Genomic DNA, 92,141 nt, shown 5'->3' with positions numbered 1-92,141 from the left:
GTTTTCCTCCGGGCTTCCCTTCGGTCTTGCGTTTCCGACTCTATCAGACTCTTTCGTGTCCGATTCCCGGCCGGCGGGGTCCGCTTTCCAGTTCCATGCTTTCGCGTTTCCCTTTCCGGCGATTCCGACTCTATCAGAACCTTTCGGCGCTGACTCCCAGTCAGATCGGGCTGTCCTCCCGGCCCGGGGGCCGTTCCGACGAGTGAGACTTTAGCGGAATCCTTGGCCCCGAGCTAATCGGGGTCACGTCCCTTCGAACGCGGATTCCTCATTTCGCAAATGCGCATAGGAATGACACGACATGCCGTCGCTCGTTCGAATGGTTGTTGCGGAATGACTGTCCGGGGACCGACCTGGGTCAGAGCTCACGTCGGACAGCTCGGAGGACATTACTCATCCGCATGGCTCGTGTCAACCCTCCCCCTCAGGGCCCCGGCCCGAGTACGGTGGGAGGCGTGACTACTAGGCATGCGTGTATCTCTGAGTGGCGGGCCGCCTGACGGCGGCCTGCATGCACGTATGCGCTCAACGGCCGCCGCTTCGGCGGCCGTTCGCGTTTCCTCTCCGGGAGCGAGCCGTCGGTGGCGGCGGCTCCGATCAGGGAGACGGAGAGATGACGACCATCTTCAGTGGGGTCAAGCCGACCGGGCATCTGACGCTCGGGAACTACCTGGGCGCCGTCCGGCGGTGGGCCGAAGAAGACCAGCACCGGACCGATGCGCTGTTCTGTGTGGTGGATCTGCACGCGCTGACCATGCAACACGACCCGGCACGGGTACGCAGACTCAGTAGGCAGGCGGCGACGCTGCTGCTCGCCGCCGGACTGGATCCCGAGCGGTGCACCGTATTCGTGCAGAGCCATGTCGACGAACACGCCCGGCTGTCCTATCTGCTGGAGTGCACAGCCACCGACGGCGAGATGCGGCGCATGATCCAGTACAAGGAGAAGAGCGCACAGGCCAAGGGGGCCGGGGACAGCGTGCGGCTGTCCCTGCTGACGTATCCGGCGCTGATGGCGGCGGACATCCTGGCCTATGGGACCGACGAGGTACCGGTGGGCGAGGACCAGACCCAGCACGTGGAGCTGGCCCGGGACCTGGCAGTGCGGTTCAACCAGCGGTACGGGCACACCTTCGTGGTGCCGAAGGCCACCGCCCCGACGGTGGCCGCGCGGGTGATGGACCTTCAGGACCCCACCTCGAAGATGGGGAAGTCGCACGCGGAGGGGGCCGGCATCATCTACCTGCTCGACGAGCCCGACGCGGTACGGAAGAAGGTCATGCGCGCGGTGACCGACAGCGGCCGCGACGTGGTGTACGACAGGGCAGCGAGCCCGGGCGTGGCCAATCTGCTCGAGGTGCTCGGTTCGTGCACGGGGCAGCCGCCCGGAAAGCTCGCCGAGGAGTACGACTCGTACGGGGCGCTGAAGAAGGACACCGCCGAGGCGGTGGTGGAGCTGCTGCGTCCGTTGCGGGAACGGCATGCGGCACTGGTCGCCGACCCCGGATACCTGACGACGGTGCTCAGGGGCGGTGCCGCGCGGGCCCGGGAGATGGCCCGGCCGACGGTCGATGCCGCGTACCGGGCCATCGGGCTGCTGGAGCCGTAATCGTTCAGTTGTTGCCGGAGGCCAGCTCGCGGCTGCGGTCGCGGGCTGCCTCCAGGGCCGCGATGAGCGCGGCTCGTACGCCGTGGTTCTCCAGCTCGCGGATCGCGTTGATGGTGGTGCCGGCCGGACTGGTGACCGCTTCCCGGAGTTTCACCGGGTGTTCGCCGCTGTCCCTGAGCATCACGGCGGCGCCGATGGCGGCCTGGACGATCAGGTCGTGGGCCTGGGCCCGGGGAATGCCGAGCAGGATGCCGGCGTCGGTCATCGCCTCGACCAGGTAGTAGAAATACGCCGGGCCCGAGCCGGAGAGGGCGGTGGCGGCGTCCTGCTGGCTCTCGGGGACCCGGAGGGTCTTGCCCACGCCGCCGAAGATCTCGTCGGCGTGCGCGAGGTGTGCCTCGGTGGCGTGGCTGCCGGGCGAGATGACGGACATCGCCTCGTCCACCAGGGCCGGTGTGTTCGTCATGACCCGGACGACCGGGGTACCGACCGCGAGTCGCTCCTCGAAGTACGCGGTGGGGATGCCTGCGGCGCCGCTGATGATCAGGCGGTCGGCGGGTACGTGCGGGGAGAGCTCGTCGAGGAGTTTGCCCATGTCCTGCGGCTTGACCGTGAGGATGAGGATGTCGGCGCGCTTGGCGGCTTCGGCGTTGGTGACGGCTTCCACGCCGTACCGGGCGCGGAGCTCTTCCGCTCGCGCGGGGCGGCGGGCTGTGACGAGGAGGCGGGCGGGGGGCCAGCCTGCGCGGAGCATTCCACTGAGGAGGGCTTCGCCGATTTTGCCTGTGCCTAGGACTGCGACTGTCTGGGCCATGGCTCTCGTTCACCTCGCCGGTGGGGGTTGGTCGGTGCGGAATCATCCTTGCACTGGTGGGGCGGGGGCGCGGATGGTGTCCGAGGGGTGGGCCGCTGCGCGGGGGCCTTTCCCCTCCCCGCCCCTCCCCGAACCGGGGCTCTGCCCCGGCCCCGCTCCTCAAACGCCGGAGGGGCTGGATATGGCCGGTGCAGGGATGGATAGTGCCGGCGCAGGCCTGGGGCGTTGCGGGTGTAGGGACGGATCGTGCGCGCCGGCATGGGGATGGTGCCGGCGCGAGCCCGGATAGTGCGGCGTACGCACGGATGGTGGCCGGGACGCGCCGTGGTGGGCGCTGGGTCACGGTGTGCGGCGGCGGAGGGTGGCTGCTCCCAGGGTGAGGACGAGCAGGGCCACGCCGCCGACGATCAGAGCGTCGCGGAGGAACGTGGTGGTCGCATCCGCGTGGCGTAGCACCTCGTTCATCGCGTCGACCGCGTAGGACATCGGCAGGACGTCCGAGATGCCCTCCAGGACGGGCTGCATGTGGCTGCGGGGGGTGAGGAGGCCACAGAGCAGCAGCTGGGGGAAGATCGCGGCGGGCATGAACTGGACCGCCTGGAACTCCGATGCGGCGAAAGCGGAGACGAACAGGCCGAGGGCGGTGCCCAGCAGGGCGTCGAGGAGGGCGACCAGGAGGAGGAGCCAGGGGGAGCCGGCGACGTTCAGGTCGAGGAGCCGGACCGATAGGGCGGTGGCCACGGCGGACTGGACGATGGCCAGCAGGCCGAAGGCCAGGGCGTAGCCCGCGATGATGTCGGCCTTGCCGATGGGGAGGGCGAGCAGGCGTTCCAGCGTGCCCGATGTGCGTTCCCGCAGGGTGGCGATCGAGGTCACCAGGAACATGGTGATCAGCGGGAAGATGCCGAGCAGGGACGCGCCGATCGAGTCGAAGGTCCGGGGCGAGGCGTCGAAGACGTAACGCAGCAGGATGATCATGACGGTGGGGATCAGTAGGAGCAGCGCGATCGTGCGCGGGTCGTGGCGGAGTTGGCGCAGGACCCGGGCGGTGGTGGCGAGGGTGCGTGTGAGGGTCATCGGACGGTCTCCTGGACGGACCGGTCCGCGTCGACCAGGTGGAGGAAGGCGTCCTCGACCGTCGGGGTGCCGGTGCGGGTTCGCAGTTCGCCGGGGGTGCCTTCGGCCAGGATGTCGCCCTCGCGCATCAGGAGCAGGCGGTGGCAGCGTTCCGCCTCGTCCATGACGTGGGAGGAGACCAGGATCGTGGTGCCCGCTTCGGCGAGGGAGTGGAACAGCGCCCAGAGGTCCCGGCGGAGCGCCGGGTCCAGGCCTACGGTCGGCTCGTCGAGTACGAGGAGCTCCGGGGTGCCGAGCAGGGCGACGGCCAGTGAGACCCGGCTGCGCTGGCCGCCGGAGAGGTTGCCCGCCAGGGCGTCGGCGTGGGCGGTGAGGTCGACGTCCCGGATCACGCGGTCGATGTTGTCGCGGGCACCGAGGATCGCCGCGAAGTAGTCCAGGTTCTGCCGGACGGTGAGGTCGTCGTAGACGGACGGGGCCTGGGTGACGTACCCGACGCGGCGGCGCAGCGGGGCGTCGCCGGCCGGGTGGCCGAGGACGGTCAGCCTGCCGGTGACCTTCGCCTGGGTGCCGACGACCGCGCGCATCAGCGTGGACTTCCCACAGCCTGACGGTCCGAGCAGGCCGGTGATCCGGCCCCGGGGGACGGTGAAGCGGAGACCGCGCAGGACGGTGCGTGGCCCCCGTACGACGGTGAGGTCCTGGGCGTCGATGGCGACCCCTCCGGGCTCCATATTCATCATGTGGTGAATATTGGTCCCGGAGTACCGGACCGTCAAGAGGCCCGTCACGAGGGCTTGAGGGCGATGCTCAAGTCGACCGTGTAGTCCTCGTCGACCGACCCGGTGGGGAAGAGTTCGGTCAGGACGGCGCGCTCCGCCGCCATGAACTCGGCGGTGGTCCGCTCACCGGCCACCAGGAACACCGAGTGGCTCGCAAGATTGGCGAGGTGGTGGTCGATCGGGATGCGGCGGCTCCAGCGCACGCTGCGGCGGATCAGGTCCAGGCCGCCCGACATCTCGCGAGCCCGGTCGGAGCTGCCGTGGGCGGCGGGCCTGCCGGTCGTGGCGCGGGAGGCGGCGAAGAAACGGTGGATACGGGTGTCCTGCTCGGCGATCCACGCCACCTCGGGGTCCGCGACGTTCCACCAGAGGGCGAGCGCGCCACCGGGGCGCAACACGCGCATCGCTTCGGGGGCCGAGCGGGCAGGGTCGGTCCAGTGCCAGGCCTGGGCGTACGTGACGAGGACGGCCGAAGTGTCGGCAAGGGGGAGGTGGTTGCCGTCGCCGCGCACCACCGGCACGTCGGGGAGGCGGCGCCGGAACTGTTCGGCCATCCCGTCACCCGGCTCGACGGCGACCACCCGGGCGCCGCGCTCGTGCAGCAGTGCCGTCGCTATGCCGGTGCCCGCGCCGACGTCGGCGACCCGCGCACCGGCGAGCGGGCGGCCGGCGACGTCCTCGATCTCGTCGAGCAAGGTCTGCGGGTAGGAGGGGCGGTTGGCCGCGTAGGCGGCCGCTGCCGCGTTGAAGGAGTGGGCGGGTGCGGAGGGGGTCGGCATACCGGCCATCCTTGCCGGTGTCCGGGTATTCAGGGGCGCGTCAGGGTCATCCCCGATGGTGTGCGGGCCGGGGCGGGCGGACCGTGGATCCATGACGCAGAACAGTGAGATGTCCAAGTCCGAGCAGCGCAGCCTCGCTCTGGCCTCTGCGACGCTCGGTCCGTGGCGGGCGGCGACGGCCGTCGGCGCCCTGGGCGGCGCGGTGTCGCTCGGTGTGTCGACCATCGCCGAGGGCCTGGGGATGCAGGCGGTGACCACCGCGCTCTCGGTCACGCTGACGTTGTTCTTCCTCGTCGGCGGCGCGGGGGGCGCTCTGGCGGGGAGGCGCGGGGTGCGGGGCGATCGCCGGATCCGGCGGTGGGCGGCGGCGCATCCGTGGCGGGTCGCCGTGGTGCCCGGGGTGTTGATGGCCGTGTCGGACATCGTGGTCCGGCAGTTGCTGAGCTCCGAGGGCTTCTTCTCCAGCGTCGCCGACGGTCTGTGGCGCGGGGTCGTGGTGGGCGGTGTGGTCGGGCTGGTGGGCCGGTACGGCGGCGCCCGGGGGCGGGGTTAGACCCTTCTCGGCTCTAGCGTGCGGGTTTGCGGACCGCGGTGAGGTTGATGACGTACTGCTCCCGCACCACTCCGTCGGGGAAGATCCGCAGGAGTACCGCGCGCTCCTCCGCCAGGACCGGGGCCGCCTTCTCCCGGTCGGAGACGGCGAGTTGGGAGCGGGTGGTCAGGTGGGCGAGATGGGCGTCGATGGTGACCTCGCGTGACCACTGCAGCCGGCGGAAGGCCGGGGTGAGGCCGTCGTACAGGGTTTTGATGATCACCGGCGCCTTGGGGGCCGCGCCGTACTGGTAGTAGTCGGGGAGACGCTCCCGCAGGCGGGTCTCCTGTTCGGCCGCCCAGGCCGCCGCGGGGTCGAGGGCGTTCCACCAGAGAGCGAGCACGCCCCGGGGCTTGAGGACGCGCAGCGCCTCGGGGATCGAGCGGGTCGGTTCCGTCCAGTGCCAGGCCTGGGCGTACGTGACGAAGTCGGCGCAGCCGGAGGCGACGGGCAGGGCGTCTCCGTCGCCCTGGACGAGGCGGATGTCCGGGTGGGCGGTGCGCAGTTGTGCGGCCATGCCGGGGCCCGGTTCGACGGCCAGCACGTGGGCGCCGCGGTCCCGCATCAGGCCGGTGGCGATTCCGGTGCCCGCGCCGACATCGATGACGTGAGCCCCCTCGAACGCGCGGTCGGCCATCACCTCCACGGCGTCGAAGAGCAGGGGCGGATATCCGGGGCGGGCGGCCGCGTACTGGGCGGCGGCCGAGTCGGAGGACCGTGCGAGTTCCGTCATGTCAGACATCCTCCCGGCGGAGAGCCGCAGGGACCAGGGTCCCCCGACTGATTCTTTGCCTCCGCCTTACTTCCGCTGTCTCCGCTGCTTCCGCTACTTCCGCTTCGACTTCGGCCTTCTGCGGGCCGCCGGGTTCCCGGCCCGGGCTCCGCGGCGCTTCTCGTACTGGGTGACGGCCGTCTCGTACTCGGTGCGGAGCAGTTGCTCCCCGGGGGCCTCGGTGAGGGAACGGAAGAAGTACGCGAGGAGCGAGCCGATGAAACCGATCGCCTTGAGGCTGCGCAGTGATTCCTCGCGCGCCGGGTCTGCGGGGCGGCGGCGGAACCCGTCCCAGGTGCGGACGAAGGCCACGGCGCTGCAGATGCCGAAGACGGCGACGAAGAGCACCGAGACGAAACTGCCGACGTCGGCGATCTCGATGCCCTGGTAGGCGAAACGCATCACCAGGCACGCGGCGACGGTCACGACGAGCGCCCCGCAGGCGACGCCGACCCGCCGCAGCCCGTACCCGTTGTCATGGCCGACCCAGGTCGTGCCGAAGAAACGGAGGGTCTCGGGCTGCGGCCCGCCGGGAGTGGGGCTCTCGCTGTTCTCGCTCACAGCGTCGATTATCCCCTGCCCGGCGGCCAGGCTTCCGGCCGAGCGCTCAGCCGAGCTTGGAGACGTCCCGGACGGCGCCGCGGTCGGCGCTGGTCGCCATCGCCGCGTACGCCTTCAGTGCCTGGGAGACCTTGCGCTCGCGGTTGGCCGGGGCGTACACGCCGCCCAGCGCGGCACGCCGGGTGGCCAGGTCCTCGTCGGAGACCAGCAGGTCGATGGTGCGGTTGGGGATGTCGATGCGGATACGGTCGCCGTCCTCGACCAGCGCGATGGTGCCGCCGGACGCCGCCTCGGGCGAGGCGTGGCCGATGGAGAGGCCCGACGTGCCGCCGGAGAAGCGGCCGTCGGTGACCAGGGCGCAGGCCTTGCCGAGGCCACGGCCCTTGAGGAAGGACGTCGGGTAGAGCATCTCCTGCATGCCGGGGCCCCCCTTGGGGCCCTCGTAGCGGATGACGACGACGTCGCCTTCCTTGATCTCCTTGCGGAGGATCTTGTCGACGGCATCCTCCTGCGACTCGCAGACCACGGCCGGGCCCTCGAAGGTCCAGATCGACTCGTCGACGCCTGCGGTCTTCACCACGCAGCCGTCCACCGCGAGATTGCCCTTGAGGACGGCCAGGCCGCCGTCCTTGGAGTACGCGTGCTCGGCGTCGCGGATGCAGCCGCCGGTCGCGTCCAGGTCGAGGGTGTCCCAGCGCTCGGACTGCGAGAAGGCCTCGGCGGAGCGGACGCAGCCGGGGGCGGCGTGCCACAGCTCGACGGCCTCGGGCGACGGGGAGCCCCCGCGCACGTCCCAGGTCTTCAGCCAGTCGGCGAGGGTCGGGGCGTGCACGGAGTGCACGTCCTCATTGAGCATCCCGCCGCGGTACAGCTCGCCGAGGATGGCGGGGATACCACCGGCCCGGTGCACGTCCTCCATGTAGTACGTGCCGCCCGGGGCGACGTTCGGGGCGACCTTGGACAGGCACGGGACGCGGCGCGAGACCGCGTTGATGTCGTCCAGGTCGTAGTCCAGCTCGGCTTCCTGCGCGGCGGCGAGCAGGTGCAGGATCGTGTTGGTCGAGCCGCCCATCGCGATGTCGAGCGCCATGGCGTTGTCGAACGCGGCGCGCGTGCCGATGGCTCGGGGCAGTACGGTCTCGTCGCCCTGCTCGTAGTAGCGCTTGGTGATGTCGACGACCGTGCGCCCGGCGTTCTCGTACAGCGCCCTGCGGGCGGTGTGGGTGGCGAGGGTCGAGCCGTTGCCCGGCAGGGAGAGGCCGAGGACCTCGGTCAGGCAGTTCATCGAGTTGGCGGTGAACATGCCGGAACAGCTGCCACAGGTGGGGCAGGCGTTCTCCTCGATGCGGAGGATGTCCTCGTCGGAGACGCTCTCGTTGACCGCGTCGCTGATCGCGTTGATCAGGTCGAGCTTGCGGACCGTGCCGTCGACGAGGGTGGCCTTGCCGGCCTCCATCGGGCCGCCGGAGACGAAGACGGTGGGGATGTTGAGGCGCATCGCGGCCATCAGCATGCCCGGGGTGATCTTGTCGCAGTTGGAGATGCAGATCAGCGCGTCCGCGCAGTGCGCCTCGACCATGTACTCGACGCTGTCCGCGATGAGGTCGCGGGAGGGGAGGCTGTAGAGCATCCCGCCGTGGCCCATCGCGATGCCGTCGTCCACGGCGATGGTGTTGAACTCGCGGGGCACGGCGCCCGCGGCCTTGATCGCCTCCGAGACGATCCGGCCGACCGGCTGCAGGTGGGTGTGCCCGGGCACGAACTCGGTGAACGAGTTGGCCACCGCGATGATGGGCTTGCCGATGTCCGCGCTTGCTACGCCCGACGCCCGCATAAGGGCGCGGGCGCCCGCCATGTTGCGGCCGTGGGTGACTGTGCGGGACCTCAGCTCGGGCATCGTCGCTCGCTCCTTAGGCAGAATGGACTGTCATCGAGGGTACGCCTGTGCTCCACGATCCGGACGAGGGTGTCCGGATGGCGGGATCGGTGGCCACGCAGCGGCCACCGTTCGTGTGCGGGGCTCCGGCCGTCTGCGGGGGGGGTCCGCCCCCGGACCCCGTTTGTCCTCAAACGCCGGACGGGCTTGATTTTGCTCCCGTCAGCGGCCCTCACCAACCCCTCTTGGGGGCACCTCCTTGGGGGTCCCCCCGGACGGGGTCCGGGGCGGAGCCCCTCGTGGCGGAGCCGCACAATGTCACAGCGGGAAGGGGCGGGGAGGGGCACACCTCACGCCGGTTCCGTCAGGTAGCGCTGCAACGTGGGCGCCACCATCGTCACGATCTCCTCGACCTCCGCCGTGGCCAACGGCTCCATCTCGAGCACATACCTCACCATCGCGATCCCGATCATGTGCGAAGCCGCCAGCTCCGCACGGAGCCGCGGGTTCGGGACATCCAGGTCGGCGGCGACGCGCTCCAGCACCCGCTGCAGCACGAAACCACGCAGCACCTTGGCTGCCGCATCGTGCGTCAGCGCCGAGCGGACGATCGCCAGCAGCCGGGAGCGGGACTCCGGGTTCTCCCAGACGCCGAGGAAGTAGCGGGCCAGGCGTTCGCCGATGCCGTCGGGGCCGGGGCCGAGCAGGGCGGGGACCAGCTGGGCGGGCTCCATGGTGACGTCGATGGCGGCCTCGAACACCTCGTCCTTGGTACCGAAGTAGTGATGCACGAGAGCCGCGTCCACGCCGGCGGCCTTGGCGATACCGCGGACGGAGGTCTTGTCGTAGCCGCGTTCCGAAAACTCCGTACGGGCCGACTCCAGGATGCGTTCACGTGCTCCGGGGCCCTCGGCGGCCGGGTCGCGGGGCGGGCGGCCTCTGCGGCGGCGGGGCGGCGCCGGGGTGGGGTCGGTCATGGACGGTGGACCCGGCTGGCGAGGTGGAGGCGCGCGAAGGCGAGCGCCTCGGCCAGGTCGGCTTCGCGTTCGGCGGCGGACATGGCGCGGCGGGTGTTGACCTCGATGACGACATGGCCGTCGAAGCCGCCGGCCGCGAGCCGTTCGAGCAGTTCGGCGCAGGGCTGGGTGCCACGGCCGGGCACCAGGTGTTCGTCCTTGCCGGAGCCGCGGCCGTCGGCCAGGTGGACATGGGCCAGCCGGGCGCCCATCCGGTCGATCATCGCCATCGCGTCGGTGCGGGCGGTCGCGGTGTGCGAGAGGTCGACCGTGAAGTGGCGGTAGTCGTCGTCGGTGACGTCCCAGCTGGGGGCGTACGCCAGCATCTCGCGGTCGCGGTAGCGCCAGGGGTACATGTTCTCGACCGCGAAACGCACGTCGGTCTCTTCGGCCATCCGCCAGATCCCGTGCACGAAGTCACTGGCGTAGTTCCGTTGCCAGCGGAAGGGCGGGTGCACGACCACCGTGGAGGCGCCGAGTTTCTCAGCGGCGGCGCGGGCCCGCTGGAGTTTGACCCACGGGTCGGTCGACCACACCCGCTGGGTGATCAGCAGACAGGGGGCGTGCACCGCGAGGATCGGCACCTGGTGGTAATCGGAGAGCCCGCGCAGGGCTTCGATGTCCTGGCTGACGGGATCCGTCCACACCATCACCTCGACCCCGTCATAGCCGAGGCGCGCGGCGATCTCGAAGGCCGTCGCCGTCGACTCCGGGTACACGGATGCCGTGGACAGTGCGACCTTCGCATCCGGGATGCGCACCACTGGTTCTGCCACGGGAGACAGCGTACGGGGCACGGCTACCGGGCAGGGAGATGGTCGAGGCGGCGCAGGATGACGCCCTCGCGCAGTGCCCAGGGGCAGACTTCCAGCTCCTCGACGCCGAACAGATCCATCGCACCCTCCGCGACCAGCGCTCCTGCCAGCAGTTGCGGTGCGCGTTCCTCGGAGACGCCGGGCAGTCCGGCCCGTTCGGCCGCGGTCATCGCACCGAGCTTGGGGACCCACTCCTCAAGTGACCTACGACTCAGTCCGCGGGGCACGTACGGGCCTTCGCCGGAACGTGCCGCGCCCGCGATCCTGCACAGCTGCTTGAAGGTCTTCGAGGTGGCCACCACATGGTCGGGTTTGCCGAACCGGGTGAACTCCCCGACGGTACGGGCGATCTCCGCGCGGACATGGCGGCGCAGCGCCCTGATGTCCTGCGGGGCGGGCGGGTCGCCGGGCAGCCAGGCGTTGGTGAGCCGGCCTGCGCCGAGCGGCAGCGACACCGCGGCGTCCGGCTGCTCGTCGATGCCGTACGCGATCTCCAGTGAGCCGCCGCCGATGTCGAGCAGCAGGACCCTCCCCGCCGACCAGCCGAACCAGCGGCGGGCCGCCAGGAAGGTCAGCCGTGCCTCGTCCTCACCGGAGAGCACCTGGAGGTCGACGCCGGTCTCGTCGCGGACCCGGGTCAGCACCTGGTCGGCGTTGCTGGCCTCGCGCACCGCGGAGGTCGCGAAGGACAGGACGTTCTCGGCGCCCTTGTCCTCGGCGGCCTGCAGCGCTTCGTTGATGGTGGTGACCAGCCGGTCGATGCCCTCGGTACCGATCGCGCCCTGGTCGTCGAGCAGTTCGGCGAGGCGCAGTGCCGCCTTGTGCGAGTGGGCGGGCAGCGGGCGGGCGCCGGGGTGGGCGTCGACCACCAGCAGGTGCACCGTGTTCGAACCCACGTCGAGGACTCCGAGTCTCATACGCGGAACGCTACTGCGGATGGGCGAGTGGGTGGTCGTCCGGCCGATCCGGAGGTCCGCGCCCGTACGCTGGAGCTGTGCCAAAGACGAAAAAGGCGAAGCCGGGCAAACCCGCGAAGCAGCCGAAGCCGCCGAATGACGAGCAGGCTCTGGACTTCGCCCGTGCCTGGGTCGAGTTCCCGGACCCCGCCGACGACGAACAGATCTTCCGCTGCGACCTGACCTGGCTCACCTCCCGGTGGAGCTGCATCTTCGGCAGCGGCTGCCAGGGGATCCAGGCGGGGCGCGCCGACGACGGCTGCTGCACGCTGGGGGCGCACTTCTCCGACGAGGACGACGAGCAGCGGGTGGCCGGTCAGGTGGCGCGTCTCACGCCGGACCTCTGGCAGTTCCACGAGGTCGGCACGGATTCGGGCTGGGTGCAGGTCGACGAGGACGACGAGCGGCAGACCCGGCGCTGGGACGGGTCGTGCATCTTCCAGAACCGGCCCGGATTCGCCGGTGGCGTCGGGTGCGCGCTGCACATCCTGGCGCTCAAGGAGGGCAAGGAACCGCTGGAGACCAAGCCCGATGTCTGCTGGCAGCTGCCGGTGCGCCGGACGTACGACTGGATCGACCGGCCGGACGACTCGCGGGTGCTGCAGATCTCGATCGGCGAGTACGACCGGCGTGGCTGGGGCCCCGGCGGACACGACCTGCACTGGTGGTGCACCTCGGCGACGTCCGCGCACGGGGCCGGGGAGCCGGTCTATGTGTCGTACCGGCCGGAGTTGACCGAGCTGATGGGCAAGGCGGCGTACGACCGTCTGGTCGAGCTGTGCGAGGCGCGGCTCGCCTCGCTGCTGCCGATGGCTCCGCATCCGGCGGACCCGGCCTGATCGGTCGGACCGTACGACCTGGTGCGCGTCGGTACCCGGGGGCCGTCACCCGGTGGGTGAGGAATTCGTCTCCGAGGAGGGCGGCGATGTCGGCGGGTCCGACGGCGGGGTCGGGGTGGGCGTGGGGTCCGACGGGGGAGGTGTCGGGTCGCCCGGCGACGGATCGCCCGGTGTCGGGTCACCGGGGGGTGCTGCCGGGCCGGTGGTCGGCGGCTGATCCGTCGGCGTCGGACGGCGATGGTGGCCGTGGCCCCCGTGCCCGCCGCTTCTGTCGTGGTGGCCGTATCCCTGCAGCGAGACCACGGCGCCCGCGGGGTTGATGCCGATCCGGGCCGACCAGGCGCCGTTCGGTTCGTTGCGGTGGTCGACATAGACGTGGAGGGTCACCGACCGGCCCGGCTGCAGGGTTCCGCTCGTACTGCTGAGGTGGACCCAGGGTGCGGTCCGCCAGGCGGACCAGGCGACCGGCCGGTCTCCCCCCGATGTCAGGGTGATCGTGGTACGCCCGCCGGACGAACGGGCCTCGACGGTGAGCGAACCCGCGGCGAGCGGTTCGCCCGCGGGTGACTTCTTCGCGCCGGTACTCGGGCTGATGACCTCGACGGACACGTCGGGTGACGAACTGCCGCCGCCGGTGAAGGGCGTGTGGTCGGTGCGGGCGTTGCCCGCGTTCTCATAGTGGTCGTACGCGCCGGTGCGCGCGCCGCCCGGTCCTTCGGCCTCGTTGGTGGTGACCGAGCCGCCGTGTCCCTCGCCGGTGGCGGGGGCATGACGGTACGCGGCCCAGAGGGCGAGCACCGGGGCCGCGACGACCGTGGCCACCACCGTCGTCGTCACCGCCCGGGCCCGCAGCCGGTCGCGACGGGCAGCGCGGTCCTTCGGGTCCAGCGGAAAGCCGTCGCGGCCGAAGCGGGGGGCGCTGCCGCGCTGGGCGTGCAGCATCGCGGTGTACGTGGCGGATCGTTCCGCCGCGACCAGCGGCAGTGCCGCCGGGGTGGCGGGGGTGACGCTGGATCCCGGCCAGGGAGCTGCCGCGCCGGCGCGTTCGGCGACCTTGCGGCAGCGCGGGCAGTCGTCGACATGCCGGACCAGTTCACGGCGCAGTGCGCTGGAGAGCAGCATCCGGCGGTCGCCGGTGAGGCGGGCGGCGCCGGGGCAGTTCCCGGTCTCCACGACGGCGAGTGCCGCCCTGGTCCGCTCCACCTCGCAGGCCGCCGCGGCCAGCAGTGTGCGGGCCGCCGCGAGCTCCAGGCCGAGCACCGCGGCGACTTCACGCGGGCTGAGCTGGTGGCGTACCGCCAGCTCCAGTGCTTCGCGCTGCTCGGGGGTGGTTCCTGCGGCCTCCGGCCAGGCCAGGGCGGCGAGGTCCCGGCGCTGCCGCTCGGTGGCCGCGCCGGATGGGGGCTGGGCGGGAGAGCCGGCCTGGGCCGGGGAGCCGGGCTGGGCCGGGGAGGGCTCAGCGGGAGAGGGCTTGGCGGGAGCGCGGCCGGTGTGCGCGCCCGGACGCAGCCGCTTCTGCTCGGCGAGCTTGCGCAGGCAGGCCCAGCGGGCGAGTGCGTACAGCCAGGCTCGGCGTCCCGGTTCGTCGGAGGGGCAACGGCTGAACTGCCGCTCGGAGACGGACAGCACATTGCCGAGGACCGCGGTCGCCGCCTCGTGGTCGCAGAGGACCGAAAGACAGTAGGTGAAAAGTCCGTCCAGATATGCCTCGTACCGGGCCGGCGGCCGCTGCCCCGCCGGACGGGACAGGTGCCGCTGCGCCCGGTGTGTGCCGGTGGTGTGCGTGGGATTCTCCAGCCTGCTGCTCGTCACCTGGCGACGGTAGGCCGGGAGCAGCCGCCTCCTAGCACGTCTCCAGGGCATTTAATCCTTACGGGTGAACGTATCCCTCGAAAGGGGACAGGAATCCGAAATTCCGCGGATGCCGCAGCAGTCGGCCGGGCTGTCGGACCCGGCCGTTACGGTGGCGTCATGGCCACCCGTGCGAAAACCGTCAAAGATCGGCCGTCCTACCGCTGCACCGAATGCGGCTGGACGACCGCCAAGTGGTTGGGCCGCTGCCCCGAGTGCCAGACCTGGGGCACCGTCGAGGAGTTCGGTGGCGCCCCCGCGGTGCGGACCACCGCGGCAGGCCGGGTCAGCGCGGCGGCTCTGCCCATCGGTCAGGTCGACAGCCGGACGGCGACCGCCCGCGCGACCGGCGTCGACGAGCTGGACCGGGTGCTCGGCGGTGGCCTGGTGCCCGGCGCCGTGGTGCTGCTGGCCGGAGAACCCGGCGTCGGCAAGTCGACCCTGCTGCTCGATGTCGCGGCCAAGGCCGCGAGCGACAGCCACCGCACCCTCTACGTGACGGCCGAGGAGTCCGCCAGCCAGGTCCGACTCCGCGCCGACCGGATCCACGCGATCAACGACCATCTGTTCCTGGCCGCCGAGACCGACCTCTCCGCGGTGCTCGGCCACCTCGACGCCGTCAAGCCCTCCCTGCTGGTCCTGGACTCCGTACAGACCGTCGCGTCGCCCGAGCTCGACGGTGCGCCGGGTGGCATGGCGCAGGTGCGCGAGGTGGCCGGTGCGCTGATCCGTGCTTCCAAGGAGCGCGGTATGTCCACCCTGCTGGTCGGCCATGTGACCAAGGACGGAGCCATCGCGGGCCCCCGGCTGCTGGAACACCTGGTGGATGTCGTGCTGTCCTTCGAGGGTGACCGGCACGCCCGGCTGAGACTCGTCCGCGGCGTCAAGAACCGGTACGGCGCGACCGACGAGGTCGGCTGCTTCGAACTGCACGACGAGGGCATCACCGGCCTCGCCGACCCGAGCGGGCTGTTCCTGACCCGCCGTGACGAACCGGTTCCCGGCACCTGCCTGACAGTCACCCTGGAGGGCAAACGCCCGTTGGTCGCCGAGGTCCAGGCGCTCACCGTCGACTCACAGATCCCCTCCCCCAGGCGCACCACTTCGGGCCTGGAGACCTCGCGGGTCTCGATGATGCTCGCCGTGCTGGAACAGCGCGGCCGGATCAGCGCGCTCGGCAAGCGCGACATCTACACCGCGACCGTCGGCGGGGTGAAGCTCACCGAACCGGCCGCCGACCTGGCCGTCGCGCTGGCGCTGGCGTCCGCGGCGAGCGATGTGCCACTGCCGAAGAATCTGGTCGCGATCGGCGAAGTGGGGCTGGCCGGCGAGGTCCGGCGGGTCACCGGAGTGCAGCGCAGACTGGCCGAGGCGCACCGGCTGGGCTTCACCCACGCCCTCGTCCCGACCGATCCGGGGAAGGTCCCGGCCGGTATGAACGTCATCGAGGTCGGCGACATGGGAGACGCGCTACGGGTCCTTCCGCGCCGGTCGAGGACCCAGGCACCTCGGGAGGAGTAACGGCGCCGGTAGACTTTTGCCCTGGTCTCGCCTGTCCGTACAAGCCCGAGGAGTGCAGTGGCAGCCAATGACCGAGCGGCACCCGGGAAGTCCGGCGGGAGCTCCTCCGGAAACGAAGCGCTGATGCGCGCCACGCTGAGCGCCGTCGCGCCCGGTACGGCGCTGCGCGACGGCCTCGAGCGGGTCCTGCGGGGCAACACCGGCGGGCTGATCGTGCTCGGCATGGACAAGACCGTCGAGTCGATGTGCACCGGCGGTTTCGTGATGGACGTGGAGTTCGCCGCCACCCGCCTGCGCGAGCTGTGCAAACTCGACGGCGCACTCATCCTGGACAAGGACATCGGCAAGATCCTGCGGGCCGGAGTCCAGCTGGTCCCCGATGCCTCCATCCCCACGGAGGAGACGGGCACCCGCCACCGCACCGCGGACCGGGTCTCCAAGCAGTGCGGTTTCCCGGTGGTCTCCGTCTCGCAGTCGATGCATCTGATCGCGCTCTATGTCCACGGGGAGCGCCGGGTCCTGGAGGAGTCGGCGGCGATCCTGTCCCGTGCGAACCAGGCCCTCGCCACCCTGGAGCGGTACAAGCTCCGCCTCGACGAGGTGGCCGGCACGCTCTCCGCGCTCGAGATCGAGGATCTGGTGACGGTCCGCGATGTCACCGCGGTGGCGCAGCGCCTGGAAATGGTGCGGAGGATCGCCACGGAGATCGCCGAATACGTGGTGGAGCTGGGCACCGACGGCCGTCTTCTCTCCCTCCAGCTCGACGAGTTGATCGCCGGGGTCGAGCCCGAGCGGGAGCTGGTGGTCCGCGACTACGTACCGGAACCGACGGCGAAGCGGTCCCGCACGGTTGCCGAGGCGCTGGTCGACCTCAACACGCTCAGTCACACCGAACTTCTCGAACTTCCGGTCGTGGCCCGGGCCTTGGGTTACAGCGGCTCCCCGGAGACCCTTGATTCGGCGGTGTCGCCGCGAGGGTACCGGTTGCTGGCGAAGGTGCCGCGGCTGCCCGGGGCGATCATCGAGCGGCTCGTCGAGCACTTCGGGGGGTTGCAGAAGTTGCTCGCCGCGAGCGTGGATGACCTGCAGACGGTGGATGGGGTGGGGGAGGCTCGGGCCCGGAGTGTGCGGGAGGGGCTCTCGCGGTTGGCGGAGTCCTCCATTCTGGAGCGGTACGTCTAGGGGGCCGGGGGTTTCCCTGCCTGCGGGGGCTCTCCGCCCGGGACCCCGCTCCTCGAGCGCCGGAGGGGCTTGAATTTGGCCTGCGTCAGCTGCACAGCTCAGCGCTATTCAGACAGCTCAGCTAACTCCAGCCAGTCCTGGGGGCGCCTCCGGGGGGTCCCCCCGGACGGAGTCCGGAAGAGGTAGCTGGGGGAGTTTGAGGACCGGGGGGCCCGGGGGGCAGCGCCCCCCGGTTCGGGAAGGGGCGGGGAGGGGAAAAGGCCCCGCCGCCGGCGTCAGTCCTTGGCCAGGACGATGGACGTCTGCTTCACGGGCATACCCGGCACCTTGACCTCCACCAGATACGTCCCGGCCCCCGCCGCCTTCGTGGCCGCCCCGCACGTGGGCGAAGACGTCCTCCGGTCCCACACCAGCGGATGCATGACGGACGTGTTCGCCGGGACCTGGAAGAGCTGGGCCGCACCGTCCTTGGGGCAGTCCTTCGAGGACCAGACCGCCTTGTCGCTGTCGGCGGAGGTGATGGTCACCACGGTCCCCTTCGGGCCGAAGTCCACCTTGCAGCCGCTCGCAGCGGTGTTCTTGACGATCAGGTCGAACTTGGGCTTTTCGCCCGGCGCGTAGCTGTTCTTGGCGTTGCGCAGGGTCAACTGGAGAGATCCGGCAGTGCAGTCGGGAAGAGCGGATCCGGCGCTGACCCGCTGTCCGGCATCGGTGCCCGTGCCCTCGGTGCCCGAACCGGCGGTGCCACCGGCCGCGGTGCCCGCGGTGGAGGTGCCACCGGCGTCCGTACCGGTGCCGCTGCCCGAACCGTCCCCGGTCCCGTCCGACCCGCCGGCACCGTCCGAACCGCCCGTGTCAGCGGATCCGCCCGAGCCGCCGGACGTGCTCGATGTGTCGCGTCCGCCGGGGGCCTGGCTGATCGCGGGGCCCGAGCCGGAGGGGCCGGGAGTGATCGCTGATGTGGGGCCGGAGCCCTTGGATCCGGAACTGGAACTGCCGTGTTTTCCGCCGCCACCCGAGGTGACGATCCACACCACCAGCAGGGCGAGCAGCGCAACCAGGCTCGCCGCTACTGCCCTCCGACGCCAGTAGATGGAGGAGGGAAGCGGCCCGACCGGATTGCGCATAGATCCCACGGCGCAAACTGTACGAGAGATCAGAGCCAACTCAGGCTCCACCCGCCGCCGTCCATACAACTTTTACGGATCATCATTCCGGAACGGGGCTCGCCGTCGCGTGATGAGCGTCATCGGTGACCGCCCGTGGCGCCTGTTGCGGGATGATCCATACTGACCGTCACCATGGACAGTTCTTCCGCGCTCTACCGAAACATCGTCGAATTCGCCCACTCCACCCCCGCCTGGCTGCAACAGCTGATGGAGCTCTGGACGGAAGTGGGGCTGCTGCTCTTCGGCGTCCTGTTCGTCGTGGTGTGGTGGCGGGCACGTACGGCCTCGGCCCAGGCGATGGCCCTGGCGCTGATCGCCCCGCTGGGGACAGCCGTCGCATACGTCATCAGTGAAGTGCTGAAGTCGGTGATCCACGAGGAACGTCCTTGCCGGGCGGTCTCCGGCGCGATGCCGCCGCTCATCGACTGTCCGGCGCACGGCGACTGGTCGTTCCCCAGTAACCACTCGATCATCGCGGCGGCTGCCGCCGTCGGTCTGGCGATGGCGGTGATGCGGCTGGTCTGGCTCACCGTGCCGGTGGCACTGCTGATGGCGTTCTCCCGGGTGTTCGTCGGGGTGCACTATCCGCATGACGTGCTCGTGGGCCTGATCCTCGGCGCGCTGATCGCGCTGCTGGTCATCGAGGCGCTGACCCGGCCGATGCGGGGGCTGGTGGAGAAGGTCCGGTCCTGTGACGTCCGCGTGGCGGCCTGGTTCGCCGGGCCTGGGACCGCGAGCTGAGAGTATCGGTGGTGCCATGACTTCAACGACTGAGAACGCATCCATCGACTCCGCCACCGCGACCGCGCTGCACTCCCCCGTCATCAGCTGGTTCGCCGACCACGCCCGCGATCTGCCCTGGCGCCGGCCGGAGGCGGGTGCCTGGGGGGTGATGGTCAGCGAGTTCATGCTGCAGCAGACCCCGGTCAGCCGGGTGCTCCCGGTGTACGAACAGTGGCTGGCCCGCTGGCCCCGCCCCGCCGACCTGGCCGCCGAGGCCCCCGGAGAGGCCGTCCGCGCCTGGGGCCGGCTCGGCTATCCGCGCCGTGCGCTGCGACTGCACGGTGCGGCGCAGGCCATAACGGAGCGGCACGGGGGTGATGTGCCGACCGACCACGCGCAGCTGATCTCGCTGCCCGGGATCGGTGAGTACACGGCGGCCGCCGTGGCCTCCTTCGCGCACGGGCAGCGGTACGCCGTTCTGGACACCAATGTCCGGCGGGTCTTCGCCCGTGCGGTCAGCGGCGTCGAGTACCCGCCGAACGCCACCACCGCCGCCGAGCGCCGGCTTGCCCGTGCGCTGCTGCCCGACGACGCCGCCACGGCGGCCCGCTGGGCCGCCGCCTCGATGGAACTGGGCGCGCTGGTCTGCACGGCGAAGAGCCCGGACTGCGCGCGCTGTCCCGTCGCCGGGCAGTGTGCCTGGCGGCTCGCCGGCAAACCTGCTCATGCGGGGCCGGTGCGCCGCGGCCAGACCTACGCCGGCACGGACCGTCAGGTACGCGGCAAGCTGCTCGCCGTGCTGCGGGAGAGGGTGGGGCCCGTGTCCCAGTCCGTTCTCGACGCGGTGTGGCACGAGCCGGTGCAGCGGGCCAGGGCGCTGGACGGTCTGGTGGCCGACGGCCTCGTCGAGCCGTTGGCGGACGGGATGTACCGGCTTCCGCTCGGCTGACCCGGACCACCGCACGAGCGACCGCCCTGTCCGATCCGCCCTGTCCGATCCGCCCTGTCCGACCGCCTGATCCGATCCGCTCCGTCCGCTATGCGCCGTTCGTACGCCTCCGTCGCCGTCGTTACACAACCGATGGACAGCCGTGCATCGGCCGACGGCTGGCGCGCACAGCTCCGTGACAACGCCTCCGTAGCTTCATGGACAGACCACGGAACAGCGTGAACAACGGGGATGACGGAGGCGGTTGGGTATGGCGCACGGTGAGGTGCTGGAATTCGAGGAGTACGTACGCACCAGGCAGGACGCTCTGCTGCGCAGTGCGCGCCGGCTGGTGCCGGACCCCGTCGACGCACAGGACCTGCTGCAGACCGCCCTGGCCCGCACCTACCGCCGCTGGGAGGGCATCGCCGACAAGAGCCTGGCCGACGCCTATCTTCGTCGGGTCATGATCAACACGCGTACCGAGTGGTGGCGCGCCCGCAAGCTGGAGGAAGTGCCCACCGAGCAGCTCCCCGACGCGTCCGTCGATGACGGTACCGAGCAGCACGCCGACCGGGCGCTGCTGATGGACATCCTGAAGGTTCTCGCGCCCAAGCAGCGCAGTGTGGTCGTGCTGCGACACTGGGAGCAGATGAGCACCGAGGAGACCGCCGCGGCGCTCGGGATGTCGGCCGGTACGGTGAAGAGCACGCTGCACCGGGCGCTGGCACGGCTCCGGCAGGAGCTGGAGAGCCGCGAGATCGACGCCGGGGCGTTGATCCGTGGGGAACGTGAAGAGATGGGGCGGGAGCGGTGCGCGGCCTGAAGAACAGCACGGGCAGGGAAACGAACGGCGGTCGGCGTCTCTTCGGCGGCGGGACACTGGCGGCGGGTACCACGGCGATGGCCGGGCTCGCCGCCATCGGGCTGTTCGTCGCCGGCTGCGACACGGGCGGGACGGGACCGCGGGACGAGGGCGCGGCCCGCTCGCTGCCCGCAGTCGGCACGGGCACTCCCAGCCCGGACTCCGGCACCTCCCCGGCCACCAAGCCCGGCGGTCGGGTGGACGCTCCGCAACTGCTCAGGCAGGACCCGAAGGTCAGCGCGGCGGTCAAGCGCGATCTGAAGCCGTGTTCCGGACACGATTACCCGGTCGACGTCTCGTACGGCCATCTCACCGGCAGCGACACCCCCGACGTCCTGGTGAACGTGATGACCTGCCAGGACGCGGTGGGCGTGGCGACGTATGTCTACAGCGAGCAGAACAACACGTACAAGAACGTCTTCGCCGCCGAGGCGGCCCCGGTCTATTCCGAGATCGACCGGGGGGATCTCGTCGTCACCAAGCAGCAGTACGAGAAGGGCGACTCGGTGTCCTACGCCTCCAGTGAGGACGTGATCACGTACCACTGGTCGAACAACAAGTTCACCGAGAGCGACTCCGTACACACCGACTTCAGCAAGGCGGTCGGGGACGGCGACGGTGCCTCGGATGTCGCCCCGACGGCCGCACCCTCGAGCAACTGAGCCCGAGCAACCGAGAGAGCAGGCGGATGGCCGAGACACATGTCCTCTTCGTCGAGGACGACGACGTGATCCGCGAGGCGACTCAGCTCGCACTGGAGCGGGACGGTTTCCGCGTCACCGCGGTGCCCGACGGACTTTCCGGTCTGGAGGCGTTCCGTACGAACCAGCCGGACATCGCACTGCTCGACGTGATGCTGCCGGGCCTGGACGGGGTTTCCCTGTGCCGCCGGATCCGGGACGAGTCGACCGTCCCGGTGATCATGCTTTCGGCGCGCGCCGATTCGATCGACGTTGTGCTGGGCCTGGAGGCCGGCGCCGACGACTACGTGACCAAGCCCTTCGACGGTGCGGTGCTGGTGGCCCGGATCCGTGCGGTGCTGCGCCGCTTCGGACACGCGGGCGGCGGCTCCGCCGGCGGCGGGGAGCCGACGGAGCGCGGGATACTCGCCTTCGGCGACATCGAGGTCGACACGGAGGGCATGGAGGTGCACCGCGGCGGCGAGCACGTGGCGCTGACCCCGACGGAGATGCGGCTGCTGCTGGAATTCTCGACGGCACCCGGCACGGTGCTCTCCCGCGACAAGCTCCTCGAACGGGTCTGGGACTACGGCTGGGGCGGTGACACCCGGGTGGTGGACGTCCATGTGCAGCGGCTGCGCACCAAGATCGGCCAGGACAGGATCGAAACGGTCCGCGGCTTCGGTTACAAGCTCAAGGCATGAAACGACTCGCCCTGCGCACCGGGGTCCGCTGGAAGATCAGCATCGCGATCGCCGCGGTCGGCGCGCTGATCGCGATCGCGCTGAGTCTGGTCGTGCACAACTCGGCGCGGGTCTCGATGCTGGACAACGCCCGGGACACCCAGGTCGCGCGACTGGGCTACGCTCTCCGGTTCTTCGACGCGAAGAAGCAGCAGCCACAGTTCGGCTCCAAGATCAACGACCCGTCGCTGCCCAGGGAACTGCGCCACCGGGCCGCGCAGAACCGGATCTCCACCCTGGTCGTCGAGCACGGCAGCGAGGTGCCCGACGTCTGGGCGGCTGCTCCGCTGCCCAACGGCGACGTGTTGTCCCTGCACAGCCGCTACACCAGCAGCGCCTCCGTGATGCAGGACCTCGACCGGGCGCTGATCATCGGCTCGGTCTCGGTGGTGCTCGGCGGCAGCGCGCTGGGGGTGCTGATCGGCGGCCAGCTCTCCCGGCGGCTGCGCAAGGCGGCGGCCGCCGCCACCAAGGTCGCCCAGGGGGAGACCGATGTCCGGGTCAGGAAGGCCATCGGCGGGGTGGTGCGCGACGAGACCGACGAGCTGGCCCGTGCGGTCGACGCGATGACGGACACCCTGCAGGAACGCGTCGAGGCCGAGCGGCGGGTCACCGCGGACATCGCGCACGAGCTGCGCACGCCGGTGACCGGCCTGCTCACGGCGGCCGAACTGCTGCCTCCCGGCCGTCCCACCGAGCTGGTACGCAACCGGGCTCAGGCGCTGCGGACCCTGGTCGAGGACGTACTGGAGGTGGCCCGGCTGGACAGTGCGTCGGAACGGGCCGAGCTGCAGGAGATCGCGCTGGGCGAGTTCGTCGCCCGGCGCGTGACGATCATGTCCCCGGACGCGAAGGTACGGGTGGTGCACGAGTCATGGGTCAACACCGACCCGCGACGCCTGGAACGGATCATCGGGAATCTGCTGGGCAATGCCGCGAAGCACGGTGGCACCCCGGTGGAGGTCACCGTCGAGGGCCGGGTGGTACGGGTGCGCGACCACGGTCCGGGCTTCCCCGACGCACTGCTCCGTGAGGGCCCGAGCCGTTTCCGTACCGGCAGCAGCGACCGGGCGGGCGTCGGCCACGGCCTGGGCCTGACCATCGCCACCGGCCAGGCACGGGTCCTCGGCGCCCGGCTGACCTTCCGCAACGCGGCTCCCGAGGGGGCCAGGGAAACCGGTGGGGCCATCGCGGTCCTCTGGCTCCCGGAGCACGCCCCCACCAACACCGGCAGCTATCCGGCGCTGACCCGGCCGTCGTAGGCGGCGGGCCGCCCCCACGGGATGAAGCCGAGCCCCCCGGCAACCTGATGCCGGGGGGCTCACACGCGTCCTGGGCCTCTGTGCGGCCGAAAGGACCAGACGGATCAGACGGTCTCGACCGTCTTCGTCTCGTCCTGCGCCGAGGCAGTCGGTGCGCTGCCGCCCCGCAGCGCCACCTCCTTGACGAAGACCGCGGCCACGATGACGGCCAGACCGGCCACCGCTCCCAGCAGGAATCCGCCGTGCGTGCCGGCGGCCACCGCGTACTGGTAGGCGTCCTTGACCTTCTCCGGCAGCTTGGCCAGGCTCGCCGCGTCCAGCTGCGCCGAGGGCAGCGATACGCCCTTGCCCATCCGCTGGGCCATCTCGTCCTGCACCTTGCTGGTGAAGAGCGCCCCCATGATCGAAACACCGAAGGAGGAGCCAAGGGTACGGAAGAGGGTCGTCGACGAGGAGGCGACGCCCATGTCCTTCATCTCGACGCTGTTCTGGGCGACCAGCATGGTGATCTGCATCAGGAAGCCCATACCGGCGCCGACCACGGCCATGTACACGCCGGTCATCAACCGCGTGGTGTGCACGTCCATCGTCGACAGCAGGTAGAGGCCGACGACCATCAGCGCGCCACCCATGATCGGGAAGGCCTTGTACTTGCCGGTGGTGGTGGTGACCCGGCCGGCAACCAGTGAGACGGCCATCATCGCCAGCAGCATCGGCATGAGCAGCAGACCGGAGTTGGTCGCGGACGCGCCCTGCACCGACTGCTGGAACAGCGGCAGGAAGAGCATCGCGCCGAACATCACGAAGCCGGTCAGGAAGCCGATGATCGACATCAGCGTGAAGTTCCGGCTGCGGAAGATGTGCAGCGGCACGATGGGCTCGGCCGCCTTGGTCTCCCAGAAGACGAAGCCGATCAGCGAGGCGACGCCGACGAAGATCAGCTCCAGGACGATCGCCGACGTCCAGTCGTACTGCGTGCCGCCCCAGGTGGTGACCAGGACGATCGAGATGATGCCCACGGTGAGCAGAGCGGTGCCCAGATAGTCGATCCGGCCACGCGCCCGCTTCTTCGGCAGGTGCAGCACGGTGGTGACCATCGCGAGGGCGACCGCGCCCAGCGGCAGGTTGATGTAGAAGGTCCAGCGCCAGCCGAGGTGGTCGGTGATGGCGCCGCCGACCAGCGGCCCGCCGATCATCGCGACCGCCATGACGCCGGCCATCATGCCCTGGTACTTGCCGCGCTCACGCGGCGGGATCAGGTCGCCGATGATCGCCATGACACCGACCATCAGACCACCCGCACCCAGACCCTGGATGGCGCGGAAGCCGATCAGCTGGCCCATGTCCTGCGCCATACCGCTCAGCGCGGAGCCGATCAGGAAGATCACGATGGAGGTGAGGAAGGCGCCCTTGCGCCCGTACATGTCACCGACCTTGCCCCAGATCGGGGTCGAGGCGGCGGTCGCCAGCGTGTACGCGGTCACCACCCAGGACAGATGTTCCAGTCCGCCGAGTTCGCCGACGATGGTCGGCATCGCGGTGTTGACGATCATGTTGTCGAGCATCGCGAGCAACATCGCGATCATCAGCGCGAACAGCACCACTCGAACGCTGCGTGGCTGTGGCTCGGCCTTCGCCCCCGCCGCGGCCTGCGCCACTTCTCCGGTCTCCGACACGTTCCCCACACTCCCCTTGCACTTACCCGACGCCCACCCTGTACTTACTTGACGCCCGGCTAGTTGACTACACTGAAGAAAGGTAGGCTGTAACTAGCCGGGCGTCAAGCAAGTTTCTCTCGGGAGAGCACCATGGGCACCAGAGGCAACACCCGCCAGCGCATCCAGGACGTGGCGCTGGAGCTCTTCGTCGAGCAGGGATACGAGAAGACGTCGCTGCGGGAGATCGCGGAACGGCTCGAGGTCACGAAGGCGGCGCTGTACTACCACTTCAAGACCAAGGAAGACATCCTGATCAGCCTCTTCAAGGACCTCTCGGCGCCGATCGACGAGGTGATCGCCTGGGGTCAGACGCAGCCGCGCACCCTGGAGACGAAGAAGGAGGTCCTGCGCCGCTACAGCGATGCGCTCAGCGGCTCCGAGCCGCTCTTCCGCTTCATGCAGGAGAACCAGGGGACGGTACGTGAGCTGAGCGTCGGGGAGAATTTCAAGGACCGGATGCTGCTCCTGCTCGACCTGGTCAGAGCCCCCGACGCGTCCATGGCCGACCAGGTCCGCTGCTTCTCCGCGCTGTTCACCATGCATGCGGGGAACTTCGCCCTGAGAGACGTCGAAGGCGACCCCGGAGAAAAGCGCAAGGCTGTTCTCGAGGTCGCCACCGAGCTGATGACTCAGGCCCATCTGGACGCGGTCAGGGATTCCGTCACAGGGTGACGTGGTGCGCCTTCAGGAAGGGCATCGGGTTGTAGCCGGAACCATAGTTCGGCGTGGTGCGGATCTCGAAGTGCAGGTGCGGCCCGGTCACGTTGCCGGTGGCGCCCGACTTGGCGATGACCTGGCCGGTCTTCACCGTCTGGCCGACGTGCACGTCGATCTCCGAGAGGTGCGCGTACTGCGAGTACGTGTGGCCGTTGTGCTCGATCACGATCGCGTTGCCGTACGCGGGACCGTCACCGCCGCCGTTGGGGCCGGCCTTCACGACGGTGCCCTTGTGCACCGCCTTCACCGAGGTGCCGGTGCCGCAGATGAAGTCCTGGCCCGAGTGCTTGTGGGACCACATGTGGCCGGCCTCGCCGAACGGCTCGCCGATCACTATGTGGTCGAGCGGCGCGACCCAGGCGTTGGCGGCCTTCGCGGCCTTCGCCTTGGCCGTCGCGGCGGCCTTCGCCGCGTGGTCGGCGGCCTTGCCCTGGGCGCTGGCCTGCTTGCTCACTGCGCTTGCGACGGACGAGGTCCCCGCTACAACGGAGGCCTGGTGTGCGTCGGCAGCAACCGCAACCCCGGCGCCCATCGCGACCGAGACTCCGAACCCGGCGGTCAGGACCGCAGCGCGAGTACGAAGCGGGAAGCGGCGGGACAGGCGGGACGTGGTGTGCTTCTGCATACGTGCAACAACTCCGGACATAAGAGGACCCAGCCGTACAGGCCGGGCTGACCACACATTGGTAACCCGGTCGGCACCTAACCCCCAAAACGCCCATCTACGACATTGCGTCGTAGCGATGCCTGGGGAAATACGCCTCTTGGCAGAGTTCGAAACCATCCGAACCGATCTGCCCGGTGATGTTTAGCCGCAGTTGAAGGCCAGGAAGCAGCGCCAAACGGGGGGATTACCCCCATAGGGTCCAAAGTCCCGGCCATCCCTGTGCGGAAGGCCCTGCGCAGTGCAGAGCCGGTTTCCTATGCCCGGTAGTAGTCCCCAAAACCCCTGTGGGCCTTGTCACCGGCGGGGGTCCTTCGCCTGTCCGTTTCGGGACGTACGGCCGCCGGGCGCGGCAAGGCCGGGTCGGGCGCGCGCAGCACCTCTTCCTCGGAGGCGCCGGCCTCTTTCCCTCCGAGGCAACCGACTCGTCGGCAGGACCGCAGCGGCCTGAAGCCGTACGCACCGGACGCTTCTCGCTCGCGGGAAGGACCCGTCCCCCTGCCGTACGTCGAGACATCCACCGGCGGCGCCCCGCTCCCCTGCGTCGACTACGGGACCACGGGGCCGGGGCCGATCGGACCGTTGTCTTCATCAACAGCTCGTACTCCGGCACCGGATGTGGGGGTACCGGATGCTCCCGCCGGCCGCCGACGCCTACCGCTGCATCGGCCCGGCCGGCCGCGGGCACGGCAGGTCCGACGATGTCCGGGGCGGGTTCGGTCCCGGCACACCGGCCGACGACGTGGCAGCTCTGCCCGATCACCTTGAACCTGCGCGAGGTCCCCCTGGACGGTACTCACCGGACACTGCGGAGATCGTGCGGATGCTCGGCCGGCGCGGCAGCGGGCGGGTGGCACCCATCGCACTGGTCGCCGGGATCCGGCTCGGCTCCTTCGCCGACTGGGCCGCGGCGTTCTTCGCGCTTCAGCGGCCGGGCAACGAGCTCTCCGCGGCCTATCTGCGGCACATGGCCGACCGCTGCGCCGGTGCCACCGCCCGCCACCGCCACCGCCATGGGAGACCTGGTGGTCACCCTGGACCTCGCCCCGAGCCGACGAAGATCGACCTCCCCGCCCTGGTCGTGTACCGCACACACGACGATTCGGCCCGCTGGACCTCACCGGGCGCCGTACGGCCGCGCTGCTACCGGGAAGCGCCTTCCGCGTGTACGCGGACGCCGGACACGGGGTTTTCGCCACCCACGCCGAGCAGCTCGACGGCGATATGCGCGAGTGCACGAGCCGGCCGGCAGAACCGGTAACGGGTCCCCGCGGACGTGCGGCTACGCAGAAGGGCGGCCCCGGACCGGTGTGAACCGGTTCCGGGGCCGCCCTTCTGCGCAGTGATGCTCGGTGACGCTCAGCCTTCGGCTGTCAGGCTTCCTTCGACAGGTTCGGCCCTGCGCCGCCTGCGGCCTGCTCGATCGGCGGAAGGTCGGGCAGTGCCGACTTCTCCTCGCCGCGGAAGGTGAAGGCCTTGGCCTCACCCTCGCCCTCGGTGCCGACAACCACGATGTGACCGGGACGCAGCTCACCGAAGAGGATCTTCTCGGAGAGGATGTCCTCGATCTCGCGCTGGATCGTCCGGCGCAGCGGCCGGGCGCCCATGACCGGGTCGTAGCCCTTCTTGGCGAGCAGCGACTTGGCCTCCGCGCTGAGCTCGATGCCCATGTCACGGTCCTTGAGCCGCTCGTCCACCTTGTTGAGCATGAGGTCGACGATCTGGATGATGTCTTCCTCGGTCAGCTGGTGGAAGACCACCGTGTCATCGACACGGTTGAGGAACTCCGGGCGGAAGTGCTGCTTCAGCTCGTCGTTGACCTTGGCCTTCATCCGGTCGTAGCCGGTCTTGACGTCGCCCTGGGCGGCGAAGCCCAGGTTGAAGCCCTTGGAGATGTCCCGGGTCCCGAGGTTGGTCGTCATGATGATGACCGTGTTCTTGAAGTCCACCACCCGGCCCTGGGAGTCGGTCAGCCGCCCGTCTTCCAGAATCTGGAGCAGGGAATTGAAGATATCGGGGTGGGCCTTCTCCACCTCGTCGAAGAGAACAACGGAGAACGGCTTCCGGCGCACCTTCTCGGTGAGCTGGCCGCCCTCTTCGTAACCCACGTAACCGGGGGGAGAACCGAAGAGACGGGAAACCGTGTGCTTCTCGCTGAACTCCGACATGTCGAGAGCGATCAGCGCGTCCTCGTCGCCGAAGAGGAATTCGGCGAGCGTCTTGGAGAGCTCGGTCTTACCGACACCGGACGGGCCGGCGAAGATGAACGAGCCACCGGGGCGCTTCGGGTCCTTGAGGCCTGCCCGCGTACGGCGGATGGCCTGCGAGAGGGCCTTGATGGCGTCCTTCTGGCCGATGACGCGCTTGTGCAGCTCGTCCTCCATGCGGAGCAGTCGCGAGGACTCCTCCTCGGTGAGCTTGAAGACCGGGATGCCCGTGGCCGTGGCCAGCACCTCGGCGATCAGCTCGCCGTCGACCTCGGCGACGACATCCATGTCGCCGGCCTTCCACTCCTTCTCCCGCTTGGCCTTCGCCGCCAGCAGCTGCTTCTCCTTGTCACGGAGCGAAGCTGCCTTCTCGAAGTCCTGGGAGTCGATGGCCGACTCCTTGTCGCGGCGGACGTTCGCGATCTTCTCGTCGAACTCGCGGAGGTCCGGCGGCGCGGTCATCCGGCGGATGCGCATCCGGGATCCGGCCTCGTCGATCAGGTCGATCGCCTTGTCCGGCAGGAAGCGGTCCGAGATGTACCGGTCCGCCAGGGTGGCGGCCTGCACCAGGGCCTCGTCCGTGATGGAGACGCGGTGGTGGGCCTCGTAGCGATCCCGCAGGCCCTTGAGGATCTCGATGGTGTGCGGGAGCGAAGGCTCCGCCACCTGGATCGGCTGGAAGCGGCGCTCGAGGGCCGCGTCCTTCTCGAGGTGCTTGCGGTACTCGTCGAGCGTGGTGGCGCCGATGGTCTGGAGCTCACCCCGGGCGAGCATCGGCTTCAGGATCGAAGCCGCATCGATCGCGCCCTCGGCGGCGCCCGCACCCACCAGGGTGTGGAGCTCGTCGATGAACAGGATGATGTCGCCGCGGGTGCGGATCTCCTTGAGCACCTTCTTCAGCCGCTCCTCGAAGTCACCGCGGTAGCGGGAACCTGCGACGAGCGCGCCGAGGTCGAGGGTGTAGAGGTGCTTGTCCTTGAGGGTCTCGGGCACCTCGCCCTTGACGATGGCCTGCGCCAGTCCTTCGACGACCGCCGTCTTTCCGACGCCGGGCTCGCCGATGAGAACCGGGTTGTTCTTGGTACGGCGCGACAGCACCTGCATGACCCGCTCGATCTCCTTCTCGCGCCCGATGACCGGGTCGAGTTTGGATTCGCGGGCCGCCTGGGTGAGGTTGCGGCCGAACTGGTCCAGGACGAGCGAGGTCGAGGGCGTGCCCTCGGCCGGGCCGCCGGCAGCGGCGGTCTCCTTGCCCTGGTAACCGGAGAGCAGCTGGATGACCTGCTGCCGCACCCGGTTCAGATCGGCGCCCAGCTTCACCAGGACCTGGGCTGCGACGCCCTCGCCCTCGCGGATCAGGCCGAGCAGAATGTGCTCCGTACCGATGTAGTTGTGGCCGAGCTGAAGAGCCTCACGGAGCGACAGCTCCAGGACCTTCTTGGCACGAGGGGTGAAGGGGATGTGGCCGGACGGGGCCTGCTGCCCCTGGCCGATGATCTCCTCCACCTGCTGGCGGACCGCCTCGAGCGAAATCCCGAGGCTCTCCAGGGCCTTAGCGGCGACACCCTCACCCTCGTGGATAAGGCCCAGGAGGATGTGCTCGGTGCCGATGTAGTTGTGGTTGAGCATCCGGGCTTCTTCCTGAGCCAGGACGACAACCCGCCGCGCGCGGTCGGTGAACCTCTCGAACATCGTTAATCGCTCCTCAGAGCGGTCGGGCAGTAAAGGGTCGGTCCCCTCACTATCCTTCCGCATGCTAGTCCCGCAGGACGGGACAGCTCATTCCAACTGCCGACATCCGTCCGGATCACCCCCGCGTCGACGGGGAGGCCTTCGGCCCGAACAGCCGACAACTGCTCCAACCCGATGGTGCGAGACGATGTTCCCGCAGGCCAAGCAGATACCCCTCTCTCCAGTACGCCGATGGCGAACGTGAGAACGCTCGGGCCGCGTGTCGCCCCTCCCCACTAGGTATGTCTTACCCGCAAGCACCGCCAATCCATGCGGCGCGAGCGGTTTCCCTCAGCTACGGGCGAACACCATCGCGCCTCTGAACGCTTCCGTGCGCCCCTTGTACATCAACACAGTGCAATCAGCCGGAGACGTTGCGTAACCAACCACGGGGCGGGGAGTTGCTCAGGTCATGGCCTTCACCGTTCCGTCCCCACGGCTGCCGCTCGACGGCACCGTCCAGTGGTACGAGACCGGGCTCGGCTGGGCCACGGCGATGGGGCCGCCGCTCCAGTTGCTGACCGGGTCCCGTTTCGATGTCCTCGAGCTGCCCGCCGACGCCGGTCTCGCGCTGCTGCGGCGGGTACCCCGTACCGGCCCCGTCGCCCTCGCCGGGCGCCGGATGCAGCTGCTGGTGGCCGCGGGCGGCGCGGATGAGCTGCCCGGGCTGCTCGACTGGCTGGAGTGGGGCGGCCTCGCACTCGATCTGACCGCTATCGGAGCGCACGGCAGGATCGACGCCCCGGCGCCTCCCGGTCCGGGCGGCTCGCAGGGGGCCACCTGCTGGCTGCGGCCCCCTGAACCGGGACGAGAGGTGGAGCCCGACCTGCCCGTGTTCAGCGGGGTCGGGCAGCACGGCGGTGCTCCCGATCTGGTGCGGCTGGTGGACGCGGCGGCGACGGAATGCCACCGGGCCCGGATGGTGCGGATGGCAGCGGCTTTCCGGGGGGCGCCCCCCGGAAGACAACGAAATCAGCCGTTGGCCTTCTCGTAAGCCTCGCGAATGTCCGCCGGCACCCGGCCTCGGTCATTCACGTTGTAGCCGTTCTCCTTGGCCCACTTGCGGATCTCGGCAGTGTCCTTGTTGCCGCCGACTGCGATACGGGCCTTGCCGCGGCCGCCGGCCGCCCGGCCACCGGTACGCCGGCCGTTCTTGGCATACGGCTCCAGCAGACCACGGAGCTTGTCCGCGTTCGCGGTGGTGAGGTCGATCTCGTAAGTCTTGCCGTCCAGAGCGAACGTCACGGTCTCGTCCGCCTCGCCGCCGTCGAGGTCATCGACAAGAAGGACCTGAACCTTCTGTGCCACCGGATTTCCTTTCATCGAAAATGCAGTACGCCGAAAGGAAACCGCTTTTCTCCGGAAAACACAAACCCCCGGCAGAGGTTCAGCGACGCAAGAACACGGGAAACATGCGCGATTCGGACATAGGGTTCCGGTCGCTTGCCACGGTCACAGGTGCAGAAGCATCCGACTGTTCCCCAAGGTGTTCGGCTTCACTCGTTCGAGACCGAGGAACTCGGCGACTCCCTCGTCATAGGAACGCAGCAGCTCGCTGTACACATCTCCGTCGACCGGGGTCTCACCGATCTCGGTGAAGCCGTGCTTCGCGAAGAAGTCGACTTCGAAGGTCAAGCAGAATACCCGGCGCACACCGATCCAACGCGCGGTCTGCAGCAACTTGTCAAGAACTTGGTGCCCGACGCCGGCTCCCTTGAACGCCGCGTCCACCGCGAGCGTGCGCACTTCGGCAAGGTCTTCCCACATCACATGGAGCGCGCCGCATCCCACGACCCTGGCGTCCTCGTCGCGTTCGGCGACCCAGAACTCCTGGATGTCCTCGTAAAGCGTGACCGTGGCTTTGTCGAGCAGGATCCGCTCGCGCGCGTAGGCGTCGAGGAGACGGCGTACGGAGGGCACATCGCTGGTCCTGGCCCGGCGGACCGTGAGGGCTTTTGCTGACATACCGGGGACGCTATCGCCCCGCCTCCGGGTCCCGGTCATCGCGGTCCGCATCGCCCTGAACGATGCGCAAAGCGTCACGGAGCGCATCGCGCTGCTCGGGTGACATCATGCCGAAGAAGGCGACAAGTGCCGCGGCCGAGTTGTCACTTGTCGACCAGGCTTCGTTCATCAGTGCGGCCGAGTAGGCGGCGCGGGTGGAGACCGCCCTATATCGATAGGCGCGCCCTTCGACTTCCCTGCGCACCCAGCCCTTCTGATGGAGATTGTCCAATACCGTCATGACGGTGGTGTAGGCGATGGAACGGTCCTGCTTGAGGTCTTCCAGGACTTCCCGGACGGTGACCGGGCGGTTCCACTCCCAGACGCGTGTCATGACGGAGTCTTCCAGCTCTCCCAATTGACGGGGCACACCAGCACCATAGTGCGAGATGTCCCGAAAGGAAGGCTATTAACACAGAATAAGGGCGTACGGCTTGAAATAAGCCGTACGCCCTTCCCTTGCTGCTACCGCTCCTGCCGTTGCCGCGGGCCCTGGCGCCGCTGCCGCCGGAAGGCCTGCCGTCAGGCGCCGCTGCCGTGCGGCGTCTGGTTCGCGGCCTCGGCGCGGGCCAGCACCTCGTCCACCGCCGCGTCTTCCTTGGCCTTGTTGGGACCACCCTGGGACTTCACGATCGTCCGGACGAGGATGGTGAAGAAGACAGCCATCACCACGGGGGGCACAAGCGCGGAAACATAGTCCATACGGACAGAATAGCTACCCGGCCACCGCACGCCGCTCCGGGGGCGGCGCCGGCTTGCGGCGCGGCGGAAACACTTCGGACGGCTTGGGCGCCGGCTGTGGCGGCGCCGGATTTCCGCCCGGCGACGGCTTCCGCGGGCCCGCGGGGTCGTTCGCCCTGCGGCTGCCGGGCAGCGCGAGCAGGCGGGGCCGCCGGCGGGGCCCGATGACCTGTCCGGCCAGCCGGGTGCGCAGCGCCTGCTCGGCCAGCGCCCGGCAGCGGCGCAGCAGCGCGTCGCCGGTCGCCGTGGTGCGCAGGGTGCGCAGCGCGGCCAGATCTTCGGCGCGGGGCTCGTAGCCGGCCGCCAGGGCGTCCTGGAGCAGTTCGGTGTAGCCGCCGGCGGCACCGGGCAGGGCGTCGCGGTAGCGGGCGAGGTCGGCGAGGAGGAAGGCGCGCAGCCGGTCCGCCTCCCTGATGGCCTCGTCCACTGATTCAGCCAGACGCAGACAGTCCTGGACGTCCTCTTCGGCGACGGGGGTCGGGTTGAGGGCGATGGCGAGGGCGCGTCGGAGCACACGCAGCTCATCCGCGCTGAACGCCATGCCGCCTCGGGATCCATAGGGCGTGGGCATGCGATGACGATACGTACTAAAGGGGCAATATCGTCTTAATGCACCGGCTGCGGCGCGGCGAGAACGCGTTGGGCGGCCCCGCAGCCGGCTGTCTCACATCCGGGCGATGTTCCGCTCGTACACCAGGCGCAGCCCTATCAGCGTCAGCCAGGGCTCGTGCTCATCGATGACCGAGGCCTCGTTGAGCACCATCGGGGCGAGGCCGCCGGTGGCGATGACCGTGACGTCCTCGGGGTCCTCGGCGAGTTCGCGGGCCATCCGGGTCACCACCCCGTCGACCTGTCCGGCGAATCCGTAGATGATGCCGGACTGCATGGCCTCCACGGTGTTCTTGCCGATCACGCTGCGCGGGCGGGCCAGCTCGATCTTGCGGAGCTGGGCGCCCTTCACGCCGAGGGCCTCGACCGAGATCTCGATGCCCGGGGCGATGACGCCGCCGGTGTACTCGCCGCGTGCGGAGACGGCGTCGAAGGTGGTGGCGGTGCCGAAGTCGACGACGACCGCGGGGCCGCCGTACAGCTCGACGGCGGCGACCGCGTTGATGATGCGGTCCGCGCCGACCTCCTTCGGGTTGTCCATCAGGATCGGCACACCCGTCTTGATGCCCGGTTCGACGAGCACGGCGGGGACATCGCCGTAGTACCGGCGGGTCACCTCACGCAGCTCGTGCAGCACCGAGGGGACGGTGGAGCAGATCGCGATGCCCTCGATACCGTCACCGAGTTCGTCACCGAGCAACGGGTGGGTCCCCATCAGGCCCTGCAGCAGCACGGCCAGTTCGTCGGCGGTGCGGCGGGCGTCCGTGGAGATCCGCCAGTGCTCCACGATGTCCTCGCCGTCGAACAGGCCGAGGACGGTGTGGGTGTTGCCGACGTCGATGGTGAGCAGCATGGGTTACTTCGCCTCGCGCAGGTCGAGTCCGATGTCGAGGACCGGCGCGGAGTGCGTGAGCGCACCGACCGCGAGGTAATCGACGCCCGTGTCGGCGTAGGCGCGCGCGGTGTCCAGGGTGAGCCGGCCGGAGGACTCCAGCATGGCCCGGCCGCCGACCAGCGCCACCGCTTCGGCGGTCTGCGCCGGGGTGAAGTTGTCCAGCAGGATCAGGTCGGCGCCCGCTTCGAGGACCTCGGTGACCTGGGCGAGCGTGTCCACCTCGACCTCGATCGCCAGATCGGGCGTGCCCATCTCCCGGAGCGTGGTGCGGACCAGCCTGAACGCTTCGGCCACCCCGCCAGCGGCGACCACGTGGTTGTCCTTGACCAGAGCGGCGTCCGAGAGGGACATCCGATGGTTGACCCCGCCGCCGCAGCGGACCGCGTACTTCTCCAGGGCGCGCAGCCCCGGCGTGGTCTTGCGGGTGTCACGCACCTTGGCCCCGGTGCCCTCGAGTGCGTCGGACCAGGCGCGGGTGGCCGTCGCAATGCCGGAGAGACGGCACAGCAGGTTGAGCGCGCTGCGCTCCGCGGTGAGCAGATCGCGCGTCCGGGTGGTGACCGAAAGCAGCTTCTCACCGGCGGTGACCCGGGCGCCGTCCTCGACGTGGCGCTCGACCTCGAAGGTCTCGGTGGCGACGATCGAGAGGACCGCTTCGGCGATGCGCAGGCCGGCGACGGTGCCGGCCTCCCGTGCGGTGAAGTCGGCGGTGGCCACCGCCTCCGCGGGGACGGTCGCCACGCTCGTCACGTCCACGCCGTGGTCGAGGTCCTCGGCGAGCGCGAGGTGCGCGATGTCCTCGACCAGTACGGGATCGAGGCCGGACGCGGCGAGCAGCTGCGCGAGGCCGGGGTCGAGACCACACTCCATCGCGTCGTCGGCGGACGACGACCCGGCGCCGCAGCCGCAGCCGTCGCCGCAGCCGCCCGGGCTTTCGTCGCCGGCCGGTTCGGGACCCGTGTGAAGGAGAGGGAGGTCGGGGGTGGTCACGGTCACTGCTCCTGGTGAGGCTGAGGGAGGATCGGGGGAAAGTTCGCGCTGTGCGTGGTGTGCAGGTCCGGCGAGCGGTCGGGGCGCAGCCGCACGATGAGGTGACGCCGCCAGTCGGTGTCGTCGCGGTCGGCGTGGTCCTCACGCCAGTGGCAGCCGCGGGTCTCCTCGCGGCGCAGCGCGGCGGCCACCAGGACGCGGGCGACGCAGAGCAGGTTGGTGGTCTCCCAGGCCTCGACCCCGGGCTCGGCGGGCTTGACTTCGGGCTCCGCCGTCCCGGCCCGGGTGTCGGCGTGCCGTCGGATGGCCTCCAGCTGCGCCGCTGCCTCGGTGAGGCTGTCGGCCGACCGCAGCACTCCGGCGCCCGCCGTCATGATCCGCTGGATACGGCGCCGGGTCTCCGGCGCGAGCAGCGGCAACACGACCTGCTGCGCCTGCTCGGCGGTCGCGGTCGCTGGGGCGGTCACCGGACCCGCCGCGGGGGCGGGGTCCGCCTCGGAGGCGCGCGCGATGTCGTCGGCGATGCGTTCCGCGAAGACCAGTCCCTCCAGGAGGGAGTTGGACGCCAGCCGGTTGGCGCCGTGCACGCCGGTACAGGCGACCTCACCGCACGCGTACAGCCCGGGGACCGAGGTGCGGCCGTGCAGATCGGTGCGGACGCCGCCCGACGCGTAGTGCGCGGCCGGCCCCACCGGGATGGGCTGGGTCACCGGGTCGATGCCGTGGCTCCGGCAGGCGGCGAGGATCGTCGGGAAGCGGGTCTCCCACATCTGCGCGCCGAAGTGCCTGGCGTCGAGATACATGTGCTCGGTGTCGTGCTCCTGCATCCGGCGGGTGATGGCCTTGGCGACGATGTCGCGCGGGGCCAGCTCGGCCAGCTCGTGCTGCCCGAGCATGAAGCGCACGCCGTCCGCGTCGACGAGGTGGGCACCCTCGCCCCGCACGGCTTCGGAGACCAGCGGCTGCTGGCCCTCGGCGCCCGCGCCGAGGAAGAGCACCGTGGGGTGGAACTGGACGAATTCGAGGTCCGAGATCTCCGCGCCCGCCCGCAGGGCGAGAGCCACTCCGTCACCGGTGGAGACCGCCGGGTTGGTGGTCGCCGAGAAGACCTGGCCCATACCGCCGGTGGCCAGCACGACAGCCGGTGCGCGGACCGCGCCGACCCCGTCGTGCTGCCCCTCCCCCATGACGTGCAGGGTGACGCCGGCCGTGCGGCCGTCGGCGTCGGTGAGGAGGTCGAGCACCAGGGCGTTCTCCACGGTGTGCAGGGCCGCCGCGCGCACCGCGTCGACCAGCGCGCGGGAGATCTCCGCGCCGGTGGCGTCGCCGCCCGCGTGGGCGATACGACGCCGGTGGTGGCCGCCCTCGCGGGTGAGCGCAATGGAGCCGGAGTCATCCGTGTCGAAGTGCGCGCCGGTCGCGATGAGCCGGCGTACCGCGTCGGGGCCCTCGGTGACCAGGGCGCGTACCGCGCGCTCGTCGCAGAGCCCGGCCCCCGCGACCAGCGTGTCGTCGAGATGCTGCTCGGGGGTGTCGCCCTCGCCGAGCGCGGCGGCGATCCCGCCCTGCGCCCAGCGGGTCGATCCGTCGTCGAGCCGGGCCTTGGTGACGACCACGGTGCGTAGCCCGGCAGTGGTGCAGCGCAGCGCGGCGGTGAGGCCGGCGACGCCGGAGCCGACGATCACCACGTCGGCGTCGACGGCCCAGCCGGGGGCGGGGGCCTGCAGGCGTATTCCGGTTCCGGTCACTGGGGTTCCCCGAGGGTCAGCGGGATGTTGTCGATCAGCCGCACCGCGCCGACCTTGGCGGCCACCGCGAGGATCGCTCCGCCGGTGAAGTCGTCGGCGGCGTCGGTGAAGTCGGACGGGTCGATCAGTGCGAGGTAGTCGGGCGAGAGCGGTGAGCAGTCGAGCACGGCCAGCGCCGCGGCGCGCACGGCCGCGGGGGTGGCGGGCCGGGCGTCGCGCCCCGCGGTGAGGGCGCGCGAGAGGGTCAGTGCGGCGGCCCGGTCCTCGGTGGACAGAAACCGGTTACGGCTGGACAGCGCCAGACCGTCCGGCTCGCGGACCGTCGGTACGCCGACGATCTCGACCGGGAAGTTCAGGTCGCGCACCATCCGCCGGACCAGGGCGAGCTGCTGGGCGTCCTTCTGCCCGTACAGCGCGAGATCCGGGGAGGTCAGGTGCAGCAGTTTCGCGACGACGGTGAGCATGCCGTCGAAGTGCCCGGGGCGCGCCGAGCCTTCGTAGCGCTCCCCCATGGGTCCCGCGGTGATCCGCACCTGCGGCTCGCCACCCGGGTAGACCTCGTCGGCCGCCGGGGCGAAGACCGCGTCGGCTCCGGCCAGTTCGGCGACCGCGAGGTCGGACTCCAGGGTGCGCGGATACCGGTCGAGATCTTCGCCCGCGCCGAACTGGAGCGGGTTGACGAAGACCGTGACGACGACCTGGCCGCCCTCGCCCGCCCGTTCCCTCGCCGTACGGATCAGGGTCGCGTGGCCCTCGTGCAGGGCGCCCATCGTCATGACGACGGCGCGCCTGCCGGTGCGGGGCAGGGCGTTCAGCTCGGCTGCGGTGTGCAGCAGGGTGGTCATCGGGGGTCTCCGTCCGCGAGGACGCCCAACAGATCCTCGGCCAGCTCTGCCTTGAGCAGGCCGTGCGCCAGGGCGCGGTCCGCGGTCGTACGGGCCATCGCCAGGTATCCGGGGACGGCGTGCGGGGCGTGCTTGCGCAGCTCCTCGACGTGCACGGCGACGGTGCCCGCGTCACCGCGGGCGACCGGCCCGGTCAGCGCCGCGTCACCGGATCTGAGGGCGTTGTCGAGGGCCGCGCCGAGCAGCGGGCCGAGCATCCGGTCGGGGGCCGCGACGCCCGCCGTGCGCAGCAGCTCCATCGACTGGGCCACCAGGGTGACCAGGTGGTTCGCGCCCAGGGCGAGCGCCGCGTGGTAGAGCGGACGGGACTCCTCGGCGATCCACTCGGGCTCACCGCCCATCTCGATGACCAGTGCCTCGGCGGCGAGCCGCAGCTCCTCGGGTGCGGTCACCCCGAAGGAGCAGCCGGCCAGCCGCTGGACGTCCACCGATGTGCCGGTGAAGGTCATCGCGGGGTGCAGTGCGAGCGGCAGGGCGCCGGCCCGCAGGGCGGGGTCGAGCACCTTGGTGCCGAAGCGGCCCGAGGTGTGCACCAGCAACTGCCCGGGACGCACCGCGCCGGTCTCGGCGAGGCCTTCGACCAGTGCGGGCAGGGCGTCGTCGGGGACGGTCAGCAGGACGAGGTCGGCGCGCGCCAGCACCTCGGCGGGGGTGACCAGCGGCACATCGGGCAGCAGCACGGCGGCCCGGCGTACCGAGGCGTCGGACACCCCGGAAGCGGCGACCGGGTGGTGCCCTGCGAGCTGCAGCGAAGCGGCGAGCGCGGGGCCCACCCGGCCCGCGCCGACAACGCCGACGGTGAGCCGCGCGGGGCGGTTTTCTACGGGTGCGTTCACGTGGGACGGCCTTCCGTTCCAGTCCGCGAGGGGTACCGGACGTTTTCACCGTCATGCTACGCCCAGCGATCGGGGGACCGGTCGGACCGTCCACAGGCTGTGCGTGATGATCGGACGACGGCATATGAGGCGATGAAGAACCCTGACGGCGGCGGGACCGGGGATCTCGGTCACGGAGGTCACGGTGGCGGCGCCGAGGTTGTTCTGGACGACGGAGGACGTGGTGGAAGCGGTGGCCGAATTCGTACGGCGGGTGGGATGACCCGCCGGTCGGAAGGCCCGCTCTTCAGTCGCCGCGCAGCACCAGCTCCAGCAACCCGGGAAAGCGCGCATCGAACTCCCCGCGCCGCAATCGGTTGAACCGCCGCGCCCCGTCGTCACGCTGCTCCACCAGTCCCGCCCCGCGCAGCACCGTGAAGTGGTGGCTCAGTGCGGCCTTGCGCACGTGCACGTCGAAGGAGCCGCAGGCCCGGGACCAGTCCTCGGCGCCGGCCAGCTCCCGGACGAGTCGCATCCGTACCGGATCGGCCAGCGCGGCGAGCGCGGTGAGCAGTGGCACGTCGTCGGGGTGGGTGTGTTCCGGCGCTGCGCGGTGGCTCATGACCTCATGCTCCTCGGTTGCGAAGTGTTCGACGTTCGTCGTACGGTCAGGGTGTTCGCTTTTCGTTGAACACCCTACCCGGAGTCGAGGGGACTGCTCATGCGTGCGATCCAGGTGGCCGAGCACGGCGAGCCCGAGGTACTGCGACCGGTCGAAGCAGCGGCACCGGAGCCGGGTCCCGGCGAGGTCGCGATCGACGTGGCGTACGCCGGGGTGAACTTCGCCGACATCAAAGCCCGCCGCAGCGGTTACCGGGTGACGAGCCTGCCCTTCCGCCCCGGGCTGGAGGTATCGGGACGGGTGAGGTCCGTGGGCGCCGGCGTCACGGGGCTCCGGACCGGCCAGGAGGTCGCCGCGCTCACCTCGGGCGGTGGTTACGCGGAGCTCGCTCTCGCACCTGCCGCCACGGTCTTCCCCGTCCCGGCCGGCCTGCCACTGCGCACCGCGGCCACCCTTCCGACCGTCCTGCCGACCGCGCACGCCCTGCTGCACGAGGCGGGACGGCTGCGCCCCGGAGACACCGTGCTGGTCCAGGGCGCGGCGGGCGGTGTCGGTACGGTCGTCGGCCAGCTGGCACGGCTGGCCGGCGCGGGCGCCGTGTACGGGGTGGTGTCCCGGCCGGAGAAAGCCGAACACGCGTTGAAGTACGGCTACGACCACGTGTTCGTCGGTGGCGACTGGGCGGAGCGACTCGCCCGTGCCACCGCGGGCCGCGGCGCCGACCTCATCCTCGACTCGGACGGCGGTGAGGCGCTGCGCCGCAGTCTGGAAGCGCTCGCCCCCTTCGGCCGGATCGTCAACTTCGGCAACAGCAGCGACGAGGGACCCTGGCGGTTCGGCCGCGCCGAACTCGATCCGGGCGCGCGAGCGGTGACGTCCTTCTCGATCCTCACGCTCGCCCGCACCGCACCCGAAGCACTGCGGGCGCTGTCCGAGCGGGCCTTCGCCCTGGTCGCCGACGGCAGCGCGGAACTGCCCGTCACCGCCGAATTCCCCCTGGAGCGGGCCGCGGAGGCGCACCGTCTGATCGAGTCCCGCACCACCACCGGCAAGCTGCTGCTGCGTGTCGCGGGCTGAGAGCCTGTCGGGCGACCTCCGGACCGGCGCCGGGCAGGCTCGGCGGAGCCGCGGTCCGGTTACCGCAGCACCCCCTCCAGGAAGTCGCTGCCGAGCCGGGCCACCACGGTGATGTCCAGCTGGTGCAGTACGTACCGCCCGCGGCGCCTGGTGGTGAGCAGGCCGGCCCGCTTCAGCACGGCCAGATGCCGGGAGACCTCCGGGGCGGATATGCCGTAGGTGTCGGCCAGTTCGCCGGTGGTCTGCGCGGAGCGGGCCAGGCTCCGGCACAGCCGCAGCCGCATCGGGTGGGCCAGTGCTTCCAGCCGCAGCTTCAGCAGCTCGACGGAGGCCGGTGACGGCAGGTCGGGGGCGGCGACCGGATACTGGATCACCGGGCGCCAGTCCGGGCGGTGCAGCACCAGCAGGTGGGGCCAGCCGAAGCTGGACGGGACGAAGGTGAGCCCGTCCCCGGCAGGGGACCCCGTCGCCGTCGTGCTGCCGTCAGCCAGCTTGTCGACCCGGATACGGGTGCCCGACCCGTCCAGCGAGAGCGCGGCGGAGACCGCCGCCATCGCATCGCCGAGGCCCTTGTGCCGCAGGATCTCGCTCTTGTGCCGGGCGTCGGCGGCCAGCTGGACCCGCACCCGCCGCCAGGTGTCTCCGAAGAACGCCTGCTCACAGTCCTCGAAGAGGCGCCGGATCCAGGCCCGCACGGCGACCGGGTCGTTCAGCAGCCGCTCGGTGAAGTCCACCTGCCTGGGCCCGCGCGCTGCCGCGAGATCCATCGCCCGGGCCCGCGTCGCGGTGTCGACGAGCGGGGAGGGACCACCTTTGTCGTAGGTGACGGAGCAGGTGAACTCGAGCGCCAGCGCGACGAATTCGGCGTCCGGCAGCATATCGAGCAGATCCAGGTCCTCGGCGAGCGTCACTCCGGGGCCGGTGCCGCCACCACGGCGCACACCCGCGAACGGCAGGAAGATGTCGGAGAAGGTGCTGAGCCAGAGGAAGTCCGCCTCATGGAGCCGATCGGCCAGGTCCGGCTTGAGCGAGGCGGCCGTCGCCGTCGCCCAGCCGTGCAGTCCCGGGTGGTGCCCCGGCTCGCCCAGCACGTGCAGCGCGTTGCCCAGCTCGGCCAGCGGCGACAGCGCGAAGCCGATCCGCTCCGGCGGCAGGCCGGTGATGTCGATGTGCACGCTCATGGCCCCATGGTGCCCGCCGCCACCGACAACGCCGCCGCCGATTGACGGCCCTCGTCAAACGACGCGCCAGGAGACGGGCGCGGTGCGCAGAGTGAGTCCATGACCGCGAACCAGCAGCACATGATCGATGTCTACCGCTCGGCTCAGCGCGGGGAGATCGCCCCGCCCATGCCCGGGCTCCACGACTGGGACGCGGTGCGGGAGATACGGGACCACCGCCGCGCCACCCGCCAGGGGCGGCCGGGGCCGCTGCGCAGGGCGGCGGCGCGGATCCTAGCCGCGGCCCGGGGCGGCGGTTCCGCCGCCCGCCCCTGCGCCTGACGCCGGCCGCTCCGTAGCCGCTCAGTGCGCTCCGGAGCCGCCGGCCCGCACCAGCCCCGTCTCGTAGGCCATGACCACCACCTGGACCCGGTCCCGCAGCCCGAGTTTGGTGAGGATGCGGCCGACATGGGTCTTCACGGTGGCCTCGGACAGCACCAGATGGGCCGCGATCTCGCCGTTCGACATGCCGTGCGCGACCAACAGCATGACCTCACGCTCGCGGTCGGTGAGCCGCTCGATCTCCTTGTGCTGCGGGTCGACGACCGTGCTCGGCAGCATCGGCGAGAAACGGTCGAGCAGTCGCCGGGTCGTGGACGGGGCGACCACCGCGTCGCCGCTGTGCACCGAGCGGATCGCGCCGAGCAGTTCGCCCGGCGGCACGTCCTTGAGCATGAAGCCGCTGGCGCCGGCCTTCAGCCCGGAGAAGGCGTACTCGTCCAGGTCGAAGGTGGTCAGGATCAGCACCTTGGGGGCAGCCGGCCGCGCGCATATCTGCCGGGTCGCCTCGACGCCGTCGAGTCGTGGCATGCGTACGTCCATCAGCACCACATCGACCGCCGTCGCCCGGAGGATGTCGATGGCCTCCGCACCGTCGCCCGCCTCGGCGACGACCTCCATGTCCGGCTGGGCGGCGAGCACCATCCGGAAACCGGTGCGCAGCAGCACCTGGTCGTCGACGAGCATCACGCGGATCGCCATCGTGTACCTGTTCCTTTCTGATGATCGGACCGGGGTGTCGGGCGCCTGTCGGGGCGCAGGCCGGGGTGGGGGCCGGGGGAGCAGGCACAGGCTAGTGGGCCGGCTTGAGCGGGAGCAGTGCGCTGATCCGGAACCCGCCACCGGGTCTCGGCCCGGCGTCGAGCGTCCCGCCGACCATCCCGATGCGCTCCCGCATCCCGATCAGGCCGTGTCCCTGGCCGTCTGCCCCGCCGTCCTCGTACAGCTCGTGGGCGGCGCCTCGGCCGTCGTCCTCGACGAGCAGCCCGAGGCCGTCGTCGAAGTAGACCAGCCGCACGCTGGCACCCACCTCCGGACCGCCGTGCTTGCGGGTGTTGGTCAGGGCTTCCTGCACGATGCGGTACGCGGTGAGCTCGACGCCACTGGGCAGCGGGCGCGGCGTCCCCTCGACCTGGAAGTCCACCGCGAGGCCCGCGGTCCTGACGTGCTCGACCAGCTCCTGGATCTGCTCCACATCGGGCTGCGGCACGTACTCGCCGCTCTCCCGCGCGTCACCGGTCCGCAGCACACCCAGCAGTCTGCGCATTTCGGCCAGCGCCTGCCGGCCGGTGGACGAAATGGTCTCCAGCGCCTGTTTGGCCTGGTCGGGCGCCGCGTCCAGCACGTAGGCGGCGCCGTCCGCCTGCACCACCATCACCGAGACGTTGTGGGCGACGACATCGTGCAGTTCCCTGGCGATACGGGCCCGCTCCCCCGCGACCGCCACCTTGGCCTGGGCCTCGCGCTCCTTCTCCAGCCGGGCCGCCCGCTCCTCCAGCTGCGCGAGATAGGCGCGGCGGGTACTCATCGAGTCGCCGAGCACCCAGGCAAGAATGAACGGCACGGTCAGCACGACCGCGAGGAACACCTCCTGCGGTCGGCTGTGCGGCCCGTCGGACGGCCAGCGCACCTGCGCCAGCGTGCCCGCGCACACCGCGCCGGCCAGGGCGAGCCGGGAGGCCCAGCGCTTCCCGTCGGCGGCGCAGGTGTAGATCAGCACCAGCATGGCGAAGTCGGCAGGCGACGGTTTCACGTCGAGTACCAGCTGCGCGACGCCCATCAGCGCGACGAGCACCAGCATCCGCTCCGGCGCACGGCGGCGCAGCGCGACCGCGGTGCACAGGCCGATGAGGAGGGGGATGCCGGCGATGTGCCCGGATCCGTCGAGAGGCCCGGCCACGTACTGCACGCCGGAGACCCCGAGGAGGAAGACGGCCCAGAAGCTGTCGACCCAGGTCGGGTGTCTGCGGATGAAGGCGTAGAGGCGCTGCACGTAACCCAGCGTAGGGAAGGAGAACAGGTGCCTGGGTCAACCGAAGGGCCGATCCGGTCACCCGGTGCCTACTCCCCAAGGTGGAGACTTGCCCCCGTGACTGATGAGTGGCGCGGGTGGCGTGAGGCGACGGAAGCCGCGCTGTACGGGGCGGGCGGTTTCTATCTGCGCCCGGAGGGCCCGGCCGGACACTTCCGTACCTCGGTGCACGCCTCCCCGCTCTTCGCCTCCGCGGTCGCCCGGCTGCTGACCGGTCTCTCGCTCCCGGAACCCGCCCTGGTCGACCTCGGGGCGGGCCGCGGCGAGCTGCTGACCGGCGTGCTGGCCGCACTCCCCGCGTCCTTCCCGGTACGGGCGTACGCCGTCGAGCGGGCGGCCCGTCCGGCCGGCCTGGACGAGCGCATCGCCTGGTGCGCGGAGCCGCCGGCCGGGGTGCGGGGGCTGCTCTTCGCCAACGAGTGGCTGGACAACGTGCCGGTGGACGTCGCGGAAGTGGATGAGGCGGGAACCGCGCGCTACGTCCAGGTGCGGACCTCGGACGGTGCGGAGCACCTGGCCGAGCCGGTGACCGGAGCGGACGCGGCCTGGCTCGACCGCTGGTGGCCGCTGCGCGGGCCCGGTCTCCGCGCGGAGATCGGCCGCCCGCGCGACGAGGCGTGGGCGGCGGCCGTCGGCACACTCGACGTCGGTCTGGCGGTCGCCGTCGACTACAGCCACACGCGTGACTCGCGCCCGCCCTTCGGCACGCTCACCGGGTTCCGGGGCGGCCGGGAGGTACGGCCGGTGCCGGACGGCGGCTGCGACATCACCGCGCATGTGGCGCTGGACGCCTGCGCACTGCCGGGTGCCGAGCTGCTGACGCAGCGGGACGCCCTGCGCCGCCTCGGCGTCAGCGGCGCCCGCCCACCGCTCACCCTGGCGTCATCGGACCCGGCGGCCTACGTCCGCGCCCTGTCGGCGGCGGGTGAGGCGGCGGAGCTGCTGGGCCGGGGCGGGCTGGGAGACTTCGGATGGCTGCTCCAGCGGGTGGGGGCCTGAGGCTTCCCGGCCCGGTCAGGGATACTGGCCGTATGACGGAGACCACGGTCGGCATCGGCGGTGCCGCGGAGACCACCGACATGGTGCTCAACATCGGCCCGCAACACCCCTCGACACATGGCGTGCTCCGCCTCCGCCTGGTCCTGGACGGCGAACGCGTTCAGCAGGCCGAACCGGTCATCGGCTACATGCACCGCGGCGCCGAGAAACTCTTCGAGGCCCGCGACTACCGCCAGATCATCATGCTGGCCAACCGCCACGACTGGCTCTCCGCCTTCTCCAATGAGCTGGGCGTCGTGATGGCTGTCGAGCGCATGCTCGGCATGGAGGTTCCCGAGCGGGCCGTCTGGACGCGTACGCTGCTCGCCGAGCTGAACCGGGTGCTCAACCACCTGATGTTCCTCGGCTCGTACCCGCTCGAACTCGGCGGCATCACCCCGGTGTTCCACGCCTTCCGCGAGCGGGAGGAGATCCAGACGGTGATGGAGGAGGTCTCCGGCGGCCGGATGCACTACATGTTCAACCGGGTCGGCGGCCTCAAGGAGGACCTCCCGGCGGGCTGGCTCGGCCGGGCGAGGGACGCCGTGGCCGATGTCCGTTCGCGGATGGACGTGTACGACGACCTGGTCCTCGGCAACGAGATCTTCCGCGGCCGAACCCGCGGGGTGGGCGTCCTCTCCCGGGAGGCGGTGCACGCGTACGGCGTCAGCGGGCCCGTCGCCCGCGGCTCGGGCGTCGACTTCGACCTGCGCCGCGACGAGCCCTACCTCGCGTACGGCGAGCTGCAGGACACCCTCGAGGTGGTCACCCGCACGGAGGGCGACTGCCTGGCCCGCTTCGAGGTGCTGCTCGGACAGACGCACAATGCGCTCGACCTCGCCGACGCCTGCCTCGACCGGCTGGCCGGGCTGCCTCCCGGGCCGATCAACCAGCGGCTGCCGAAGGTGCTCAAGGCCCCGGAGGGCCACACGTACGCCTGGACCGAGAACCCGCTCGGGATCAACGGTTACTACCTGGTGTCCAAGGGCGAGAAGACCCCGTACCGGTTGAAGCTCCGCTCGGCGTCGTTCAACAACATCCAGGCGCTGACCGAGCTCCTGCCCGGCACGCTGGTCGCCGACATGGTGGCGATCCTGGGTTCGCTCTTCTTCGTCGTGGGGGACATCGACAAGTAGCGTGCGCAGCCCGCTGATCAAGAGATCGCGCTGCGCAGACCCGCCACGTCGATCTGTTCCGTCTCGTCGTGCGCGGTGAGGTCGATGACCTCACCGGCCTCACGGGCCGCAGCGTCCGACCGGGCCGTCCCGGCCTCCGCCTCGAGCGCGGCCGCGGCCTTGTGCGCCTCGATCGCCTCGGCACCCACCACGTCCGCGAGGTCCTCGTGCTGCACCGACTCCAGCTGTGCGGGCTCCAGCCGGGCAGATACGGGCCCGGTGGCCGCCTTCTGCATGCCGAAGAAGTCGAACCGGCCTTCCGGTCGGCGCGCCCTGGCCTGCTGTGCGGTGTACGGGACGACGGCCGTCGCCGGGACGTTGCGCGGGACGGGGAGGGCGGACGACGGACGGGTGTGCTCGCCGACGGCCGCCTCGGGCTTCCCCGGGTCTCCCTCCGGCTCCGCCGCCTCCTGGGGTGCCTGCGGCTGATTCCGGTGGTCCTGGTTCCGGTCGGCCTGCTCCCGAGCGTTCTTCCGGTCGGCCTGACGCGCCTGCTTCAGCTGCTCCAGCTTCTCCTGCTGCCGCTGCCGCTCCCGCTGTTCGCGCTGGAAGGCCGCATTGCGGGGCAGTGCGTCGAGCGCCTGCGCCGCCCTCGCGTACACGGACGGCGTCAACCTGGTGCCGGCCGCCGGCAACGCGGCCCGCGCCGGGGCGGCCGTCTCCATGGCGAGCAGCCTGCGGCCCTCGAGGGCGCTGGCCCGCTCGGTCTCGGCGGTCGCGTACCGCCGCAGCAGCCCGGCGTGCTCACCGCGCAGCGCGGCCAGTTCGATCCGCTTGGACCGGAGCTTCGACTCCAGCTTGGCGCGCAGCGCGCGCGACTCCTCGAGGTCGCCCTCCAGCTCGGCCAGTTGTTCCTCGGCCTTCCACTCGTCGCTCGTCCGCGCCCGGGTCAGGTCGGCGACCCGCCGCCCGGCGACCCGGTCCCAGCTCCGCATCAGCACCGCACCGACGACGGCGGCCGCCGCGGCCGCCGCGACCAGGCAGCGGAGCACCACGGGATCCGCGAACAGCCAGGCGCCGACGGCAAGAAGAAGCGATACACCGGCTACGACCGAAGGCTGCAGAACCCGGTGCAGGGGTGGGGAATGGCGGTGGCGTCCACGTGGCATGGCGTGAAATTTACCGTGCGTACGACCTGAATGGATGACCGCACCGGGATTTGTTCCCCAGCGGTTACCTGTATTCCCGGGCACCTCTCGGTTGGTGGGGATCTCTCGGTTGGTGGGGATCTCTCGGTTGATGCGGATCTCTCCGTTGATGCGGTCTGTCGGTCGGCAAAGGGTGCGGCCGACGGATCGTCAGCGGCCGGTGAGCCGGCTGCTCAGCCAGATCAGGCTCGCCGGTATCTCCCGGCGCCAGGTGTTGAAGTTGTGCCCACCGCTCTTCAGCGTGATCGACGAGGCCCTGGTGGGTGCCCGTACCGCGTCCAGGAACTGCTGGGTGGAGCGGTAGTTCTGCTCGCCGTGCCGACTGGTGGTGACCAGCAGCGACGTCCGCGGCGCGGGCCCGTGCGTCAGGCTCCACAACAGATCGGCGTGGTGCCTCCGCCCTACGCTGCCGTGGAACAGATCACCGGTCGTCGGGTCCTCGGCCGCCCGGTAGTAGGCGGAGAGGCCGACCGCTGCGCCGTACACCTTCGGATGGTGGATGGCCAGCTTCAGCGCGCAGTACCCGCCCGTCGAATCCCCGATGAAACCCAGGCTGCGGGGGCCCGCGCCGAGCCGGTAGGAGGACCGCAGGGCGGCCGGCACGTCATCGGCGAAGAACGTCTCCGTCTGCGGCCCGCCCGGCACGTCCACACACTCGGTGTCCCGGGGCGGGGCAACCGTCGGACGCAGCATCACCAGCACCATGGGGCGCATCCGGCCGGTCCTCACCTGGTCGTAGGCGGTTTTGGGGTAACGCAATCCCTTGACCAGGTTCTCCGCGGTGCCGGGATATCCGGTGAGCACGACGGCTGCCGGAAAAGTTCGCTTCGCGTACACCGACCGGAAGTACTCCGGCGGTAGATAGACGTAGGCCGAACTGGCTATTTTGGATTTTCGGCCCCGGATCACGATCTGCTGGATCCGGCCGCCGGCCTCGCGCCGTGAACCGCCGGGCACATCCATCCGCCGCTCCCCCACCACCCGCACGTCCTTGCCGCCCGCCGCGTGGTCGACGACCACGCCCGGCGCCTGTTCCCGGCCGAAGAGATCGGCCCAGGACGCGTAGAAGAGAAAAGAGTTGTTGGCCATCAGCCCCACGGTGACGAACAGCGCCACCTGGGTGGCGAGCAGCAGGCCGATCCGGCCGGTTATCGCGGGCCCGCTGCGCCGGGCGAGGCGCGGCCAGAGCCAGATGGTCGCGACGAAGGAGGCGACGGTCAGCGCGGCTGCCAGCGCCAGGACCTTGTGACTGGTGAGACCCATGGTTTGCCGAGCTTCCTACCGTGAGATTTTCCCTGGGGCGGATGAACCCGCCTCCCCGAAGCGTCGTCCTAGTGGGCACAAAATGTCCGGATGCTACGCCGAATGCGGCGTCGGGCGGACGAAGCCGTGTCGACGAAGACGTGTGGACGCGAGACCTGTTGACGCACAACGTGTTGTGGAGCCGTGGGAAGCGATGTCTGTGCCGGTAGATGGGGATAAGTCACGAATGGTTCCTGATCGCGTCCGGCGGATCTTCCGCGGGCCCCGCCCCGAGTCGGTCCCCACACTGATCGGTACGGCCTGCACGGTGGTCGGCCTGCTCGATGCCGCGGGCGGCGTCTTCCCCCGCTTCCGGCACAGCCGGATGCACGCCATCGCCGAGGTACTGCCCGGCACCCTCGGCCCGTTCACCGCGGCTCTCGCGCTCTGCACGGGCCTGATGCTCCTGCTGCTGGCGCACGGCCTCAAACGGCGTAAACGCAGGGCCTGGAGGGCCGCCGTCGTGCTGCTTCCGGCGGCCGCCGTGACGCAGTTCGTCTACCGCCATTCGGTCGTCGGGATGCTCATCTCCGTGGTGCTGCTGGTGCTGCTGGTGCGTCACCGAGGCGAGTTCGCCGCGCTGCCCGATCCACGCAGCCGGTGGCGGGCACTGGCGAACTTCGTTCTGCTCAGCGCGGGTTCGCTGGGGCTCGGTCTGATCATCGTCAGCGTCCATCCGGGGCGGGTCGTCGGCAGCCCGAGCATCGTCGACCGGCTTCAGCATGTGCTGTTCGGACTCGTCGGCTTCGAGGGGCCGGTGGAGTACGCGGGCGACACCTCCTGGACCGTCGGCTATTCGCTCGGCTCACTGGGACTGCTCACCGCGGTCAGCACCATCTATCTGGCCTTCCGCCCCGAACACCCGGCGGCGCAGCTCACCGACGAGGACGAGAAGCAGCTGCGCGCCCTGCTGGCGAAACACGGCGGCCGCGACTCGCTCGGCCACTTCGCGCTGCGACGCGACAAGGGCGTCGTCTTCTCCCCCAGCGCCAAAGCCGCCGTCTGCTACCGGGTGGTCTCCGGGGTGATGCTCGCCAGTGGTGATCCCATCGGCGATGTGGAGGCCTGGCCCGGCGCCATCGAGCGCTTCATGGACGAGGCCAAGGCGCACTCCTGGACGCCCGCCGTCATGGGCTGCAGCGAGACCGGCGGCGAGGTCTGGACCCGGGAGACCGGCCTCGACGCCATCGAGCTCGGCGACGAGGCGGTGGTGGACGTGGCGGATTTCTCTCTGGCCGGGCGGGCCATGCGCAACGTGCGTCAGATGGTGAAGCGCATCGAGCGAAGTGGTTACGAAACCCGGGTCCGGCGCGTCCGTGATGTCGGAGAGACCGAACTGGAGCGGATCAGAGCCGCCGCGGCGTCCTGGCGCGGCACCGACACCGAGCGCGGCTTCTCGATGGCGCTCGGCCGGATCGGGGATCCCGGTGACGGCGACTGCGTCATCGCCACCGCGCACAAGTCCGACGCTCCCGACTCACCCTTCGGCGACCTGAAGGCGATCATCCACTTCGTCCCGTGGGGCCCGGACGGCATGTCGCTGGAACTCATGCGCCGCGACCGCGCCGCCGACCCGGGCATGAACGAACTCCTCATCGTCGCATCCCTGGAGATGGCGCCCCAGCTCGGCATCGAACGGGTGTCGCTCAACTTCGCGATGTTCCGCTCGGCTCTGGCCCGTGGCGAGAAGCTCGGCGCGGGCCCGGTGCTGCGGGGGTGGCGGGCGCTGCTGGTCTTCCTCTCCCGCTGGTTCCAGATCGAGTCCCTGTACAAGTTCAACGCGAAGTTCCGGCCCCGGTGGGAGCCGCGGTTCGTGGTCTTCCGCAACACCGGCGACCTGCCGCGGATCGGTCTCGCCGCGATGCAGGCGGAGGGGTTCGTGAATCTGGGGCTGCCGTGGCCGCTGCCGCTGCGGCGGCGGGCGGCCGCGCGGCCCTGTACGCACCTGACCGGACGGGAGAGAGACGCACGGGCGGTGTGAGGAGCGGGCTTCGCGGCGCGGGTGCCCGCCGGTGGCGTTTCGGGCCCGGCCCACGGGCCTAGGCTGGAGCCATGAGTACGTTGGACGGCCGAGGCCACGTCGCAGGGCTCCCCGGGTGGGACCGCTGCGCGGTCATGGGCGTCGTGAATGTGACGCCCGACTCCTTCTCCGACGGTGGTCGCTGGTTCGACACCACCGCCGCCATCAAGCACGGCCTCGACCTTGTCGCAGCGGGCGCGGACCTGGTGGACGTGGGCGGTGAGTCCACCCGCCCCGGCGCCAGCCGGGTCGACGCCGACGAAGAGCTCCGCCGCGTGCAGCCCGTCGTACGGGGACTCGTCTCCGAGGGCGTCACCGTCTCCGTCGACACCATGCGGGCCACCGTCGCCGAGCAGGCGGTGGCGGCCGGCGCGAAGCTGGTCAACGACGTCAGCGGCGGCCTCGCCGACCCCGCCATGCTGCCGGCGGTCGCTGCCGCCGGGGCGCCCTTCGTGGTGATGCACTGGCGCGGCTTCAGCGAGTCGATGGCCGCCCGCGCGGTGTACCGGGACGTGGTCGCCGAGGTCGTCGCCGAACTGCGCGACCGGGTGGCGGCCGCCGTGGCGGGCGGCATCGCGCCGGACCGGATCGTGGTCGACCCCGGTCTCGGTTTCGCCAAGGAGGCCGAACACGACCTGGCCCTCGTGGCGCATCTGCGCGACCTCCGTGCGCTGGGCCATCCGCTGCTGGTCGCCGCCTCCCGTAAACGCTTCCTGGGCCGGGTGCTCGCCAGGGAGGGCGGGGGACCACCGCCGGCCCGCGAACGGGACGCCGCCACCGCGGCGATCTCCGCGCTCGCCGCCTACGAGGGTGCCTGGGCGGTCCGGGTCCACGAGGTGCGCGCGACGGCCGACGCCGTCCGGGTGGCCCGGGCCGTCGAGGGGGCCGCATGACGGCGAGCACCGAGATCGAAGAGATCGAGCTCGCCAACACGGCCTTCTACGAAACGATGGAACGGGGCGACTTCGACGAGCTGTCCGCGCTGTGGCTGGAGGACGAGATCTCCTGCGTCCACCCCGGCTGGCCGGTGCTCTCGGGGCGCGGTGAAGTGCTCAGGTCGTACGCGCTGATCATGGCGAACACCGAGTACATCCAGTTCTTCCTGACCGATGTGAAGGTCAACGTGCTGGCCGACACCGCCGTGGTCACCTGCACCGAGAACATCCTCAGCGGCGGCCCGGCCGAGGAGAGCGGCGAGCTGGGTCCGCTGGTCGGGCAGCTCGTGGTCGCCACCAACGTCTTCCGCAGGACGCCCGACGGCTGGAAACTCTGGTCCCATCACGGGTCGCCGGTACTCGCCGAGTCCGGCGAGGAAGGCGACGAGGACGAGGAAACACCCGCCTGAGTGGGGACCGGCCTCCACAGGGTTCGGACCTGGGAGGTGCGGGTAGGGGCGATTACCACCCGCCCCGAAACCTGTCCATAGCCCCCATCGGCGGGCGCTGTCAGCACCCGCAGGTAGATTCGAATGAGGGAGCCGTACCGACCGCACTCGGCGCCGGGCTGCCCTTCCGACGAACAGCAGGAGTGATTCGCGTGGACCGTGTCGCGCTGCGCGGCCTCAAGGCCCGTGGGCACCATGGCGTCTTCCCCCGGGAACGCGAGGAAGGCCAGACCTTCATCGTGGATCTGGTGCTCGGCCTGGACACCCGCCCGGCGGCGGCGGACGACGACCTGACGAAGACCGTGCACTACGGCGTGGTCGCGGAGGAGGTCGTCGACGTCGTCAAGGGCGAGCCGGTCGACCTGATCGAGACGCTCGCCGAACGGATCGCTCAGCAGTGCCTCAAGCACCAAGGAGTCGAGGAGGTCGAGGTGGTCGTGCACAAGCCGGACGCCCCGATCACCGTGCCCTTCGACGACGTGACCATCACCATCACCCGGAGCCGAGTATGACCGTGTTTTCCAGTGGGGCGCAGAGCGACCCGACCGTGCAGCCGGTGCCCGCCTCCGTCGTCGCGCAGGTGGACGCGGCGGATGTGACGCTGTCCAACCCGAAACACGCCGTGATCTCCCTGGGCGCCAACCTGGGCAATCGCCTGGAGACCCTGCAGGGGGCGATCGACGCCCTGGAGGACACCCCCGGACTGCGGGTGAAGGCGGTGTCCCCGGTCTACGAGACGGAACCCTGGGGCGTGGATCCCGGCTCGCAGCCTTCGTACTTCAACGCCGTGATCCTGGTGAAGACCACTCTGCCGCCGTCCTCCCTGCTGGAGCGCGGTCAGGCCATCGAAGAGGCTTTCGACCGGGTCCGCGAGGAGCACTGGGGTCCGCGGACCATCGACGTCGACATCCTGGCGTACGCCGATGTGATCTCCGACGATCCGCTGCTCACCCTGCCGCACCCGCGCGCCCACCAGCGGGCCTTCGTACTGGTGCCGTGGCACGACGTGGACCCGCAGGCCGAACTGCCCGGCCGCGGCCGGGTCGCCGAACTGCTCACCGCCGTCGGCAAGGAGGGCGTGCTGCCACGCGCCGATCTGGAACTCTGCCTGCCGGACTAGTCGTTAGCCTGAGAGGCGACGGTCGGTCTAGGGGAAGAGCAGAGTTTCGTGAAACAACTACGGCTGGGTGTGCTGGCCGGCCTGTTCGTCGTCGCCGGGGTGCTGTCCTGGGCCGGTGCCCGGCTCTGGGGCTCGGTCGGCAGCCTGCCCAGCGTGCCGCTGGCCGCCCCCATCGTGCTGGCGGTGATCTCAGTGGTCCTGCTCGCCACCGCGCTCGCGCTGCGCGCCCGGCTGCGCGCCCAGCGCGAGCGGCGTCCCGGTGCGAGGGGTGTGGACCCGCTGATGGCCGCCCGCGCGGTGGTCTTCGGCCAGGCCAGCGCGCTGGTCGCTTCGCTGGTCTGTGGGATGTACGGCGGCACCGGGGTCTACCTGCTCGGTTCCCTGGACGACCCGGCCCGCCGCGACCAGGCGATCTACGCGGGGTTCTCGGTGCTTGCGGGGATCGCCGTGGTCGCCGCGGCCTTCTTCCTGGAACGCGTCTGCAAGCTCCCCGACGACGAGGACAAGAACGACGGACACAGCGTGGCAGCGTGACTACGCAGCCCCGGAGCCCGTGGTGGCGACCGGCCGGGCAACGCCGGACGGGCAGCCGTCATCCTGCCGGATCGCCTTCCACCCGGGGCTGACCACGCGTACGGACAGGTGTAGCCGCACCGGCTCACTCACCCCTGGCGCCCGCTGGGCCCGTTCCTGCCGCTGGGCCCGTTCCTGCTGTTCGGTGTGGGCCGCCCGGGAAATGGTGCACACCAGCTGCTCCATGGCGAGCTCGTCGAGCCGGTCGACGGCGGTCCGGAACCGGACGACGACGGTGCCGTTCGCGTCCGGCGCGGACACAGTCGGCGCCGTGCCCGGCAGCCGGGTGGTGAGCCTTCCCGCCTCTGCCGCTGTGGGCCCGGCGAACAGCAGGCGGACGGCGGTGGCCACATCCGTGGGACGAGTGCTCTGCCGGGGCGCCGCCACCAGATCGCTCGCGCTCGGGCCGTTCGCGCCCCGGCTGTCCGCGTTCAGGAGGTAGACGACCAGTTCGGGCGGCATCCCCGTCGCGGGCGCACCGGACTGGATCACCCCGGACGGTGGAACCCCGCAGCCCGCCAGCCACAGCAGGGCCCCGCACAGTCCGGCGCGCGCCGGCCGGAGCCGCCTCATGACGGGTCCCCGTCCGCGTCGGGAGCCTGGGATCGCCGGCGCAGCGGCAGTGCCACGGAGAAGACCGAGCCGCCGCCCCCGGGCTGGTTGCGTGCGTGGATCCGGCCGCCGTGCAGGGAGACGTTCTCCGCGGTGATCGCCAGGCCCAGGCCGCTGCTCTCACTGCGGGCCCGGGTGGTGTCCGCCTTGTAGAAACGGTCGAAGATGTGCGGCAGCGCCGCCCGCGGTATGCCCGGCCCGCTGTCGGCCACCTCGATAACGGCCCACCCCTCTTCGTCCGCTCCGGCTCCGGCCTCCGTGCTGAGCTGCAGCGACACCGGCGGAGTACCGTGCCGAAGGGCGTTACCGACGAGATTGGCCACCACGATGTCCAGTCGGCGCGGGTCCACCGCGTTGCGTGGGCCGCCCTGGCCCGGCAACCGCAGGTCCACCCGGTCGAGCCAGCCACGGGCAGCGAGAGTGTGCCGTATCGAATCGGCCATGTCGATCTCGTCCAGCTGCAGTTGTGCGGCGCCGGCGTCGAAGCGGGAGATCTCCATCAGATCCTCCACCAGCCGGCTGAGCCGCATGGTCTCTTCGCTGATGAGCCCCACGGCGTCCGCCGTCTCGCCCTCCAGGTGCACCATTTCGTCGTCCAGCACACCGGTGACCGCGGTCATCGCGGCCAGCGGCGTGCGCAGCTCGTGGGACACATCCGCGACAAAACGCCGCGCCTGCGCCTCCAGGACCCGCAGTTGGGTCACTGACCGCTCCAGCGCGGCGGCCGTATCGTTGAAGGAGCGGGAGAGATCGGCCAGTTCGTCGGAGCCGTTGACGGCGAGCCGGACGTCGAGGTGCCCCTCAGCCATCCGGCGGGTCGCCCGGCGCAGCGCGCGGACCGGCCGCAGCACTCCCCTGGCGGCGAGCAGCGCCAGCACGACGGCCAGGCCCAGCGCCGACCAGGCGGCGTGCTCGATGGCCGCGATCATCGCCCGCACATACGCCAGTTCCGTCTCCTGCGGGACCGCCAGGTACACAGTGAGCCCGGAAAGGGTCGGCGGTGTGCCTTCGCTCACGTGGTAGACGACCGGCAGGCCCACCATGAGAAAGGGATGACCTCCGCGCGTCACGCGCTGGAAGACGGCGGCCGGCTGCGTGCGCACCGACCGGCTGAGTTCGGCGGTCAGCGCGCCGAAGCGGTCCTGCGAGCCGGAAAACACCCGCAGCCCGCCGTAGGTGGCCATGACCCGCCACTGCCGGGCGGGATCGGCCCGTGCCACCTCGTTCACCAGAACCTTCAGGTCCTGCTCGGTCGGCACCGAAGGCAGTCCCGGGGCCAGGCCGCCCACGGTGTCGCGGAACTGTCTGATGACGGTGTCCTGACTCTGCGTCAGCACACCGGTGCGGGCCTCCCGGAAGGCAAGAGCTCCGGTGCTCAGGGCGCTGACCACGGCCACCAGCGCGAAGGCCACCACGAGCCGCAACCGCAGTCCGCTCAGGACGGGCCGGGCTTTCGCCAGGACCGCCCTCACGAGGAACGGAAGCAGTAGCCGAAGCCTCGCACCGTCTGGACGTAACCCGGGTCACCGCCCAGTTCGCCGAGCTTGCCGCGCAGCCGTTTGACGCAGGCGTCCACCAGCCGGATGTCGCCGTGGTAGCTGTGTTCCCAGACCGCCTCCAGCAGTTGCTGACGGCTCAGCACCTGCCCGGGCGCGGCGGACAGCGTCAGCAGCAGCCGCAGTTCCGAGGGGGCGAGAGCGACCGGCATGCCGTGCAAGGACACCACCAGCCCTGCCCGGTCGATGGTCAGCGAGCCATGGGTTTCCGCTCTGGGCCGCAACGCATCGGAGGCCGGGGCGTCGAGCCTGCGCAGCAGGGCCCGTATGCGGGCGTCGAGCACCCGGGCCTGCACCGGCTTGACGACATAGTCGTCGGCGCCGGCTTCCAGCCCGACGACCACATCCACATCATCGCCCCGGGCGGTCACGATGATGATCGGCACCTGGTCGCGTTCGCGTATTCGCCGGCAGACATCCAGTCCCGGGATGCCCGGCAGCATGAGGTCGAGCACCACGACGTCCGGACGGAAGGCGCTCAGGTTTTCCAGCCCCTCCTCGCCGGTGCCGGCGGCGAAGACGTCGTGCCCCTGATGCCGCAGGGCAAGCTGGACGCCCTTGCGCACGGCAGGGTCGTCTTCGACGAGCAGGACGCGGGACATGCGATAAGTATGCCTATTGCCGGATCGGGGACGGCCTGGCAGGAGCGGCCCACGGGGAGCTGTTACAGAAGGATCACACGGCCCCCGTCCGCTCGTTGCGGTTTCGTGATCTTCCGGGCCAGAAGCCATCATGTGCGCAGCTCAGCCTGGGATGCCATGGCACGAAGAAGCAGCTCGCGGTCCCGCTCACGTCGGGTAGCACGCACCACCCGAAGACGCCGGAGGTACCTGGTCGGTGCCGTAGCCCTCATCGGCCTGGCCAGCACCGCGTTCGTCGCGGCGCGAGGGGGCGGGAACGACAGCGGCGCGGCCGGTCCGGGTACGGCCTCCTCGCGAGAGGTGGCGTCCCCGACGCCGTCCGCTTCTCCGCGGTCCGCACCGTCGTCTCCGGCCCCCTCGGCGTCCGCCGGCGGCAAAAGCAAGAGCAAAGGCAAAGCCAGGGACTGGTCGGAGCCCGGAAACGGGCGCTTCGTGACCGCCGCGGCAGCCGGGAAATCCGTCGGCAAAGGAATGGTCAGACGCTACAAGGTGCAGGTCGAGGAGGGCGCGGACGTCTCCGCCGGCGAAGCGGCACGCGAGATCGAATACATCCTCGCCGACCCACGCGGCTGGACCGCGGACGGTCATGACGCCTTCCAGTTGGTGGCCGACGGTCCGTACGACTTCGAGGTGAAGATCGCCAGCCCGGCGACCGTGGACAAGATCTGCGGGGCCGCCGACCTGGACACCCACGGCGAGGTCAACTGCGACGTCGGCGACCAGGTGCTCGTCAACCTGAAGCGCTGGGACACCGGCTCACCGGAGTTCACCGGGCCGGTCCGGGAGTACCGCGCCCTGATCATCAACCATGAGGTGGGCCACCGCATCGGGCACGGCCACGAGGCCTGCCCGGGTCCGGGCAAGCCCGCACCGGCGATGATGCAGCAGATATACGGACTGCACGGATGCGTGGCGAACGCCTGGCCCTATGACTCCCACGGCACCTACCTCGGTGGTCCACAGGTGCCCTGACCGGCGCGCGAAGGGGCCTCCGCCGCCAACCCCCAGGGAACACACCGAGGTCAGTGCGCCATGATCAGGCTCATCGCCTCGGCCCGTGTGGCCGGGTCCCGGAGCTGTCCGCGAACCGCCGAGGTGATCGTCTTCGCGCCGGGCTTGCGCACCCCGCGCATGGTCATGCACATGTGCTCGCACTCGATGACGACGATCACGCCGCGCGGTTCCAGTATCTGCATGAGTGATTCGGCGACCTGCGTGGTCAGCCGCTCCTGGACCTGGGGGCGGCGCGCATACACGTCGACCAGCCGGGCCAGCTTGGACAACCCGGTGATCTTCCCGTCCGCGGACGGGATGTAGCCGACGTGCGCGACACCGGTGAACGGGACGAGGTGGTGCTCACAGTGCGACTGCACCTCGATGTCCTTCACCAGGACCATCTCGTCGTGTCCGAGATCGAATGTCGTGGTCAGGACGTCCTCGGGGCGCTGCCGCAGTCCGGCGAAGATCTCCTTGTAGGCGCGCGCCACCCGGGACGGTGTCTCCAGCAGTCCTTCACGGTCCGGGTCCTCGCCGACCGCGATGAGGAGCTCGCGCACCGCGTTCTCGGCCCGCTTCTCGTCGAACTCGCGGACCTCGTACTCGCCGTCCAGCGTGATCGGGTCGGTCATCAGTGCCTCGCTCCATGAATGACAGTGCCGCAGAAAGCCGGGGCTGCCGGAAAACCGGGGCCGCGGAAGCATGCCGCACGTGAGAAATGCCGCGTCCCCCAGGCTAGAACCTGGGGGACGCGGCTTACATTCCGGGGCTACCGGGACGGATCGCTCACGAGCAGCGCTCGGTCAGCTCTCCGGCCGGTCCTCGGGGACCGCCTCGATGGCGTTGCTGTCCGGGGTCGCGCCGTTCCCCGATGCGACCGCGCCGACCGCGCCGTTGGTGAGCGCGAGCTCACGCGGCGAGAGGACCGGCGGCCTGGTGGACGGCGTACGCCGGGTGGAGCCGGTCCACGCGGGGCGGGCCGGACGCTTCACGATGCCGGAGAAGATCTCGGCGATCTGCTCCTTGCTCAGCGTCTCCTTCTCGAGGAGCTGGAGGACCAGGTTGTCGAGAACGTCGCGGTTCTCGACGAGGATCTCCCAGGCCTCGTTGTGCGCGGTCTCGATGAGCTTCTTGACCTCGTCGTCGACCAGCGCGGCGACCTCTTCCGAGTAGTCGCGCTGATGGCCCATCTCGCGGCCCAGGAAGGGCTCGGAGTTGTCGCCGCCGAACTTGATCGCGCCGAGACGCTCGGTCATGCCGTACTGCGTGACCATCGCGCGAGCGGTGGTCGTGGCCTTCTCGATGTCGTTCGCCGCGCCGGTGGTCGGGTCGTGGAAGACCAGTTCCTCGGCCGCGCGCCCGCCCAGCATGTAGGCCAGCTGGTCGAGCATTTCGTTGCGCGTGGTCGAGTACTTGTCCTCGTCGGGGAGCACCATGGTGTAACCCAGGGCCCGGCCTCGGGACAGGATCGTGATCTTGTGGACCGGGTCCGAGTTGGGAGACGCCGCCGCGACCAGGGCGTGTCCGCCCTCGTGGTACGCGGTGATCTTCTTCTCCTTGTCGGACATGATCCGGGTCCGCTTCTGCGGCCCTGCCACGACCCGGTCGATCGCTTCGTCCAGCGCTGCGTTGTCGACGAGCTTCTGATTGCCACGCGCGGTGAGCAGCGCCGCCTCGTTCAGCACGTTCGCCAGGTCGGCACCGGTGAAGCCGGGCGTACGACGGGCCACCGCGCTCAGGTCGACGTCCTGAGCGACCGGCTTGCCTTTCTGGTGGACCTTGAGGATCTCCAGACGACCCTGCATGTCCGGACGGTCGACCGCGATCTGCCGGTCGAAACGGCCGGGACGCAGCAGCGCCGGGTCGAGGATGTCCGGTCGGTTCGTGGCGGCGATCAGGATGACGCCACCCTTCACGTCGAAGCCGTCCATCTCGACGAGCAGCTGGTTCAGCGTCTGCTCGCGCTCGTCGTGGCCACCGCCGAGGCCCGCACCGCGGTGCCGGCCGACAGCGTCGATCTCATCGACGAAGACGATCGCCGGGGCGTTCGCCTTGGCCTGCTCGAAGAGGTCACGCACTCGGGAGGCACCGACACCGACGAACATCTCGACGAAGTCGGAACCGGAGATCGAGTAGAACGGAACGCCCGCCTCGCCCGCGACGGCGCGAGCGAGCAGCGTCTTGCCGGTACCCGGCGGGCCGTACAGCAGGACACCCTTGGGGATCTTGGCGCCGACGGCCTGGAACTTCGCCGGCTCCTGCAGGAACTCCTTGATCTCGTGGAGTTCCTCGACCGCCTCGTCGGACCCCGCCACATCGGCGAAGGTCGTCTTGGGGGTGTCCTTGGTGATCAGTTTGGCCTTGGACTTCCCGAACTGCATGACACGGGAGCCACCGCCCTGCATCTGGTTCATCAGGAAGAGGAACACCACGACGATGAGCACGAAGGGCAGCAGCGACAGCAGAATCCCGACGAACGGGTTCTGCTTCGACGGCGAGACCGTGTAGCCCTTCGCGATGTCGCCGCTGTCGACCTTGCTCTGCAGCTTGGCCGCGAGGGCGGTGCCCTGCGCATCGCCGATGTAGTTCGACTGGAACTTGTTGCCGGACTCGCCGGAGAGCTTCTGGCCGTCCTTCAGCTCGATCTTGATGACGTTTTCGTCACCAGTCGTGACCTTGGCCTGCTCGACCTGGTTCTTGTCGATCGCCTGGACGACCTTCGAGGTGTCCACTGACTTGTAGCCGCCCGACGAGCCGACGACCTGCATCAACACGACCACGGCGAGGACGGCCAGCACGATCCACATGACCGGCCCACGGAAGTATCGCTTCACGTCCATCCATACGGGGCGGAACTACGCCCCGTCCCTCCTGCCCGTAGGTAAATGCTGCTGTGAGTAAAGACTGTTCTTCGGACGGTACCCCAGCATTGTCGCCAGCGACCGCACAGGACCGCTGACGATCCTGCCTTCCCCTGCTCCAACGGCGGGAATCAGGTGACAGTTCCCGTTCGGCTGTGGGCTGAACCCCTGGGGCCGTCCGGCGGAGCCCGGCGGCCCCGGAGCCCGTCGGGCGACCTCCGGTCACCCGACAGGCTCTCAGCCGCCGTACACGTGCGGTGCCAGAGTGCCGACGAAGGGGAGATTGCGGTACTTCTCGGCGTAGTCGAGGCCGTAGCCGACGACGAACTCGTTCGGGATGTCGAAGCCGGCCCACTTCACGTCGAGCGCGACCTTCGCCGCGTCCGGCTTGCGCAGCAGGGTGCAGACCTCGAGTGACGCGGGCTCGCGGGAACCGAGGTTCGACAACAGCCAGGAAAGGGTGAGGCCCGAGTCGATGATGTCCTCGACGATCAGGACGTGCTTGCCCTTGATGTCGGTGTCGAGGTCCTTGAGGATCCGGACGACGCCCGAGGACTGCGTGCCGGCGCCGTACGAGGACACCGCCATCCAGTCCATCGTGACCGACGAGGACAGTGCCCGGGCCAGGTCCGCCATCACCATCACGGCGCCCTTGAGCACGCCCACCAGCAGGACGTCCTTGCCCGCGTACTCCGCGTCGATCTTCGCGGCCAGTTCCGCCAGCTTGGTGTCGATCTCTTCCTTGGTGATGAGCACCGACGCGAGGTCGGTGCCCATGTCGTTCTCGTTCACCCGGGCCACTTTCAGTTGCTTGTGCATCAGCTTCGGACCGACCGGCGCTTGGCGGGCGGTCTCCGGCTCAGCTCGTCGGACTGCCTTGCCGGAGAACCAGTCTGCCACCCTGCCGTTGGGCCTCGACGCGGCCGGGGAGGTTGATGGCCCCCTGCCCGCGCCAGCCGGTGATCAGCCGGTCGATCTCCTCGATGTGGCGGGCGAAGAGCGAGCCGGCGGGGGCGCCCGCCGCGATGGCCGAGCGCCGCAGCACCCGGCGGCGGACGGCGGGCGGCAGGGCCTGCAGCTTGGCGCACTCGAGCCGGCCCGCCTCGTCCCTGACGCTGCCCTCGGCCTGCGCGGCCCAGGCGTCCAGGGCGTCGGCGTCGTCGCGGGAGAGCCGCGCGGTGCGCGCCAGGGCCTCCACGACGCCCTTGCCGAGCGACTTCTCCAACGCGGGCAGTCCCTCGTGGCGCAGCCGGGAGCGGGTGTACGTGGGGTCGGTGTTGTGCGGGTCGTCCCAGACCGGAATGTGCTGAATCAGACACGCCTTGCGTGCCGTCTGCCGGTCGAGCTGGAGGAAGGGGCGCCGGTACCGCCCGGCCGCCCCCGAGACGGCCGCCATACCGGACAGCGAACGGATACCGGAGCCGCGGGCGAGACCGAGCAGGACAGTCTCCGCTTGGTCGTCGCGGGTGTGGCCGAGCAGGACCGCCGCGGCGCCGCGGCGCTCGGCCACGGCGTCCAGCGCCGCATACCGGGCGTCTCTGGCGGCTGCTTCCGGCCCGCCGGTCCGGCCGACGGTCACCGCGATGGACTCGACCGGTTCGAGGCCGAGGCCGGCCAGCCGGGTGACGACCTCGGCGGCACGGAATTCCGAGCCGTCCTGGAGGCCGTGGTCGACGGTGACACCGCCGGCGCGTACGCCGAGTTTGCGGGCCTCGAAGGCCAGAGCGGAGGCGAGAGCCATGGAGTCGGCGCCACCGGAGCACGCGACCAGCACCAGTGGCTGTCGCTGCTCGTACGGGGTACCGCCGGGGCCGGTGCCGCCGGTGGGGTGCGGGGGATGTGCGCCGCCCGCGAGGAGTGCGGAGTGTTCTTTCAGTACGTCGTGGAGTACGCGGCGAACCGCGAGGCGTATCGCCGCGACCGCAGGATGGGGACCCATGTCCGCTGCCCTTCGGTGGAGTTGGGGGGTGCATCGGGAGAGATGGTCGAGTCACACAGAGTGCATAGATGGTGACAGAACCGGGCCGTTACCCGAGCATTGCACGCCAACCCCAGGCCTACGGTCCCTCGGATGGGTGAATGGCGCGGCGCAGATCTGCCGCAGGCCTGATCAAGATGGCGCATCCCCCTTGCGGTGCACCCGGGCGATCCAGTCCGTGGGGGCGGCGATCTCGGCCTTGGTCGGAAGCGTGTTCGGGGAGGTCCAGACGCGGTTGAAGCCGTCCATGCCGACCTCGTCGACGACCGTCCGCACGAACCGCTCGCCGTCCCGGTACTGCCGGAGCTTGGCGTCGAGCCCCAGCAGCTTGCGCAGGGCCTGGTCGAGGCGGCCGGCCCCACGGGCCCTGCGCTGCTGGAACTTCTCCCGGATCTCGTTCACCGAGGGCACGACCAGGGGGCCGACGCCGTCCATCACGTAGTCGGCGTGCCCTTCGAGCAGGGACATCACTGCGGTCAGCCGCCCCAGGATCTCCCGCTGGGCGGGGGTCTGGACGAGCTCGACCAGCGAGCCGCCGCTCTCGTCCTCCTCGCCCTCCGGGCGGCCTCCCGCGAGGGACTGGGCCGCCTCGCGCAGCCGCTCCAGGACGGTCATCGGGTCGATCTCGGTCTCGCTCAGGAAAGACTGGATTTCGCCCTCGAGGTGGTCGCGCAGCCAGGGCACGGCGGTGAACTGGGTGCGGTGCGTCTCCTCGTGCAGACAGACCCAGAGCCGGAAGTCGTGCGGCTCGACGTCGAGTTCCCGCTCGACGTGCACGATGTTCGGCGCGACCAGCAGCAACCGCCCGCCGCCGGCCGCCGCGACCGGCAGATCGCGGCCGGGCGGGGCGAAGGTCTCGTACTGCCCGAGCACCCGGGAGGACAGGAACGACAGCAGCATGCCCAGCTCCACACCGGTCACCTTGCCGCCGACCGCGCCGAACACGGCGCCGCCCGGCGTGTTCCCGCGCCGTTCCTCCATCTTCTCCAGCAGCGGCTTGAGGATCTCGCGGAAGCCCGCCACATTGGCCTTCACCCAGCCGGGCCGGTCCACCACGAGGACCGGGGTGTCCGCGAGCTCGGCGTCCTGCGGGATCATCCGCGTGAACGTACGGACGTGTTCCTCGGCGGACTTGGCGTGCCGGCGCAGCTCGGCGACCACCGCCCGGGCTTCTTCCCTGCTGACGTCCGGACCCTGCTTCGCGAAGCGGGTCGCGGTCGCCATGGCGAGGTTCCAGTCGACCATCTCGGCACCACCGATGCGCGTCATGTGTCAACCGTACGTGCTGCGATCCGTGGACGGTGAGGTGTCGGGAGCGGTCATCCCGAACAGCCGCAGGAGGCCACCGCGGTACCGAGCCGGTCCAGCGCCGACTCGGCGGCGCCGGGAGACGTCGTGCCCGATGCCATGAAGGCGAGGACGAGCAGCCTGCCCCGCGCGTCCACCACGGTGCCCGCCAGCGTGTTCACCCCGGTCAGCGTGCCGGTCTTGGCGCGCAGCAGGCCGGTGGCGCCGGAGCCGCCGGTGTAGCGCTGCTCCAGCGTGCCGCTGAAACCCGCGACGGGCAGGCCGGTGAGGACGGGGCGCAGCTCCCGGTGGTGCGGGTCGCCGGCCCGGAGCAGCAGCATGCCCAGCAGCGACGCCGACACCTTGTCCTGCCGGTCGAGACCACTGCCGTCGGCGAAGCGGGCGGCGTCCAGCGGCAGGCCGAGCTTGCTGAGCTGCGCCTTGACCGCCCGGCCCGCGCCGTCGAAGCTCGCGGGTCGGCCGGTGGCCAGCGCGGTCTGCCGGGCGATGGCCTCCGCGATGTCGTTGTCGCTGTTGGTGAGGGCCCGTTCGACCAGGCCCGAAAGGGGCGCCGAGTACGTCCTGGCCACCGGTTTCGCGTGCGCCGGCGGCCTGCCGGGCGCCGGGGCGTGCGCCGTGCTGACGGACCGGTGGGCGAGCAGCAGGGCGAAGGCCCGGGCGACGTCACCCGCCGGATCGCCGCTGCGCGGGGCGGGCCCGTGGGCGGACCTGTCCAGCCGTCCCTCGTTCATCATCAGCGCGGTGACCGGGGCGATGTTGTCGTTGGGGCCGATGGGATGCTGCACCGGGCCCGAGTAGAGCGAGGTGTCGTATCCGATGCGCACCGACGTGACGCCCCGGTCGTGCAGCACCCGGACGGTGTCGTCCGCGAGGGCGTCCAGCCGGGCCCGGTCGAGCGTCGGGTCCCCGCCGCCCCGCAGGGTGAGCTGCTTGCCGTCCGGGCTCGCCAGGACGGTGGTGGCGATCCGGTGGTCGGGGCCGAGTGCGGAGAGTCCGGCGACCATGGTGGCCAGCTTGACCGTGGAGGCAGGCGTCATGGGCCGTTCCGCTTTCACCGCGTAGAGCCGCTTCCCCGTGGCGGCGTCGATCACCACCCCGGTGTGGTCGGTGCCGAGCGCCGGATCGTCCATCAGCGGGCCGAGCGCCCTGGCGAGCCCCTTCCCGGTGGGCGTCGCGTCGCTGCCCAGCGCCGCGAGTACCGCCGGGGCACTGGGCGCGGGCGCCGGTCCGGTGGCCCGCGGCGGCTGCCCGTGATCTGTGCCACCTGTACCGGCCCGGGCGGCCGCCCAGTCCCGCTCGGCCGTACGCTGACCTGAGTCCCAGGGCCCGGATGCCACGATCAGCCCGGCCGCAAGCACCAGGCCGATCAAGGCGGAGCCCGCCGAGAGCTGCCATGTCGTCACCTTCGGCATCCGCACCTGGGAGCAGCCCCTTTCGCGATCACACGTCGTCTTGGGGGACACTTAACCACTGCGTTTCCCGCGAGCACGGCACCCGGCGGTCTCGGCAGGACGCAGCACCACTCGAAGTCAGTGTTGATCATGGAGGAGCCACCCGTGGAGTTCGACGTCACCATCGAGATTCCGAAGGGTTCGCGGAACAAGTACGAGGTGGACCACGAGACCGGCCGGATCCGCCTGGACCGTCGGCTCTTCACGTCCACCAGTTACCCCGCGGACTACGGATTCGTCGAGAACACCCTCGGCGAGGACGGCGACCCGCTGGACGCCCTGGTCCTGCTGGACGAGCCCACCTTCCCCGGCTGCGTCATCAAGTGCCGCGCCATCGGCATGTTCCGGATGACCGACGAGGCGGGCGGCGACGACAAGCTGCTGTGCGTGCCGGCCTCCGACCCCCGGGTGGAGCACCTGCGTGACATCCACCACGTGTCGGAGTTCGACCGTCTGGAGATCCAGCACTTCTTCGAGGTCTACAAGGACCTGGAGCCCGGCAAGTCCGTCGAAGGCGCCGACTGGGTCGGCCGCAGCGACGCCGAGGCCGAGGTCGAGGCGTCGTACAAGCGTCTGCAGGCACAGGGCGGCGGTCACTGATCCCGTCGTCGCGGCGCTGACGCGCCACGAGCTGCCTGCTGCGGGCGGTGCATCCCTCACGGATGCACCGCCCGCAGTGCGTCCGCAGGAGCGCGGGCGTTTTCCGTGCTCATACTGGGCAGGCGGCGAAACGGCAGGCCGGTCAGGGCGGCAGGCACACCCACGGAAGAGGTCGGAGCGGAGCGAGTGGTCGGTGAGTCGGACGGTCCTGAGGACCGCAAGCCGCAGTCGGACGAGGTACGGAGCGCCTTCGTGCCGCCGAGTGGCACGGGCGCCACCCCGCAGGCCACCCCCGAGGACGGCTCCACCACCTCCGAATTCGCCATCCCGGAAGGCTTCTCCCCCGAGGCGCCCGCCGAACCCGAGGGTTCCGCGTTCACCACGCCGCACACCTACAGCGCGCAGAACTCGCCGCCCGTCTTCACCCCGGCCCACGGCATCCCGATGGTCAGGCTGTCCAAGGAGGCGCCCTGGCAGGACCGGATGCGCACCATGCTGCGGATCCCGGTCCACGAGCGGCCGGCTCTGGAGGCGGTGCAGCGGCGGGACGACGAATCGGGACCCGCCATTCCCCGTGTGCTCGACCTGACGCTGCGTATCGGCGAACTGCTGCTGGCCGGCGGTGAGGGCGCCGAGGACGTGGAGGCGGCGATGTTCGGCGTCACCCAGGCGTACGGGCTGGAGCGCTGCGAACCGACCGTCACCTTCACCCTGCTGTCGATCTCGCACCAGCCGTCCCTGGTCGACGACCCGGTCACGGCGAGCCGGACCGTGCGCCGCCGGGGCACCGACTACACCCGGCTGGCCGCGGTCTACCACCTGATCGACGACATCACGTCCGAGGACGTCGAGGTGTCACTGGAGGAGGCGTACCGCGGCCTCGCCGGGATCCGGCGTAACCGCCACCCCTACCCGGGCTGGGCGCTCACGGTCGCCAACGGTCTGCTGGCGGGCGCGGCATCGGTGCTGGTCGGTGGTGGTGCGCTGGTCTTCGCGGCGGCCATGGTGGGCGCCATGCTGGGCGACCGGCTCGCCTGGCTGCTCGCCGGGCGCGGGCTGCCGGAGTTCTACCAGTTCGCGGTGGCCGCGATGCCGCCGGCCGCGGTGGGGGTCGCGCTGACCCTGGCCGACGTGCCCGACCTGCGGGCCTCCGCGGTGATCACCGGTGGGCTGTTCGCGCTGCTGCCCGGGCGGGCGCTGGTCGCGGGCGTGCAGGACGGGCTGACCGGCTACTACATCACGGCCTCCGCGCGTCTGCTGGAGGTGATCTACTTCTTCATCTCCATCGTCATGGGCGTGCTGATCGTGATCTATCTGGGGCTCCAGCTGGGCGCGGACACCCTGGACGCCGAGGCGGCGCTGCCCACCGTCGACCGGCCGGTCGTGCAGATCATCGCCTCGATGGTGCTCACCTTCGCCTTCGCGATCCTGCTCCAGCAGGACCGTTCCACGGTGCTCATGGTGACCATGAACGGCGGCGTGGCGTGGGTGATCTACGGAGCGCTGCACTACGCCGGTAACTTCTCCCCGGTACCGTCCACGGCCATCGCCGCGGGCCTGGTGGGCCTGTTCGGGCAGCTGTTCTCGCGTTACCGGTACGCGTCGGCGCTGCCCTATGTCACGGCGGCGATCGGACCGCTGCTGCCGGGTTCCGCGACGTACTTCGGGATGCTGTACATCGCGCACAACGACCTGGACAAGGGGTTCGCCTCACTCACCAAGGCGGCGGCACTGGCGCTGGCGATCGCGGTGGGGGTGAACCTCGGTGGTGAGATCTCCCGGCTGTTCATGCGGGCCCCGGAGGCGTTGGGCGGCCAGCGGCGTGCGGCGAAGCGCACGCGCGGCTTCTAGTGCCGTGAACGGCAAAGCTTGCCGGGAGCGGCACCAGTGCCCTTCCCGGGCCTCGGCCGGGCGCCCGCTCAGCGCTTGGCGTGGCGCCTGCGCCCGCCCGGCAGGGCCCCCGCGTCCTGCACGGCCGCCCCGGGGCCCGCCTTCTTGTTCCTGGACCGCGCCCGCAGGTACTCGATCGCGATCGGGACCACCGAGACCAGCACGATGGCGACCAGCATCAGCTCGATGTGCGCGTTGACGAAAGCGACCTTGCCGAGCGCCGCCCCGAGCAGCGTGACGCCCACGCCCCAGAGGGTGCCGCCGATCACGTTGTAGACCACGAACGAGCGGTAGCTCATCCGGCTGACGCCCGCGATGATCGGCGTGAAGGTCCGCACGATCGGTACGAAGCGGGCCAGCACCAGCGACTTCCCGCCGTACTTCTCGAAGAACTCGTGCGCCTTCTCCACGTTCTCCTGCTTGAAGAGCCGGGAGTCGGGGCGCTTGAAGAGCGAGGGGCCGACCTTACGGCCGAAGAGGTAGCCGACCTGGTCCCCGGCTACCGCGGCGACCGCCACCAAGAGGCAGACCAGCCACAGTGGCGTGCCCAGTTTTCCCGCGGTGACCAGCAGGCCCGCGGTGAAGAGCAGGGAGTCGCCGGGCAGGAAGAAGCCGATCAGCAGGCCGGACTCGGCGAAGATGACCACCAGCAGACCGGCGACACCGAACGTACTGATGAGGTGGTCCGGGTCCAGCCAGCTCGGTCCGAGCGCAAGGGTAGTCACGGGTTCCGGGGCTCCTGGGGTCAGTCGGCATGGGTGCCATGCGGCAATGGCTGGCCAAAACTATCAACGCCGCGGAATGCCCCCTGGTTCCAGTGCGGGTTCCGGTGCCCCCGCGAAGGTGCGGCATCCGGGTTCCCGGGGAAGGGTGATCACAGGAGGTGGATGCCGGATGAGCATCGAGGATTACGGCGGCGGGCAGACCACACAGTCCGACGTCCTGGTGGTCACGACGAACGACGTCCCGGGCTACGCGGTCCAGCAGGTGATCGGTGAGATCTTCGGCCTCACCGTGAGATCACGACATCTGGGCAGCCAGATCGGGGCCGGGCTGAAGTCGATGGTCGGCGGCGAGCTCAAGGGCCTGACGAAGACCCTGGTGCAGACCCGTAACCAGGCGATGGAGCGGCTGATCGACCAGGCGCGTGCGCGCGGCGCGAATGCGGTGCTCGCGATGCGGTTCGACGTGACCGAGGCTGCCGACATCGGCACCGAGGTGTGCGCGTACGGCACTGCCGTGGTGGTCAACCGGCTGTGAGGCGCGGCTGCCCGTGCCTGATGTGAAGGGTCACAGTGAGTCCGCACTGCGCCGCGAGGAACACGAGGAAGGACAGCCCGAACGATGGCACTGCACCGAGGCGCACACGAGGCCAAGCAGTCCGGGGAACAGCGCAAGGTCGCGGTCAACCCCTTCTTCGGCGAGGCCAACCCGGTCGCCGGGATGGACACGGCGCCGCCCACGCACCGGATCCCGGACGGTCCCCTGGCGCCGTCGACCGCGTATCAGCTGGTGCATGACGAGCTGATGCTCGACGGGAACTCCCGGCTCAATCTGGCCACCTTCGTCACCACCTGGATGGAACCGCAGGCGGACGTGCTGCTGGCGGAGTGCCGGGACAAGAACATGATCGACAAGGACGAGTACCCGCGCACCGCGGAACTCGAGCGGCGCTGTGTGTCGATGCTCGCCGCCCTGTGGCACGCGCCCGATCCCGCGGCCGCCGTCGGCTGTTCGACGACCGGGTCCAGCGAGGCCTGCATGCTCGCCGGGATGGCGCTCAAGCGCCGCTGGTCGCAGCGGGCCGCGAAACGGGAGGCCGGCTCCCGCTATCCGGGCGCGGCCCGGCCGAATCTCGTCATGGGCGTCAACGTCCAGGTCTGCTGGGACAAGTTCTGCAACTTCTGGGAGGTCGAGGCGCGCCAGGTCCCGATGGAGGGCGACCGTTTCCATCTGGATCCGCAGGCCGCGGCCGATCTCTGCGACGAGAACACCATCGGAGTGGTGGCCGTGCTCGGCTCCACCTTCGACGGTTCCTACGAGCCGGTCGCCGAGCTCTGCGCGGCGCTGGACGCCCTGCAGGAACGAACCGGTCTGGACATTCCGGTCCATGTCGACGCGGCGTCGGGCGGGATGATCGCCCCGTTCCTGGACGAGGACCTGGTCTGGGACTTCCGGCTGCCCCGGGTGTCGTCCATCAACACATCGGGCCACAAGTACGGACTGGTCTACCCGGGCGTCGGCTGGGCCCTGTGGCGCTCCCCCGCCGAACTGCCCGAGGAGTTGGTCTTCCGGGTCAACTACCTGGGTGGGGACATGCCCACCTTCGCCCTCAACTTCTCCCGCCCCGGGGCGCAGGTGGTAGCGCAGTACTACACCTTCCTGCGGCTCGGCCGGGACGGTTACCGGGCGGTTCAGCAGGCGACCCGCGATGTGGCCGGAGGACTCGCCGAACGCATCGGCGCGCTCGACGACTTCCGGCTGCTGACCCGGGGCAACGAGCTCCCGGTGTTCGCCTTCACCACGGCACCCGACGTATCGGCCTTCGACGTCTTCGACGTGTCACGACGGCTGCGGGAGCGCGGGTGGCTGGTGCCCGCGTACACCTTCCCGAAGAACCGGGAGGATCTGTCGGTGCTGCGGGTGGTGTGCCGGAACGGGTTCTCGGCGGACCTCGGTGAGCTGTTGCTGGACGCCCTGGACTCGTTGCTGCCGGAGTTGCGGAGCCAGTCGGGACCGCTGAAGGGGAGCGCTTCGAAGGCGACGGCGTTCCACCACTGAGTGCGCCGCCGCTTTTTGTCCACAGGCTGTGGACAAAAAGCGGCGGCGAGCCGGTCGGCACCTACCCTTGCCTCATGGACGACGTATGGACACGGTGACCGACCGCGCGTTCGCGGCGGCTCTCTACAGCGAGGGCGACGCCGGTCTGGACACCGGCGCCTCGCTGCTCGCCGCCGCCCCGGAGGCCGACCGGGAGTTCACGCTGCGCGGCGAGGAGTTCCTGCGCCGGGCCTGGCAGGGCGGCTGGCAGCCGGCCGATGTCGTGCGGCTGGTCCGCCGCGATCTGGCGGAGCCGCACGTCCGGCTGCTGTCGGCCCTGATCGTCTCCGAGCTGCGGGCGTACGACACGCTGCCGCCGCGCTGGCAGTCCCAGATCGATGAACTGGACCCGTCCGCCCGGCACGCCGACCGCTTCTCACAGGCGACCACCGCCCTCGAGCTGTACCGCCTGCTGCTCCGGCTCCCGGCCGTCGAGCCGGTGGGTCCGGCGCCGGGTGCGAGCGCCCTCGTGCCGCCCCCGCACCACGCGGAGCCGCGCACGCTCACCCGGATCCGCGCACTGCTCGCCAAGGCCGAGGCGACGGACTACGCGGCGGAGGCCGAGGCGCTGAGCGCGAAGGCGCAGGAGCTGATGGCGCTGCACAGCATCGACGAGGCCCGGCTGTCCGCGGACGGCCGGCACCATCCCGAGACCCCGGGCGCCTGTCGGATCGGGATCGACGCGCCGTACGAGAACGCGAAGGCCGTCCTGCTGGACGCCGTCGCCACCGCCAACCGCTGCCGCGCCGTCTGGAACGGCGCCTTCGGCTTCTCCACGGTTGTCGGCTTCGAAGCCGACCTCGAGGTCGTCGAGCTGCTGCACACCTCGCTCCTGGTGCAGGGCACCGCGGCGATGACCCGTGCGGAGGCGGCCCAGCGGGCCGGGGGGCGGCGTCGCACGAAGACGTTCCGCCAGTCCTTCCTGATGGCCTACGCGAGTCGCCTCGGCCACCGTCTGGCCGAGACCACCGGGCAGGTGACGGCCGAGGCCGCCGGATCGCTGCTGCCGGTGCTCGCGGCGCGGGACGTGGCGGTGAAGACGGAGGCGGAGCGGATGTTCCCGCGTACGACGGTCAGCCGGGTGCGCGGTGGGTCGGTCGCGGACGAGGCGGGCTGGGTGGACGGGACCGCGGCAGCGGACGCGGCCCGGTGGACGGACGCACGGACGGACGCACGGCGCTAGGACGCTGACGGGACGCCCGGGATCTTCTTTCCGTCGGTCTTCTTGAAGGTGTCCTTGATGCCGCTGTTCCACGACACCGTCAGGGTCTTGCCGTCGGCGGACTCGATGGAGCCCGTGGTGCGGTCGGTGTTCCCGTCGGGGCACTTGAGCGACAGCGTGGCGGTGCCGGTGACCGTGCCCGAACAGACCGTCCCGCCCAGCAGCGCCGCGCTGCGACCCTGAATCACCATCAGGGTGGACTTGCCACCCGTCATGGCGGCCCAACTGCCCTCGACGTCCGCCGCTTTCACCGTTCCCGAGCCGCCGCTGCCGCCGCCGTCATCTCCGCCGGCACCGCCGCTGTCACCGGTGCTGCCGGGACTGCTGTCACTCGACTTTCCGGACGGCGCCGGCGCGGCCCCGGAATCCTTGCTGTCGCTGCCGCTGGAACAACCGGCGATGACCAGGGCTGCCGCCAAACCGGCCACCACGACGCTGGTCGTACGTACGAGCCTGTGCACTTCTCATTCCCCCTGGATCGCTGGATCGCGCTGGATCGAGTGGCGGACCGCTTTTGCTGATTCGAACTGGTCAAGTTAGCAGGGCACCGGATCGGGACCTCCTGCGTCTAACGGAGAAGGGGCGGGACTGCGGCACAGCTGTAGCGGAACGAACACCCCGCGTGCACGTGCATTTGCTCATGCAGCGGCATGTGAACACAGCTATGATCCAGCACAGTTGACAGCTGTACTTCCGCACTTCTTGTACTTCCCGGGAGCGACCTGTGCACCACCCGTACAACGGCATGGCGGCAACAGAGCTTCACGGGGTCGCCTGGCAGAAGAGTGAGCAGAGCAACTCGCAGGGCTCCTGCGTGGAGTTCGCCAGGCTGCCCGGCGGAGAGGTGGCGGTACGCAATTCACGCCACCCCGACGGTCCCGCCCTGGTCTACACCCCGGCCGAGATAGCAGCCATGCTGCACGGCGCCAAGGCCGGGGAGTTCGACCACCTCGTGGCGGACCACGAGACGGCCCACCAGGTCCCCTGAGGGATCTCCCGCAATTCCCGGCGGGACAGCCCTTAGTCGGCGGCCTGCAGACGGAACAGCGCCCACACCACCTTGCCGCGGAGCGTCCCGGCCAGCGGATGCCAGCCCCAGCTGTCGGCGAAGGAATCCACCAGGAAGAGCCCGCGGCCCGATTCGGCGGCGAAGTCACCCGCTGCGCCGGCGCTGGGACTCTGCTGGCTGGGGTCGCGCACCGCACAGACCAGCCGCGAGGTCCACCGCATCAGGTGCAGCCGGACCGGCGCATCCTCGGAACGCGGCGCATCGGCGGGCAGCGCATGCCGCAGCGCGTTGGTGACCAGTTCGGAAACGACCAGCGCGACATCGTCGAAACGTTCCGCGAGACCCCAGCCGGTCAGCGTCGACCTGGTGAAGTGTCTCGCCCCACGGACCGCCTCGAAGCGCGGCGGCAACGCACAGGAAGCAGAGCTGGACACAGCCGCGGGGTCGATGGGGGGAAGCCCCTGCCTTAACGGCTCGAGCATGGTCGATCCATTCATCCCCATGCGAGGCACTCCCGGGATTCGCGGCCGTGGTCGGCGTGCGGTGGTTCGAGAACGCAGGTGCGCGGGGACCATGGTTCCGAATGCGCAGGGCAGATGCAAGGGCAGATGCACGTGCACGCGCCGGACTTGCTCACGAGCGTGCCGTTCTGACTCTTTTCTTCCTTCGGCTGATTTTGTAGCTTTGCTCTTTCCGTAATCGATTGAGTACAGCCTGAAGCGTTTTGGTGGCAGACTGCGCCCCATATCGCGACCGGGGAGGGTTGAAAAGTGTCAGCAGGCGAGTCCTGGGGGTCATCGCAGACGTTGAGCCCCGGGGGAGGTTCCGTTGTTCGGCGCATCTTGCTGGGGTCACAGCTCCGGCGCCTGCGCGAATCACGGGGGATTACCCGCGAAGCGGCCGGCTACTCGATCCGCGCGTCCGAATCCAAGATCAGCCGCATGGAGTTGGGCCGGGTGAGTTTCAAGGCCAGGGATGTCGAGGATCTGCTCACGCTCTACGGAGTGGCCGACGACGCCGAGCGTGGTTCCCTGCTCGGGCTCGCCAAGGAGGCCAACCTGGCGGGCTGGTGGCACAGTTACGGCGATGTCCTGCCGGGCTGGTTCCAGACCTATGTCGGCCTCGAGGGCGCCGCCTCACTCATCCGCGTGTACGAAGTGCAGTTCGTGCACGGCCTGTTGCAGACCGAGGCCTATGCCCACGCGGTGGTCACCCGGGGCAATCCCAGGGCGTCGGCCGCGGACATCGACCGCCGCGTCGCGCTGCGCCTGGAGCGCCAGAAGGTGCTGGTCTCGGAGAGCGCGCCGCAGCTCCACGCGGTACTCGACGAGGCGGCGCTGCGCCGCCCCTACGGTGACCGGTCGGTGATGCGCGGGCAGTTGCAGCACCTGATCGAGATCTCCGAGCAGCCGAACGTCACGCTGCAGGTCATGCCCTTCGACTTCGGCGGGCACGCCGGCGAGAGCGGCGCCTTCACGCTGCTGCGTTTCCCCGAGTCGGACCTGTCCGACCTGGTCTACCTCGAGCAGTTGACAAGCGCGCTGTACCTGGACAAACCCGAAGAGGTGGGCCAGTACGAGCAGGTGATGGGGGAACTCCAGGGGGAGAGCCCCGACGGACCGGGCAGCCGGGACGTCCTCCGTGGTCTCCTCCAACTCACCTGACTCTTCAGTAGGATGACACCACATCAGTGGTCTGCACCCGCAGTAGCAGCACTAGGGGATGACATGTCCTTCTTCACCGAGCTGGCCCACCAGTACATCGACGGCGAGTGGCGGACCGGCAACGGTTCGTGGGACATCATCGACTTCAACCCCTACAACGGGGAGAAGCTGGCCTCGATCACGGTGGCGACGGTCGATGAGGTCGACCAGGCCTACCGTGCCGCCGAACGCGCACAGCAGTCCTGGGGCCTGACCAATCCCTACACGCGCAGGCTGGTCTTCGAGCGGGCGCTGCGTGTCGTCGACGAGCGCCAGGAAGAGATCGTCGGGGCGATCGGTGAGGAACTCGGCGGCACCCGGCTGAAGGCGCAGTACGAAGTACGGCTCGCGATGGAGTTCCTCCGTGAGGCGATACAGCTGGCGCTGCGCCCCGAGGGCCGGATCCTGCCGTCCCCGGTGGACGGCAAGGAGAACCGCGTCTATCGGCTGCCGGTGGGCGTCATCGGCGTCATCAGCCCCTTCAACTTCCCCTTCCTGGTCACCCTGAAGTCGGTCGCACCCGCTCTGGCGCTGGGCAACGCGGTGGTCATCAAGCCGAACCAGAACGCGCCGGTGGTCGGCGGCGGCCTGATCGCCAAGATCTTCGAGGACGCCGGGCTGCCGGCCGGGCTGCTGAACGTCCTGGTCACGGACATCGCGGAGATCGGTGACGCGCTCATCGAGCATCCGGTGCCCCAGGTGATCTCGTTCGCGGGCTCCGACCGGGTCGGCCGTCATGTCGCGGCTGTCGCCGGTAGTCATTTCAAGCGGGCCATCCTGGAACTCAGCGGCAACAGCGCCCTGGTGGTGCTGGACGACGCGGACCTCGACTACGCGGTGGACGCGGCCGTCTTCAGCCGCTTCGTGTACCAGGGACAGGTCTGTACGGCCGCCAACCGGATTCTGGTGGACCGCACCGTCGCGGCGAAGTTCACCGAGAAGTTCACCGAGCGGGTCTCCGCCCTGCGGACCGGCGATCCCACCGACCCGGAGACCGACATCGGTCCGGTGATCAACAGCTTCCAGGCGGAGGCCCTGACCGGTCTGGTGGACCAGGCCGTCGCGGAGGGCGCGACGGCACTCGTCCGTGGCACCACGCGCGGCAATCTGGTCGAGCCCACCATCCTGGCCGGACTGCCGGCCGACTCCCCGCTGCATCAGCAGGAGATCTTCGGTCCCGTGGCACTGCTGATCACCTTCGACGGTGAGGACGACGCCGTGCGGATGGCCAACGACGGCCCGTACGGACTGAGCGGCGCCGTGCACACCGGGAACGTCGAGCGGGGCGTGCGCTTCGCCAAGCGGATCGTCACGGGCATGATGCACGTCAACGACTCGACGATCCAGGACGAGCCGCTGGTGGCGTTCGGCGGAGAGAAGTACTCGGGGCTCGGGCGGCTGAACGGCGACTCGACGGTGGAGGCGTTCACCACCCAGAAGTGGATCTCCATCCAGCACGGGCGCACAGACTTCCCGTTCTGATATCGCGCTGACATGGAGAGATGGCCCCGCCGATCGGCCTTTACACGGCCACTCGGATGGCATTAACTAATACCAGAGCGCAGGAGCTCGGAGAGAAAAAAGAAAGAGATCCTGCGATCTGGGAGAGGTACCCGTAGTGGCCTAGCGGGGACCGTTCACGGTCGGGTTCACGCCCACGCAGGTTCGAATCCTGCCCTCTCCGCTCGATTTCTGGACACAAGCGCCGCAGCCGGGAAACCGGAGGCGGCGCTTCAGTGCTACCCGGCCGTATTTTCCGGTGCGCACTCATTCGACCGGCACCCGCGGAGTGTGATGTACCCCTCCATCAAGCCGATACCCCCCGTACGCTCCGTCACCCTCCACACGTGACAGCGACGGATGCCCTTGCGGAGTGTGCGCGAATTCCTTTGACGTCCCGATTTTGTCGCGCATTCAATCAATCGGATCTTATCCAGGTGAATGGCTCGCAGCGTGTGCCGCGTCCGTCGATGAAGCCCCGGACGGCCGCCTCCAGGTCGGGGAGGTAGTCGGGGACGGCGCCGCGTCGCACGGCCTGCTGGGCGGCGAGCCCGAGGAAGATCTCGGCGATCCGGAGCCACGAGCAGGAGGTGGGAGTGGAGTGCAGTGTCACGCGGGGATTCTTCGCCGGCCGGGCCCCCGCCTCACGGTGCCGGTGGAGGACGTGGCCGTCCACCACGACGTGCAGCCTCATCCGCGGGTGGGCCTTGGCCACCTGCTCGACGAAGGCCGGCATTCCGCTCCCGGCGAGCTGTTCGCCGCAGGCGGCCACGCAACTCCCGTACCCACCTGTCCCCTTCATCCCGGAGGTGCCCCCGCCGGCCTCATCCGCCCCGGCCTCCTCCACTCCCGCCTCATCCACGCAGACGACCACGGCCTTCTCCGACGGGGCCACATACAGGCCGACGACATCGCGGATCCGCGCTTCCAACTCCGGCTCCGTGGGGAACGTGAAGGTCTCCCCCCGGTGCGGCCGGACTCCCCACTTCCGCCAGACCTTGGCGACCGCCGAGAACGACACTCCCAGCTCCCCGCCCAGGACTCGCGACGACCAGTGGTCCACCCCCAGGTGGTCCGGCGGCCTGCCGTCCGCGGCGAGCGTCGCGACCAGCACCTCGACCTCGTCCACGCTTCCGGGCCGGCCCGAGCGCGGAAGGTCGACCAGCGCCCCGATCCCCGCGTTCTCGTAACGCTCGCGCCATTTGATCACCGTGGGGCGAGAGCACCCCAGCCGTGCGGCGATCCGGGTATTCGACGCCCCGTCCGCCGCCAGCAGCAGAATCCGTGCCCGCCGGACCAGGGCAGCCGGCGCCGTCGACATGCGCGTCAACTCCTCCAGACGAGATCGGTCACCTTCTCTGAGCCGTAACGCAGCAGTGTGCATGACCCCATTGTCGGCGAACGGCACCGTAAAGGTAATTCGCGCACGCACGACCGGACTCAGGGAGCCGTGCACAAACTCGAAGAAATGGAGTAGTACAGTCCGTAATTTCCTGCGCCCGCCGTGCCCCATGTCAATGTCGATGTCAGCGGGACGTCATAGTGCGGTCAGGATCGAGCCGTTATGGTGACGGTAGCGATGAAATGGAGCGCCGGACCGACGCCCCTGTCCATCTCGAACTGCATCGATCGTGAAGTCGAGGGCGTACTCAACGGAGTTCTGAAACAGTCACGGGGGAAGAGTGCTACGTTTCAAGGTCCTGGGACCGTTAGAGATCAACACGGCAGACCAGCAGATACAGGTACGGGGGGTGCTCCAGCGGAAGCTGCTCAGGGCACTCCTCATCAGATCGAGCGAGCTCGTACCGAGCGAGGCTCTGATCAACGAACTATGGGGAGAAGAACACCCGGAAAGGGTGGAAAACGCCCTCCAGGCGCACATCAGCCGGATCAGGCACCGGCTCTCCTCGCTGGAGCCCGAGCGGGAGAACCCACGGCTCCGCACGCACATCTCGGGGTACCAGCTGATCGTCTCCGAGGAGGAAGTCGACGCGGTCTGGTTCCTGACCAACCTGGAGCGCATCCGGGCCCGGCTGGACGACGATCTGCCGGCCGCGATCCGGGATCTGCGGGCGATTCTCGAGTCATGGCGCAGCCCGGTCCTCCCGGACGGCGAGGGCGGAACCATCTTCCAGGCCGCGGTGACGCAGTACGAGGAATCCCGGCTGCTGGCCGTCGAGACGCTCTTTGACGCGGAACTGCGAGTGGGCAACCACGCGGGCATCGTGGGAGAGTTGCGCGCCACGCTGGGCCGGGACCGGTTCCACGAGCGGTTCTGGCAGCAGCTCATGACCGCGCTCTACCGGTCGGGCCGGCAGTCCGAGGCCCTCACCGCGTATCAGCAACTGCGCCGTCGGCTCAACGACGAACTGGGCCTGGAACCCTCCCCGTCCACGAGCGCGTTCGAACAGGCCATCCTCGCCCACAACCCTCTGCTGAGCCTGTCGTCCGGCGTCGAGATCGCCACGGCGACCTCGGTCTCCGACCCGTCGGGCCCGCACGGGTGGACATCGGAACGCGAGATGGCCCGCCCCCTCTCGAGGAGCTGATCCTCCGAGCGCTCATCAGCGCATTCGGCCCGGCAGGCCGCGGCGGCACCACCAGGGTGCCCCCGGCCTGCGCCGGCTGTCATGGTACGCAAAGCCGACATCGAGCGATCCGAGGCGGCATGCTCATGGACACCGTCAAGTGGAAACTCAAGGTGCTGGGCCCGATGGAGATCGAAGGGCCTTCCGGAACCCACCACATGCAGAGCGCGGCACAAACGACCCTCCTGGTTCCGCTCATCGTCAACCGGCGCACAGTCGTCTCGGCGTCGACACTGGCGAACGAACTGTGGGGTGACAACCGTCCGAGACGTGCGGGCAACGCTCTGCACGCGCACATCAGCAGGCTTCGCAAGTGCTTCAGAGAAGTGGAACCGGGCCGTTCGAAAGGCCGGCTCAGGTCCGAGCCCACCGGTTATCACCTCGCCGTGGAGGATGAGGAGCTGGACGGCGAGCTGTTCGTCCGCGCCGTGCACGAGGCACAGAACTCCTCCGGTATCTGCCACCCTGCCGAGACCAGTGTGCGTATGCGCCGTGCCTTGTCCGCCTGGCGCGGACCGGTCTTCGGCGGTATCACCGGCGGAACGACCTGCCGGACCGAGGCGGCCCGTTATGAGAGTGCCAAGTTGCGGGCGTACGAGATCCTCTTCGACTCCGAACTCGCCCTGGGCCGACACGCCCTGATCATCGGTGAGCTCAGCGCCCTGGTGGACGGCAGCACACTGCCGCGGGAGCGGCTGTGCGCCGAGCTCATGGTCGCTCTCTACCGGTGCGGTCGCCAGGCGGAGGCGCTCCGGGTCTACCAACGGGTGCGGGCCAGGACCATGGAGGCCGCCGGGTGTCAGCCGTCCGCCGGCCTGCGCAAGTGCGAGCGGGCCATCCTGGAGCACGACCCCGCCCTGGACACCGTGGCCTCCGGCTTCGTGGAGATCTGCTGACCGGGCCACCCCACCGACGGCACGCCGGGCGAGCGGTTCAGGCCGGCCGGTTCGCCGCCTGCCGGAAGACGTCCGCGGTGTGCTCGTCGGCCGGGTGGAAGGTCTCCAGGGACAGCTCGGCGACCGTGATGTCCGTGGAAGCGCCGAAGGTGGTGACCGTACTGAACAAACGCAGCTCGGTACCGAGCGCGCGCACGTGCAGAAGGGTCACCACCTCGTCGAGGTTCTCCGGCTCGCCTTCGACGCCGGGGTAGCCGGACACCTCCTCGTACAGGCGGCGCAGGGCCGGCCGGCCTGAGTGGATGACCTGGCGGTGCAGCCGCCCCAGCATGTGCTGACGGAACTGGCCGGAGTTCACCATCATCCCCGCCAGGCCGTCCGGATGCAGCGTCAGCCGCATCAGGTTGACCGGGGGCTTGCGCAGGTGCTCCGGCAGTTCGCGGGCGAGCAGCCGGGCCCCGCCGTTCATCGTGACGATGTTCTCGTCGGCGTCCAGGGCGAGCGCGGGAAACGGCTCGTGGGCGCTGAAGAGCCGGTCCACCATCGCCCGGATCGCCGTCATCCTGGAGGCGTCGAACGCGGACTCCTCGAAAACCGGCGCGTAACCCGCGGCGACCAGCAAGGTGTTGCGGTTGCGCTCCGGAATCTCCAGATGTTCGGCCAGCCGCAGCAGCAGCGGACGGCTGGGCTGCGCCCGGCCGGTTTCCACGAAGCTGACATGGCGTGCGGAGACCCCCGCCTGCTGGGCCAGCTCGAGCTGGCTCAGCCGGCGGCGGTGCCGCCACTCGCGAAGGAGTGGTCCGACTCCCGTCGGTTGCTCAACTGCTGTGGTCACGACCGTCATGCTAGAGGGCCGAGGTGCTTTCTGAAAGCCTGACAGGGGCCTGCCGGGCGGGTGGGCACGGGGCCGGAGGCGCAGGTCGTGCGGTGCCTCATCGGGAGGCCGCACGCCTGATGTGCCGGACCAGGTCGGAGGTCACGCCGATGGTGTTGTCGATGTCGTTCATGTAGAAGTGGTCGCCGGGAAACTCGGAATTGCCCAGGTAGCTGCTGGTGCGGTCCACCCAGGACGCCATCGCCCCACGCTCCATGAGCTGGTCCGCGTTGCCGCTGTAACTGACGACCGGGCAGCTGACCGCCGCTCCGTCGTCCAGGTAGCTGGCCACCACCGCGAGGTCGGCACGCATGGCCGGGATGATCATCTCGAGCGCCTTCGGATCGCCCATGATCTCGGCCGGCACCGAGCCGAGATCGCGGATCCACCCCTTGAGCTCCTCGATCGGCATGTAGGCCTGCTCCAGGGTCGGGGTCTTGAAGTCCTTGGGCGCCCACCCCGAAACCCCGACGATCACCGGCCCCGGCCGGCCGCTCTTCTCCAGCGCGATGGCAAGGCGGTAGGCCAGCTGCGCGCCCATGCAGTGCCCGAAGAAGGCGTAGGGGCGGTCGTCGAGCTCCTGGACGATGGCGTCCTGGAGGGCCTCGACGAGCGGCTCCATCTCAGTGAACGTTTCCTCGGTGGCACGGTCCTGACGTCCCGGCAGCTGCACGCAGTGGTGTGCGATGTCGGCCGGCAGCAGCTCGGGCCACTCCTTGTAGATGGACGCCCCGCTGCCCGCGTGCGGGAACAGGAAGAGCCGCAGCGCGGTGTCCTGGCCGGCCTCGCTGGGCTGGAACCAAAGGCTCGACGGGGAAGTGTCGCGGTCGGTCATCGCAAGGTTTTCCTCACTGGAAGGGAAGCGGGACGGATCGTGCGGCGTGCACAGGTCAGGCCGGCCGCGTGGCGCGGAGCACGGGTAGAACCTCATCGGCGATCTGCCGGAGGCGGGGACGCGGGTCAAGCGAACCGATACGGATCACCAGATGGCGCGCGCCGGCCTCGACGTACCCGGCCAGCCACTCGGCGCACTCGCCGGGATCGCCCCAGCCGTAGGCCTGCACCGTGTTCATCAGTGCGAGCGAGCGGCCGTAGTAGCCCTGTACGTAACGGTCGAGCGCGGTCTCGGCGCGGCCTCGGTCCGCGTCGACGGCGAGCGTGGCGTACAGGCCCGGAGTGACGGCGTGCGGCGCCCTGCCCTCCTGTGCGGCCAGTTCGGTGATCCGGTCCCAGGCCACTCGGTATGCCTTGGCGTCGGGCAGGAACGGCAGCCAGCCGTCGTAGAGCCGTGCCACCCGGGCGAGCACCCGGGGGGTGTCGCTGCTCGCCAGCCACAGGGGCGGTCCGCCGGGCGTGGCGGGCGGCGGCAGCCGGTCCACGCCGTCGATCTGCCAGTACCGGCCGGTGAAGTCCGCGGGGCCGTCGGCAGCGTCGGACCGCCACGCCTGCCGCCACAGCCGTACGGTCTCGTCCAGTCGGCCGACCCGGCTCTCGAACGGCACCCCCACGGCGGCGAACTCAGCCGCGGACTCGGGCACCGGGAACCCCGCTCCGAGCCCGAGGCTCAGCCGGCCGCCGGTGGTGTGGTCCAGGCTGGCGGCCATGGCCGCGCCGATCAGGGGGTGGCGCAGCGTCGCGGTGAGCGCGGCGGTGCCCAGCCCGATGGTCTGCGTGACGGCGCCCACCGCGGCCAGCACGACCAGCGGATCGAGCCGCGGCCTGGCGGTGAGCGAGTCGCCCGCCCACACCGAGTCGAAGCCCAGGTCCTCCGCCTCGCGGGCGAATTCGAGCAGCGGCGCGATGGTGTAGTCACCGGTCACGGCCATTTCCCTGGTGGGCAGGAGAACGCCGACGCGCAGCGGTGGTGGTGAGGGTTCGACGGGCGGCATCCAGGGCTCCTTCTGGGGGTTCGCTGCTTCGGGGGTGCGGGTGCCGGGCTTCCGCGACCGCCCGGCACGCCCGTCAGGGACGGGACTGCTGATGGCCGTGCCGGTCGCGCAGGATCCGGCGCAGCACCTTGCCCGACGGGTTGCGCGGGAGTTCGTTCACGAAGACGTAGCCGGAGGGAATCTTGTAGTCGGCGATCCGGCCGCGCAGGTGAAGCATCAGCTCGCGGGGAGTGGCCCGGGCGCCGGGGGCGAGCACCACACAGGCCCGCACCGACTCGCCCCACTGCGGGTCAGGGACGCCGATGACCGAGCTCTCGGCCACGGCCGGGTGCTGGTCGAGTGCGCCCTCGACCTCGGCGGGGTAGATGTTCTGCCCGGCCATGATGATGGTGTCGTTGATCCGGTCGCGCAGGAAGAGATAGCCCTGCTCGTCCAGATAGCCGGCGTCGCCCATCAGCAGCCAGCCGTCCACCAGCGTCCGCTCGGTCTCCTCCGGCATGCCCCAGTACCCGATCATCCGGGCCCCGGTCCTGATGCACACCTGCCCGATCTCGCCGGCCGGCAGCGGCCGGCCGTCCCGGTCGACGATCCGCAGCGCGCTTCCGGGGCAGGCCCGTCCCGCGCTGCGGAGCACCGGGCTTCCGGCGTAGTGGTCGGCCGGCGGCAGCATGGTGGCCACGCTGCCGCTCTCGGTGCTGGCATAGACCTGCGCGAACTGGCAGTCCATCACTTCGACGCATGCGTCGAGCAGCGCCTCGGGCATCGGGGCGGCCCCGTAGGCCACCTTGCGCAGCGACCGGAAGGCGGTACGGCGGGACCTCGACTCGGAGAGCATCAGGTGGAGCATCGCCGGTGCTGCGAAGGTGATCGTGACGCCGTACCGCTCCACGAGCCGTACCGCCTCCTCGGCCACGAACATCGGCATGACCACGTTCGGGATGCCGGAGATGAAACTGTGCATGAACCAGGCCATGCCGGCCACGTACGAACCGGGGAAGGAGACCAGGCTGACGTCGTCGGGCAGCCAGTCGAACCAGTCGGCGCCCTCCCGCTCCATGGCCTCGATGAACGAGAAGAAACTGCGGTGGGCGAGCACCACCCCCTTGGGCAGGCCGGTGGTCCCACTGGTGTAGACCTGCAGGACCGCGTCGTCGGTGCCGGTCCCCGGTGCCAGGTCCGCTGTCCCGGCACCGGCCCGCCACCGGGTGAAACCGTCGTCGCCGGCCGGTTCCAGGTCTGCGCGGGCATCCAGGATGACGATGGCTTTCAGCCCTGGCAGCACCTCTGCCACCTGCGAGGCGACCGGCAGGAACTCCGGCTCCACGAAGGCCAGCCGGGCGCCGGAGTCGCGCAGGATGTGGTCGACCTCGACCGCGGACAGCCGCCAGTTGACCGGCACCAGGACGGTGCCGCTCTTGGCGCAGGCGAGCGCGATCTCGAAGTAGAGCGCGCTGTCCTTGCCGAAGTAGGCGACCCGGTCGCCGCGGGTCAGACCGGCCCGCAGCAGCGCGTGCGCGGTCCGGTTGCTCTCCCGGTGCAGCTCGCCGAACGTGGTGCGCCGGTCCTCGTGGATGACGGCCGTCAGGCCGGGGCGGACCGCGGCGTGCAGGGCGGCGGCGGCGTGCAGGGTCGAAGGCGCCGGGTGCGGGGCCGGAGCCCCGGCAGGGGGCGGCGCGGCGGCCTCCGGCTCGTTCAGCATCTCGTTCATGAACTCTCATCCGGTCTCGGGGCGGGTGGCGTTACGGCCGTGGCGAGGACGGTCACGCCGGGGTCGGGACGAGCTGGGTGTCGAGGAACTCGGAGAGCTGTTCGGCGCTCGGGTGGTCGAAGACCACCGAGGCCGGCAACGGCGTCCGGAAGGCCGACTCCAGGGCGTTGCGCAACTCCAGGGCGACCAGCGAGTCCAGGCCCAGCTGGCCGAACTCCACGTCCGAGTCGACGGAGTCCGGGTCCTCGATGTACAGCACGGCTGCCACCTTGACCCGGACGAACTCGTCGATCGCCACAAGGCGTTCGGCACGGGGCCTGCCGCGCAGCGAGTCGATGTCCAGCGCGCGGACCGCCCCCTCCTCCGGCACGTACAGGTAGTCGTACAGCGCGTTGGGGACGGGTTTGGCGGGCACGAAACGTTCCCAGTCGCACTCGCCGGCGCCGATCTGCACCACCGGGCCGCCCAGCAGCGCGGCCAGTGCCCGCATGCCCTTCGCCGGGGGGAAGAACCGGATGCCCTGCTCCAGCCAGGCGTTGACGACCTGCTCGTTGAGCCGGGCGGACATGCCGACCTCCGACCACGGACCCCAGTTGACGCTGAGCGCCGGCAGGCCGCGGGCGGCCCGCCAGTGCATGAGGTGGTCCATGAAGGAGTTGGCAGCGGCGTAGTTCGACTGTGTCGCGCCGCCGAGGACCGCCGCGGCGGACGAATAGCAGACGAAGAAGTCCAGCTCGGGGAAGGACATGGCGGCCTCGTGCAGCAGCCAGGTGCCGTACACCTTGGGACGGAAGACCGTATCGAAGGTCTCCCAGGACTGGGCGGAGACCGCGCCGTCGGCCAGCACGCCGGCCGCGTGGAAGATCCCGCCGAGGGGGTGGGGGGCGGCCAGCAGACCGGCGGTCAGACCGGCCATGTCCTGCGGGTCGCAGATGTCGGCCTTGACACAGGTCACCTCGGCCAGTCCGTCCAGTTCCGCCTTCAGGTGCGCGACGTCGGCGGCCGGGGCTCCGCGCCGGCCGACCAGTGTCAGGTGCCGGGCACCGAGGTCGACCAGTTTGCGGGCGGTGACCAGACCGATCGCGCCGAGGCCACCGGTGATCAGGTAGGTGCGGTCCGGGCGGACCGTGGCTGCCGTCGGGCTCGGGGTGACCTCGCTGGGCGCGAGCCGTCGGACGTACCGCGTGCCACCACGGTAGGCGACCTGGAACTCGTCGCTGCTGCCGCCGCGCAGCTCGTCCAGCAGACGGGCGGCGCCCGTGCCGTCGCCCGGCAGGTCGACCAGGGTCGGCCGGAGCGTCGGCGACTCGTTGAGCAGTACGTGGCCGAACCCCCACAGCGAAGCGGCCGCCAGGTGCTCTCCGGAACCGGCCTCGTCGCCGGGCAGCCACTGTCCGCGCTCGGTGACCAGGTACAGCCGTTGGTCGCGGCCGAAGCCCTCGTCCTCCAGCGCCGCAACCAGCTTCAGCAGGTCGCTGTAGTTCGCCTCGCTCTCGGCTCGCAGCCGGTCCACAGGGGAATCGGCGGCGTCGTTCGCGGCGTCGGGGCGCCAGAACCAGCACAGGTCGGTCGGCCGCCACTCCCGCATGAGCCGTACCGCCTGCTCGACGCTGTCGGCGAAGGAGACCCACGTACCGGCCGGCAGCTCGCCCTCGGCGGGGAAGCGGCCCGGGTCCCCGTGCATCACCAGGACATGCCGCTCACCGGGCTGCTCCTCACCGGCCGCTCCGACGGTGCCGGTGGTGCCGGCGGTGCCGGCGGTGCCGGCGGTGCCGGTGGTGCCGGTGGTTCCGGTAGCCGCGGAGGGGGCACCGCCCACCTCGGCGGCATCGCTCAGCACCTCGGCCGGCTGCTCCACCCACTGCTGCTCGTGGAACCAGTGCCTGCGGGCCGCTGACGGGTCGGCCGAGGGAGCGAACCGCAACCCCAGCACCTCGAACACCGGCTCGTCCCCCTCCAGGGCGAGCAGGTCGGCGGCCGGGCCGCCGTCCGCGTCCGGCCCCGGGCGCAGCAGCACCCGCAGGCTGCCGGACCTGGGCTTGCGGTGGAACCGGAAGGCGTCCGCGCCGGTAGCTACGAGCCGGGGCCCCTCGTCGGTGACGGCCGGCAGCAGCCGCAGCGCGCTCTCCAGCGCGGGCGGTGGCAGGAATTCCAGTGCGTCCGTGGGCAGTCCGGACACCTCACCGACGACCAGACCGGAGCCGTACCGGGCGGCGTGCGCCAGCTTGCGGAACGACCCGCCGTGCTCGGTTCCGGTCGCGGACAGACTGCTGTACAACTCGTCGGAGCCGCGCTCCTCGGCCGGCCTGCCCGACATCCCCTCCAGCGCGGTCAGTTCGTCTGCGGCTGCCCCCAGCGCGGTGGCCCGGGCGTCAGCGGCCCGCGGCGCGGACACGGCGGCCGCAGCGTGCCGGACCTCGCCTTCGCCGGTCAGGGTGACCAGTTCGAGCGCAGCGCCACCGTCAGGAGACAGGACGGCCCGGGTACGAACCTCGGCCGTCTCCTCATCGGCGAGCACCAGCGGTTCCTCGAACACGAGGCCGGTCATCGGGCGGCGTGCCTCACCAAAGACGGTGTCCTGGAGCGCGAGGAACGCCTCGATGTGAGCCGAGACCGGCACGGTGATGCGGCCGCCGACGACGTGGTCGGCCAGGTAGGACAGCCCCTCGGCCGACAGCTGGAGTGCGAACTCCCGTACGCCGGACGCGATCTGCTCCGGTGTACTCACCTCCTGACCGAGCAGCGGGTGCTGGAAGCCGCCGATCCCGCGGGCGCCACGGTGCCGGTTGCCGTCGTTGGGCATCCAGTACCGCTTGCGGTCGAACACATAGTTCGGCAGCGGCACTTTGCGGCCCTCGCGCCCCGCGTGAAAGGCCGTCCACGACACCGCGAGACCCTCGCCGTACATCTGGGCGACCGCGCGCAGGATGGTGGAACTGTCCCGGTCCGACGCGGACAGGCTGCGCAGCCAGCTGTGGTTCTGTACGGCGACGCTCTGCCTGGCCAGCGAGGTCAGTGCCGAGGACGGGCCGATCTCGACGAAGACGTGGTCACCGCGGTGCTCCAGGGCGGTCATGCCGTCCTCGAACAGCACGGGTTCGCTGATGTGCCGGGCCCAGTAGTCGGCGTTGGAGACCACGCCGGGCTTCGCCGGCTCGCCGGTGACGTTGGATATCAGCGTGATCCGCGGCTCCTTGAAGCGGATCGAGGAGATCGCCTCCCGGAAGGCGTCCCCGGCCTCCGTCATCAGAGGTGAGTGGAAGGCGTGCGACACGGTCAGTTGCTTGACCTGGACGCCGCGCTCCTCCAGCAGCCGGGTCACCTCCGCCAGGGACTCCACCCCGCCCGACACGACGCACTGGCGCGGTGAGTTGACCGCGCCGATCGCCAGGTCGGAGTAGTTCTCCACCAGTGGCTGCACCGCCGACACCGGGGCGCTTGCCGCCGCCATACCGCCCGGCGCGGTCACCGACTGCATCAGCTTGGCGCGCACCGCGACCAGTTCGACTGCCTCGTCGAGGGTGAAGACCTCCGCCACGGTGGCGGCGGTCACCTCGCCGATGCTGTGTCCGATCACCGAGTTGGGCCGCACGCCCCACGACATCCACAGCTTCGCGAGGGCGTACTCCAGGGTGAACAGCGCCGGCTGCGTGTAGAGGGTCCGGTGGATGTCCTCGGTGTTCGGGTCGGTGCCCAGGATCATCGCCTTCACCGACCGGTCCAGCAGCGGCTGGAAGAGCCGGTCGCAGGTGTCGACGTACTCGCGGAAGACCGGGAAGCGGTCGTAGAGCGGGGCGCCCATGCCCGGGTACTGCGCGCCCTGACCGCTGAACAGGAAGGACACCTTACGGGCCCGCCGGGAGCGGCTGCGGCCCCCGCCGCGGTCCTGCTCCAGGAATTTGTCCAGCTGGGACCGGAGCTGCTCCCGGTCGCCGACCACGGCCGCCATCCGTACGGTGAAGTGGCTCCGCCCGACGTTGCCGGTGTAACACAGGTCGCCCAGCGCGGTTCCGGGATGCTCGTCGAGGAACTCGGTGTAGCGCTCGACCTGGCGGCGCAGTGACCTCTTGGTGCGGGCGGAGAGCGTGAAGACATGCTCCCGCTCCTGCTCCTGCTCCCGCTCCTGCCCCTGCCCCTGCCCCTGCCCCTGCCCCTGCTGAGGCTCCGCAACGTCGGCGGCCGGAGCCCGCAGCAGTGGTGGCGCCTCCTCCAGTACGGCTGCCGCGATCGTCCCGGCGAAGCCGAAGCTGTTGACCACGGCGCGGCGGGTCGGCGCCTCCCAGGGCTGGACACCGGTGGGCACGGTGACCGGGTAGGCACTCCACGGAATGCGCGGCGACGGCGTGTTGAGGTTCAGGTGGGGGAAGACCACGCCCTCACGGAACTGGAGCAGCGTCTTGATCACGCCGACGATCCCGGACGCGGGTTCCATGTGGCCCAGGTTGGTCTTCACCGAACCGACCACCAGAGGATTCTCCTTGGTGTGCGAGTCGGCGAAGACGTCGTTGATGGCGCCCATCTCGATCGGGTCCCCGAGCGGGGTGCCGGTGCCGTGCGCCTCGACGTAACTGATGTCGGCCGGCTTCAGCCGGGCGTTGGCGAGCGCCGACCGGATGACCCCCTCCTGCGCGATGCCGTTGGGCACGGTGAGCCCCGCGCTGTCGCCGTCCTGGCCGACCGCGGAGCCGCGGACCAGTCCCAGCACGGTGTCGCCGTCGCGTTTGGCGGCCGACAGCCGCTTCAACACGAGGACCCCGCAGCCCTCCGCGCGCACGTAGCCGTCGGCCGCCTCGTCGAAGGTCTTGCACTGGGCGTCCGGCGCGAGCATGTTCGCGTGCGAGAAGGTGACGAAGACCCTCGGATGGTGAATGGCGTTGACGCCGGCCGCCAGCGCGACCTCGCACTCGCCGCGGCGCAGGCCCTCGACCGCGAGGTGCAGTGCGGTCAGTGCCGAGGCGCACGCGGTGTCCACGCTCATGCAGGGACCGTGCAGGCCGAGGAAGTACGACAGCCGGCCGGACAGCGGGAAGGCGGTGGTGCCCGAAGCGAGGTGGCCGTCCAGGTCCTCGTAGGCCAGATCGGTCATCTCCAGGGCGTAGTCCACCGAACTCGCGCCCACATACACCCCGCCGTTGCCGTTGCGCAGTGTGGTGGGGTTGATGTTGGCGCTCTCCAGCGCCTCCCAGGCGGTCTCCAGCAGCAGGCGCTGCTGGGGGTCGACGTACTGGGCCTCCTTGGGCGATATGTTGAAGAACTGGGCGTCGAACTTGTCGACCTGGTCCAGGAATCCCCCGCCGATGGTCTTGATCCGTCCCTGCTCGGTCTCCTCGTCGGCGGCGAACGCCGCGACGTCCCAGCGGTCCTCGGGGACCGGGCCGATCCCGGACCGTCCTTCGCGCAGGAAGTCGGCGAATCCGTCAAGGTCGGTGTTGCCGCCCGGGAAGCGCAGGCCGACGCCCACCACGGCGATCGGTTCGTACTTCTCCAGCAGCAGTTCGCGGATCCGGCCACGCTGCTGCTGGATGGTGTCCAGGGCCGAGCTGAGCCGGTCGTCGCCCGATCCGCTCATCCGGGCGTCCTCGGGTCCGGGGCTCGCTGTCATCACGCTGCTTCCTTTCGCCTCCCGCGGCGGGAGTCCTTGGGTCACGGCCGGTACAGCTCGTCGAGCAGGTCGGTCCACAGCCCCTCGTCCGGGACCGCGCCGGCCTCGGGGCCGTCGGCCGGATCGTCGAAGACGTCCGCCAGGGCCTCCTCCACGAGGTGGTTCATCAGCTTCTCGACGGTGGGGCTGTTGAACAGCCGGTTCGCGCTGATCACGCAGTCCAGCAGCGTCTCCAGACGCTGCCGGACCTCGGTGAGCCGCAGCGAGGTGAGCCCGATGTCGAAGAAGTTGTCCCGCAGCGGAAGTTCCTCCGCTTCCGTCATGAGCAGGGCGGCCTTGAACTCGGCCACGACGACGGCCTCCAGCGCCTCCCGGCGTTCGGAGAGCGGCAGCTCCCGCAGTTGTCCGGTGATCGACGTGCTCTCAGTCATCGCAACCCGTTTCGCTCGGACGCCGAAGACGCATTTTCCGTAGGTATTCAGTGGAAACGAATTCAAGCAACCCGGGCTGACCCGAACCTGACGGCCGCCTGATACGCGGCGGCCGATGCTTGGGCATGCCCGCGCATTACCCGAGAAGTAATTGACCGGCGTGCCGGAGGCTGGCACGTTCGGAGGGTGAAAATCGACCTGGCCATCCCGGATCCCAGCGCGAACACGATTCCCGAGGAGGACGGAAAATGACGGCTGAAGCGACCGCGGCCCCGTCGGTCGACGCGGACCGGTCGGCACCGGGCTCGGCCACGCTGCTGGTGGTCCTGCTGCCGGTCTTCATGGTCTCCCTGGACTTCTTCATCGTGAACGTCGCGGTGCCCTCGATCACGAAGGACCTGCACGCCGGCTCGGCGGCGATCCAGTTCCTGGTGGCGGGGTACGGCCTCGCCTACGCGGTGATGCTGATCACCGGAGGCCGGCTCGGCGACATCGTCGGACGCCGGCGGATGTACGTCATCGGTCTCGTTCTGTTCACGGCGGCCTCGTTGCTGTGCGGCGTCGCGCCCAACTCGGGTTCACTGATCGTCGGCCGCATCCTGCAGGGGCTCGCCGCGGCGCTGATGTCGCCCCAGGCCCTGGCGTTCGTCAACCTCCTGTTCACCGGAGCCGCGAGGGCGAAAGCGTTCGCCTTCTACGGACTCGCGATCGGACTCGGCGGTGTCCTCGGTCAACTGGTCGGTGGCATCCTCATCCAGGCGGACATCGCCGGTCTGGGCTGGCGGTCCTGCTTCCTGATCAACCTGCCGTTCGGGATCGTCGCTCTGGTGGCGCTGCCCAGGCTGGTGGGCGAATCGAAGGCGCCCGGCCGCTCGCGCCTGGACCTGGTGGGTTCGCTGCTGCTGGCCATGGGCCTGACCGCCGTGGTGCTGCCCCTGGTCGAGGGCCGCCAGCAGCACTGGCCGCTGTGGTCATGGGTGCTGCTCGGCGCGGCGGCGCCACTGCTCGCGCTGTTCGCGGTCTACCAGCACCTGATGCAGAAGCGCGGCGGTTCACCGCTGATCACCCTCGCGCTGTTCCGCGAGCGGTCCTTCACCGTGGGCATCCTCACCGAGCTGATCTACTTCTCCTCCTCGGCGTCCTTCTTCCTGATCCTGGCCATCTACCTTCAGCAGGGCTGTGGCCTCGACGCGCTGGAGGCGGGCCTGCTGGCCCTGCCGATCGGGCTCGGCTTCCTGATCAGCTCGATCTACGCCTCGAAGCTGGCCGCCAAGCTCGGCCGTCAGGTGCTGGCGATCGGGGCCGCTGTCCAGATCGTCGGCCTGATCGCACTGCATCTGCTGGTCTCGCACGTCGGCGTCGACGGCCCGCTCGCCGAACTGGCACCGGCCCTGTTCGTCTACGGCGTCGGATCCGGACTGGTGATGGCGCCGCTGGTGTCCGTGGTGCTCTCCCGGGTCTCCCCACAGCACGCGGGCGCCGGCTCGGGCGCGCTGTCCACAGCGCTTCAGGTGGGCAACTCGCTCGGGGTGGCCGTCATCGGCATCATCTTCTACGGCAAGCTCGACCACGCCTCGCCGACCGCGGGCCCCGGCGTCTTCGGCACCGCCTTCAACTCGGCTCTGGTGTGGCTGACGCTCTTCAGCGGGGCCGTGGTGATCCTGGTGCAGTTCCTGCCGGGCAGCCGCGCCGAGCAGTCCACCTGACCGGCAGCCGTTCCTCCCCGTACCGGCTGCGCACCACAACGAGGCGGCCGGCCACCCGATCGGGTCGGAGAGGTGCCCCGATCCGGTGTACGGGGCCCTGAGCAGCAGGAGCACCAGGGTGGCCGCGGTCAGCGTGAGCCAGCCGCGGACGACG

85 protein-coding genes and 1 tRNA gene are annotated in these 92,141 nt (G+C 70.2%); 36 read left to right on the top strand and 50 right to left on the bottom strand.

Going from position 1 to position 92,141, the window contains the following annotated elements; all coding sequences use genetic code 11:
* The first annotated feature begins 613 nt into the window (after positions 1-613).
* Positions 614-1,609: a tryptophan--tRNA ligase gene (gene trpS / locus AB0M87_RS29910; protein ID WP_365858461.1), complete on the top strand. Its 996-nt coding sequence runs from the start codon at positions 614-616 to the stop codon at positions 1,607-1,609.
* Between the two features lie 4 nt (positions 1,610-1,613).
* Here trpS and proC read toward each other — a convergent pair whose 3' ends face one another.
* The 4 genes from proC to AB0M87_RS29890 all read right to left on the bottom strand — a co-directional run bounded on the left by proC (position 1,614) and on the right by AB0M87_RS29890 (position 5,061).
* Complete coding sequence (gene proC, locus AB0M87_RS29905) at positions 1,614-2,423, bottom strand: pyrroline-5-carboxylate reductase (RefSeq protein ID WP_365858459.1); 810 nt, start codon at positions 2,421-2,423, stop codon at positions 1,614-1,616.
* A gap of 339 nt (positions 2,424-2,762) precedes the next feature.
* Positions 2,763-3,500: an ABC transporter permease gene (locus AB0M87_RS29900; RefSeq protein ID WP_365858457.1), complete on the bottom strand. Its 738-nt coding sequence runs from the start codon at positions 3,498-3,500 to the stop codon at positions 2,763-2,765.
* Complete coding sequence (locus AB0M87_RS29895) at positions 3,497-4,243, bottom strand: ABC transporter ATP-binding protein (RefSeq protein WP_365858455.1); 747 nt, start codon at positions 4,241-4,243, stop codon at positions 3,497-3,499. The genes AB0M87_RS29900 and AB0M87_RS29895 overlap by 4 nt, the downstream gene beginning before the upstream one ends.
* A gap of 44 nt (positions 4,244-4,287) precedes the next feature.
* Positions 4,288-5,061 carry a class I SAM-dependent methyltransferase gene (locus AB0M87_RS29890; RefSeq protein ID WP_365858453.1) on the bottom strand — a complete coding sequence of 258 codons (774 nt, stop codon included), beginning with the start codon at positions 5,059-5,061 and terminating at the stop codon, positions 4,288-4,290.
* Positions 5,062-5,152: 91 nt separating this feature from the next.
* On the opposite strand from AB0M87_RS29890, the gene AB0M87_RS29885 reads away from it, so the two are divergent.
* Entirely contained in the window at positions 5,153-5,614 is a 462-nt protein-coding gene (locus AB0M87_RS29885; RefSeq protein WP_365858451.1) for a hypothetical protein, read from the top strand.
* Between the two features lie 13 nt (positions 5,615-5,627).
* Here the strand turns inward: AB0M87_RS29885 and AB0M87_RS29880 are convergent, their stop codons facing one another.
* The 6 genes from AB0M87_RS29880 to AB0M87_RS29855 form a co-directional block, all read right to left on the bottom strand.
* The gene (locus AB0M87_RS29880) at positions 5,628-6,386 is read right to left on the bottom strand and encodes a class I SAM-dependent methyltransferase (protein WP_365858449.1); all 759 of its coding nucleotides are present in this window, start codon (positions 6,384-6,386) and stop codon (positions 5,628-5,630) included.
* A 93-nt stretch (positions 6,387-6,479) separates the two neighbouring features.
* On the bottom strand, positions 6,480-6,986 hold the full coding sequence (locus AB0M87_RS29875; protein WP_365858447.1) for a hypothetical protein: 507 nt from the start codon (positions 6,984-6,986) through the stop codon (positions 6,480-6,482).
* Positions 6,987-7,032: 46 nt separating this feature from the next.
* The gene (ilvD, locus tag AB0M87_RS29870) at positions 7,033-8,883 is read right to left on the bottom strand and encodes a dihydroxy-acid dehydratase (protein WP_365858445.1); all 1,851 of its coding nucleotides are present in this window, start codon (positions 8,881-8,883) and stop codon (positions 7,033-7,035) included.
* A 329-nt stretch (positions 8,884-9,212) separates the two neighbouring features.
* Positions 9,213-9,839 carry a TetR family transcriptional regulator gene (locus tag AB0M87_RS29865; protein ID WP_365858443.1) on the bottom strand — a complete coding sequence of 209 codons (627 nt, stop codon included), beginning with the start codon at positions 9,837-9,839 and terminating at the stop codon, positions 9,213-9,215.
* Positions 9,836-10,654: a sugar phosphate isomerase/epimerase gene (locus AB0M87_RS29860; protein ID WP_365858441.1), complete on the bottom strand. Its 819-nt coding sequence runs from the start codon at positions 10,652-10,654 to the stop codon at positions 9,836-9,838. Before AB0M87_RS29860 ends, AB0M87_RS29865 begins: the two co-directional genes overlap by 4 nt.
* 23 nt (positions 10,655-10,677) lie before the next feature.
* Positions 10,678-11,610, bottom strand: a complete 933-nt coding sequence (locus AB0M87_RS29855) for a Ppx/GppA phosphatase family protein (RefSeq protein WP_365858439.1) — start codon at positions 11,608-11,610, stop codon at positions 10,678-10,680.
* Between the two features lie 77 nt (positions 11,611-11,687).
* On the opposite strand from AB0M87_RS29855, the gene AB0M87_RS29850 reads away from it, so the two are divergent.
* Positions 11,688-12,488, top strand: a complete 801-nt coding sequence (locus AB0M87_RS29850; protein ID WP_365858437.1) for a hypothetical protein — start codon at positions 11,688-11,690, stop codon at positions 12,486-12,488.
* Positions 12,489-12,533: 45 nt separating this feature from the next.
* Here AB0M87_RS29850 and AB0M87_RS29845 read toward each other — a convergent pair whose 3' ends face one another.
* Positions 12,534-14,300, bottom strand: coding sequence for a hypothetical protein (locus AB0M87_RS29845; protein ID WP_365858435.1), 1,767 nt, complete (start codon positions 14,298-14,300; stop codon positions 12,534-12,536).
* Positions 14,301-14,459: 159 nt separating this feature from the next.
* Here AB0M87_RS29845 and radA point away from each other — a divergent pair, with 159 nt between their 5' ends.
* The gene (gene radA / locus AB0M87_RS29840; RefSeq protein ID WP_365858433.1) at positions 14,460-15,860 is read left to right on the top strand and encodes a DNA repair protein RadA; all 1,401 of its coding nucleotides are present in this window, start codon (positions 14,460-14,462) and stop codon (positions 15,858-15,860) included.
* 57 nt (positions 15,861-15,917) lie between these two features.
* Positions 15,918-17,042, top strand: a complete 1,125-nt coding sequence (gene disA / locus AB0M87_RS29835) for a DNA integrity scanning diadenylate cyclase DisA (protein WP_365858431.1) — start codon at positions 15,918-15,920, stop codon at positions 17,040-17,042.
* 275 nt (positions 17,043-17,317) lie between these two features.
* Here disA and AB0M87_RS29830 read toward each other — a convergent pair whose 3' ends face one another.
* On the bottom strand, positions 17,318-18,169 hold the full coding sequence (locus AB0M87_RS29830; protein WP_365858475.1) for a hypothetical protein: 852 nt from the start codon (positions 18,167-18,169) through the stop codon (positions 17,318-17,320).
* Positions 18,170-18,343: 174 nt separating this feature from the next.
* Between AB0M87_RS29830 and AB0M87_RS29825 the strand changes: the two genes are divergently transcribed.
* The 6 genes from AB0M87_RS29825 (at position 18,344) to cseC (ending at position 23,412) form a co-directional block, all read left to right on the top strand.
* Positions 18,344-18,952 carry a phosphatase PAP2 family protein gene (locus tag AB0M87_RS29825; protein WP_365858429.1) on the top strand — a complete coding sequence of 203 codons (609 nt, stop codon included), beginning with the start codon at positions 18,344-18,346 and terminating at the stop codon, positions 18,950-18,952.
* 16 nt (positions 18,953-18,968) lie between these two features.
* Positions 18,969-19,883, top strand: coding sequence for an A/G-specific adenine glycosylase (locus AB0M87_RS29820; protein ID WP_365858427.1), 915 nt, complete (start codon positions 18,969-18,971; stop codon positions 19,881-19,883).
* Between the two features lie 250 nt (positions 19,884-20,133).
* Positions 20,134-20,688: a SigE family RNA polymerase sigma factor gene (locus AB0M87_RS29815; protein ID WP_365858425.1), complete on the top strand. Its 555-nt coding sequence runs from the start codon at positions 20,134-20,136 to the stop codon at positions 20,686-20,688.
* On the top strand, positions 20,676-21,389 hold the full coding sequence (locus AB0M87_RS29810; protein ID WP_365858423.1) for a hypothetical protein: 714 nt from the start codon (positions 20,676-20,678) through the stop codon (positions 21,387-21,389). The genes AB0M87_RS29815 and AB0M87_RS29810 overlap by 13 nt, the downstream gene beginning before the upstream one ends.
* Positions 21,390-21,415: 26 nt before the next feature.
* Positions 21,416-22,111 carry a two-component system response regulator CseB gene (gene cseB / locus AB0M87_RS29805; RefSeq protein WP_365858421.1) on the top strand — a complete coding sequence of 232 codons (696 nt, stop codon included), beginning with the start codon at positions 21,416-21,418 and terminating at the stop codon, positions 22,109-22,111.
* Complete coding sequence (cseC, locus tag AB0M87_RS29800) at positions 22,108-23,412, top strand: two-component system sensor histidine kinase CseC (RefSeq protein WP_365858419.1); 1,305 nt, start codon at positions 22,108-22,110, stop codon at positions 23,410-23,412. Before cseB ends, cseC begins: the two co-directional genes overlap by 4 nt.
* 104 nt (positions 23,413-23,516) lie before the next feature.
* Here cseC and AB0M87_RS29795 read toward each other — a convergent pair whose 3' ends face one another.
* Positions 23,517-25,088 carry an MDR family MFS transporter gene (locus tag AB0M87_RS29795; RefSeq protein WP_365858417.1) on the bottom strand — a complete coding sequence of 524 codons (1,572 nt, stop codon included), beginning with the start codon at positions 25,086-25,088 and terminating at the stop codon, positions 23,517-23,519.
* A 132-nt stretch (positions 25,089-25,220) separates the two neighbouring features.
* Between AB0M87_RS29795 and AB0M87_RS29790 the strand changes: the two genes are divergently transcribed.
* Positions 25,221-25,802 carry a helix-turn-helix domain-containing protein gene (locus tag AB0M87_RS29790; protein ID WP_365858415.1) on the top strand — a complete coding sequence of 194 codons (582 nt, stop codon included), beginning with the start codon at positions 25,221-25,223 and terminating at the stop codon, positions 25,800-25,802.
* On the opposite strand, the gene AB0M87_RS29785 is transcribed toward AB0M87_RS29790, so the two are convergent.
* Entirely contained in the window at positions 25,792-26,472 is a 681-nt protein-coding gene (locus AB0M87_RS29785) for a M23 family metallopeptidase (protein WP_365858413.1), read from the bottom strand. The genes AB0M87_RS29790 and AB0M87_RS29785 overlap by 11 nt on opposite strands.
* Before the next feature lie 1,412 nt (positions 26,473-27,884).
* Positions 27,885-30,410 carry an ATP-dependent Clp protease ATP-binding subunit gene (locus AB0M87_RS29780; protein ID WP_365858411.1) on the bottom strand — a complete coding sequence of 842 codons (2,526 nt, stop codon included), beginning with the start codon at positions 30,408-30,410 and terminating at the stop codon, positions 27,885-27,887.
* 451 nt (positions 30,411-30,861) lie between these two features.
* On the opposite strand from AB0M87_RS29780, the gene AB0M87_RS29775 reads away from it, so the two are divergent.
* Entirely contained in the window at positions 30,862-31,443 is a 582-nt protein-coding gene (locus tag AB0M87_RS29775; protein WP_365858409.1) for an SCO3374 family protein, read from the top strand.
* Here the strand turns inward: AB0M87_RS29775 and AB0M87_RS29770 are convergent.
* The 11 genes from AB0M87_RS29770 to AB0M87_RS29720 form a co-directional block, all read right to left on the bottom strand.
* Positions 31,422-31,757, bottom strand: coding sequence for an Lsr2 family protein (locus AB0M87_RS29770; RefSeq protein WP_365858407.1), 336 nt, complete (start codon positions 31,755-31,757; stop codon positions 31,422-31,424). The genes AB0M87_RS29775 and AB0M87_RS29770 overlap by 22 nt on opposite strands.
* Before the next feature lie 144 nt (positions 31,758-31,901).
* Positions 31,902-32,453: an amino-acid N-acetyltransferase gene (locus tag AB0M87_RS29765; protein WP_365858405.1), complete on the bottom strand. Its 552-nt coding sequence runs from the start codon at positions 32,451-32,453 to the stop codon at positions 31,902-31,904.
* Entirely contained in the window at positions 32,425-32,823 is a 399-nt protein-coding gene (locus tag AB0M87_RS29760) for a BlaI/MecI/CopY family transcriptional regulator (protein WP_365858403.1), read from the bottom strand. Before AB0M87_RS29760 ends, AB0M87_RS29765 begins: the two co-directional genes overlap by 29 nt.
* Before the next feature lie 152 nt (positions 32,824-32,975).
* Positions 32,976-33,155, bottom strand: coding sequence for a hypothetical protein (locus tag AB0M87_RS29755; RefSeq protein ID WP_365858401.1), 180 nt, complete (start codon positions 33,153-33,155; stop codon positions 32,976-32,978).
* Positions 33,156-33,168: 13 nt separating this feature from the next.
* Positions 33,169-33,735, bottom strand: a complete 567-nt coding sequence (locus tag AB0M87_RS29750) for a hypothetical protein (RefSeq protein ID WP_365858473.1) — start codon at positions 33,733-33,735, stop codon at positions 33,169-33,171.
* A gap of 123 nt (positions 33,736-33,858) precedes the next feature.
* Entirely contained in the window at positions 33,859-34,656 is a 798-nt protein-coding gene (locus tag AB0M87_RS29745) for a type III pantothenate kinase (protein ID WP_365858399.1), read from the bottom strand.
* A gap of 3 nt (positions 34,657-34,659) precedes the next feature.
* The gene (gene nadC / locus AB0M87_RS29740; RefSeq protein ID WP_365858397.1) at positions 34,660-35,688 is read right to left on the bottom strand and encodes a carboxylating nicotinate-nucleotide diphosphorylase; all 1,029 of its coding nucleotides are present in this window, start codon (positions 35,686-35,688) and stop codon (positions 34,660-34,662) included.
* Positions 35,689-35,690: 2 nt separating this feature from the next.
* On the bottom strand, positions 35,691-37,436 hold the full coding sequence (locus AB0M87_RS29735; protein ID WP_365858395.1) for an L-aspartate oxidase: 1,746 nt from the start codon (positions 37,434-37,436) through the stop codon (positions 35,691-35,693).
* A complete protein-coding gene (gene panC / locus AB0M87_RS29730) occupies positions 37,433-38,281 on the bottom strand; it encodes a pantoate--beta-alanine ligase (protein ID WP_365858393.1) in 849 nt (282 codons plus the stop codon). Before panC ends, AB0M87_RS29735 begins: the two co-directional genes overlap by 4 nt.
* Positions 38,278-39,177: a DUF2520 domain-containing protein gene (locus AB0M87_RS29725; protein ID WP_365858391.1), complete on the bottom strand. Its 900-nt coding sequence runs from the start codon at positions 39,175-39,177 to the stop codon at positions 38,278-38,280. Before AB0M87_RS29725 ends, panC begins: the two co-directional genes overlap by 4 nt.
* 286 nt (positions 39,178-39,463) lie before the next feature.
* On the bottom strand, positions 39,464-39,778 hold the full coding sequence (locus tag AB0M87_RS29720; RefSeq protein ID WP_365858389.1) for a helix-turn-helix domain-containing protein: 315 nt from the start codon (positions 39,776-39,778) through the stop codon (positions 39,464-39,466).
* Positions 39,779-39,877: 99 nt separating this feature from the next.
* Here AB0M87_RS29720 and AB0M87_RS29715 point away from each other — a divergent pair, with 99 nt between their 5' ends.
* Complete coding sequence (locus AB0M87_RS29715; RefSeq protein WP_365858387.1) at positions 39,878-40,855, top strand: zinc-binding dehydrogenase; 978 nt, start codon at positions 39,878-39,880, stop codon at positions 40,853-40,855.
* A gap of 59 nt (positions 40,856-40,914) precedes the next feature.
* Here the strand turns inward: AB0M87_RS29715 and AB0M87_RS29710 are convergent, their stop codons facing one another.
* A complete protein-coding gene (locus AB0M87_RS29710; RefSeq protein ID WP_365858471.1) occupies positions 40,915-42,030 on the bottom strand; it encodes a DUF5937 family protein in 1,116 nt (371 codons plus the stop codon).
* 105 nt (positions 42,031-42,135) lie between these two features.
* Between AB0M87_RS29710 and AB0M87_RS29705 the strand changes: the two genes are divergently transcribed.
* The gene (locus AB0M87_RS29705) at positions 42,136-42,357 is read left to right on the top strand and encodes a hypothetical protein (RefSeq protein ID WP_365858385.1); all 222 of its coding nucleotides are present in this window, start codon (positions 42,136-42,138) and stop codon (positions 42,355-42,357) included.
* Between the two features lie 21 nt (positions 42,358-42,378).
* Here the strand turns inward: AB0M87_RS29705 and AB0M87_RS29700 are convergent, their stop codons facing one another.
* Positions 42,379-43,056, bottom strand: coding sequence for a response regulator transcription factor (locus AB0M87_RS29700; RefSeq protein ID WP_365858383.1), 678 nt, complete (start codon positions 43,054-43,056; stop codon positions 42,379-42,381).
* Between the two features lie 91 nt (positions 43,057-43,147).
* Entirely contained in the window at positions 43,148-44,347 is a 1,200-nt protein-coding gene (locus AB0M87_RS29695) for a histidine kinase (protein WP_365858381.1), read from the bottom strand.
* A gap of 96 nt (positions 44,348-44,443) precedes the next feature.
* Here AB0M87_RS29695 and AB0M87_RS29690 point away from each other — a divergent pair, with 96 nt between their 5' ends.
* Complete coding sequence (locus AB0M87_RS29690) at positions 44,444-45,385, top strand: SAM-dependent methyltransferase (protein ID WP_365858379.1); 942 nt, start codon at positions 44,444-44,446, stop codon at positions 45,383-45,385.
* A 32-nt stretch (positions 45,386-45,417) separates the two neighbouring features.
* Entirely contained in the window at positions 45,418-46,560 is a 1,143-nt protein-coding gene (locus AB0M87_RS29685) for an NADH-quinone oxidoreductase subunit D (RefSeq protein WP_365858377.1), read from the top strand.
* A 17-nt stretch (positions 46,561-46,577) separates the two neighbouring features.
* Here the strand turns inward: AB0M87_RS29685 and AB0M87_RS29680 are convergent, their stop codons facing one another.
* Positions 46,578-47,708 carry a hypothetical protein gene (locus AB0M87_RS29680; protein ID WP_365858375.1) on the bottom strand — a complete coding sequence of 377 codons (1,131 nt, stop codon included), beginning with the start codon at positions 47,706-47,708 and terminating at the stop codon, positions 46,578-46,580.
* A 189-nt stretch (positions 47,709-47,897) separates the two neighbouring features.
* Positions 47,898-49,010, bottom strand: a complete 1,113-nt coding sequence (locus AB0M87_RS29675) for an alpha/beta hydrolase-fold protein (protein WP_365858373.1) — start codon at positions 49,008-49,010, stop codon at positions 47,898-47,900.
* 193 nt (positions 49,011-49,203) lie between these two features.
* Between AB0M87_RS29675 and AB0M87_RS29670 the strand changes: the two genes are divergently transcribed.
* The 6 genes from AB0M87_RS29670 to AB0M87_RS29645 all read left to right on the top strand — a co-directional run bounded on the left by AB0M87_RS29670 (position 49,204) and on the right by AB0M87_RS29645 (position 54,107).
* Positions 49,204-51,030, top strand: coding sequence for a phosphatidylglycerol lysyltransferase domain-containing protein (locus AB0M87_RS29670; RefSeq protein WP_365858371.1), 1,827 nt, complete (start codon positions 49,204-49,206; stop codon positions 51,028-51,030).
* Positions 51,031-51,101: 71 nt separating this feature from the next.
* Positions 51,102-51,962: a dihydropteroate synthase gene (gene folP, locus AB0M87_RS29665; RefSeq protein ID WP_365858369.1), complete on the top strand. Its 861-nt coding sequence runs from the start codon at positions 51,102-51,104 to the stop codon at positions 51,960-51,962.
* Positions 51,959-52,414, top strand: coding sequence for a nuclear transport factor 2 family protein (locus AB0M87_RS29660; protein WP_365858367.1), 456 nt, complete (start codon positions 51,959-51,961; stop codon positions 52,412-52,414). The genes folP and AB0M87_RS29660 overlap by 4 nt, the downstream gene beginning before the upstream one ends.
* Before the next feature lie 191 nt (positions 52,415-52,605).
* Positions 52,606-52,965, top strand: a complete 360-nt coding sequence (folB, locus tag AB0M87_RS29655; RefSeq protein ID WP_365858365.1) for a dihydroneopterin aldolase — start codon at positions 52,606-52,608, stop codon at positions 52,963-52,965.
* Positions 52,962-53,573: a 2-amino-4-hydroxy-6-hydroxymethyldihydropteridine diphosphokinase gene (gene folK / locus AB0M87_RS29650; RefSeq protein WP_365858363.1), complete on the top strand. Its 612-nt coding sequence runs from the start codon at positions 52,962-52,964 to the stop codon at positions 53,571-53,573. The genes folB and folK overlap by 4 nt, the downstream gene beginning before the upstream one ends.
* A 48-nt stretch (positions 53,574-53,621) precedes the next feature.
* Complete coding sequence (locus tag AB0M87_RS29645) at positions 53,622-54,107, top strand: DUF3180 domain-containing protein (protein WP_365858361.1); 486 nt, start codon at positions 53,622-53,624, stop codon at positions 54,105-54,107.
* On the opposite strand, the gene AB0M87_RS29640 is transcribed toward AB0M87_RS29645, so the two are convergent.
* Genes AB0M87_RS29640 through AB0M87_RS29630 form a run of 3 tightly spaced genes read right to left on the bottom strand, consistent with a single transcriptional unit; the run spans position 54,108 to position 56,916 of the window.
* Entirely contained in the window at positions 54,108-54,719 is a 612-nt protein-coding gene (locus AB0M87_RS29640) for a hypothetical protein (protein ID WP_365858359.1), read from the bottom strand.
* Positions 54,716-56,230, bottom strand: a complete 1,515-nt coding sequence (locus AB0M87_RS29635) for a HAMP domain-containing sensor histidine kinase (protein ID WP_365858357.1) — start codon at positions 56,228-56,230, stop codon at positions 54,716-54,718. Before AB0M87_RS29635 ends, AB0M87_RS29640 begins: the two co-directional genes overlap by 4 nt.
* The gene (locus AB0M87_RS29630; RefSeq protein WP_365858355.1) at positions 56,227-56,916 is read right to left on the bottom strand and encodes a response regulator transcription factor; all 690 of its coding nucleotides are present in this window, start codon (positions 56,914-56,916) and stop codon (positions 56,227-56,229) included. Before AB0M87_RS29630 ends, AB0M87_RS29635 begins: the two co-directional genes overlap by 4 nt.
* A gap of 156 nt (positions 56,917-57,072) precedes the next feature.
* Here AB0M87_RS29630 and AB0M87_RS29625 point away from each other — a divergent pair, with 156 nt between their 5' ends.
* On the top strand, positions 57,073-57,927 hold the full coding sequence (locus AB0M87_RS29625; RefSeq protein WP_365858353.1) for a DUF3152 domain-containing protein: 855 nt from the start codon (positions 57,073-57,075) through the stop codon (positions 57,925-57,927).
* Positions 57,928-57,977: 50 nt separating this feature from the next.
* On the opposite strand, the gene folE is transcribed toward AB0M87_RS29625, so the two are convergent.
* The 6 genes from folE to dacB all read right to left on the bottom strand — a co-directional run bounded on the left by folE (position 57,978) and on the right by dacB (position 65,510).
* The gene (gene folE / locus AB0M87_RS29620) at positions 57,978-58,583 is read right to left on the bottom strand and encodes a GTP cyclohydrolase I FolE (RefSeq protein ID WP_365858351.1); all 606 of its coding nucleotides are present in this window, start codon (positions 58,581-58,583) and stop codon (positions 57,978-57,980) included.
* 171 nt (positions 58,584-58,754) lie between these two features.
* Positions 58,755-60,791: an ATP-dependent zinc metalloprotease FtsH gene (gene ftsH, locus AB0M87_RS29615; RefSeq protein ID WP_365858349.1), complete on the bottom strand. Its 2,037-nt coding sequence runs from the start codon at positions 60,789-60,791 to the stop codon at positions 58,755-58,757.
* Between the two features lie 258 nt (positions 60,792-61,049).
* Positions 61,050-61,589, bottom strand: a complete 540-nt coding sequence (gene hpt, locus AB0M87_RS29610) for a hypoxanthine phosphoribosyltransferase (protein ID WP_365858469.1) — start codon at positions 61,587-61,589, stop codon at positions 61,050-61,052.
* 82 nt (positions 61,590-61,671) lie between these two features.
* Entirely contained in the window at positions 61,672-62,751 is a 1,080-nt protein-coding gene (tilS, locus tag AB0M87_RS29605; RefSeq protein ID WP_365858347.1) for a tRNA lysidine(34) synthetase TilS, read from the bottom strand.
* 171 nt (positions 62,752-62,922) lie between these two features.
* Entirely contained in the window at positions 62,923-64,059 is a 1,137-nt protein-coding gene (locus AB0M87_RS29600; RefSeq protein ID WP_365858345.1) for a zinc-dependent metalloprotease, read from the bottom strand.
* Positions 64,060-64,109: 50 nt separating this feature from the next.
* On the bottom strand, positions 64,110-65,510 hold the full coding sequence (dacB, locus tag AB0M87_RS29595) for a D-alanyl-D-alanine carboxypeptidase/D-alanyl-D-alanine-endopeptidase (RefSeq protein ID WP_365858467.1): 1,401 nt from the start codon (positions 65,508-65,510) through the stop codon (positions 64,110-64,112).
* A gap of 144 nt (positions 65,511-65,654) precedes the next feature.
* Here dacB and AB0M87_RS29590 point away from each other — a divergent pair, with 144 nt between their 5' ends.
* Together AB0M87_RS29590 and AB0M87_RS29585 are read left to right on the top strand one after the other, a co-directional pair.
* Positions 65,655-66,149 carry an inorganic diphosphatase gene (locus AB0M87_RS29590; protein WP_365858465.1) on the top strand — a complete coding sequence of 165 codons (495 nt, stop codon included), beginning with the start codon at positions 65,655-65,657 and terminating at the stop codon, positions 66,147-66,149.
* A gap of 186 nt (positions 66,150-66,335) precedes the next feature.
* Positions 66,336-68,000, top strand: coding sequence for a threonine/serine exporter family protein (locus AB0M87_RS29585; RefSeq protein WP_365858463.1), 1,665 nt, complete (start codon positions 66,336-66,338; stop codon positions 67,998-68,000).
* A 68-nt stretch (positions 68,001-68,068) separates the two neighbouring features.
* Here the strand turns inward: AB0M87_RS29585 and AB0M87_RS29580 are convergent, their stop codons facing one another.
* Positions 68,069-68,764 carry a VTT domain-containing protein gene (locus AB0M87_RS29580; protein ID WP_365858343.1) on the bottom strand — a complete coding sequence of 232 codons (696 nt, stop codon included), beginning with the start codon at positions 68,762-68,764 and terminating at the stop codon, positions 68,069-68,071.
* Between the two features lie 169 nt (positions 68,765-68,933).
* On the opposite strand from AB0M87_RS29580, the gene AB0M87_RS29575 reads away from it, so the two are divergent.
* The 3 genes from AB0M87_RS29575 to AB0M87_RS29565 all read left to right on the top strand — a co-directional run bounded on the left by AB0M87_RS29575 (position 68,934) and on the right by AB0M87_RS29565 (position 72,042).
* The gene (locus AB0M87_RS29575) at positions 68,934-69,299 is read left to right on the top strand and encodes a YbjQ family protein (protein WP_365858341.1); all 366 of its coding nucleotides are present in this window, start codon (positions 68,934-68,936) and stop codon (positions 69,297-69,299) included.
* An 84-nt stretch (positions 69,300-69,383) separates the two neighbouring features.
* The gene (locus tag AB0M87_RS29570; RefSeq protein WP_365858339.1) at positions 69,384-70,820 is read left to right on the top strand and encodes a glutamate decarboxylase; all 1,437 of its coding nucleotides are present in this window, start codon (positions 69,384-69,386) and stop codon (positions 70,818-70,820) included.
* An 85-nt stretch (positions 70,821-70,905) separates the two neighbouring features.
* Positions 70,906-72,042 (top strand): DUF2786 domain-containing protein, encoded by a 1,137-nt coding sequence (locus tag AB0M87_RS29565; protein WP_365858337.1) that lies wholly within the window; start codon positions 70,906-70,908, stop codon positions 72,040-72,042.
* Here the strand turns inward: AB0M87_RS29565 and AB0M87_RS29560 are convergent.
* Positions 72,039-72,542 carry a hypothetical protein gene (locus tag AB0M87_RS29560; RefSeq protein ID WP_365858335.1) on the bottom strand — a complete coding sequence of 168 codons (504 nt, stop codon included), beginning with the start codon at positions 72,540-72,542 and terminating at the stop codon, positions 72,039-72,041. The two genes, AB0M87_RS29565 and AB0M87_RS29560, sit on opposite strands and share 4 nt — an antisense overlap.
* Positions 72,543-72,805: 263 nt before the next feature.
* On the opposite strand from AB0M87_RS29560, the gene AB0M87_RS29555 reads away from it, so the two are divergent.
* Positions 72,806-73,069, top strand: coding sequence for a DUF397 domain-containing protein (locus tag AB0M87_RS29555; protein WP_365858333.1), 264 nt, complete (start codon positions 72,806-72,808; stop codon positions 73,067-73,069).
* A gap of 32 nt (positions 73,070-73,101) precedes the next feature.
* Here the strand turns inward: AB0M87_RS29555 and AB0M87_RS29550 are convergent, their stop codons facing one another.
* Positions 73,102-73,593: an ATP-binding protein gene (locus AB0M87_RS29550; RefSeq protein ID WP_365858331.1), complete on the bottom strand. Its 492-nt coding sequence runs from the start codon at positions 73,591-73,593 to the stop codon at positions 73,102-73,104.
* A 267-nt stretch (positions 73,594-73,860) separates the two neighbouring features.
* Here AB0M87_RS29550 and AB0M87_RS29545 point away from each other — a divergent pair, with 267 nt between their 5' ends.
* From AB0M87_RS29545 to AB0M87_RS29535, 3 genes are all read left to right on the top strand, one after another.
* Entirely contained in the window at positions 73,861-74,754 is an 894-nt protein-coding gene (locus AB0M87_RS29545; protein ID WP_365858329.1) for a helix-turn-helix transcriptional regulator, read from the top strand.
* A 63-nt stretch (positions 74,755-74,817) separates the two neighbouring features.
* Positions 74,818-76,275 carry an aldehyde dehydrogenase family protein gene (locus AB0M87_RS29540; RefSeq protein ID WP_365858327.1) on the top strand — a complete coding sequence of 486 codons (1,458 nt, stop codon included), beginning with the start codon at positions 74,818-74,820 and terminating at the stop codon, positions 76,273-76,275.
* 121 nt (positions 76,276-76,396) lie between these two features.
* Positions 76,397-76,477 (top strand) — tRNA-OTHER (locus AB0M87_RS29535).
* Between the two features lie 234 nt (positions 76,478-76,711).
* Here the strand turns inward: AB0M87_RS29535 and AB0M87_RS29530 are convergent.
* Entirely contained in the window at positions 76,712-77,614 is a 903-nt protein-coding gene (locus tag AB0M87_RS29530) for a helix-turn-helix domain-containing protein (RefSeq protein ID WP_365858324.1), read from the bottom strand.
* A gap of 430 nt (positions 77,615-78,044) precedes the next feature.
* Between AB0M87_RS29530 and AB0M87_RS29525 the strand changes: the two genes are divergently transcribed.
* Both AB0M87_RS29525 and AB0M87_RS29520 read left to right on the top strand, forming a co-directional pair.
* Positions 78,045-78,842: an AfsR/SARP family transcriptional regulator gene (locus tag AB0M87_RS29525; RefSeq protein WP_365858322.1), complete on the top strand. Its 798-nt coding sequence runs from the start codon at positions 78,045-78,047 to the stop codon at positions 78,840-78,842.
* Between the two features lie 125 nt (positions 78,843-78,967).
* Positions 78,968-79,777, top strand: coding sequence for an AfsR/SARP family transcriptional regulator (locus AB0M87_RS29520; RefSeq protein ID WP_365858320.1), 810 nt, complete (start codon positions 78,968-78,970; stop codon positions 79,775-79,777).
* Between the two features lie 37 nt (positions 79,778-79,814).
* Here the strand turns inward: AB0M87_RS29520 and AB0M87_RS29515 are convergent, their stop codons facing one another.
* The 6 genes from AB0M87_RS29515 to AB0M87_RS29490 form a co-directional block, all read right to left on the bottom strand.
* Complete coding sequence (locus AB0M87_RS29515) at positions 79,815-80,612, bottom strand: helix-turn-helix transcriptional regulator (RefSeq protein WP_365858318.1); 798 nt, start codon at positions 80,610-80,612, stop codon at positions 79,815-79,817.
* 97 nt (positions 80,613-80,709) lie between these two features.
* Positions 80,710-81,486 (bottom strand): alpha/beta fold hydrolase, encoded by a 777-nt coding sequence (locus AB0M87_RS29510; protein ID WP_365858316.1) that lies wholly within the window; start codon positions 81,484-81,486, stop codon positions 80,710-80,712.
* Between the two features lie 55 nt (positions 81,487-81,541).
* Entirely contained in the window at positions 81,542-82,540 is a 999-nt protein-coding gene (locus tag AB0M87_RS29505; protein ID WP_365858314.1) for an LLM class flavin-dependent oxidoreductase, read from the bottom strand.
* A gap of 73 nt (positions 82,541-82,613) precedes the next feature.
* Complete coding sequence (locus AB0M87_RS29500; protein ID WP_365858312.1) at positions 82,614-84,248, bottom strand: long-chain-fatty-acid--CoA ligase; 1,635 nt, start codon at positions 84,246-84,248, stop codon at positions 82,614-82,616.
* 52 nt (positions 84,249-84,300) lie between these two features.
* Complete coding sequence (locus AB0M87_RS29495) at positions 84,301-89,850, bottom strand: type I polyketide synthase (RefSeq protein ID WP_365858310.1); 5,550 nt, start codon at positions 89,848-89,850, stop codon at positions 84,301-84,303.
* Between the two features lie 41 nt (positions 89,851-89,891).
* Positions 89,892-90,281: an acyl carrier protein gene (locus tag AB0M87_RS29490; protein ID WP_365858308.1), complete on the bottom strand. Its 390-nt coding sequence runs from the start codon at positions 90,279-90,281 to the stop codon at positions 89,892-89,894.
* A 248-nt stretch (positions 90,282-90,529) separates the two neighbouring features.
* On the opposite strand from AB0M87_RS29490, the gene AB0M87_RS29485 reads away from it, so the two are divergent.
* On the top strand, positions 90,530-91,987 hold the full coding sequence (locus tag AB0M87_RS29485; protein WP_365858306.1) for an MFS transporter: 1,458 nt from the start codon (positions 90,530-90,532) through the stop codon (positions 91,985-91,987).
* Positions 91,988-92,141 lie beyond the last annotated feature (154 nt).

Source organism: Streptomyces sp. NPDC051320, from assembly GCF_040682175.1.
GTDB lineage: Bacteria > Actinomycetota > Actinomycetes > Streptomycetales > Streptomycetaceae > Streptomyces.
The sequence above is the reverse complement of the archived record's forward strand: the minus strand, read 5'-3'. Positions and strand labels throughout refer to the sequence as shown.

Coding starts and splice junctions, on each gene's coding strand:
- AB0M87_RS29890 (WP_365858453.1), bottom strand. CDS start 5,061: ATGCCGACCCCCTCCGCACCCGCCCACTCCTTCAACGCGGCAGCGGCC.
- tilS (WP_365858347.1), bottom strand. CDS start 62,751: ATGGGTCCCCATCCTGCGGTCGCGGCGATACGCCTCGCGGTTCGCCGC.
- AB0M87_RS29775 (WP_365858409.1), top strand. CDS start 30,862: ATGGCCTTCACCGTTCCGTCCCCACGGCTGCCGCTCGACGGCACCGTC.
- AB0M87_RS29485 (WP_365858306.1), top strand. CDS start 90,530: ATGACGGCTGAAGCGACCGCGGCCCCGTCGGTCGACGCGGACCGGTCG.
- proC (WP_365858459.1), bottom strand. CDS start 2,423: ATGGCCCAGACAGTCGCAGTCCTAGGCACAGGCAAAATCGGCGAAGCC.
- AB0M87_RS29705 (WP_365858385.1), top strand. CDS start 42,136: ATGACCGCGAACCAGCAGCACATGATCGATGTCTACCGCTCGGCTCAG.
- AB0M87_RS29825 (WP_365858429.1), top strand. CDS start 18,344: ATGGACAGTTCTTCCGCGCTCTACCGAAACATCGTCGAATTCGCCCAC.
- AB0M87_RS29625 (WP_365858353.1), top strand. CDS start 57,073: ATGGCACGAAGAAGCAGCTCGCGGTCCCGCTCACGTCGGGTAGCACGC.
- AB0M87_RS29790 (WP_365858415.1), top strand. CDS start 25,221: ATGGGCACCAGAGGCAACACCCGCCAGCGCATCCAGGACGTGGCGCTG.
- AB0M87_RS29785 (WP_365858413.1), bottom strand. CDS start 26,472: ATGCAGAAGCACACCACGTCCCGCCTGTCCCGCCGCTTCCCGCTTCGT.
- AB0M87_RS29855 (WP_365858439.1), bottom strand. CDS start 11,610: ATGAGACTCGGAGTCCTCGACGTGGGTTCGAACACGGTGCACCTGCTG.
- AB0M87_RS29680 (WP_365858375.1), bottom strand. CDS start 47,708: ATGCCACGTGGACGCCACCGCCATTCCCCACCCCTGCACCGGGTTCTG.
- AB0M87_RS29565 (WP_365858337.1), top strand. CDS start 70,906: ATGGACACGGTGACCGACCGCGCGTTCGCGGCGGCTCTCTACAGCGAG.
- AB0M87_RS29900 (WP_365858457.1), bottom strand. CDS start 3,500: ATGACCCTCACACGCACCCTCGCCACCACCGCCCGGGTCCTGCGCCAA.
- folK (WP_365858363.1), top strand. CDS start 52,962: ATGACCGTGTTTTCCAGTGGGGCGCAGAGCGACCCGACCGTGCAGCCG.
- AB0M87_RS29685 (WP_365858377.1), top strand. CDS start 45,418: ATGACGGAGACCACGGTCGGCATCGGCGGTGCCGCGGAGACCACCGAC.
- AB0M87_RS29715 (WP_365858387.1), top strand. CDS start 39,878: ATGCGTGCGATCCAGGTGGCCGAGCACGGCGAGCCCGAGGTACTGCGA.
- AB0M87_RS29505 (WP_365858314.1), bottom strand. CDS start 82,540: ATGCCGCCCGTCGAACCCTCACCACCACCGCTGCGCGTCGGCGTTCTC.
- AB0M87_RS29670 (WP_365858371.1), top strand. CDS start 49,204: ATGTCTGTGCCGGTAGATGGGGATAAGTCACGAATGGTTCCTGATCGC.
- hpt (WP_365858469.1), bottom strand. CDS start 61,589: ATGGGCACCGACCTCGCGTCGGTGCTCATCACCAAGGAAGAGATCGAC.
- AB0M87_RS29575 (WP_365858341.1), top strand. CDS start 68,934: ATGAGCATCGAGGATTACGGCGGCGGGCAGACCACACAGTCCGACGTC.
- AB0M87_RS29895 (WP_365858455.1), bottom strand. CDS start 4,243: ATGATGAATATGGAGCCCGGAGGGGTCGCCATCGACGCCCAGGACCTC.
- cseB (WP_365858421.1), top strand. CDS start 21,416: ATGGCCGAGACACATGTCCTCTTCGTCGAGGACGACGACGTGATCCGC.
- panC (WP_365858393.1), bottom strand. CDS start 38,281: ATGACCACCCTGCTGCACACCGCAGCCGAGCTGAACGCCCTGCCCCGC.
- AB0M87_RS29660 (WP_365858367.1), top strand. CDS start 51,959: ATGACGGCGAGCACCGAGATCGAAGAGATCGAGCTCGCCAACACGGCC.
- AB0M87_RS29720 (WP_365858389.1), bottom strand. CDS start 39,778: ATGAGCCACCGCGCAGCGCCGGAACACACCCACCCCGACGACGTGCCA.
- AB0M87_RS29765 (WP_365858405.1), bottom strand. CDS start 32,453: ATGACCGGGACCCGGAGGCGGGGCGATAGCGTCCCCGGTATGTCAGCA.
- AB0M87_RS29600 (WP_365858345.1), bottom strand. CDS start 64,059: ATGACGCGCATCGGTGGTGCCGAGATGGTCGACTGGAACCTCGCCATG.
- AB0M87_RS29820 (WP_365858427.1), top strand. CDS start 18,969: ATGACTTCAACGACTGAGAACGCATCCATCGACTCCGCCACCGCGACC.
- AB0M87_RS29745 (WP_365858399.1), bottom strand. CDS start 34,656: ATGCTGCTCACCATCGACGTCGGCAACACCCACACCGTCCTCGGCCTG.
- AB0M87_RS29630 (WP_365858355.1), bottom strand. CDS start 56,916: ATGTCCCGCGTCCTGCTCGTCGAAGACGACCCTGCCGTGCGCAAGGGC.
- AB0M87_RS29510 (WP_365858316.1), bottom strand. CDS start 81,486: ATGACCGACCGCGACACTTCCCCGTCGAGCCTTTGGTTCCAGCCCAGC.
- trpS (WP_365858461.1), top strand. CDS start 614: ATGACGACCATCTTCAGTGGGGTCAAGCCGACCGGGCATCTGACGCTC.
- dacB (WP_365858467.1), bottom strand. CDS start 65,510: ATGCCGAAGGTGACGACATGGCAGCTCTCGGCGGGCTCCGCCTTGATC.
- AB0M87_RS29570 (WP_365858339.1), top strand. CDS start 69,384: ATGGCACTGCACCGAGGCGCACACGAGGCCAAGCAGTCCGGGGAACAG.
- AB0M87_RS29815 (WP_365858425.1), top strand. CDS start 20,134: ATGGCGCACGGTGAGGTGCTGGAATTCGAGGAGTACGTACGCACCAGG.
- AB0M87_RS29675 (WP_365858373.1), bottom strand. CDS start 49,010: ATGGGTCTCACCAGTCACAAGGTCCTGGCGCTGGCAGCCGCGCTGACC.
- AB0M87_RS29755 (WP_365858401.1), bottom strand. CDS start 33,155: ATGGACTATGTTTCCGCGCTTGTGCCCCCCGTGGTGATGGCTGTCTTC.
- AB0M87_RS29500 (WP_365858312.1), bottom strand. CDS start 84,248: ATGAACGAGATGCTGAACGAGCCGGAGGCCGCCGCGCCGCCCCCTGCC.
- AB0M87_RS29490 (WP_365858308.1), bottom strand. CDS start 90,281: ATGACTGAGAGCACGTCGATCACCGGACAACTGCGGGAGCTGCCGCTC.
- folE (WP_365858351.1), bottom strand. CDS start 58,583: ATGACCGACCCGATCACGCTGGACGGCGAGTACGAGGTCCGCGAGTTC.
- AB0M87_RS29700 (WP_365858383.1), bottom strand. CDS start 43,056: ATGGCGATCCGCGTGATGCTCGTCGACGACCAGGTGCTGCTGCGCACC.
- AB0M87_RS29865 (WP_365858443.1), bottom strand. CDS start 9,839: ATGACCGACCCCACCCCGGCGCCGCCCCGCCGCCGCAGAGGCCGCCCG.
- cseC (WP_365858419.1), top strand. CDS start 22,108: ATGAAACGACTCGCCCTGCGCACCGGGGTCCGCTGGAAGATCAGCATC.
- AB0M87_RS29830 (WP_365858475.1), bottom strand. CDS start 18,169: ATGCGCAATCCGGTCGGGCCGCTTCCCTCCTCCATCTACTGGCGTCGG.
- AB0M87_RS29495 (WP_365858310.1), bottom strand. CDS start 89,850: ATGACAGCGAGCCCCGGACCCGAGGACGCCCGGATGAGCGGATCGGGC.
- AB0M87_RS29540 (WP_365858327.1), top strand. CDS start 74,818: ATGTCCTTCTTCACCGAGCTGGCCCACCAGTACATCGACGGCGAGTGG.
- AB0M87_RS29885 (WP_365858451.1), top strand. CDS start 5,153: ATGACGCAGAACAGTGAGATGTCCAAGTCCGAGCAGCGCAGCCTCGCT.
- folP (WP_365858369.1), top strand. CDS start 51,102: ATGAGTACGTTGGACGGCCGAGGCCACGTCGCAGGGCTCCCCGGGTGG.
- radA (WP_365858433.1), top strand. CDS start 14,460: ATGGCCACCCGTGCGAAAACCGTCAAAGATCGGCCGTCCTACCGCTGC.
- ilvD (WP_365858445.1), bottom strand. CDS start 8,883: ATGCCCGAGCTGAGGTCCCGCACAGTCACCCACGGCCGCAACATGGCG.
- AB0M87_RS29880 (WP_365858449.1), bottom strand. CDS start 6,386: ATGACGGAACTCGCACGGTCCTCCGACTCGGCCGCCGCCCAGTACGCG.
- AB0M87_RS29530 (WP_365858324.1), bottom strand. CDS start 77,614: ATGTCGACGGCGCCGGCTGCCCTGGTCCGGCGGGCACGGATTCTGCTG.
- AB0M87_RS29520 (WP_365858320.1), top strand. CDS start 78,968: ATGGACACCGTCAAGTGGAAACTCAAGGTGCTGGGCCCGATGGAGATC.
- ftsH (WP_365858349.1), bottom strand. CDS start 60,791: ATGGACGTGAAGCGATACTTCCGTGGGCCGGTCATGTGGATCGTGCTG.
- AB0M87_RS29640 (WP_365858359.1), bottom strand. CDS start 54,719: ATGAGGCGGCTCCGGCCGGCGCGCGCCGGACTGTGCGGGGCCCTGCTG.
- AB0M87_RS29750 (WP_365858473.1), bottom strand. CDS start 33,735: ATGGCGTTCAGCGCGGATGAGCTGCGTGTGCTCCGACGCGCCCTCGCC.
- AB0M87_RS29550 (WP_365858331.1), bottom strand. CDS start 73,593: ATGGGGATGAATGGATCGACCATGCTCGAGCCGTTAAGGCAGGGGCTT.
- AB0M87_RS29780 (WP_365858411.1), bottom strand. CDS start 30,410: ATGTTCGAGAGGTTCACCGACCGCGCGCGGCGGGTTGTCGTCCTGGCT.